This is a genomic window from Alloalcanivorax marinus (assembly GCF_016906305.1).
GTDB classification, from domain to species: domain Bacteria; phylum Pseudomonadota; class Gammaproteobacteria; order Pseudomonadales; family Alcanivoracaceae; genus Alloalcanivorax; species Alloalcanivorax marinus.
This window is the reverse complement of sequence record NZ_JADDOL010000009.1, coordinates 1-112,266: the sequence shown is the minus strand read 5'-3', so window position 1 is coordinate 112,266 and position 112,266 is coordinate 1. Positions and strand designations below refer to the sequence as shown.

The window sequence follows — 112,266 nt, the reverse complement described above, 5'->3', positions numbered from 1 at the left end:
AGCGCGCCCGGCCCAGGCGGCCGGCGGTCTGGAACATGCGTGGCTGATAGGTTTCCACGGCGGCCGTCCCCAGATCGGCCTCGGGGGATTGATACGGTTGGTTCATGGTCTTTCCTTGTTTCACTGACTCATGGAACACCGCGTCAGGAGGTCGCCGCCCTCGCCGGCACCACCCTGCGCAGCACATCCCCACGGCTAAGTTGTCCCACCAGCCGCGGGCCTTGCACCACCGGCAGAATCCGCCGGTGATGGCGCAAGAGCATTTCCGCTGCTTCCTGAATCGTGGCGGACACCGCCACGCCCTGGACTTCACGGCTCATGTAATCGGCCACGCAGCCCGCTCCGATGCCGTGATAATCGGCGTCCAGCGTGCTTTTCAGCGCGTCGGCCTCGGAAAAAATCCCCACCAGCACACCCCGGTCGTCGACCACCGGCGCCCCGCAAAGATCCCGCGCCAGCAAGGCTCGGGCGGCCTCGTGAACGGACATGACAGGGGAAAGGGAAAAGGGATCCGGCTTCATGCAATCCCTGACCGGTTCAGCCAAACCGGGTCGCACATCGTTCATGGCTTCATCCTTGGAAGCGTTTTTTTATAGGAACGCCGCAAGCCTACCCATAATCCCGGCGCTTCACCAGCCCGATGCGTTCGCCCCAGTAGCTGTCCGGCGCCGCCACCCAGGCCGCCGTGTGCAGGCGCGCCAGCACCTCGCCGTCCCGGGCCAGGGCGTTGAGCTGACGGCGGTTCAACCCGTCCGGGCCGTGCTTCAGGCACCGTTGCACCCATTCCTCCCGGGCTTCCGGGTCCAGGCAACGGCGACGGCGGGCCAGGGCCCGGTGCATACGGTTCAGGCGCGGGTCCACCACGGCGGCGTCGAAGGCGCTCAGCGCGCCGGGATTCAGCGGCCGAGGATCGGCGATGGCGTCCACCTGGGGGGACAGCCGCTGTTCTTCCGGCGTCAGCAGAAAACGGTGCCGGCGCAGGGCTTCGCCCAGGGCCATGCGGCTGAGAACCACCGAAGTGGGCGCGGCCAGAATCAGTGGCAGCGCCACCGGCAGCGACCAGAAAAAGAAGAACGGATCCAGCCACAGGGCCAGGCCCGCCCAGCCGACGGCCAGCAGCGTGCCCGGCGCGTGGCTGACCAGGGCTTCGCGCCAGCCGGTCTCATCGGTGCGGTTCTGCCCGCCCCAGTGCAGCGACACATTGAACAGGGATTCCAGCACGTAGCGGCTGTGCGTGAGCATGCGGATCGGGGCCAGCAGCATGGACACCAGCAGCTCCAGGCACACTGAGAAAAACAGGCGCCAGGCGCCCCCGTACTGGCGCCGTTTACCACTGAGCAGCACGTCGAGAATGGCCAGGAACTTGGGCAGGAACAGCAGGAAGAAGGTACTCAGAATCAGCCCCACCGCCCAGTGGGGATGCCACTCCGGCCAGGCCGGAAACATGCTGTTCTGCTGTTCGGGAAAGTAATCAATGGGCCAAAGGGTCAGGCGGGTGGCCTCGATGCTGGTGAGCACAAGAAACGCCAGCCAGATCGGCGACGACAGGTAGGACAGAATGCCGTTGAGAAACGCCATGCGGTGGGCGAAGCGCAGTTTCGGCGCGAACAGAAACAGCCAGGCATGCTGCAGATTGCCCTTGGCCCAGCGCCGGTCCCGGGTCAGCTCGTCCACCAGGGTGGGCGGCGATTCCTCGTAGCTCTCGTCCAGCTCCGGTTCCATCCACACCTCGTAGCCGGCGCGCCCCATATAGGCCGCCTCCACGAAATCGTGGCTCATGATCGGGCCCCGGAACAGACCGAAGCCGGACAGGTGCCGCAGGCCGCAGTGCTCCATGAACGGCTTGCAGCGAATGATCGCGTTGTGGCCCCAGTAGGCCGCCTCGCCCAGCTGAATACCGGCCAGCCCGGCGGTGAACAGCGGGCCGTACACCCGGTTGGCGAACTGCTGGAAACGGGCGAAGGCGGAGTGGGCGTTGATCAGCGACGGGCTGGTCTGCAGGATGCCGATCTGAGGCGCCAGCTCCATGTGCCGCACCATCCGCGTCAGGGTGTGGCCACCCATGACGCTGTCCGCGTCCAGCACCACCATGTACTCATAATCCCGGCCCCAGCGGCGCAGAAAGTCCGCCACGTTGCCGCTTTTGAAATTGAGATTGACCGGACGGTGCCGGTAAAACAGCCGGCCCTGCAGCCCCTGCTCCTCGCACAGCCGGTACCAGCCGGTGCGTTCCTCCAGCCACTGTTCCGCGTCGCGGCTGTCGGACAGCAGATAGAAGTCGAAATGGTCCAGCTCGCCGGTCTCACGCAGCGACTGGATGGTGGCGCGCAGGCCGGCCAGGGTACGGTCCACCGGCTCGTTGTAGATCGGCATCACCACGGCGGTGCGCGCCAGCGGCGTGGCGGCCACGGTGGCGGCGTCGTAGCGACGCACCAGGGACCAGGGGTCGCCGCCGCGGCGGCGCAGCCAGAACCCCAGCAAGGCGGTCCAGAAGCCCACCGAGATCCAGGCGAACAGCACCGCGAACAGAAACAGGATGCCCTTTTCCAGTAGATTGCCGCCGTGGTACGGCAACACCGACTGCATGCCGTAGAGCCCGGCCAGGGTCTGCGCGATCACCAGCACAATCAGGGTGGTGCGGCGCAGCACCGCCACCGGCTTCCAGCGGTGGCGGCGCGGACGGGGCGTGTCGTCGGTCACGGACCTGCTCACGAGCGCCGGGCGTAGTGAATGGAGCCGTGGCGCACCGGCGGCGCCAGCATCGGCGGCTCGGGATGATCCAGGCCGAAACGCTCCGGCACCGCCGCCATCAGGCGCTCCAGCAAGCCGTCCTCGCCGGCTTCCAGGGTCTCGTCCACCAGCCGCAGGGCGGCGCGGGTGGTGCCGGTGCCAACGGTGACGCCGGACAGCCGCAGATAGGCCAGCACCCGGCCCAGGGCGTCCTCGACGATGTTGTCGGTCATCGGGAATCTCCGCCGAGAATATCGTTGTTGACCGGGATCTCGTAGGACCAGGTTTCCGAGACGGTGTCCTCGCCTTTCTTCAGGAAAGCGCGCAAGGACAGCGGCTGATCGGCGGCGGGCCGGGCCAGGATGGAGACGCGCCAGCGATTCACCGGCGCCAGAAACTCCACGAAATGCTCGATCACTTCGCCATCGCCCTCGGCGATCACGTCGCTGGTCACCGGCGCGTTGCCGGGCACGTCCTTGAGCGGGCCGCCGGCGAAATCCACCACGATGCGGTAGGCGCCTTCCACGTTGCCGCCGCCGGCCCGGTTGCCGTCGCCGACGAAGGTTTTCACCGCGCTGGCCCGGTCACTGCCGCTGACCGTGGGCGCGCCCACCTTGAGCTGATAGTCGTAGGCCAGGGTCTGGCCCTGACGGACCGGCTCGTCCGGCGTCCAGAAGGCGACGATGTTGTTGTTGACCTCGTTGTTGGAGGGCAGCTGCACCAGCGATACCCGGCCCTTGCCCCACTCGCCCTTGGGCTGCACCCAGGCACTGGGCCGCTCATGATAGTGGGCGCCGAAATCCTGGAAGTCGTCGAAGCGGGTCTGGCGCTGCATCAGGCCGAAGCCCTGTACCTGGGCGGCGCTGAAATAGTCGATTTTCAGGTTCTTGGGATTGAGCAGTGGCCGCCACAGCCATTCCCCGCTGCCGCCGTCGTGCATCAGCAGGCCGTCGGAATCGTGCACCCGAGGGCGCCATTCGCCCACCGGCCGGGCGGTGTTGCCGCCGTAGAAGAACATCGAGGTGAGCGGCGCCACGCCCAACTTTTCGATATCGTTGCGGATAAACAGCCGGGATTTCACGTCCATCACCGCCGCGTCACCGAGACGAATGTCGAACTGATAGGCGCCGGTGAGGCTGCGGCCATCCAGCAACGCGTACAGCGTCAGGGTGTCGGCCTTGGCATTGGGGCGGATCAGCCAGAATTCGGTGAACGATGGAAACTGTTCCCCGGACGGCAGACCGGTGTTGACGGCGATGCCGCGGGCGGACAGCCCGAAGTGATTGTTCTTGCCGATGGCGCGGAAGTAGCTGGCGCCGGCGAACACCATGAAGGCGCGGCGGCCGTTTTCCGCGTCCGCGTCCGGATAGGTGAGGCGGAAACCGCCATAGCCCAGGTCCGCCGGCACCCGGCGGGCCAGCTCCTCGCTGGTGTAGGTGAAGTTGTTCTTGTCATAGGGCAGATCGTGGACGCCCTGGGCGTCCACCACGTTGAGCTTCACCGCGTGTTTGAAATACAGGCCCGGCGACATCAACGACACCTGAAAGTGGGAGCCGCTTTCGCGCCACAGGCTGTTCTCGGATTTGAAACGGATGCCCTGGTACTGCTCCTGGGACAGTTCCTGCAGGAACTGAGGCACCGGTGTCGGCGCCTGGTAGGATTCCCCGGCCTTTTCCCGGGCTTTATCGATCACGTCCTGGAAGCCGAACCCCTGGGCCGACACCTGGGCGGAAAACAGCCAGCACATCAAAGCCGGCAACAGCACCAGCCCACGACGACAACGCTCCATGTAGGTCCACCCCTTGAGCATGCAACATAACGGCGTCGCCTGGTTGGCAAGCGCCCGGCACAATAATCCGTCACATCCTATACGTCGGACAACCGACTGGCTCCCGGGCGGCGGCCGGAAACTATAAATTTTCGCAAAACGTGGGAAAAACCGGGGCCGGCGGACGCGGCCCCGGCGGCGCTCAGAGCAGCGCGCGGGGGGCGGTGATGACGCCGTTGTTGTCGGCGTAAACGTATTCGCCGGGGCGGAAGGTGACGCCACCGAACGTGATGTCGATATTGAGCTGACCCTCGTCGCGGCGCACGGATTTGATCGGCACGCAGCCCAGAGTGAGGACGCCGATGTCCAGTTTCGCCAGTTCGTCCACATCGCGGCAGGCACCGTGGATGATCACGCCTTCCCAGCCGTTCTTCACCGCGTTCTCCGCGATCATGTCACCGATCAGCGCGTTGCGCAGGCTGCCGCCGCCATCCACCACCAGCACCTTGCCCTTGCCGTCGGTGCCGAGATGCTCCTTGACCCGGGAATTGTCCTCGAAGCACTTCACGGTGACGATTTCACCGCCAAAGGCGGCCCGGCCGCCGTAGCTGAACCAGTGCAGCCCGGTGACCACGGATACGATGTCGGCGTTGTCGTCGCACAGGTCGCAGGTGACGAAGCTCATGGTTTCTCCTTTGTGAGTAGCGGATGGCGGGGTAATGGACGACGGCGCCCGGATCAGGACGCCGAACGCAGATACTTGTCCCGGTACTTGCCGGCATAGACCACGAAATCCCGGAAACGCACCCGATAGGTGCCGGTGTCCGGCCCCATCAGTGCCATGCCCAGCAGCGCCTCGGCCACCCGTTCACCGCTTACCGGCAGCCAGTGGGCGTCGGTCCAGCGGGTAATCGGGTCGACGATCTTGGAAAAGCGGATGCCGAACGCTTCCACCGGACGCGGCGTTTCCCGCTCACCGAGCAGCAGCGACGGCTGGAACAGGGCCAGCAGCGGCAGTTTCAGGGCTTTCAGCTCGCGCTCCAGCTGCCCCTTGATGCGCGCATAGAAGAACGGCGAATGGGCGTTGGCGTTGACCGCCGACACCAGCAGGAAACGCTGCACGCCGGCGTCCCGGGCCAGGCGCCCGATGCGCATCACCAGGTCCAGATCGATGCGCCGGAACGCCTCCTTGGAGCCGGCCTGTTTGAGCGTGGTGCCGAGGGCGCAGAACACATCGTCCACGGCGAAAAAATCCCCATGTTGCTCGATGTCCGCCGGGTCGATCACCCGCTCCACCAGCTTGGGATGATCCAGGCCCACGGCCCGGCGGGTCAGCACCCGCACTTCCTCATAGTCGTCGCATTCCAGCAGCTTTCGCAGGCAATGTCCGCCCACCAACCCGGTGGCGCCCAACAGCAAGGCCCGTCGACTCATGGCACGTTCCTCTTGTTATTGGTGGTCCTTCTGTTCGCTGTCCTATTGGCTGTCCGGTTCCTCCGCCGCGCTGTCGTCTTCCCGGGACAGCCAGCGGCGCAGCACCGTCTCCAGTTCCTGAAGATGCACGGGTTTGGCGAGAAAGTCATCCATGCCGGCGGCCAGACAGCGGGCCTGGGCCCCTTCGGCGGTGTTGGCGGTGATCGCGATCACCGGGGTGCGCGGGCGCTGTTCACGCTGCTCGCGCTCACGCAGATCCCGGGTGGCGGCGAAGCCGTCCAGATCCGGCATCATGCAGTCCATCAGCACCAGGTCGAAGTTTTCCTGGTCGAGCAGGGCCAGAGCGGTTTCCGCGTTGTTCACGGTTTTTACCTGGTAGCCCAGTTTGCTGAGCATGCCCCGGGTGACCAGCTGATTGACCTCGTTGTCCTCCACCAGCAGCAGGCGATAGAGCTTGCGCCGCCGGCGCTCCTCCGGGGTTTCCGTGGGCAGGTCCTGGACCGGCTGCGAACGCGGCACGCCCAGCAGGCGGCCCAGGGCGATGCGCAGGCCGGTGCGGTGCACCGGACGCACCAGGGTGACCAGGCCGTGCTTGTCCACCAGCCGTTGCACGGTGGGCTCGCCCCGTTCCTCGATGGTGCACATCAGCATCAGCTTCACCGGCCGCAGGCTGGGGTCCTCGAGTACGTTGCGGCACAGATTCAGGGCCAGCTCGCGGCGGCCGTGGGTGTCCACCAGCAGCAGATCGAACTCCGCCTGCTCCCGGTGGCCGGCGCGCAGGGCCTGCAGCGCGTGATCGTAGTCGCGGGCGCCCTGGCACTGGCTGCCGAGGGCCTCGAACTCTTCCTGCAGGCAGGCCAGGGAGCCGGCGCCGGCGCCCACCACCACGCCCTGGATATCGGCCATGGCGCCGCTCAGCTTGGAGCTTTCGCTCATGTCCGCCTGCATGCCCAGGCGCACCGTGAACCAGAACGTGGAGCCCTCGCCTTCCACGCTTTCCGCGCCGATGGCACCGCCCATGGCTTCGATCAGGCCCTTGCAGACCAGCAAACCGAAACCGGTGTGGCGCACCGCGAAGGCGTCCACCGCCCCGTCCAGAAACTGGTCCTCGAACAGATGCTTGAGGGTGTCCGTGTCCATGCCGGCGCCCTGGTCGCTGACCCGCACCCGCAGCACGCCGTCGTGCTCGCCTTCGGCGGTGAAGTCCACGTCCATGCGCACTTCGCCGCGCTCGCTGAATTTGATCGCGTTGCTGAGCAGATTGGTGAGCACCTGCATCAGCCGGTCCCGGTCGCCGCGCACCCGCTTGGGCAGCAGCCGGTCCACCACCGCCGCCAGTTCCAGTCCCTTGGCCTGGGCCATGGGCCCGAATGCCTCCAGGATCTGTTCCATGGCGCCGCGCAGGTCGAAGTAATCGGGGCTCAACGTGATGCGGCCGGTGAGAATGCGGGAATAATCGAGCACATCGTCGATCAGGGTGATCATCAGCTTGCCGCTCTGCCCCGCCACCTGCAGATATTCCTTCTGCTCATCGTCCAGGCGGGTGTCTTCCAGCAGCGACATCATGCCCATCACCGAATTCATCGGCGTGCGCAGCTCATGGGCCAGCCGATAGACCAGGCTGAGCTGGATATCGGTGCTCGCCGGCAGCTCCCGGCGCCGCTCCGCGCCGCCGCTGCGGCGTTCCCGCGTGACGGCATGCCAGAACAGCTCGTACTGGCCACGGTACAAGCGGAACAGGTAGAAGGTATAGGCCGCCACCAGCAACGCCAGCAGCCATTCGCGCAGCCCGCCGCCCAGGAACAGGGCGCCGATCACCGGCAGGAACATGAGCAGAATATAGAACTGCCGCACCTTCAGCCCGGCCATCCAGGAACTGCCCAGGGCGGTGGTCACCCCCACGTTGTAGAGAATCACCACGAAGAAGTTGAAGCCGGTGCCCACCCGCCATACCAGCCAGGCCGGCAGCAGGCCCCACACCAGGGCATGCAGGATCAGGCCGAAGGCGAACAGCTTGCGCCAGCGGGCCGGCCCGGCGCCGTACAGAGCGTCGAACCGAGCCACCAGCCACAGCCGGAAGGCGGTCACCACCACCACCGCGCCGCCGACCAGCAGCGTCTCCAGCTGAAACGCCTCGTACACCCGGCCCCAGGCGATCACCAGCGCGTAAACCACAAGGGCCGCCAGCACCCCCATCAGGGAGTTCTTGGCGGCCCCGAAATCCACTCTTTTGAGGACCTTGCGATCTTTACGGTAAATCACCGTTCCCTACCCTTGGAACCAGCGGGCGCTAAAGGTAACACCCCCCACCCCACCAGACCAGAGCCCCGCCCCCTCTCCCATTTCCCTCCCCCGGGAAGTTTGCCCGGCACCCGCAACGGCGCTCCCCCTGCTGGAGGTACTTTACGTTAACGTAAACTTCCCCTACTCTCCCGACCATGACCACGACCTATTCAATCGGTGAGCTGGCCCGGGAATTCGACGTCACCACGCGCACCATCCGCTTCTACGAAGACCAGGGCCTGCTCAGCCCCCGGCGCCGCGGCCAGACCCGCATCTACTCGCCGGCGGACCGCACCACCCTGAAACTGATCCTGCGCGGCAAACGGCTGGGCTTTTCCCTGGCGGAATCCCGCGACCTGATCCGCATGTACCGCCCGGCCAGCGACAACCGCCAGCAGCTCGAAGCCCTGCTGGAACGGATCGCCGACAAACGGGCGCAACTGGAACGGCAGCTGGCGGACATCCGCGTGCTGCAAACCGAACTGGACGACGCCGAGGCCCGCACCCGGCAGGCCCTGACCACGCTCTGACGAGCCCGACTTTACCGACACGCCGAGCCCGCATACTCACAACAATCCGCGCGGCTCCCCCGACAGGAGACACAGATGTTCAACGGCGGCCTGGACTTTCAACTGGACGACACCCTGGAGGCCCTGCGCGACAGCGCCCGCGCCTTCGCCCGCAACGAAATCGCGCCCCTGGCGGAACAGCTGGACCGCGACAACCAGTTCCCCAATGCCCTGTGGAAAAAGCTCGGTGATCTGGGCGTGCTCGGCATCACCGTGGGCGAGGAATACGGCGGCGCCGGCTTGGGCTACCTGGCCCATACCCTGGTGATGGAGGAAATCTCCCGGGCCTCCGCCTCCGTGGGGCTGTCCTACGGCGCCCACTCGAATCTGTGCGTGAACCAGATCTGGCTGAACGGCAACGACGATCAGCGCGCCCGCTACCTGCCCGGGCTGGTCAGCGGCGAGCACATCGGCGCCCTGGCCATGAGCGAACCCGGTGCCGGCTCCGACGTGGTCAGCATGCGCCTGCGCGCCGACAAAAAAGGCGACCGCTATGTGCTCAACGGCAACAAGATGTGGATCACCAACGGCCCGGACGCCCACACCTACGTGATCTACGCCAAGACCGACCCGGACGCCGGCCCGCGCGGCATCACCGCCTTTCTGGTGGAACGGGATTTCCCCGGTTTTTCCCGGGCGCAGAAGCTGGACAAGCTGGGCATGCGCGGCTCCAACACCTGCGAGCTGGTGTTCGAGAACTGCGAGGTACCGGAGGAAAACGTGCTCGGCCGGGTGGGCGAAGGCGTCAAGGTGCTGATGAGCGGCCTGGACTACGAGCGCACCGTGCTGTCCGGCGGCTGCACCGGCATCATGCAGGCCTGCCTGGACGTGGTGCTGCCCTACGTGCACGAGCGCAAGCAGTTCGGCAAGGCGATCGGCGAGTTCCAGCTGATGCAGGGCAAGATCGCCGACATGTACGTCACCCTCAACGCCAGCCGCAGCTACCTCTACCAGGTGGCGCGCAACTGCGACAGCGGCCGCACCACGCGCATGGACGCCGCGGGCGCCATCCTCTACTGCGCCGAGAACGCCACGCAAATGGCCCTGGACGCGATCCAGTGCCTGGGCGGCAACGGCTACATCAACGACTACCCCACCGGCCGCCTGCTGCGCGACGCCAAGCTCTATGAAATCGGCGCCGGCACCAGCGAAATCCGTCGCATGCTGATCGGCCGCGAGCTGTTCAACGAGACCGCCTGAGCCATGCCAAAAATCATCAGCCAACTCAACAAAAGCGCGCCGGAGTACGCCGCGTACCGGGACCACAACCTGGCACTGCGCGAAACGCTCCGGGAAAAACTGGACCGCATCGCCGCCGGCGGTGGCGAGGCCGCGGAACAACGCCTGCGCGAGCGCGGCAAGCTGCCGGTGCGCGAGCGCATCCAGCACCTGCTGGACCCGGGCTCGCCGTTCCTGGAACTGTCGGCGCTGGCCGCCGACGGCGTCTACCCCGGCGAGGACGTGCCCGCCGCCGGCTGCGTGGGCGGCATCGGCCGGGTGGCCGGGGTGGAATGCATGATCGTCGCCAACGACCCCACCGTGAAAGGCGGCAGCTACTACCCGCTCACCGTGAAAAAGCACCTGCGCTGCCAGGCGGTGGCGGCGGAGAACCGGCTGCCCTGTCTGTATCTGGTGGACTCCGGCGGCGCCAACCTGCCCCGCCAGGACGAGGTGTTCCCGGACCGGGAGCACTTCGGCCGCATCTTCTTCAATATGGCCAATCTGTCCGCCGCCGGCATTCCCCAAATCAGCGTGGTGCTCGGTTCCTGCACCGCCGGCGGCGCCTATGTGCCGGCCATGGCCGATGAAGTGATCATGGTGCGCGAGCATTCCACCGTGTTCCTGGCCGGCCCGCCCCTGGTGAAGGCCGCCACCGGCGAGGACGTCACCGCCGAGGAACTGGGCGGCGCCGCCCTGCACGGCGAGCAGTCCGGGGTGGCCGACCACCTGGCCGACGACGAGCCCCACGCGCTGGATCTGGCGCGGCGCTGCGTCGCCCGGCTCAACTGGCGCAAGCCCGATCAGCTTGAGGTGCGCCCGGCGCGACCGCCGGCCTATCCGGCCGATGAACTGTACGGGCTGATTCCGCCCACCACCCGTTCGCCGATGCCGGCCCGGGAACTGATCGCCCGCCTCGTCGACGACTCCGACCTGGACGAGTTCAAGGCCAACTACGGCACCACCCTGGTCACCGGCTTCGCCCGCATCCACGGCTTTCCGGTGGGCATTCTCGCCAACGACGGCGTGCTCTATTCCGAGTCGTCCCTGAAGGGCGCCCACTTCGTGGAACTGTGCAACCAGCGCAAGATTCCGCTGCTGTTTCTGCAGAACATCACCGGCTTCATGGTGGGCAAGAAATACGAAGCGGAAGGCATCGCCAAACACGGCGCCAAGCTGGTCAACGCGGTGGCCTGCGCCCGGGTGCCCAAGTTCACGGTAATCACCGGCGGCAGCTTCGGCGCCGGTAATTACGGCATGTGCGGACGCGCCTACGACCCCCGCTTCCTGTTCATGTGGCCCAACGCGCGCATCTCGGTGATGGGCGGCGAGCAGGCCGCCAGCGTGCTCACCCAGGTGAAGGCCGCGGCCCTGAAAAAGAAAGGCGAGCACTGGGACGAGGAGGAAGCGCGCCGCTTCCAGGCGGACATGACCGAGCAGTACGAAACCATGGCGCAACCCTGGTACGCCAGCGCGCGGCTGTGGGACGACGGCGTTATCGACCCGGCGGACACCCGCGACGTGCTCGGCCTGGCGATTTCCGCCAGCTTGAACGCGCCCATCGAAGACACCCGCTACGGCGTTTTCCGGATGTAAAGGCGGAGGAGCGAACCATGACCATAACCAGCACCAACCAGGGCCCGGTGACCCGCATCACCCTGAACAATCCGGACAAACGCAACGCCTTCGACGACACCCTGATCGAGGCCATGATCGAGGCGTTTGAGCGGGCCGGCGACGATGAAAACACCCGCGTGATCCTGCTGGACGCCGCGGGCCGGCATTTCTCCGCCGGCGCCGACCTGAACTGGATGCGCGCCATGGGCGAACTGGACGCGGACCGCAACCGCGCCGACGCGCGCCGTCTGGCGACGTTGATGCGCACCATCGACGGCGCCGCCAAGCCGGTGGTCGCCCGGGTCCAGGGGGCCGCCTTCGGCGGCGCCCTGGGCCTGATCTGCGCCGCCGACATGGCGGTGGCCGCCGACGACGCGCGCTTCTGCCTGAGCGAGGTGAAGCTCGGCATTCTGCCGGCGGTGATCGCGCCTTATGTGGTGCGCGCCATGGGCCCGCGCCAGGCGCGCCGCTATTTCATGACCGCCGAGGTGATCGACGCGCCCCGCGCCGGCCAGCTGGGGCTGGTCCATGAGGTGGTGCCGGCGGTGGACCTGGACACCACCGTGGCGCGCCTGATCACCGCCCTGCTGGACGGCGCCCCCGGGGCCCAGCGCCGCGCCCGGGAGCTGGTGCACCGGGCTGACGGCAGCGCCGTGGACGACGCGGTGATCGACTACACCGCCGACCTGATCGCCGAGTTGCGCACCGGCGCCGAGGGCCAGGAGGGCCTGAGCGCCTTTCTGGAAAAACGCGCACCGAACTGGAAACCGGACCGGAACTGACCATGCCCGCCATCGACACCCTTCTGATCGCCAACCGGGGCGAAATCGCCCGGCGCATTATCCGCACCGGCCGCGCCCTGGGCCTGACCACGGTGGCGGTGTACTCCGACATCGACGCCGATGCCCCCCATGTGCGCGAGGCGGACCAGGCGGTGCGCCTGGGCCCGGCCAGCGCCCGGGACAGCTACCTGAATATCGAGGCGGTGCTGGCCGCCGCCCGGCAAAGCGGCGCCGACGCGATCCACCCCGGCTATGGCTTTCTCTCGGAGAACGCCGCCTTCGCCGAAGCCTGCGCCGAGGCCGGCCTGATCTTCGTCGGCCCCTCGCCGGACTCGATCCGCCTGATGGGCGACAAGGCCGCCGCCCGCCAGCGCATGGCGGAAAGCGGCGTGCCGGTGCTGCCCGGCTTCGACCGGGAAGGCGCCGGCGACGCCACCCTCAAAGCGGAGGCCGACCGGGTCGGCTTCCCGCTGCTGATCAAGGCGGTGGCCGGCGGTGGTGGCAAGGGCATGCGCGCGGTGCAGAGCGCTGACGGGTTCGACGAGGCCCTGGCCGCCGCGCGCCGGGAAGCGCGCAACGCCTTCGACGACGACCGGGTACTGCTGGAGCGCTACCTGCCCACCGCCCGCCACGTGGAGGTGCAGGTGTTCGCCGACGGCCACGGCAACGCGGTGCACCTGTTCGAGCGCGACTGCTCGGTGCAGCGCCGTCACCAGAAAATCATCGAGGAGGCCCCGGCCCCCGGTCTCAGCGAGCAACAACGCCATGATCTGGGCCAGGCGGCGGTGCGCGCCGCCCGCGCCATCGACTACCGGGGCGCTGGCACCGTGGAGTTTCTGTTCTCGCCGGAGGGGGAGTTCTTCTTCATGGAGATGAACACCCGCCTGCAGGTGGAGCATCCGGTCACCGAGCTGATCACCGGCGAGGATCTGGTGGCCTGGCAACTGGCGGTGGCCGGGGGCCGGCCCCTGCCCAAGACCCAAGACGACCTGCGCATCCAGGGCACCGCCATGGAAGTGCGCCTGTACGCGGAAAATCCCTACCAGCAGTTTCTGCCCTCCTCCGGCCCGGTGACGCAGCTGCGCTGGCCCGACGGCGTGCGCGTGGACGCCGGCGTGGAGCAAGGCGATAGTGTTTCCGATTATTACGATCCGATGCTGGCCAAGCTGATCGCCCACGGCGACGACCGCGATCAGGCCCGGCGCCGGCTGGTGCGCGCTCTGGACCAGCTGGCGCTGGCCGGCCCCCACCACAACGCCGCCTTTCTGCGCCGGGTGCTTTGCGATCCGGCCTTCGCCGACGCCGAGCTGGACACCCGCCTGCTGGAGCGTCATCCGCACCTGCTGGAGGCGCCGGCCACGGACCCGGCCCTGCTGGCGGTGGCCGGCGCCGCCCTGGTGGCCACCGCGCCCGCCGACGGTACCGACCCCTGGACCGCGCTGAACGCCTGGCGTCCGCTGGGCCGGCGGCGTACCCTGGTGCCGCTGCGCGTGGATGAACACGCCCTCACCGTGGTGCTCGACGACGATCGGGCCAGCGTGGCGGATCGTTCCGCCCCCTGGACGCTGCATCGGCACGATGATCGCTTCGACCTGCACTGGGGTGAGCACAGGCTTTCCGGTCTTGCCCTCTTTTCCTTTGATGACCGGCGCCTGACGGTGTTCGTCCACGGACAGAACTATCAGATCGAAACGCACCCGGCTCGGGAGAGCGAGCGAGCCGGCGGCCCGGGGGATTTCTGCGCGCCCATGAGCGGGACCATCGTGACCTGCCATGTGGCCGAAGGCGACCCCGTGGACGCCGGCGCGGCCGTGATCACGCTGGAAGCCATGAAAATGGAACATACCCTGCGCGCCAGTGCCCCCGGCACCGTGCGGGCCTTCCTCGTGAAAGCCGGAGACAGCGTTTCTGAAGGCACCTTGTTGGTGGACTTTGAAACGGAGGAAGAATGACAACAGCCCCATCCCCGCTTTGGCAGCCCGACGCTCAGCGGCTTCAGCACAGCCAGCTCAGCGCCTTCCGCGAACAGGCGGAAGCTCTCACCGGCCAGACCCTGGACGACTACCGCGCCCTGCACCAATGGTCGGTGCGCGACCCCGAGGCGTTCTGGAATCTGGTCTGGGATTTCTGCGAGCTGCAAGGGCACAAGGGCGAGCGGGTCCTGGAACCCAGCCCGGTGTTTCGCCACAACCGCTGGTTTCCGGACGCGCGCATCAATATGGCCGAGAACCTGCTGGCCCGCGACGACACCCACCCGGCCCTGATCAGCGTGGACGAAGCCGGCCGGCGCGATGAAATCAGCTACAACGACCTGCGCGTGGCCGCCGGCCAGGTGGCCGCCCAGCTGCGCGCCGCCGGCATTCAGCCCGGCGACCGGGTGGCCGGCTTCATGCCCAACCGCATCGAAACCGTGATCGCCGCCCTGGGCTGCGCCTGGATCGGCGCCATCTGGTCATCCTGCTCGCCGGACTTCGGCGTCCAGGGCGTGCTCGACCGCTTCGGCCAGATCGAGCCCAAGGTGCTGTTCGCCTGCGACGGTTATCACTACAACGGCAAATGGATCGAGCTGGATCAGCGTATCCACGACCTCCATGATCACCTCAAACCGGAACTGCTGGTGGTCATCCCCGGTCGCGGCGACACCACCCGGGTGCGCCAGGCGCTCAACTGGCGCGACTGGCTGGACGCCGCCGGCCCGCTGCCGGAGTTCGAACCGCTGGCGTTCAACCACCCGCTCTATATTCTCTATTCCTCCGGCACCACCGGCGCCCCCAAGTGCATCGTGCACGGCACCGGCGGCGCCCTGATCCAGCACGCCAAGGAACACCGCCTGCACGGCGACCTGGGCGCCGACGACGTGCTGTTCTACTTCACCACCTGCGGCTGGATGATGTGGAACTGGCTGGTCAGCGGCCTGCAGACCGGCGCCACCCTGGTGCTGTACGACGGCAACCCGGCCTACCCGGACGCGGCCCGCCTGTTCGATCTGATCGACGCCGAGAAGATCACCCACTTCGGCACCAGCGCCAAGTTCGTGCAGGCGGTGGAAAAAGCCGGCGTGGTGCCCAAGGACAGCCACGATCTGTCCAGCCTGCGCACCCTGATGTCCACCGGCTCGCCGCTGCTCCACGAGAGCTACGATTTTCTCTATCAACAGGTGAAAGCGGATCTGCTGGTGAGCTCCATTTCCGGCGGCACCGACATCCTCTCCTGCTTCGCCCTCGGCAACCCGGTGGTGCCGGTGTACCGGGGCGAACTGCAATGCCTGGGCCTGGGCCTGGACGTGGCGGTGTTCAACGACGACGGCGAAGCGGTGGTCGGCGAGAAAGGCGAGCTGGTGTGCCGCGCGCCCTTCCCCGCCTGCCCGGTGGCGTTCTGGAACGATCCCGACGAGGAACGCTTCCACGACGCCTACTTTGACCGCTTCGAGAACGTCTGGGCCCACGGGGACTACGCCGAGATCGTCGCCCACCAAGGCCACGACGGCCTGATCATCCATGGCCGTTCCGACGCCGTGCTCAACCCAGGCGGCGTGCGCATCGGCACCGCCGAGATTTACCGGCAGGTGGAAACCCTGGAGGAAATCCGCGAGGCCATCGTTATCGGCCAGCAGTTCCAGGGCGACGTGCGGGTGGTGCTGTTCGTGGTGCCCGCCGACGGTGTCGAGCTGACCGATGAGCTGCAAAAGAAAATCCGCGCCACCATCCGCGCCGGCGCCAGCCCGCGCCACGTGCCGGCGGTGATTCTCACGGTGCCGGAGATTCCGCGCACGGTGAGCGGCAAGATCGTGGAACTGGCGGTCCGCGACGTGGTGCATGGCCGGGAGGTACGCAACAGCAACGCCCTGGCCAACCCGGAGGCGCTGGCGCATTTCGCCGATCGACCTGAACTGGCGGAATGATCCGGGGCGGCACACTCAGTGCCGCCCACCTCCCCCACCGCGACCCTCCGGCCCAACGCTGGAGATCGCACCTGAGCGGCCCCGCTGGAGACCGATACCTCGCCAACGGCTCCGCAGCCATTGACCGCCCGCCGCCCGGCCTCGACCGGGCCGGCGCTTTGCCTCAGCCTGTCCGGTAACGGAACCACCGGTGCCAGGATGCCCATGCTCACCCTCCTTCGTATTTTCACGCTGCTCACCCTCGCGCTGCTTGGCGCCCCGGCCACGGCGGCCATCGTCGAACTGCAGGGCCCGGCCATCGCCGGGCTCGCCGGCCGCGACCCGGCCACCGTGGATCTGGCGGTGTACCGGGACGGCGACTTCGTCAGCCTGCCCCACCAGTGGCTGCCCTGGAGCCAGGGCCGCGCGCCCTGGTTCGAGGAGGACGGCGACGCCGAACGCTCGCAGCCGGCGGACCGCATCGCCGCCGAGGATCACCTGCTGGTGGACCTGCCGGACACCGCCCGGGCCGCCCCCGCGCCACTGCCCGAAGAGGTGCTCGGAGTGCTTACCGTGGGCACCGGCGAACACGCCCGCAGCCTCTACGCCCTGGCCCGGCGGCCGCCGGCCCGCCACGCCCCCGAGCGCCTGCGACGGGAGCCGCTGGCCCTGCGCACCCCGGCGTTCCAGCTGGCGTTCGAGGACGACAACCTGTTCCGTTGGGGGGATTTCTTCTACGCCGGCCGCACCGGCCCGGACGGCCAGCCGCTGAACCTGCTGGACAGCCTCAAGCTGCGCCTCAGCGCCGGGGTGTTCAGCGCCGGCGCCCGCCTCACCCTGACCAACGAAAACCTGGACCCGGAAATCCGCCAGGTGGTGGACGGCCCCCTGGCCACCCGCGCTTATGTGACCACCCGGGTGCGGGTGGCCGGCCTGCCGGTGCTCAAGCTGCACAACTACTTTCTGGTCCGCGACCGGGCGGTGGCGGTGCACAGCCGCCTGACCCTGCCCGGTTTCGCCGCCACCGTGCTGCGCGAACCCGGCGCCCGGGCCACCGTGGACGGCAACAACCTGACCGGCGCGCGCCTGCGCACCAGCTGGACCGGCGACAGGGAGGCCCGTGTGGACGGCCGTCTGGACGACACCGAACAGGCCATGGTCGATACCCCGGTGCCCACCGACAACTGGCTGTGGTTCGGCACCGGCGACGGTTTCGATCTGCTGGCGCGGCTGTATTTCGCCGAGGGCTTCGATACCGGCGCCCGCTTTATCTACCAGGACGACCCGTCCCTGGACGACGAACCGGAACGCTTCCCCGGGCAGCGGCCCAATGTGGGCTTCGCCCTGGACCGCATTCCGTTCGGCCAGGAGTTCTATTTCGTCGCCGAACTGTACTTCTCCGACGGCGACGGCGCCGCCGACCCGGCGGCCTACGCGGCCCGCCGCCTGGCCCGCCCGGCCGCCCACTGGCAGCCGCGCTGACCGTGGGCGGCGCTCAGGGGGCGCTTTGCAGCTCGCGCCGCAGATCGCCGCTGCGTTTGATCAGGTATTGATGGATCGCCTCGACCTGCTCCAGGCTCAGGTCACCGGCGAAGGACGGCATGCCCTTGTCCGCGTAGAGGCCGGCGACGATGGCGGGAAACGCCTGGTGACCCTGCTCATCCAGATAGCGCAGATCCGGGATCACACCGCCCCCCAGCGCGCTGAAGCCGTGGCAGATGCCGCAGTTGTCGTTGTACAGGTCGCGGCCCCGGTCCAGGGTGTCCGCGTCGGCGGTCAGCGCCGGTAGGTGTCCGGCAGGGCCCGGGCCACGCGCCGGGGCGCCGGCAGGGTCCCGGTGCCGTCCAGCTTGTAGGTAAGAATGCGCGCCTCCGGGACCACCTTGGCGTTGGAGGCCAGCCCGCCGAACGCCAGCGGGAAGGCTCCGCCCCAGCCCGCCATGAAGGTCACGTACTGCTCGCCGTCCACTTCGTAGGTCACCGGGCCGGCCACCACGCCGGTGTTGGCCGGCGCCTCCCACAGCGGTTCGCCGTCGTCCGCGCCGTAGGCCGCCACCTTGCCGTTCACGTTGCCCTGGAACACCAGGCCGCCGGCGGTGGCCAGAACGCCGCCGTTCCAGATGCTGGGGAACGGCTGCCGCCACACTTCCTTTTGCGCCACCGGGTCCCAGGCCACCAACCGGCCCTTGTAGGCGGCCACGGTCTTCGCCAGGGTGGCCGGGTCCTCGGGCAGTTCCACCGGCTGGCTGCCCACCTGGAAGCGCCCCCGGCCCTTGAAGGTGGCCTCGTTGTCGGGCACCAGCAGGGCCGGCGCTTCCTGCACCGGAATGTAGGCCAGGCCGGTGTCCGGACTGAACGCCATGGGCATCCAGTTGTGCGCGCCCAGCGGGCCGGGCACCAGCACTCGGGGCCCCTGGCTCCAGTCCGCCACCTCCTGATTGATGCGCGGCCGGCCGGTGCGCGGGTCCACCCCGTCGGCCCAGTTCACCGGGGCGTAGGGTTCGGCGGAAAGCAGTTCGCCGGTGCGCCGGTCGAGCACATAGAAGAACCCGTTCTTGGGCGCCTGCATCAGCACCTGGCGGGTTTCGCCGCCGATCTCCAGGTCCGCCAGGGTGATGGTCTGGGTGGCGGTGAAGTCCCATTGATCGCCGGGCGTGGTCTGATAGTGCCACACGTACTCCCCGGTCTCCGGGCGCAGCGCCACGATGGAGCTCAGATACAGGTTGTCGCCCTTGCCCGCCGAACGGGCCTGGCGATTCCACAGGCTGCCGTTGCCGGTGCCGATATAGAGCAGGTCCAGCTCCGGGTCATAGGCCATGGAATCCCACACCGTGCCGCCGCCGCCCAGCTTCCAGTACTGGTCGCCGAACCAGGTGTCGCGGGCCCGGGCCATGGCCTCGTTCTCCGGCGGCAGGGCCGGATCGCCGGGCACCGTGAAAAAGCGCCAGGCCTGCTCGCCGCTTTCCGCGTCGTAGGCGGTGATGTAGCCGCGCACGCCGAACTCGGCGCCGCCGTTGCCGATCAGCACCTTGCCCTTCACTACCCGGGGGGCGCCGGTGATGGTGTAGCTGCGGTTGGCGTCGATCAGCGTGTCCACGCTCCACACCGGCTTGCCGCTGGCCGCGTCCAGGGCGATCAGCCGGCCGTCATAGGCGCCCACGAACACCTTGCCTTTCCACACCGCCACGCCGCGGTTCACCGGGCCGCAGCAACCGTCCCGGGCGCGGGTTTTGGCCACCCCGGGATCGTACTTCCAGAGCAGTTCGCCGTTGCGCGCGTCCAGGGCGTAGACAATGCTGAACGGGCCGGTGGTGTACATCACGCCGTCCACCACGATGGGCGTGGCCTCCACCGCCCGGTCGATGTCCAGCTTGTAGGTCCAGGCCAGACCCAGCCGGCCCACATTGTCCCGGTTGATCCGGTCGAGGCGGCTGAAACGCTGCTCCGCGTAGGTGCCGCCGTGGGTCATCCAATTGCCGGGTTCGCCGGCGGCGGCGTTGAGCCGGGTGGCATCCAGGGCCGCCCCGGTGGGCGGCGGCGAAGCCTGTTCGGAGAAGGTGCAGGCGTGCAGCAGGCAGGCGACGGCCAGCGCCCGGGCGCCGGCGTGAAGGGTTGTGGTCATGTCGGTCCTCGCTATTGTTGTTGTGCGGTCCGGCCCCTTGAGGGAGGGCTCGGGACATTCTCGATGATCCCGTCCGCCCGGGGCCCGGCAGCGAGTGCAAAGTTGTTGACCCTCAGTGCCAGCCGGTCCCGGCGGCCCATCCCTGGCAAGAAATAACAAGCGGTTGGCACTCAGAACCATGCAACCCGAGGCGGCGAGGCACACACTCAGCCCATAACCACACCTACAACCGGAGCAGCTATGCGACTTTCACGACCCCTGTGCACGGGCTTGCTGTTGGCGGCGGCGGCCGTGAGCGCCACCGCCCAAGCGCAACTGCCGGTGGAAAAGCTCGGGCAGAACACCACCCTGCCGTTCCCGCCGGACCCGCACCGCAGCTACATCGTCGATTTCGAATTCAACAACATGGTGGCCACCCGGGTGGTGGTGGTCGATCCGGACCAGCGCAAGGTGCTCGGCATGCTCAGCACCGGCGGCGCGGCGCCGGCGGTGCTGTCCCACGACCAGAAGACCGTGTACACCGCGGACATCTTCTTCGAGCGCTATGTGCGCGGTAAACGCACCGATGTGCTCACCGCCTGGGACACTTCCAGCCTGTCGCCGAAGTGGGAAGTGAAAATCCCCACCAAGCGCGCCTCCACGCTGACCGAGCGCTACGGCCTCAGCACCAGCGCCGATGATCGCTTCGTGTACATCTACAACTTCACGCCGGCCACCTCGGTGACCGTGGTGGACACGCAAAAGCAGGAGGTGGTCAACGAGCTGGCCATTCCCGGCTGCATTCTCAACTACCCGGTGGGCAAGCGTCGCTTCGCGTCCCTGTGCGGCGACGGCAAGCTGCAGATGATCACCCTGGACGACAGCGGCCAGGAAGTGGACCGCAACGCCACCCCCTTCTTCGACCCGGAGAAGGAAAAACTGGTGGAGCGGGCCGCCGGGGACGGCGACACCTACTACTTCGTGACCACCGAAGGCCGGGTGCGCGGCGTCGACCTGTCCGGCAAGAAGCCGAAAAAGCTCCCCGAGTGGTGGCTGACCACCGAGCAGGAACGCCAGGACGGCTGGGCCCCGGGCGGCTGGCAGCTGATGGCGGTGGCGCCGGCGCTGAACCGTCTGTACGTGCTGATGCATCCGGATCACGCCCCGCACAAATGGGAAGACCCGAGCCAGACCATCTGGGCGTTTGATCTCAAAACCCACAAGAAGGTGGGCACCCTGGAGACCCCCAGCCTGGTGTGGAGCCTCAACGCCACCTCCGACGACAAGCCGCTGCTGCTGGGCACCAACGTGGAAGGCGGCCTGGACATCTTCGACCTGACCAAGGGCGAATACGTGGACACCATGGACGGCGTCAGCAAGACCCCGACCCTGGTCATCACCCACTAGGAGGCGCTATGAGCCTGGACCCGATTCTGACCGCCGCCGGCGCCGTCTCCCTGGCGGTGATCCTGGCCAGCGCCGCCAGCCACAAGCTGCGCGCGCCGGCCTGGTTCCGCCGCCAGGTGGCCGAGTACCGGCTGCTGCCCGGCGCCCTGCATGGCCCGGCGGCGCGCGCCCTGCCGCTGCTGGAAGGCACCCTGGCGCTGGCGCTGCTGTGGCCCGCCACGCGCGGCCCGGCGGCCCTGGCGGCGCTGGCCCTGGTGGTGCTGTACGCCGCCGCCATCGGCATCAACCTGAGCCGGGGCCGCCGCGATCTGGACTGCGGCTGCGCCGGCCCCGGCGCCCCGCAGCCGCTGCATCCACGGCTGCTGCTGCGCAACCTGCTGCTCGCCGGGCTGGCCCTGATGGCCGCCGCCCCCGCCGCGCCCCGCGCGCTGGGCGTGTTCGACGGCTTCGTGGTACTGGCCGCCACGGCGGTGACCGTTTTGCTGTACGCGGCGATCGAGGTGTGGCTGGCCAACCAGCCGCGTCTGCTCGGTCTGTCCGGACGATAACCCAACACACAATAAGGGGACTTCCATGCAAGCCTTGATCGTTTCCAATGTACTTCTCTGGTGTCTGCTGATCGCCATGGCCCTGGTGGTGGTGGGCCTGATCCGCCAGATCGGCGTGCTGCACGCCCGTATCGCCCCGGCCGGGGCACTGATGGTGGACAAGGGCGTGGCGGTGAATCAGCCGGCGCCGAAACTGACCGCCGAGGACCGCCAGGGCCGCCCGGTGAACGTGGGCTACTCCGGCGAACGGGCGCAGATGCTGTTCTTCCTGTCGCCCACCTGCCCGATCTGTAAATCCCTGCTGCCGGCGGTGCGCGCCATCGAGCGTTCCCGGGACGACCTGGAGGTGATCTACGTCAGCGACGGCGATATGGCCGAGCAGGACAAGATCATCGCCGACTTCAAACTGGAGCGTTCCCACTACGTGGTGGACCCGCAGGTGGGCATGACCTACCAGATCGGCAAACTGCCCTACGCGGTGCTGATCGACCGCGAAGGCACGCTCAAGGCCAAGGGCCTGGTGAACTCCCGGGAGCACCTGGACAGCCTGTTCGAAACCGAATTCCTGGGCGCCGCCACCCTGCAGGATTATCTCCGTGGCCAGGCCCCGCACATTCACCATCCCGGTGACAACCTGCCCACCGAAAAAGGGAGCGCCTGACCATGAAATTCCTCGATCAATTCTTCGAGCGCTCCACGCGCCACGTGGCCAGCACCACCTCCCGGCGGCGCTTCCTGGGCCGCCTCGGCTCCTTCCTGGTGGCCGGCGCCGCCATGCCGGTGCTGCTGCCGGTGGACCGCACCGCCAAGGCACTGGCCGCCGAATCGCCGAAAGCCGGCGACCCCGGTGACCCCACCAGCTGTGACTACTGGCGCTACTGCTCCGTGGACGGCTTTCTTTGCAGTTGCTGTGGCGGCACCGTGAACAGCTGCCCGCCGGGCACCCAGGGCTCGGAGGTGACCTGGGTGGGCACCTGCCGTAATCCGGCGGACGGCATCGACTACATCATTTCCTACAACGATTGCTGCGGTAAGCACAGCTGCGCCCAGTGCGCCTGTACCCGCAACGACAGCGAGGAACCCATGTACCGGCCGTTCAACAACAACGACATCAACTGGTGCCTGGGCGCCGACGCCAACGTCTACAACTGCACCGTGGCGGTGATCCGCGGCGTGGCCAAGGCCGGTTGAGACGCATGCGACCTGGCCTGCTGTTCACCGTCCTGCTGGCGACCACCGTCGCGGCCCCGGGCGTCCACGCCCGGGCCATGCCGGACCCGTCGCAAACGCCGGCGCCGGGCAACGAGCAACCGCAGATTCCGTTGTCCCGGGCCGGTTACAGCCCGGCGGTGAACTACCAGTTGCAGTGCGCCGGCTGTCACCTGCCCGAGGGCCAGGGGGCGCCGCGCAACGACGTGCCGCGCATGACCGGGTTCGTCGGCAACTTCCTGCGCGTGGAGGGCGGCCGGGAATTTCTGGTGCGGGTGCCCGGCGTGGCCCAGGCGGCGCTCGACAACGACCAGCTCGCCGAGCTGCTCAACTGGATCCTGGCCCGTGACGGCATGGCCGGCGCCAGCACCCCGCAAGACGCGGCGCCCTACACCGGCGCCGAAGTGGCGCGCATCCGCGCCACCCGGCTGCACAACCTGCCCGACACCCGCGCCCGGCTGATCCAGCGCATGCGCGACCAGGGCATCGCCATCCACGACGGCATGCCCCACGACAACCACAACAACGGAGACAGCCGATGAGCTGATCCCGCCGCCCGCGCCGCCAGCGCGGGCTTCACCTGAATGGAGACACAACCATGATCACCGCTTACTCAAAAGCCGTGAAACGGGCGCTGCTTGCCTGTTCACTGACCGCCCTGGGGGCGCACAGCCAGGCGCTGGAACTGGTGGCCAACGACCAGACCCGGCTGGACCTGACCCTCGAGGGCGTCGGCGGCGTCTTCCACAGCCAGGAAAACTACGCCACCGCCGGCAGCAAAAGCGAAGGCTCCTCCAGCTGGCAGGAAGGCTACCTGAAATACGGCCTGGCCCTGGAGCAGCAGCTCGGCGGCGGCCAGTTGTTCGGCGCCGTCAACGCGCTCAGCAGCGGCACCTGGGACGACGGCGACGCCGCCGGCTTCAGCGACGGCAGCGAGCGCGAGACCGATGTGGAAGACGCTTATCTGGGCTGGCGCTCCGGCGACCTGTTCCCGGCGCTGGGCGAAAACGGCCTGGCGTTCTCCGCCGGCCGCCAGGCCATCAAGATCGGCGACGGCTTCCTGATCTCCGGCGACGCCCTCAACTTTGGCAACGGCATCGCCGGCGGCGACCTGAACCGGGGCGGCGCCTACTATCTGGCCGCCCGCCAGGCGTTCGACAAAACCGCCGTGCTGAGCCTGGGCGGCGACAGCGGCTGGCGCGGCGACGCCATGTGGATCGAGTCGGACAACCCGGCCCAGGCGGAAGCCGCCATGAAAGTCGGCAACCTGGAACACGTGGGCGACGCCGGCACCTTCGGCCTCACCTACATCAAGGTGGACGATGTGGAGGAAGACTTCGCGTTTCTGTATCCACAACGGGACGGCGAGGAAACCTGGAGCCTGCGCTACCAGGGCGACGCCGGCGTGGACAATCTGTTCCTGTCCGGCGAATACGCCTGGCAGGATCAGGACCAGGGCGACGAGGACGCCTGGTACCTGGAAGCCGGCTGGACCTTCGCCGACGCGCCCTGGCAGCCCAGCGTCCATTATCGCTACAGCCGTTTCTCCGAGGGCTTCGACCCGCTGTTCTACGGCAACGGCCGCAGCCTGGGCACCTGGTTCCAGGGTGAAGTGGCGGCCAACTATGCCGGCCCGTTCAACACCAATACCAAGGTGCACAACATCGCTCTCGGCGCCACGCCCCGGGAAAACCTGTCCATCGGCCTGCTCGCCTACGACTTCGCCACCCTGGACCAGGACGCTGGCGTCAATCTGGATGCCCGCGAGTTCGACCTGTACGCGGAATGGGGCGTCACCGCCAACCTGGCGATCATCCCGCTGATCGGCCTGTACCAGCCGGACGCCTCCGCCGCCGATGGCGGCACCCAGCTCGGCGGCGACGACGACAACCTCTACACCCAGCTGATCGTCGCCTTCGGTTTTTGACGCTGCCCGCACCTTGTAGCGTTGTGCCACCCCGGCTCCGGCCGGGGTTTTTTATGGGAGTTGAAAGCAAAAAAAACCCGGCCTGAGCCGGGCTTTTTAGTGGAGGGACCTTGGATCAACCGGTAACGACGGTGATCACTTTCTCCTCGGTGTAGGCCAGCACGCCGCTGAGGCCGCCCTCGCGGCCGATGCCGCTGGACTTCATGCCGCCCCAGGGCAGGTGGGCGTCGATGGGCGCCCAGCCGTTGATGCCGATGGCGCCGGCGCGCACCGCCCGGGCCACCCGGTGGGCGCGGCCCACGTCGCCGGTCCACAGGGTGGCGGCCAGGCCATAGCGGGTATCGTTGGCGATGCGGATGGCGTCCGCCTCGTCGTCGAAGCCGATCACCGTGGCCACCGGACCGAAAATCTCGTCCCGGGCGATGCTCAGATCGTTGCCGCCGACGAACACCGTGGGCCGCACATAGCAGCCTTTGTCGGTGGGCATCTCACCGCCGCTGAGCAGTTTGGCGCCTTCCTGGACGCCGCGACGGATGTAGTCCTCCACCTTGGCCTTCTGATCGGCGCTGGCCAGGGCCCCCATCTGCACCTCGCCGGCGGAGGGGTCGCCCACCTGAATGCCCTCGGCCACCGCCGCCAGGCGCTCGGCGAAGTCCGCCAGGCGGCTGTTGTGTACCAGAATGCGGCTGCCGGCGGCGCACACCTGCCCGCTGTTGAAGAAGATGCCCATGGCGCAACCCTGCACGGCGGCGTCCAGGTCGGCGTCCTCGAACACGATCTGCGGACTTTTGCCGCCCAGCTCCAGAGCCACGCGCTTGAAGCGGGCGCCGGCGGTGGTCTGGATGCGCGCGCCCACTTCCGGGCTGCCGGTGAAGGAAATCTTGTCCACGTCCGGGTGCACGCACAGGGCCTCGCCCACCACCGCGCCCTCGCCGGTGACCACGTTCACCACGCCGTCCGGGAAACCGGCCTCCTGGCAGAGTTTCACCAGATGCAGGGCGGACAGGGGCGTTTCCTCGGAGGGCTTGATCACCACCGTGCAGCCCGCCGCCAGCAGCGGACCGAGCTTCCAGCTGGTGATCATCAACGGCGTGTTCCAGGGGGTGATGGCGCCGACCACGCCCACCGGCTCGCGCACCGTGTAGGACAGGGTAGGAGTGCCCATGTAGCCGGGCGTGGGGATGGTGCGGCCCTCGATTTTGTCGGCCCAGCCGGCGCAGGTGCGCAGGGTGGCGATGGTGTTGGGCAGATCCAGCAGGCGCGGCTCCATGCCCGGGCGACCGATGCAGGAGGCGTCCAGGTCGGCCAGCAGGTCGGCGTCGCGCTCCACCAGGTCGGCCAGCCGGTTGATCAGCTGGCCGCGCTGGTCCCCGGACAGGGCGCTCCAGTCGCCGCCGTCGAGCTGGGCGCGGGCGGCGGCCACCGCCGCGTCCACGTCGTCGGTGGTGCCGCGCGCCACCTCGGCCAGCAGCGTCTCGTTGGCCGGGCTGACCACCTTCATGGTGGCGCCGTCGGAAGCCGGAACGTCGCGTCCGGCAATAAAGTGTCCTCGCTGAGCTGTCACGGAATGCCTCCAGGATGTCGGTTTTTCTGATCCTGGCATTGTCCGCCGCCGCCCGCCGCGCCCGCATGGCAGCGGGTGCAAAGATGTTGACGCTGCGTGCCGGGCGAGCCGGCGCCTTTGTTGTCCGGTGCCTTCAATCTGTTATATTCGACCTCAGTCGAATAATAACGGGCCGGCCCGGGCCGCTTCGTGACAGGCACGCACCGTGCATGTCACACGAACGACCCCATCGCCTGACGGCCCCGTCGCCTAACGGCCCACAGCCTAACGGAGAGCACCGTGCAGGCAATACGCAGTCACAACCCGGTTCCCTCGCCCGGCCATCAGGTGATCGAAGGCTTTCGCCCCTGGCAGAACTTCGTCAACTGCAATTTCCCCTGGCTGGAGATGAGCGCCAACAAGCAGCAGGACTTCCGCGCCGACGTGCAGCTGTGCAACTTCGACCACCGGGCGGTGGCGGTGATCCGCTCCGACTCCTGCCGGGTGCGCCGCACCGGCCTGGGCGCGCGCCGCGCCGAGGAAGGCCTGCTCAAGGTCATGTGGCAGCAGAACGGTCGCACCGCCGTGGAACAGGATGGCCGGGAAACCCTGCTCAATACCGGCGACGTCACCATCTGCGACACCGCCCGCCCCTACCAGCTGGCCATGCAGGACCACGCCCAGCTGGCCGTGCTGATGCTGCCCTACGAGGCGATTCCCGGCTGGGAACGGCTCAGCCAGCGGGTCTGCGCCCATACGCTCAACGACCGCACCACCGCCCGCGCCGCCCTGGCCGCGGTGATGGCGCTGATGGATCAGCCGGACGGCCCCGGCGGCAGCGCCAGCCCGGTGTTCCAGGCGGTGCAGATGATGTTGTCCGCGCTGCTGCACGGCGCCTCCGCCCCGGAACGGGCCGGCGGCGCCATCAGCCTGGACGTGGCCCACCGCCATGTGCTGGCGCACATCGACGATCCGGAGCTCAGCCCGGACGAACTGGCCGGTGCCCTGCACGTGTCCCGGCGCGCCCTGTACCGGTTGTTCGAAGAGCACCAGCTCACCCCGGGCCGCTTTATCCGCCAGGTGCGGCTGGACGCCATCCGCGAGGCCCTGGCGGCGCCGGACAACGCCCACCGCGGCATTCTGGACATCGCTCTGGACTACGGCTTCACCGACAGCGCCACCTTCAGCCGCGCCTTCAAGGCGGCCTTCGGCGTCAGCCCCAGCGAATGGCGGCAGTCGCGCTAATCCGCCTTGCTCAACGCCGCCAGCGCCGCGCGCAACGTTTCCGGAATCGGCACCGGCCGGCCACTGGCGCGGTCCACGAACACGTGCACCACGAACCCCAGCGCCTTGGCGGCGCCCTCCTCCCCAAACAACGCCAGACCATAGCGCACTGAACTGTTGCCCAGCTTGTCCACGCGCAGGCCCACGCAGAGCGCGTCCGGATAGGCGGCGGCCTCAAAATAGTCGCACCCGGAGCTGACCACATAGGCGATCACTTCGCCATCGTGGATGTCCAGTCCACCGTGATCGATCAGGTAACGGTTGATGGTGGAGTCGAAATAGCTGTAATACACCACGTTGTTGATGTGGCCGTAGATGTCGTTGTCCGCCCAGCGGCTGTCCACCGGGCACAGATAGCCGAATTCGTCGCGCAGCGGGCGCGCTTTGCTTTCACTCATGCACAGTCCTCGCGAAAATCGTGCGGGTGCGCGATGATAACCCGGGATCGCGGCCAACGCCGCTCCTCGTTCGCATAGCACAAGGACAGGCATTGCCCATGACACGACGTCGCCGTATCGCTCTCACCGTTCTGCTCTCCCTGGTCGCCCTGCTGCTGGTGCTGCACCTGGCGCTGCCCTGGCTGGTGCGCGATTACCTCAACAAGCAGATGGCCGACATGGGCGATTACCGGGGCCATATCGAGGACGTGGACCTGGCCTGGTGGCGCGGCGCCTACCGGCTGGAGGGCTTTACCATCGCGCGGGTGGACGGCGCCGTGCCGCAACCGCTGCTGGACGCCCCGGCCATCGATCTGGCGGTGAGCTGGCGGGCCCTGTGGGAAGACCACGCCCTGGTGGCGCGGGTACTGTTCGAGCGGCCCACCGTGACCTTCGTGGACGGCGGCGACGAGGGCGCCGATCAGACCGGCGCCGGCACCGACTGGCGGGCGCGGCTGCAGCAGTTGGTGCCGATCACCCTCAACGAAGTGCGCGTGGAGGACGGGCGTCTGGTGTTCCGTAATGATCATTCGGACCCACCGGTGGCCATCGAGGCCACCGATGTCAATGCCCGGGTCACCAACCTGACCAACACCCGCGACAGCCAGGGCACCCGGGTGGCCACGCTGGAGGCGCGCGCCCGGGTGCTCGGCGAGGCGCCCCTGGAAACCTCCGCCGCCTTCGACCCGTTCAGCGACCTGCGCGACTTCGACTTTCAATTGCGCGTCACCGACGTGGACCTGACCCGACTGAACGACTTCAGCCGCGCCTACGCCAATCTGGACGTGCAGTCCGGCCAGGGTGATCTGGTGGTGGAACTGAGCGCCCGGGACGGCCAGCTGGACGGCTACCTGAAACCGCTGCTCAAGAATTTGGACGTGTTCGACTGGCGCCAGGACGTGAGCGGACCGGACGGCTCGGTGCTGGGCGGCCTGTGGGAAGCCCTGGCCGGCGCCGTGCAGACCCTGTTCAAGAACCAGCGCCAGGACCAGTTCGCCACCCGGGTGCCGATCAGCGGCCAGGTGGAGCAAAGCGAAACCGGTACCTGGGCGGCGCTTTTCGGTATCCTGCGCAATGCCTTCGTGGAAGCCTTCTCGGCGCGTTTCGAGAACGGCGACAACGACGACTGACAGCCCACAGGAGACGCCCATGGGACCCCGCGCCCTGCTCGCCGGTGTTCTGCCCGCCGCCCTCGCCCTGGGCGGCTGCGTGACCGCGCCGGCCGGCGATTATCAGCCCAGCCCCAACCCGGCCCCCCGGGATCTGCGCGCCTATCAACTGCGCATCGACCCGCCGCTGCCGCCGGAGCAGGTGCGCGTGGAGGTGGTCTACCGGGCCGGCAAGCCGGAATGCCCGGTGACCCAGGCCGGCACCCTGGTGACGCCGGAGCGGCGGGGCCAGAGCCTGGTGTTCCGGGTGGCCCTGGACCTGTTCAACGACCCCCGCTGCGGCTGGCAGGCCAACCAGCTGTTCATTGCCCTGCGCGCCGGCGACAACTACCTGACCCGCTTCAGCGTGCCCCCCAGCGTGGACCAGCAGGTGCGCTGGTGCCGCCTCAACCCCCAACACGGCACCTGCCTGGCCCGGGAGAGCGACATTCTGCGCTACCGGGTGCCCGGGGAGGTGTATCGGGTCGTCATCACGCGCGGGCAGTAACCTCGCCCTCTTTCGTAGGAGCGACTGGGCGGCATTCCGCTTCCGTCGCGATCAACCCTTACCGACCATCCTCTCCGCGATCCGCGTGGCCAGCGCATACACCGTGACCTGCGGGTTGACGATGATCGAGGTGGGCAGCAGGCCGGCATCGGCGATATAGAGCCCTTTCACGTCATGGCATTCGCCGTCCACATTGACCACGCTGGTGGCCGGGTCGGCGCCCATGCGGGTGCTGCCCTGGGGGTGGTAGCTGACCATGCGCAGATGCTGGGGGGCGTTTTCCAGGCCGTCCACGGCGCGGTCGATGTCCGCCTCGGAGCGGATCACGCGGCGGTCGCTGGACGGCACATAGACTTCCTCGGCGCCGGACGCCAGGTGCAGCCGGGCGGCGGCCTTGAGGGCCCGTTTCATGGACGGGAAGTCGGCGTTGTCGAGCTGGTAGTCGATCACCTTCTGGCCGTCTTCCCAGCGGATGGTGCCCACGTTGTGATCGTGGATCAGAGTCACCAGCCCGGCCAGGTACTTGCTGTCGCGCATGAACGTCATGAACGGTTCGCCACTGCCGGGCTCGGCGGTCATGCTCAGTTCCACCGGGCCGGCGCCGCCGTCCTCCAGCACGAAGCCGCCCTTGTCCGGGTGCAGGAATTCGTCCACGTAGACCCCCAGCATGGCGCCGCGCCAGGGGTGCACCGGTTCCGGGTAGCGGGCGGACACGTACAAGGACGGGTGGCAGGCGAAGTTGCGCCCCACCTGGCCGGAACTGTTGGCCAGGCCGCTTTTCAGCAGCAGCAGCGGCGTCTGCACCGCGCCGGCGGCCAGGATTACCCGCTCCGCGTTGACCGTCAGGTCCGCCACCTTGGCGCCGTCGTGGCCGGTGACCTGGGCGCGCACGCCCCGGGCCCGGCCGTTCTCCGCCAGCACCTCGGTGACCCGGGTGTCGGCGAAAATGCGCGCGCCGTGGGCGCTGGCCCAGGGCAGATAGCTGACTAGCATGGACTGCTTGCGCTCGGTCTTGCAGCCGGACAGGCAGTGGCCGGTGAGCGCGCAGTCGCGGATATTGCGTTTGAACGGCTTCACCGACCAGCCCAGTTTGTGGGCGCCGGCGCGGATCAGCCGGCCGTGCCGGGCGATTTCGTGTTCGCCGTTTTCGTGGATCGCCAGGTTGCGCTCCACCCGCTCGAAGTACGGGATCATCGCCTCCGGGGTCAGCTCGGCAAGCCCGAAATCCCGCCGCCAGTCCTCCAGAATGAAGTCCGGGGTGCGGAAGCACACGCACCCGTTGACCACCGTGGAGCCGCCCACGCAGGCGCCCTGCAGCACCAGCAGATCGCCGCTCTTGTTGGTCTGGCCACCGTGGTCCTGATAGAGGGTTTCCAGGCTGTGGGTGAAACGTTCGGTGAAGTCCTTGGAGGGGATGTAGGGGCCGGCCTCCAGAATCACCACCTTCTTGCCGCGCCGGGCCAGCTCGTAGCCGGTCACCGCGCCGCCGGCACCGGAGCCGACGATCACCACGTCCGCGTCCAGGGTCAGCCGCGACTCGCGCACATCCTCGGCGCGGGTTACCGCCAGGCCGGACGCTCGAAGCGGCTGGCCGTTTTGCGTTGCCGTCATGTGCTTTCCTCCGTGCGCTCTTTGCCGGGCTCTTCATTCGGCCCTTCATCAGGAAGGGGCGCGTTACCCAGATAGGCCAGCCCCCACCGCTCGGACACCGGCCCGTCGAACTCGATGGGCGGCCAGGTGGCCGGGTCGCTCCAGTAGGCGCTGTACACCAGTTGCTTGATCACCGTGGCCAGGGTGCGCTGGATCGCGTTGCCCCGGCTCCAGGCGTCGAAATAGTCGCGGGCGGTGGCCGGGTCCAGGTCCACGAAACGACGACCGTGAAACACCACCGCCGCGTTGTCGAACAGGCTCAGCCCGGTGGCCAGCTGGTCGCGCAACGGCGGCGCCATATAGCCCAGGGTGGTCCGCACATTGGCCACCACCGGCACCTGGTCGGTGCCCGGCAGGTCGGTGCCCTCGGTGGGCAGCAGCGCCACCCGGGCCCGGTCGAACAGATGGTATTCCTGGCGGCTCAGCCCCTCGGCCCAGGCGGGTTTGGCCTGCTCGTCCAGCGGCGAACGGCGCAGCAAAGCGAAGCCACCGGCGGCCACCGCCGCCACCCCGGCGGTCCCCGCCAGGGTCCAGGCCAGAAAGCGGCGCCGGCTCAGGCCACGCTGCCAAACGGCGGCGACACGGCGGGCGCGGTGTTGTGGTGTCATGGGGTCTCTCGGCGCTCGGAAACAAGCCTTTGAAGCTACTCAACCGTCCCGGGGAATACAATATGTTTACCCGCACAGGACGGATTGACCGTGGGGGACATGGCCACAAGCCTTCACCTTGCAGGCGGAAGCCATCTCGGATACTGTCCTTATGTACAGTATCCGAGTGTCTTTCCTGATGTCCTCCGCCTCTCTGCAACAACTGCTCGCCCGCCGGGACACCTGGTGGGGGCGCGACCCCGACGGCGCCGCCCACGGCGGCCGGCCCACCGGCTTCGCCGCCCTGGACCGGCTGCTGAGCCTGGGCGGCTGGCCCCGGCACGGCCTGGTGGAATTGCTGTGTCCACTGCCCTGCCCGCCCCTGTTGCATCTGGTGCTGCCGTTGCTGGCCGGTGACGAGCCCGGCGCGCGGCTGATCGCCAACCCCCCGGAACGGCCCAGCGCCGACACCCTGGCCCGGGCCGGGGTGCCGCTGGCTCAGCTTCTGGTGCTGCGCGGCGAGCGGGACGGGCTGCTGCGCGCCTGCTACGAGGCCGCCGCCAGCGACGCGCTCAGCCTGTTGCTGCTGTGGGCCCCGGGCGGCGCCCTGCCCACCGGCACCCTGCGGCGGCTGCATCTGGGCGCCCAGCAGGGCCGCTGCCTGCTGATGCTGGCCCGGCCACGGCGGGCGGCGCGCCAGCCCAGCCCGGCGCCCCTGCGGCTGGCCCTGGACTGCCCGGCCCCCGGCGAGCTGACGGTGACCGTGCACAAGCAGCCCGGCGGGCGCCCCGGCGACCAGTGCCGGCTGTCGGTGCTGCCCGAGCACCTGCGCCGGGCGCCGCCGGCCACCGCCACCCTGCCGGCCCTGACCCGGCGTCCGCGTCCCGCCCTGGTGGCACCGCCACCGCGCTTGCCGGCGCCACCGCCGCCCGAACTGCGTCCATGAAAGCTGCGTCCATGAAAGTCGTGCCCATGAGAGCCGCCCCAAGGAGAGAGACCGCATGACCCCGCTGTGGCTGGCCCTGCATTTTCCCCTGCTGGCCCTGGAGGCCGGGGACGGCCCGGTGGAGCGGCCCCGGGTGCTGGTGCACCAGCACCGGGTGCAGCTGGCCAACGGGGCGGCCCGCGCCGCTGGCGTCGAGGGCGGCCTGCGGCTGGCCACCGCCCGCGCCCTGTGCGAGGACCTGGAAGTGCTGGAGGCGGACGACGGCGCCCGGGAAGCGGCCCTGCGGCGCCAGGGCCAGCACCTGCTGGCGCTTACCCCCCAGGTGTGCGCGGCGCCGCCGGCCAGCCTGCTGCTGGAGGTGGGCAGCTGCCTGAAACTCCACGGCGGTTTTCAAGGGCTGATGGCGCGGGTGGACCGCTACCGCCTGCATTGCCCGCTGACCACCCGCCTGGGCCTGGGGCCCACGCCGCTGGCCGCCTGGCACCTCAGCGACCCGCCGCCCCTGGAAACGGTACCGGAACCGGCTCGGTTCCAGGCCTGGCTGGCGGCGCTGGATCTGGACGACCTGGATCTGGACGCGCGCCTGCGCGAGCGGTTGCGGGCGCCGGGCTTCCGTACCCTGGGCGATCTTTATCCGCTACCCCGGGCGGCCCTGGGCAAACGTTTCGGCGCCGGCTTCCTGGACTGGCTGCAGCGGCTGCTGGGCGAGAAGCCGGACCCGCGCCGGCCGCTGACGCCGCCCCGGCCGTTCCGTGAACGGCTGGAGTTCGACGATCCCCTGGACCGCCTCGACCACCTTCACGGCCCCATGAGCGAACTGCTGACGCGGCTGAGCGCCGACCTGGAGCGCCATCAGGAGAGCCTGACCGCGATTCGCTGGCACCTGCACCTGAACAATGGCCACCGGGACACCCTGGTGGTGCGGCGCGCCCAGGCCGGCCACGACGCCGCCACCTGGCTGGACCTGACCCGCCGGCGCCTGGAACATCAGGTGCTGGACGCCCCGGTGCTGGGCCTGGGTCTGGACGGCGGCCGGCCGCGCCCGCGTAACCCGGGCCTGGCGGATCTGTTCCCGGACCCGGGGGCGCGGGCGCCGCTGTCCGGGCTGCTGGAGAAGCTGGCCGCCGAGCCGGCTCTGCGGCTGTACCGGCCGGAGCGCGCGCCGGGCCATTTGCCCGAGGAAACCGAACGGGGCCGGCCGCCCTTCGAGAAAGCCGCGCGCCCCGCGCCGCCGCCGGACACGGCGGCCCCGCCGGAGGACCGGCCCCTGTGGCTGCTCGACCCGCCGCGCCCCCTGGCGGTGCGCGACAGCGTGCCCCACTGGCGGGACCGGCCCCTGACCCTGTTTCCCCAGGAGGAACGTTTCAGCCAGCCCTGGCACCACCAGGCCGCCCGCCGCTACCACGTGGCCCATCACCCGGACGGATTGTGTTGTTGGGTGTTTCAGGACGAGCGGGATAAGGGGTGGTGGTTGCAGGGGTTCTTCTGATGTCGTTCGCCGAACTCCATTGCACTTCCGCCTTCACCTTCCTGACCGGGGCCAGCCATCCGGAGGAGCTGGTGGCGCGGGCCCATGGGCTGGGTTACCGGGCGCTGGCGATCACCGACGACGGCTCCCTGGCCGGGGTGGCGCGCGCCTGGCAGGCCTGGAAAGACCTCGAAACCGCTTGCAAAAACGAAGGTAAGCCACTGAATTTCAAGCTGATCGTCGGCAGCCACTTTCGCCTCGACCAGGAACGGGGCGAGCTCCGTCTGGTGCTGCTGGCCCGCGACCGGCAGGCCTACGGGGAGATCGCCACCCTGATCACCCGGGGCCGCCGGCGCGCGCCCAAGGGCCACTACCAGCTGCACTGGCGGGATCTGGCGCGCATCGAGCGCCACGCCCTGTGCCTGTGGCTGCCCGCTGGCGACGAGCGCGACGAGGCCCACGCGGCGCTGCTGCGCGAGCACTTCGGCGAGCGGCTGTGGCTGGCCTGCGAACTGCTCCAGGAAGGCAACGATGCCCTGCGCTACCGCGCGCTGCACGACCTGGCCCGGCGTCACGGGCTGGCCATGACCGCCAGCAACGACGTGCATTACCACGTGCCGGAACGGCAGCGCCTGCAGGAGGTGTTCACCGCCCTGCGGCTGAACACCACCGTGCAGCGGCTTGGCGACCGCCGCTTTCGCAATGACCAGCGCCACCTGCGCGCGCCGGCGCGGCTGGCGGAGATTTACCCGCCGGCGTTGCTGGAAGAAGCCGCCTGGATCGCCGATCAGTGCCAGTTCGGCATGGACGAGATTCGCTACCAGTACCCGGAGGAAGTGGTGCCGCCGGGCCAGGACGCGGACCAGTACCTGGCCGCCCTCGCCCATCAAGGCGCCGAGGCCCGCTATCCGGAGGGCGTGCCGGACAGCCTGCGCGCCCTGATCGACAAGGAACTGGGGCTGATCCGCCAGCTCGGCTACGCCCATTATTTTCTTACCGTGCACGACATCGTCGCCTTCGCGCGCGGCCAGGGCATTCTCTGCCAGGGGCGCGGCTCCGCCGCCAACTCCGCGGTGTGCTACTGCCTGGGGGTCACCGAGGTGGACCCGGGGCGCAGCCAGTTGCTGTTCGAGCGCTTTATCTCCCAGGAGCGGGACGAGCCGCCGGACATCGACGTGGACTTCGAGCACGAGCGCCGCGAGGAGGTGATGCAGTACCTGTACCGCAAGTACGGCCGCGACCGGGCCGCCCTGGCCGCCACCGTGATCCGCTACCGCACCCGCTCGGCGGTGCGCGACGTGGGCCGGGCCCTGGGCGTGGACCAGGACGTGGTCGAGCGCCTCAGCGGCAACCTGGCCTGGTGGGACCGGCCGGATTCCCTGGTGGAACGATTCCGGGAGCTGGGCCTGGGCGGCTCCACCCTGGGCCGCCACTACCGGGAGCTGGTCCAGGAGATGGTGGGCTTTCCCCGCCATCTGTCCCAGCACGTGGGCGGCTTCGTGATCACCCGCGACCCGGTGCACACCCTGGTGCCGGTGGAAAACGCCGCCATGCCCGACCGTACCCTGATCCAGTGGGACAAGGACGACCTGGAGTCCCTGGGGCTGATGAAAGTGGACGTGCTGGCGTTGGGCATGCTCACCGCGATCCGCAAGACCCTGGACCAGGTCGGCCGCTACCGGGGCCGCCCTCTGGCCATGCAGGACATTCCCGCCGGCGACGAGGCCACCTACGAGATGCTCTGCCAGGGCGACAGCGTGGGCGTGTTCCAGGTGGAATCCCGGGCGCAGATGAACATGCTGCCGCGCCTGCGCCCACGCGCCTTCTACGATCTGGTGGTGGAGGTGGCGATCGTGCGCCCGGGGCCGATCCAGGGCGACATGGTGCACCCCTACCTGCGGCGCCGGGACGGCCTGGAGGAAGAGGACTACCCGGACGAAAAGGTCAAAGGCGTGCTGGAACGCACCTACGGCGTGCCGATCTTCCAGGAGCAGGTGATCCAGCTGGTGATGGTGGCCGCCGGCTTTTCCGGCGGCGAGGCGGACCGGCTGCGCCGGGCCATGGCACGCTGGGGCAAGAGCGGCGAGCTGATGCAGTTCGAGCACAAGGTGATCGAGGGCATGCGCGCCAACGGCTACAGCGGCGACTACGCGCGCCGCCTGTTCGAGCAGATGAAGGGCTTCGGCGGCTACGGCTTTCCGGAATCCCACGCCGCCAGCTTCGCCCTGCTGGTGTACGTGTCCGCCTGGCTCAAGCGGCACCACACCAGCGCCTTCTTCTGCGGCCTGCTCAACAGCCTGCCGATGGGCTTCTATTCGCCCTCGCAACTGCTGCAGGACGCCCGCCGCCACGGCATCGAAACGCGCCCCCCGGACGTGCGCCACAGCCACTGGGACCACACCCTGGAGGATACCCACCGGGAGAAGCTGGGCGTGCAGCCGGCCCTGCGGCTGGGGCTGCGTCAGATCAAGGGCTTCAACGAGGACGCCGCCGGGCGGCTGGTGGCGGCCCGCGACCAGGCGCCGTTTCGCGGCGTGCGCGACCTGTGCGAGCGGGCCGCCCTGGGCAGCCGCGAGCGCGAGGCCCTGGTGGCCGGCAACGCCCTGCGTGGCCTGAGCGGCCACCGCCATCAGGCCCACTGGGACGTGCAGGGCCTGGAGGCCCGGCGGCCGCTGCTCGGCGGTCAGGGCGAGGGCGACGCCGTTCACGACGACCATGATGGCGTCTACCTGGACGCCCCCTCGGAGCACACCTCACTGATCGAGGACTACCGCCACCTGGGGCTGACCCTGGGCCGCCACCCCATGGCCCTGGTGCGCCATTTGCCCCGCTTCAAGCGCTGTTACCGGGCCCGGGACCTGAAGCGGGCCCGCCCCGGCCAGCTGGTGCGGGTGGCGGGCCTGGTCACCAACCGCCAGCGCCCGGGCTCCGCCAAGGGCACCCTGTTCATGACCCTGGAGGACGAAACCGGCAACACCAATGTGGTGGTCTGGACCTCGATCCAGGAACGCTACCGGCAGACCCTGCTGAAGAGCCCGCTGGTGATCGTCACCGGCACCGTGGAGATCAGCCCGGAGCGCATCGTGCACCTGATGGCCGGGCAGCTGGCCGACGCCCGGGACGCCCTGGACGAGCTGGTGGTGCGCTCCCGGGACTTTAAATAAAACGACCGTCCTCGCCATCAAAAGGCCGTTCCCGCCCCTGCACGGGGCCCCCGTCGGGGGGCTATAGTGACGGCCACACTCATTACGAAATGGACAGCCGATCATGAGCAACGGGAGAGAGTTCGATCTGATCGTGTACGGCGCCAGCGGCTTCACCGGCCGACTGGTGGCGGAATACCTGGATCAAACCTATGGTGGCGACCTGAACTGGGCGCTGGCCGGCCGCAACGCCGAAAAACTGGAAGCGGTGCGCGCGGAAATGGGCATCAGTGAAAACGTGCCGGTGGTCACCGCCGACGCGGACCAGCCGGAGACCCTCCAGGCCCTGGCCGAGCGCACCCGGCTGGTGCTGACCACGGTGGGCCCCTACCAGCTGTACGGCGAGCCGCTGGTGAAGGCCTGCGCGGAAGCCGGCACCGACTACGTGGACCTGTGCGGCGAGCCGGCCTGGATGCGGCAGATGATCGACCGCTACGGCGACACCGCCCAACGGACCGGCGCGCGCATCGTGTTCTCGTGCGGGTTCGATTCCATCCCCTTCGACCTGGGCGTGTTCTTCCTGCAACAGCAGGCGAAGGCGAAAGGCCTGGCGCCGATGAGCCGGGTCAAGGGCCGGGTGCGCAAGATGAAGGGCACCTTCTCCGGCGGCACCGCCGCCAGCCTGAAAGCCACCCTGGCGGCGGCCAAGGACCCGGCCATCCGCGATCTGCTGGTGGACCCGTTCGCGCTGACCCCGGGCTTCAGCGGGCCGGCCCAGCCGCCGGCGGCGAAGCCGGAATACGACGACGCCCTGGGTACCTGGGCGGCGCCGTTCATCATGGCCGCCATCAACACCCGCAACGTGCACCGCTCCAACTTTCTGCTCGGCCACGCCTACGGCGAGGACTTCACCTATGACGAGATGATCCTCACCGGCGACGGCGACAAGGGCAAGGCCACCGCCGAGGCGGTGGCCCAGGACCGCTCCCTGGCCGGCGAGGACGCCCCCAAACCCGGCGAGGGACCGAGCAAGGAAGAGCGGGAAAACGGTTTCTACGATGTGCTGTTCCTGGGCGGCAACGACCAGGGCGAGCACCTGGCGGTGAGCGTGTCCGGCGACAAGGACCCGGGCTACGGCTCCACCTCGCGAATGATCAGCGAGAGCGCCCTGTGCCTGCTGCGCGACGCCACCGACACCGGCGGCGGCATCTGGACCACGGCGCCGGCCATGGGCGACAAGCTGATCCGGCGACTCACCGAGCACGCCGGCCTGAAGTTCAAGGTGGAAGGCTGAATTTCCAGCCGCGCCATCGCGGCGGAACCGCCGCTCCTACCCCGTTTCCGTAGGAGCGGTGGTTCCACCGCGATCCACGATCAAAGCGGCCCGAGGCTGCGAATCTCCAGCCAGCGCCCCCGGCCCGCCTCGTAATGAAAGGTGCCCACCACCTGAACCCGCTGGTCAAGATGGCCCCGGGCCTCTTCCAAGGGAGTCAGTTCCACCCGGTTGAGGTCGTCATCCTCGATCCAGTAATGCTCCGGATCGTCGAAGCCCCGCACCACCCCGCTGGTGGCCACCAGGCTGCCCTGGTAACTCTCCGGTTCGGCGGCCAGGGCCCGCAGCGGCGCCCCCTGGGGCGCGTCGCGGTAATCACAGCCGGCCAGCAACAGCATGGCCGCCAGGGCCGGTGCCGCGATCCGGCGCGCATTACCGCTCATGACCACTCTCGTTACCGCTGCCCGGCTGCGGCGGCACCCGCCACTCCGGCTCCTCGAACTCGCCCAGCGGGGTGATCTCGCAGGTGCGCGCGTGCTTTTCCAGGATCGCCTTGACCCGGGCGCTGCGGCTGTCGTCCTTGGCGTCCCGGTGCGCCTTGGAATCCCAATGGGCGATGGCCAGCAGCGTATCCGGCTCGCCGATCTTGCGGTGCAGATCGGTGCCCCGGGCGCCGGGGGTCTGCTGGATCACGCGGCTGGCCTCGATCCAGGCCTCGGCGTACTCCTCCACGGTGTAACCGTCCTTCATGCGGACTTCGAAGATGTACTTCATCACGGTTCCTTGCTTAACAGGGGCGGGTTCAGGGTCGGGCGGTCTGCCACCAGCGGTCCGAGGTTTCCATCAGGCCGGCGTCGCGCAGCGCCCGGCGGGCCTGCTCCCGCGCGTCCGCGTGCAGGAAGGCGCCCACTTCCAGACCGGTGCGGTCGTCGCGCAGGGTCAGGCGCATCAGGTCGACGGAGCGGGCCGGCAGGATCACGTGCAGATGGGCGTCCGGCCGGCTCAGTTCCCAGCGCCGGCGCGGCGGACCACGCACGCCCTGCTCGATCAGCACCCGGCCCGGCTCGATGGTGATGCGCTGGTACAGATAGCTGAGCCGGAAGCACACCCGGTGCATCAGATAGCACAGCAACCCCACCTCGAAGCCGGCGAACGGCAGCGCCAGCCAGATGCCGGCGGCGCTCCAGGCGGCGGCCACCACGAACACCACCGCCGCGATCAGCGCCATGAAACGCTTCACCTGGCGCCAATCGGCGGACAGATGGGGCCGCAGGGTGATCACCGTGGTGTCCGCCCGGTGTTCGCTCAGCACCGTGATCGACTCGGCGTGGGATCGACTCGGCATGGGATGGACTCGGCATCGGGTTCGGACCCCCGATGATCGCACCCCCGGCGCCATCAAGGGAAATCCGCGGGAACCGTGCCGCCGCGCCGGGGTCGGTAGGCGGTAGCCGCCGTGCCGGGCACGGCGCGATGACGGCGGTCGGCCCGGCCGGTAGCATGGGCGGCTTGTCGAGACACCGAACCTGATCGTTTCTGGAGGCACGCGCATGATGGGGTGGTGGCATTCCCGCCGGCTTCGCTTTCTGACCGCCTGCGCGGCGGCGCTGTTGATTCTGATGGTGCTGCTGCGCGCCGTGTTCTATCTGTTCTTCTCCGAAGTGGGCGACACCGTGGACGCCCCCGCCGGCCAGGTCTGGCGGACGCTGAGCGTGGGCCTGCGCTTCGACCTGCGCCTGACCCTGCTGATGGTGCTGCCGCTGGCGGTGCTGGCCTGGCTGCCGCGCTTCAATCTGGTCCGTTCCCGGGCCGCCCGGGGTCTGGCGTTGGTCTACCTGGGCCTGGCCACGCTGTTGCTGCTGCTCACCTACATTCTGGACTTCGGCCACTATGTTTATCTGGGCGACCGGCTCAACATCACCGCCCTGCGTTTTCTCCAGGACACGCGCATGTCCACGCAGATGGTCTGGGAGAGCTACCCGGTGGTGTGGATCACCCTGGGCTGGCTGGCCCTGAGCGCGCTGATGGTCTGGCTGTTCGCGCGCCTGTCGGCGCGCTTTCTGCTGCGCGACAAGCCGCCCATCCGCACCCGCTCCCTGTGGGCCGGCGGCGTGGTGGTGGTGCTGGTGCTGGCCTTCGGGCTGCTCGGCCGGGCCACCGACATCAACTGGGAGAACCCGGTGCCGCTGCGCTGGAGCGACGCCTTCGCCTCCGGCGACAAGGCGGTGGCGGCGCTGGGGCTCAACCCGGTGCTGTTCTTCTACGACACCAGCCAGCTGGACACCGAGCCCTACGACCTGGAGGCGGTGCGCCGCTATTACCCGATGATGGCGGACTTTCTGGCGCTGCCCGCCGACCGCCGCGGCGACCTGAACTACCGCCGCCACGTGACCGTGCAACCCCACCGCCTGGACACCGACCGGCCACCCAATATCGTGGTGGTGATGCTGGAATCCCTGGGCGCCAGCCGGGTGGGCGCCTACGGCACCCCGTTCGACCCGACCCCCAACCTGGACCGCATCGCCGAGGGCGGCTGGTTCTTCGAGCATTTCTACGTGCCGGTCACCGGCACCGCGAAAAGCATCTGGGCGTTTCTCACCGGCATCCCCGACGTGGCTCCGGAAGAAACCGCCAGCCGCAATCCGCTGATCGGCCACCAGCGCATGATCGTCGACCAACTGGACGGCTACCGGAAACTGTACATGGTCGGCGGCAACGCCGGCTGGGCCAATCTGGAGGGCCTGCTCACCCGCAGCATCGACGGCCTGGAACTGTACGAGGAAGGCGACTGGCAAAGCCCCAACGTGGACGTGTGGGGCATCTCCGACCTGGCCCTGTTCAAGGAATCCCACGCCATCCTGGACGCGATTCCCGACGACCAGCCGTTCTTCGCCTTTATCCAGACCGCCGGCAACCACCGGCCCTTCACCATTCCGCCGAACAACGACGACTTCCAGGTGCGCGACGACCTCAGCGAGGAACAACTGAACGGCAACGGCTTCAAGAACGCCGCCCAGTACAACGCGGTGCGCCTGCTCGACTACAACGTGGGCCGCTTCATGGACCTGGCCCGGCAAAGCGACTACTTCGACAACACCCTGTTCGTGTTCTTCGGCGACCACAACAACCGCATCACCACCCTGCCGCACATGCCGCGCTTCCAGGAAGCACTGCGCCTGGAAAGCCACCATGTGCCGCACATGATCTACGCCCCCAAGCTGCTGGAACCGCGCCGCATCCGCGAAGCGGTGAGCCTGATCGACGTGATGCCCACGGTGGCCGGCCTGATCGGCCTGGACTACGACAACACCACCCTGGGCCGGGACATCCAGCAGCCCGCCCCGGAGGGCGACCGCACCGCCTTCGTGGTATTGCGCGAAGGGCCCCGCCCGCAAATCGGCGCGGTCACCGCCGATCATCTGGCCCGGCTCAACCACGACGGCGAAGCCGCCAGCCTGCACACGCTCTACAGCGATAACCCGGAACAGGACCGATCGCAAACCGACCCGGACACCTTCAACCATCTGTTCGATCTGGCGCGGGGTTTCTACGAAACCTCCCGCTACCTGTTCTACGACAACGCCATCCGCGACCGCCAGAGCCGGGCCACCACGGACGGCGCGGAACCCTGATGGAGCGCGTCGGCACCGTGGTGGTGGGCGCCGGCGTGGTGGGCCTGGCGGTGGCCCGGGCCCTGGCGCGGACCGGGGAAACGGTGGTGATCCTGGAAGGCGAGGCGCGCTTCGGCGAACATCTGTCGTCGCGCAACAGCGAGGTGATCCACGCCGGCCTCTACTACCCGCCCGGCTCCCTCAAAGCGGAAAGCTGCCTGCGCGGCAACGCCCTGCTTTACGAATACTGCGCCGCCCGCGGCATCGACCACCGCCGCTGCGGCAAGCTGATCGTGGCCGGCCCCGATCAGCGGGACGCCCTGGCGCAATTGCTGGACAACGCCCGCGCCGCCGGCGCCACCGGGCTGACACCGATCAGCGCCCGCCAACTGGCCCGGGAGGAGTCGTGGCTGCGCGGCACCGCCGCCCTGCACTCCACCCACAGCGGCATCGTCGACAGCCACGGCCTGATGGCCGCCCTGGCCCGCGACGCGGAAGACCACGACGCCCTGCTCTGCCCCCGCCACCGGGTCACCCACATCGACTGCCACCCCGGCCGCTTCGACCTGGACGTTGAGACCGGCGACCAACGGTTCACGCTGCGCGCCGACCGACTGCTCAACGCCGCCGGCCTGGGCGCCGTGCCGCTGGTGGAAAAGATGCGGGGCTTCCCCGACGCGCAACGCCCGGACCAGCGCTTCGCCAAGGGCAACTACTTCCGCCTCGCCGGCCCCAGCCCCACGGACCGGCTCATCTACCCGCTCCCCGAAGCCCACGGCCTGGGCGTGCACCTCACCGTGGACCTGGCCGGCCGCGCCCGCTTCGGCCCCGACGTGGAATGGGTGGACCGCCCGGACTACCGGGTCGACGACGCCCGCCGCACCGCCTTCGAAACCGCCGTGCGCCGCTACTGGCCGGCGCTCCCCGCCGGCGCCCTGCAGCCGGACTACGCCGGCGTGCGCCCCAAGCTGATGATCGACGGCCAGCCCCACCCGGACTTTTTGATCCAGGACCATCGCCTCCACGGCCTGGACGGCCTGATCAACCTGCTCGGCATCGAATCCCCCGGCCTCACCGCCGCGCTGGCGTTGGCGGAGCGCATCGCGGCCGGGTGAACACGCGCACCGTCCTTGATTAGTGATTCCGAACGAATCAAAAAACGTTCCCGTTTGGCCTCAGACAGCGTACCGGCTCATCCTCAAGAGGATCGCGATGCTTGTCGTGCGCTTCGCGTTCATGGGTGGTGAGAAGGTCGTGATCCAGTGCACCCCTTCGGGCCAGCGCATCTAAAAATCCTGCCCAGCTTTTCGGATACGTTTTCTCGGATAATGCCGTTTTTTCCATGACAGACACCTCCTGACGGGCCATGCCAATAACTGCTTGACCCGTGCCGACGGGCTCACCGGTCATTTCCGAAAAAACCCGCATGCCCTAGGTTTGTCGACTCCTTAATCCATAACAATACTCAAGGAGGACACATGACGGTAAGTACCGTTCTGGGTTTGCTGCTGGTCGCCGTGGCGATCATTGTCATCGCCGCCATCACACGGGCTGTCGAGGCTCGCCGCACCAAGGACCAACCGCCACCCCAGCGAGTCGTCGTCACCGACATCCAGATGCCATTCAGTTCCATGGTGACCTTTATGGTGAAGTGGGCTCTGGCGTCCATTCCCGCCGCCATCATTCTCGGCCTGCTGGTGGTATTCGTTCTCGCCCTGGCCGGCGCTCTTGGTCCGTACAACTCATTCTAGGTGGCCCGAGCCCGCTTCCCAGCGGGCTTTTTCGTATAAGCCTCCCAGGTTTCTCCCTTCTGACAGTGCTTGAACAAGTAGGAGTCACCTTTCACCACTTCAAATTCGGAATGCGATGAAACACATCGCGCAGGCCCACGGACCAGGCTTCGCCGAGCTGGTGAAAGCCTTCGTGGTGCTCGTCCAGGTTGAAGTGTTCGCTGGCGATAAAGCTGCCGCGCCGGTAGCGCAGGACGTCCAGGGGCAGGCCCACCGAGAGGTTGGAGCGGATGGTGGAGTCGATGCTGATGAGGGCGCATTTGATGCCGTCGTCCAGGGAGGTGTGGTAGTCGATCACCCGGTCGAGGATGGGTTTGCCGTATTTGGTTTCGCCGATCTGAAAGTACGGGGTGTCCGGGGTGCATTCGATGAAGTTGCCTTCCGGGTAGATCAGAAACAGGCGCGGGGGTTCGCCCTGGATCTGGCCGCCGACGATAAAGCTGCTGCCGAAGTCGACGCCCTGGCCCTGGCCGGCGTCGCGGGCCACCACTTCGCGGCCGGTGGCGCCGACGATGGTGGCCACGTCGTACATGGTGGCGGCGCCGAACAGGTTGGGCCGGTCGCTGTTGAGGCGCATGCGCATCAGGCTGAGCACGCTCTGGGTGGTGGCCAGGTTGCCGGCGGTCATCATCAGGATGACGCGTTCGCCTTCGATGACGAATTTGTGCAGCTTGCGGTAGGTGGCGATCTGGTCGACGCCGGCGTTGGTGCGGGAGTCCGCCGCGAACACCAGCCCGTCCTTGAGCGCCATGGCCACGCAATAGGTCATTGCCGAACTCCCGTTGCCGCCCGCCCTATTGCTCGGCGCCGGTGAGGCGCACGTGGGCCACCGCGTTGAGCGATTCCACGCCGCCGCCGTAACGCACGCCGCGTACCGGGCAGGCATCCAGATAGTCGAGACCCACCGCCAGCTTCAGGTGATGCCGGGGGCGGCGGGTCTGGTTGGTGACGTCGAAGGTGTGCCAGCGGTCGTCCCGCCAGACCTCGGCCCAGGCATGGCTGGCCACGTGTTCGCTGTCGTCGCTGTAAAGATAGCCGCTCACGTAGCGCGCGGGTATCCCCAGGGCGCGGCAGCAGGCCAGAAAGACGTGGGTGTGGTCCTGGCAGACGCCCTGCCCGCCCCGGTAGGCGGCGGCGGCGTCGCTGGCCACGTCGGTGACGCCGGCGGCGAAGGGCATGTCGTCGAGGATGCGCTGGCTGAGCCGTTCCAGGCTGTCCAGGGAGCCGGCGCCCTCATAGTCTCGGGCCAGGTCGGCGAGGGCCTCGTCGGTGGCGGTGAGCGCCGAGGTGCGCGCGAACACCAGCGGCGACAGGCGGGCGTCGTCGTCTTCCCGGTCCTCGTCGACGATCTCCACTTGGCCCCGGGCGGTGAGCTCGATGCTCTGGTGCGGGTGGTCCAGGGTCAGCACGTGCAGGATATTGTCGAAGCCGTCGGCGGCGCGGGTGGCGTGCTCCGGCAGGTCCAGGTGCCAGTCCAGGATGCGCTGGCGGCGCGAGGGCCTCGGCGTCAGGCGCAGGTACTGGGTGCTGTGGCGGACCCGTTCGGAGTAGCGGTACTCGGTGCGGTGCCGGATCGAGAGTTTCATACCACCTCCAGGTATTCCTCGCGGATGGTGTCCGCCAGTTCGTTGACGCGGCGCAGAAAGTCGGTGAGGTATTCGTGCAGCCCGGTGTCCACGATATGGTCCAGGTCGCCGTACTGCAGGCGGGCGAACTGCACCGCGGCCAGCCGTTTGGATTGCTGGCCGGCGTGGCCTTCGATGGCGGGCAGCAGTTCGCACAGCATCTGCATGCAGGAGCGCAGCGAGCGCGGCACCTCCGGACGCAGGATCAGCAGCTCGGAGACCCGCTCGGCGTTGATCGGCTCGCTGTAGATTTCCCGGTAGGCCTCGTAGGCGCCCACCGAGCGCAGCAGGGCGTGCCAGCGGTAGAAGTCCACCGCGCCGTCGCCGGCGGCGCGACCGATCTGATGTTTGACGTCGAGGATGCGGGCGGTGTTGTCGGCCCGCTCGATAAAGGTGCCCAGCCGCAGGAACCGGAAGGCGTCGTTGCGCATGCTGGTGCCGTAGGTGGCGCCCCGGAACAGGTGCGAGCGGTTTTTCACCCAGTCGAAGAATTCGCTGGCGCCGTAGCCCTCCAGTCCCAGCTCGCGGATCTCGCGCAGTTCCAGCCAGGTGCTGTTGACGCTTTCCCACATTTCCGCGGTGATTTTGCCGCGCACCGCGTGGGCGCTTTCGCGGGCGGCGCGCAGGCAGTGAAAGATGCTCCCCGGGTTGCCGTCGTCCAGGGTGAAAAAATGCATCACTTCATCCACGCGGATGTCGTCGTGGCTGGCCTGATAGCTGGCCAGGCTGCCGGTGATCACCAGCGGCGCGGTGATCTCCTCGCGGGCGTCCACGGCGAACGGAATCAGCGACAGGTTCCAGGCCACGTCGAGCATGCGCGCGGTGTTCTCGGCGCGTTCGAAATAGCGCGACAGCCAATACAGGTCGGCGGCGGTGCGGCTCAGCATGATCCGTCCTCCAGCACCCAGGTGTCCTTGGTACCGCCACCCTGGGAGGAGTTCACCACCAGGGAGCCGGCGCTCATCGCCACCCGGGTCAGGCCGCCGGGCACCAGCCGGGTGTCCTTGCCGCTCAGCACGAAGGGCCGCAGGTCGATGTGCCGGGGCGCGATGCCCTCGTCCACGAAGATCGGGCAAGTGGAGAGCGACAGGGTGGGCTGGGCGATGTAGTTGGCCGGCCGCGCCCGCAGGCGTTCGCGGAACGCTTCGATCTCGGCGTGGCTGGCCGCCGGGCCCACCAGCATGCCGTAGCCACCGGCGCCGTGGACCTCCTTGACCACCAGTTCCGGCAGGTGGGCCAGCACATGGTCCAGCGCCTTGGGGTCGCGGCATTGCCAGGTGGGTACGTTGGCCAGGATCGGCTCTTCGTCCAGGTAGAAGCGGATCATGTCCGGGACATAGGGGTAGATGGACTTGTCGTCGCCCACCCCGGTGCCCACCGCGTTGGCCAGAATCACATTGCCTTCCCGGTACACCGACAGCAGGCCCGGCACGCCGAGCATGGAGTCCGGGCGGAACGCCAGGGGGTCCAGGTAATCGTCGTCGATGCGCCGGTAGATCACGTCCACCCGCTGCGGGCCGGCGGTGGTGCGCATGAACACGAAGCCGTCCTTGACGAACAGATCGGCGCCTTCCACCAGCTCGATGCCCATCTGCTGGGCCAGGAAGGCGTGCTCGAAATAGGCGCTGTTGAACCGGCCCGGGGTCAGCAGCACCACCGTGGGATTGGGCACGGCGCCGCTTTCCTGGAGCGTCTCCAGCAGCAGCGACGGGTAGTGCTCCACCGGCGCCACCGACTGGTGAGCGAACAGCTCCGGAAACAGGCGCATCATCATGCGCCGGTTTTCGATCATGTAGCTCACCCCGGACGGGGTGCGCAGGTTGTCCTCCAGCACGTACCAGGTGCCCGCGCCGTCGCGGATCACGTCCACGCCGCTGATGTGCGAGTAGACCCGGTTGGGCAGGTCCAGGTCCTGCATGCAGGGCTGGTATTGGGCGTTGCCGAAGATCTGCTCGGCGGGCACCAGCCCGGCGCGGACGATGGTCTGGTCGTGGTAGATGTCGTGCAGGAACAGGTTCAGGGCACGCACCCGCTGGATGGCGCCCTGCTCCAGGCGCCGCCAGTCGGCGGCGGGGATCACCCGGGGCAGCGCGTCGAAGGGAATCAGCCGCTCGGTGCCACTCTCCTCGCCGTAGACGTTGAAGGTGATGCCGACCCGGTGAAACTGAAGCTCGGCCTCCTTGCGCTTGCGCAGCAGGCCGTCGTGGGCCTGGCCGAGCAGCCAGCGGTGATAACCTTTGTAGGCGTCCCGGACCTTGCCGCCCGGCAGAATCATCTCGTCGTAACCGGACACGTCCGGCAGGGATAGTGGCCCCATGGCGCTCTCACTGGCACGGCCCGGCTCCTTGCCGGTCCCTGTCTCAGTATGAGCAAAGCGCGTGCCAGAAATTGTAAAGCTTTGCGAAGGGAACGTGCGCCGCTTTGGTGCACCGGAAACGAAAAAGCCCGGCGCGAGGCCGGGCTTTTCGGAACCGAGGTCGAATCGGGCTCAGAGCTTGCTGTCCAGCTCCGGCACCGCTTCGAACAGATCCGCCACCAGGCCGTAGTCGGCCACCTGGAAGATCGGGGCTTCCTCGTCCTTGTTGATCGCGACGATCACCTTGGAGTCCTTCATGCCCGCCAGATGCTGGATGGCACCGGAGATGCCCACGGCCATGTACAGGTTCGGCGCCACGATCTTGCCGGTCTGACCGACCTGCATGTCGTTGGGCACGAAGCCGGCGTCCACGGCGGCGCGGGAGGCCCCCACGGCGGCGCCCAGCTTGTCGGCCACTTTGTAGAGGATCTCGAAGTTGTCGCCGTTGCCCATGCCGCGGCCACCGGAGATCACGATCTCGGCGCTGGCCAGCTCGGGACGGTCGGACTTGGCCAGTTCCTCGCCCACGAAGGAGGAGATGCCGGCGTCCTTGACCACGTCGCAGCTTTCCACGGAGGCGGAACCGCCCTCCTCGGCCACCGCGTCGAAGGAAGTCGGACGCACGGTGATCACTTTCTTGTCGTCACCGCACTTCACGGTGGCGATGGCGTTGCCGGCGTAGATCGGGCGCTTGAAGGTGTCGCCATCGACCACTTCGGAGATCTCGGAGATCTGGGCCACGTCCATCAGCGCGGCGGCGCGCGGCGCGAAGTTCTTGCCAGTGGTGGTGGCGGCGGCCAGGATGTGGCTGTAATCGGCGCCCACTTCGGCCACCAGCTCGGCGATGTTCTCGGCCAGCTGGTGCTCGTAGGCGTCGTTGTCGGCGCACAGCACCTTGCTCACGCCCTCGGCCTTGGCGGCCTGCTCGGCCACGGCGTTGCAGCCCTTGCCGGCGACCAGAACGGTGATGTCACCGCCAATTTCCTTGGCGGCGGCGATGACGCTGAGCGTCGCCTTGTTCAGCGCGGCATTGTCGTGTTCGGCGTAGACTAAAACACTCATCAGATCACCTTCGCTTCGTTCTTCAGTTTGTCGACCAGCTCATCCACGGAGCCCACCATGACACCGGCCTTGCGCTCGGCCGGGGTTTCCACCTTCTCGATGGTGACGCGCGGGGTCATGTCGACACCCAGGTCCGCCGGGGATTTCACGTCCATCGGCTTCTTCTTGGCCTTCATGATGTTGGGCAGGGAGGCGTAGCGCGGCTCGTTGAGGCGCAGGTCGGTGGTCACCACCGCCGGCAGCTTCAGTTCAACGGTCTGCAGGCCGCCGTCGATCTCGCGGGTAACCTTGACCTTGCCTTCTTCCACGTTCACTTCGGAAGCGAAGGTGCCCTGGGGCATGCCGGTCAGCGCGGCCAGCATCTGGCCGGTCTGGTTGTTGTCGTCGTCGATCGCCTGCTTGCCGAGGATAACCAGTTCCGGCTTCTCTTCGTCAACGATGGCCTTGAGGGCCTTGGCGATGCCCAGCGGCTGCACGTCTTCGTCGGTTTCCACCAGGATGGAGCGGTCGGCGCCCAGCGCCATGGCGGTACGCAGTTGTTCCTGGGCGGCCTTCGGACCGATGCTCACGGCCACGATTTCGGACACCACGCCTTTTTCCTTCAGGCGCACGGCTTCTTCCACGGCGATTTCGCAGAAGGGGTTCATGGCCATTTTGACATTGGCGAGATCGACACCGGAGTGGTCCGCTTTGACACGAACCTTAACGTTGTAGTCGATGACTCGCTTGATGGGTACAAGAACCTTCATAGGATCCTCGGAATCTTCCACTTGGTGACTTGAATCGTTCCCTGCCGCGGCTGCCACAAACCAGGGTTTGGAAGCCCACCGAGCCTTGTGGCAACCCGGTCCCCGGGAGGGACGAAAACGACGAAAAAGGCGAGACGACGCCGAACACGGGGCCCCGCGCGAGGTCCGGTATCTTGAACGCCAACCCCGGCAAGGTCAATAGGCCGAAAATGTGTAAGCGGATGATTTCTCTGCCAATTGTGTTCATTATTCATGACCCGCCGGTCGCCCATTTTGTTGAAAATCAATCACCTGGCGACGGATAATCCAAACACTCGTTTGAGCATTTGTGAAAGAGAGTTTCACATCTGCCCAATTGGTGGTGCCGTCCGTCGGATGCTTATATACTCGCGCCACCCCAAGAACCTCCGCCCGCACCGGCCAGGCCACACGGCCTCAGGCTCACGGCGTCACGGCGAGGTCCCGGCCGGCCCCTACAAGGCACTATAAGGGCCGTAACGCAACCGAAAGCTAGGAGACAGGCTGTGGAACGCGAATCAATGGAAGTCGACGTAGTGATCGTCGGCGCCGGCCCCTCCGGTCTGGCAACCGCCTGCCGGCTCGGCCAAATCGCCCAGGAAAGCGGCCAGGAACTCAGCGTGGTGGTCGTCGAGAAGGGCTCCGAAGTGGGCGCCCATATTCTCTCCGGCGCGGTGTTCGAGCCGCGCGCGCTGAATGAACTGTTCCCCGACTGGAAAGAAAAAGGCGCGCCGCTGAACGCTCCGGTCACCGCCGACGAAATCTACTATTTCACCGGTGCCGACAAGGCCAGCAAGGTGCCCGGCCCGTTCGCGCCGAAAACCATGCACAACGAAGGCAACTATGTGATTTCGTTGGGCAACCTGTGCCGCTGGCTGGCGGAACAGGCGGAAGGCATGGGCATCGAGATCTTCCCGGGCTTCGCCGCCAGCGAGATTCTCTATAATGAAGACGGCTCCGTGAAAGGCATCGCCACCGGTCAGATGGGCGTCGCCGCCGACGGCGAGCACAAGCCCAGCTACGACCCGGGCATGGAGCTGCACGCCAAATACACCGTGTTCTCCGAAGGCTGCCGTGGCCATCTGGGCAAGCAGCTGATGGAGAAATACAACCTGCGCGAAGGCGTGGACCCGCAGCATTACGGCATCGGCATCAAGGAACTGTGGGAAATCGATCCGTCCAAGCACAAGAAGGGCCTGGTCATGCACAGCGCCGGCTGGCCGCTGAGCGAATCCGGCTCCCCGGGCGGTGCCTTCCTGTACCACCTGGAAGACAATCAGGTGACCCTGGGTCTGATCACCGATCTGGCCTATTCCAACCCGCACGTCTCGCCGTTCGACGAGATGCAGCGCTGGAAGACCCATCCGGAAGTGAAGAAGTATCTGGAAGGCGGCAAGCGCGTCAGCTACGGCGCCCGTGCCATTTCCAAGGGCGGCCTGCAGTCGCTGCCGAAGATGACCTTCCCCGGCGGTATTCTGGTGGGCTGTGACGCCGGCACCCTGAACTTCGCCAAGATCAAGGGCAACCACACCGCCATGAAGTCCGGCATGATGGCCGCCGAGACCATCGCCAAGGCGATCGCCGACGGCCGCGCCGCCGACGAGCTGAGCGAGTACAAGGCCACCTTCGAGAACAGCTGGGTTTACGAAGAACTGCACCAGCAGCGCAACTTCGGCCCCGCCCAGCACAAGTTCGGCAACCTGCTGGGTTCCGCCTTCGCGTTCGTGGACCTGAACATCTTCAACGGCAAGCTGCCGTTCACCATGCGCGATACCACTCCGGATCACGACACCCTGAAGCCGGCGGATCAGTGCAAGAAGATCAACTACCCGAAACCGGACGGCAAGCTGACCTTCAACAAGCTGGATTCGGTGTTCCTGTCCAACACCAACCATGAAGAGGATCAGCCCTGCCACCTGACCCTCAAGGATCCGAGCATCCCCATCGAGTACAATCTGCCCAAGTACGACGAACCGGCGCAGCGCTATTGCCCGGCGGGCGTGTACGAGGTGGTGACCGACGAAACCAGCGGCGAAAAGCGGTTCCAGATCAACGCGCAGAACTGCGTGCACTGCAAGACCTGCGACATCAAGGACCCGACCCAGAACATCGTCTGGGTGGCCCCGGAAGGCACCGGCGGCCCGAACTACCCGAACATGTAAGCGGGTCCCCTCGCCGGAAACCAAAAAGCGCCCCTCGGGGCGCTTTTTTTATGCGCTTCACCGGTCGGTCGGATGTAGGAGCGACTTCAGTCGCGATCAGCGCCGGTGCCGTCTTCATCGCGACTGAAGTCGCTCCTACCGCCGCCAGGTACCACCGGCGCGGCGTCCTGGTGACGTTCGAGGCGGCGCAGGCGCCGACGTTTCAACCAGCCGCCCACGCGGGTTTCCAGGGCGTGGATCAGGCCCAGGGGCGGCATCGCCGGCATATACAACTCCGGTTCCCGCGGACGGCGCGGGCGCGGTGCGTGTTCGGTATCGGGCAGACTCATGGCGGACTCCTTCGCGGGCTGCGTGTGCTTGAAGAACGCCCAGCATCGCCGCCGGTCTTTGTTCAATCCAACGAAAAGATCTACACTCACCTTTCAGATTTATTGAAAGGTACCGCCATGACGGCCTCCGCCCCTTCTCCCCCACCGCTGCTGGATACCGACGTGCTGCGCAGCTTCGTGGCCATCGCCGAGAGCGGCAGCTTCACCCGCGCCGCCCGGCAGGTGTTCCGTACCCCCTCGGCGCTGAGCATGCAGATCAAGCGGCTGGAGGAAACCCTCGGCCACCCGCTGTTCGTGCGCGAGGCGCGCCAGGTCAGGCTGACGCCGGAGGGCGAAATGCTGCTCGGCTACGGCCGGCGGCTGCTGAAGCTGAACCAGGAAGCGGTGGCCCGGTTTCTGTCGCCGGCGCTGGACGGCGTGGTGCGGCTGGGCACGCCGGACGACATCGGCACCCGCATCCTGCCCCAGGTGCTGAGCCGCTTCGCCAGCGGCCACCCGGCGGTGCAGGTGGAGGTGGTGGCCGGTCGCAGCGGCGATCTGGTGGGCCGCATGATCGATGAAAAGCTGGATCTGGTGCTGGTCACCGAAGGCAACGACGATCTGGCGCCCGGCCTGGGGGAAGTGGTGCACAGCGAGCCTCTGGTGTGGGCCGGCCGGGAAGGCGGCGTGGCGGCGCAACGGTCACCGTTGCCGCTGTCGCTGGCCAGCCACGGCTGCGCCTGGCGGGGCATGGCCCTGGCGGCGCTGGACCAGGCCGGCATCGACTACCGTGTGGCCTACAGCAGCGAACATTGCGCCGGCCAGGAAGCGGCCATGCTCGCCGACCTGGCCATCTCCCCCTTCCCGCGCAGCCTGGTGCGCCCGCCCCTGCGGCGGCTGGGCGCCGAGCACGGTCTGCCGCCGCTGGGCGAGTACCGCATCGCGCTGCTGCGCGGCGAGTCGTTGTCCCCCGCCGCCGAGGCGCTGGCCGCCCGGGTGGTGGAGGCGTTCCAGGAGTGGCGCTGAACCGCGCCCGGTCACTCCAGGTCGTGACGCCGGGCGGCGGGCTTCTCTTCCGGCTCGCCGAGCCGCGCCCCGAACCGGCGTATCCCTTCCAGCAACGGCCCCAGCCCGCGCCACAGATCATCGTCGTGCAGCAGCCGGTAGGTCCCGGTGACCCCGGGCCCGCCGGGGGCGCGGTCGCCGGCGTTCTCCTCCATGGCGTCCAGGGCCTCGGTGAGGGCCCGGGTCACCGTGGCGAAGCGCTCCGGCGGAATCCGGCCCAGGCCCATGGCCAGCAGCGACAGGTTCTGGATGGCGTTGCGGCTGTCCTCGTTGTTGATGCCCCGCATCAGGATTCCGGACACCTCGGGAAAGGCGCCGAGCAGATCGTTCAGCAGCCGCAGCACCCCGCGTTCATGAAGGTTGCGCAGCAGTTTGTCCAGTTCCTCGCGGGCCTCGTCCGGCATGGCCGGCGCCGGCACCTCGTAGTGGATTGCCTTGGCCATCAGAATTTCTCCGGGTTGCGCGCCGCTGCCGGCGGTTGCACATAGTCCTGGCGCTGCCATTTGCGTTCGGTGAGCACGCCGCTTTGCGGTGTCGCCGTCCAGAAACGGAAATTGTCCGCCGGCAGCGGCGCCGGCCCCTCCACCTGGACCACTTCCAGGCGCGCCGAGATTTCCTTGAACGCCGGCGTATGGCTGTCCTTGTCCGCGTGGTTGGAGGCCAGCATGTTGATGGCGTGCTCGTTGTCGGTGGCGTTCTCCGGCACGTAGACCTCATTGCCGGCCACCCGGTCGGTGACCAGCACATGCACGCTGATCTCGCCGTGGCGGCTGATCAGTTTGACCAGGCTGCCGGTTTTGATGCCGCGCGCCTCCGCCAGCTGCGGCGACACCTCCACGAAGTTGCCGGGCACCTGACTGCGCAGCCCCCGGGAACGGTGCGTCAGGTTGCCTTCGTGGAAGGTTTCCAGCAGCCGGCCGTTGTTGACGTGCAGGTCGTATTCCTCGTTGACCGGCTCCGACGGCGCGTGGAAGTCCAGCGGATACAGCCTGGCCTTGCCGTCCTCGAACGGGTAGCCGTCCAGATAAAGATGGGGCGTGTCGGCGCCGTCCGCGCGCACCGGCCATTGCAGACTGTCGAAGCCTTCCAGCCGGTCGTAGCTGACGCCGGCGAACATGGGCGCCAGCGACGCGGCCTCGTCCATGATCTCGGAGGGATTCTGGTAGTCCCAGTCGGCGCCCAGGGCCTGGGCCAGCTCGGTCAGGATCCGCCAGTCCGCCTTGCACCCGGTCAACGGCGGCATCACCTCGTAGAGCCGCTGGAAGCGCCGCTCCGTGTTCACGTAGGTGCCCTCCTTCTCCACGCTCGGCGCGCCGGGCAGCACCACGTCCGCCTGTTCGCAGGTGCGGGTGAAGAAAATTTCCTGGACCACCATGAAATCCAGCTGGTCGAAGCCCTCCTGCACGTGGCGGGCGTTGGCGTCCACCAGGGCCATCTCCTCGGCGAGCACGTACATGGCGCGGATTTTCCGGTCGTGCATGGCCTGCACCATGGTGTGGTTGTTGTAGCCTTTCTCCTTGGGCAGGGTGACGCCCCAACCCGCCTCGTAGCGCGCCCGAACCTGGTCGTCGGCCACGAACTCGTAACCGGGAAAACGCCCGGGCATGGCCCCGAAGTCGCTGGTCCCCTGCACGTTGTTGTGGCCGCGCATGGGGTAACAACCGGTGTTGGGCCGGCCGGAGTTGCCGGTCACCAGCATCAGGTTGGCCAGCGCCGTGGATACGTCCGAGCCGTTCACGTGCTGAGTCACGCCCATGGCCCAGATCGCGCACACGGAACCCGCGTCGGCGATCTGGCGGGCCAGGTCGGCGAGGCGGTCGGCGGCGATGCCGGTCTCCGCCTCGGCGTATTCCAGGGTGAAAGGCGCCAGGCTGTCCAGGTACTCATCCAGCCCATTGACCTTCTCGTCCAGGAAGGCCCGGTCTTCCAGGCCCTGGTCGAGGATGTATTTGATCATGGCGCTGATCCAGACCAGATCGGTGCCGGGGCGGGGGTGGATGTGCTCGTCGGCCCGCTCCACCATTTCATGGCGGCGCAGGTCGGCGACGATGTGCCGCTGGCCACGATGTTTCTGCGCCTGCTTCAGGCGGGTGGCGATCACCGGATGGCTTTCCGCGGTGTTGGAGCCGACGATCACCAGCAGCTCGGCGCCTTCCAGGTCCTCGATGGAACCCTCGTCGCCGCCGTAACCGACCGTGCGCCACAGGCCCTGGGTGGCCGGCGACTGGCAGTAGCGCGAGCAGTTGTCCACGTTGTTGGTGCCGATCACCGCCCGGGCCAGCTTTTGCACCAGATAGGATTCCTCGTTGGTGCACTTGCTGGAGGCCACGAACGACAGCGCGTCCGGGCCGTGCGCTTCCTTGATCTCCAGGAAGCGGCGCGCGATCAGGGCATAGGCTTCTTCCCAGCTGGCCGGCCGGAACTCGCCGTTATCGCGGATCAGCGGCGTGGTCAGCCGGTCCTCGGCGTTGACGAAGTCCCAGCCGAACTTGCCCTTCACACAGGTGGAGATGCCGTTCACCGGCGCCTCTTCCACCGGCTGCACCTTGAGAATGGTGCGGTCCCGAGTCCACATCTCGAAAGCGCAGCCCACGCCGCAATAGGTGCAGACGGTCTTGGTGCGTTTGATCTCGGATTCCCGCCAGGCGGCGTCCACCTCGGACAGCGCGAAAATCGGCTGGAAGCCCACCGTGGGTTCCACGCGCTTGACCAGATCGATGGCCGGGCGCTTCACCGATTCCGGCAACGCGGTGAGGGGCCCGGCCTGCCCCACCATGGTCTTTTCCATCAGCGCGTTGCAGGGGCAGACGGTGACGCAGTGACCGCAGGACACACAGCTGGATTCGTTGGCGACCTCGCCGCCGTCCCACAGCACCCTGGGATCGTCCCGCTCCCAGTCGATGCTCAGGGTGCCGGTGACCTGGATGTTCTGGCAGGCCTCCACGCAACGGCCGCAAAGAATGCACTGGTCCGGATCGTACTGATAGAACGGATGGCTGTCGTCCAGCTCGTAGGGTTTCTCCTTGTAGGGATAGCGCTGGTACGGAATCTCCATGCGCTCCACCACGTTGTGCACTTCGCAGTCGCCGTTGTTGTTCTCGCACACCGAGCAATACAGCTCGTGGCGGGCGACGATGCGGTCGGCGCCCTCATGGCGGGCATCGCGGGCGGCCTCGGAATCGATGCGCACGCTCATGCCGTCCTTCAGGGTCAGGGCGCAGCCCCGCTGCAGCTCACCGTCCACCTCCACCCAGCAGGTGTCGCAGGTCTCGATGGGCCCCAGACTGGGCAAATAGCAAACGTGCGGCAGGTCGATGCGGTGTTGCTCGAGAAAATCGATCAGCGGCTTGCCCGCCGGGCCGATCAGCAGATTGCCGTCCACGTTGACGGAGCACAGCACCTGCTCGGTGTCGGTCTGTTGCGGGCGGCCGGGTGTGCCCCGGTTGGGGTCAGTGGTGGATTCAGTCACGGTGAGCGCCTCCCTGTGCGTGATGACCAGATTCCAGCCTAGGCGCTCGATCACGGCCCGTGCAAAAAGCGCCGGAACCGCGCCGATAAGCCAGTAACCGCTTGCTTTGCAGGGGATTTCGGGGCGCGCGAAGCGCCCCGCGGGGAGGACGGAAAAAAGGTTTTACCCGCTTTTACACGAACCGCCGCCGGTTTTCACCGCGCGCTCATTCCGCGTCCAGTGCCTTGCGACCGCGCCACACCAGGTTGTAGAGGTCCTTGCGGCGGTCGCGCAGGTTGGTCACCGAGCCTTCGCTGTGCAGCAGCTTGAGCTTTTCCAGATCCACGTCGGCGAACAGCAGCATCTCGGTGTTGGGCACCGATTCGCTGATGGTGCCGTCGTGGGGAAAATAGAAGTCGCTGGGCGAGAACACCGCGGACTGGGCGTACTGGATGTCCACGTTGTCCACCCGGGGCAGGTTGCCGACGCTGCCGGAAATGGCCACGTAGCACTCGTTCTCGATGGCCCGGGCCTGGGCGCAGTGGCGCACCCGCAGGTAACCGTTCTTGGTGTCGGTCCAGAACGGCACGAACAGGATCTCCATGCCCTGCTCCGCCAGCAACCGGCCCAGCTCCGGGAATTCCACGTCGTAGCAGATCAGGATGCCGATGCGGCCCGCGTCGGTGTCGAAGATGCGCAGATCATTACCGCCCTGGATCGCCCAGTCCTTGCGCTCGTGGGGGGTGATGTGGATTTTCTTCTGCTCTTCCACGGAGCCGTCGCGGCGCATCAGGTAGGCCACGTTGTAGATACGGCCGTCCTCTTCCAGCGGCATGGAGCCGCCGATGATGTTGATGTTGTAGCTCACCGCCATGTCGGCCATGGCGTCGCGGATTTCCTCGGTGAAGCTGGCCAGGTAGCGCACCGCCTCCACCGAGTTCAGGTCCGGTTTGAGGCCCATCAGCGGGGCGCTGAAAAACTCCGGCAGCACCGCGAAGTCGGCGCGGTAATCGGACAGGGAATCAACGAAGAACTCCACCTGGCTGAGCAGGTCCTCCACCGAGCGGGCGGCGCGCATGCGGCGCTGCACCACGCCCAGACGCACCACCGAACGGCGCGGCCAGTCGCCGTCGTCGTCCGGCTGGTAGAGGATATTGTCCCACTCCAGCAGGGTGGCGTAGCCCCGCGAGCTCTCGTCCTCGGGCAGGTATTTCTTGAGCAGCCGTTTGACGTCGAAGCCGTTGGACAGCTGGAAGGTCAGGATCGGATCGTAGATCGCCCGGCTTTCCACTTCGGCGATGTATTCGGTCACCGACATGGTGTCGGCGTAGTCCTTGTAGCCGGGCAGACGCCCGCCGGCCAGGATGGCGCGTAGATTTTCCTCGCGGCACAGTTCCTTGCGCGCCTCGTAGAGCCGGCGGCCCAGCCGATAGCCGCGATATTCCGGGTCCACGAACACGTCCAGGCCATACAGGGCGTCGCCCTTGCGGCTGTGGGAACGCACCTTGTCGTCGGTGATCAGGTCTTCATAGCGGTGCGGGTTGGAGAACCGGTCGTAGCTCACCTTGATGGTCAGCGCCGTGGCCACCAGGTTGCCGTTGTCCTCGATCACCATCTGCCCTTCCGGGAACAGCCGGATCAGGGTGGCCACGGTCTCCTCCGGCCAGGCGCCGCCGATGTCGTGGTAGACCATGTCCATAAGACGGGCCAGGGCCGGGTAATCGTCCCCGGTCAGTTGGCGCAGACGCAGTCGTGTACTTTCTTCGGCCATGCCTATGCTCCATCAGAATAATAGTGTGCCGCCGGGGTCAGGCGTTCAGGGGCGGAAAGGGGATCAGCCAGCAACAATCGCGATTATGCAGCGCGTCCAGGCCGGACGGATACAGGGCCACGCCATCCGGACGCACGAACAGGGCGGCGCCGGAGCTCAGGCCGATAAAGCCGGAGGTCTGTTCGCTGACGAAGCCGTCCGGATCCACGAACACCGGGCGCAGGGCGTCCGGGATCGGTTCGTAGCCCACCAGCCCGTTGGCCAGCGGGTCCTCCACCGCGCGCCGGTCCCGGTACAGGCCCACCGCGTCGGCGCCCACCACCAGTACCATGCCCTGATGAAAATGCAGCAGATTGACGGCGCCCCGGGCGGGTAACGACAGCACTTCCTGTCGTGAGATAATCGTATCCATAACACTCCGCGAACGTTGAACGGTAACGGGAGACGGTCACCCATGCAGGAAAAGATTGTAATACTTACCGGCGCCGGAATCTCGGCGGAATCCGGCATCCGCACCTTCCGCGACAGCGGCGGACTGTGGGAAAACCACCGCCTGGAGGACGTGGCCACGCCGGAAGCGTTTCAGCGCGACCCCCACGGCGTGCAGCGTTTCTACAACCAGCGCCGCGCCCAGCTGCGCGACCCGGCGATTCGTCCCAACGCCGCCCATCGCGCCCTGGCCGAGCTGGAGCGGGCCCTGCCCGGTCAGGTGCTGGTGGTCACCCAGAACGTGGACGATCTGCACGAGCGCGCCGGCAGCCGCAACGTGATTCATATGCACGGCGAGCTGCTCAAGGCACGCTGCCGCTCCACCGGCGCGCTGGTGCCGGTGGAGGAGACCCTGAGTCCGGAGCTGACCTGCGGCGTGTGCGGCGTGGCCGGCTGCCTGCGCCCCCACGTGGTGTGGTTCGGGGAAATCCCGCTGGAGATGGAGCGGATCTTCGACGCCCTGGCCGGCTGCGAGCGCTTCATCAGCATCGGCACCAGCGGCAACGTCTATCCGGCGGCCGGTTTCGTGGCCGAAGCGCGCGGCCACGGTGCCCACACCGTGGAACTCAACCTGGAGCCCTCGGAGCAGGCCACCGCTTTCGCGGAGCATCGCCACGGCCCGGCGTCGCAACGCGTGCCGGAGTACGTGGCGGAGCTGCTGGCCGGCGCCTGAGCCGGCCCGCGGACAAGCCCTACAGCACGAACGACTTGATCAGCGTGTCCAGGCGCTCCGCATGGCCGCGCATCGTCACCGCCGCCGCCGAGGTCTGCTGCACCATGGCGGCGTTCTGCTGGGTCATGGAATCCATTTCCGCCACCGCCGTATTGACCTGACCGATGCCACGGCTCTGCTCCCGGGCGCCGGTGCTGATGTCGGCGATCAGCTCGCTCACCGGCGTCACGCTGTCGACGATCTCCTTCATGGTGGCGCCGGCCCGGCGCACCAGTTCCGAGCCCTGACGGGTGCGGGTCACCGAGGTGTCGATCAGGCCGCGAATCTCCGCGGCGGCCTCGCCGCTGCGCCCGGCCAGGTTGCGCACCTCCTGGGCCACCACCGCGAAGCCCCGGCCGTGTTCGCCGGCCCGGGCCGCTTCCACGGACGCGTTCAGCGCCAGAATATTGGTCTGGAAGGCGATGCCGTCGATCAGGCCGATGATCTCGGCGATGCGCCCGGCGGCTTCGTCGATGGAGGCCATGGTGGTCTGCACCTCCTGCATGGCCCGGCCACCCTCCCCGGCCACCCGCGCCGCGTCGCCCACCATGGTGCTGGCGCGTTCGGCGGAGTCGGCGGTGTGGCTGACGGTGGCGGTGATTTCCTCCATGGAGGCGGAGGTTTCCTGCAGGCTGGCGGCGGACTGCTCGGTGCGGGTGGCCAGTTCCTCGCTGCCGGAGGCGATCTCGTCGGCGGCCCGGTTCACCGAGCCGGTGGTGTCACGCACTTCGCGCAGGGCGTCCTGCATGCGCGACACAAAGGCGTTGAACTGGCGCGCCAGCTCGCCCACTTCGTCGTCGCCGGAGACGGTCAGGCGGCGGGTCAGGTCGCCCTTGCCCCGGGCAATGTCCTCCATGGCCCGGGCGGTATCGCGGATCGGCCGGACCACCCGGCGCACCAGCCACACGGCGAGCACGCCCACCCCCAGCAGCAAGGCGACCCCGGCGAGCACGCCCACCGTCACCGAGCGGCGCAGCTCCGCCCGCGCGGCGGCCTCGATCACCGCCATGTCCTCGTCGATGTCGGTGATATAGACGCCGGTGCCGATCACCCAATTCCATTCCGGCACCGACACCAGATAGCCGTATTTGGTCTCCACCTTGCCGGTGCCGGGGTGCAGCCACTTGTACTGGTAGGGGCCCTCTCCCTGGTCCCGGGCCACCTGAACCATGTCGCGGACGATGTACTGGCCGTTCGCGTCCTGAAGGTCCCAGGAATTGCTGCTGGGGTTGTTGGCGTTGGCGACTTTATTGCCTCGGAAGTCGTAGGCGAACAGGTAGCTGTCGCCGTCGAATTTCATGCCCAGGATCATGCGCTTGGCGAGGCGTTGGGCTTCCTCCTCGTCCGCCATGTTCAGTAGCGGCCGGATCGCCGAGCGGGCCACTTCCGCGGCGCTGCGGATGCCCCGCTCCCGCATCGCGATCATCGCCTGGCGCTGCTGCGCCAGGCTGTGATCGGTGGCCCGCGCCCGCTCCAGGGCGGACCAGGTGGTCAGAGCCAGCACCGCCACCATCAGCGGCACCAGGGAAAGCAAAAGAATCTTGGCCTGCAGACGCAGGCCCTGGAAAGCGAAAGGTTTCATGTCAATCCTGATGGGAAGCAAAACGGAGCCTCGCCGTTATCGGCCTCCCGGGCTGAAACCTTAGCGGTATTCGGCTAGACTGCGGGTCTTCCGGCCACGACCACCAATAAGCAGCCAGACCATGAGCCATCAACAACTCGACGACCTCAATATCGAATCCCAGGACGTGCTGATCACGCCCCGGGCCCTGAAGGAAAAGCTGCCGCTCAGCGACCAGGCGGCGGACACCGTGTATCGGGGCCGCCAGCAGATCCGCGATATTCTGGATCGCAAGGACCCGCGCCTGTTCGTGGTGATCGGGCCCTGTTCGATCCATGACCCGAAGGCGGCCATGGAGTACGCCGAGCGCCTCAAGACGCTGGCCGCCAAGGTGGACGACGCCCTGTTCCTGGTGCTGCGCGTGTACTTCGAGAAGCCGCGCACCACGGTGGGCTGGAAGGGGCTGATCAACGACCCCTACATGAACGACTCGTTCAAGGTGGAAGACGGCCTGAACATCGCCCGCAAGCTGCTGCTGGACGTGGCGGATCTGGGGCTGGCGGCGGCCACCGAGGCCCTCGATCCGACCACCCCGCAGTACATTCAGGATCTGATTTCCTGGTCCGCCATCGGCGCCCGCACCACCGAATCCCAGACCCACCGGGAAATGTCCTCCGGCCTGTCCGGCCCGGTGGGCTTCAAGAACGGCACCGACGGCAGCCTGGACGTGGCGGTCAACGCCATGCTCAGCGTCCGCCATCCCCACCGTTTTCTGGGTATCGACCCGGACGGCCGGGTGGCGCTGACCACCACCAAGGGCAACCAGTATGCCCACGTGGTGCTGCGCGGTGGCGGCGGCAAGCCGAACTACGACTCGGTGTCCGTGGCCCTGGCGGAAAGCGCCCTGGAGAAGGCCGGCGTGTCCACCAACATCATGGTCGACTGCTCCCACGCCAACTCCAACAAGGACCCGGGCCTGCAGCCCCTGGTGATGGAAAACATCGGCAATCAGATTCTGGAGGGCAACACCTCCATCGTCGGGCTGATGGTGGAATCCCATCTCAAGGAAGGCAATCAGAAGATCCCCGCCAATCTGGACGAGCTGGAATACGGCGTGTCGGTCACCGACGGCTGCATCGGCTGGGACACCACCGAACAGGCCATCGTCAACCTGGCCGACAAGGTGCGCGACACCCTGCCCCGCCGCGTCCGCGACTGACGTCGCGCCGCTTCGGCACAAAAAAGCCCCGGCCAAGGCCGGGGCTTTTTGTTACCACACCTTTTTAAACCACCGGCGTCAGGGCGCCAGGCCGCCGAGCAGACCGGTGAGCAGATCCGGCAGGTTCTGCCCCGCTTCCAGCAGGCACTCCAGGGGCAACGTCGGGCTCAGACCGCCGGCGCCGGCTTCCGGGCAAATCTGCCCGGTCACCGGATCGGCGTCGCCTTCACCGCCACCGAGACCGCCGCCCAGCAGGTCCTGCAGCTGGCCGAAGTTGCCTCCCACCTCCATCAGGCAGGTCAGCGGCAGGGTGGGGCTCAGGCCCGCTTCCGCCGCGTTCGGGCAGATCTGCGCCAGGCCATCGCCCAGACCGGGGATTTCCGGCACGCCGCCGTCACCGCCCGGGGCACCGGGCAGGTTGCCCAGGGCCTCGGTGATGCAGGCCGCCGGGTCCAGGCTGTCGGCGCCGGACGCCGCCGGGCAGAGCGCGTCGGTGAGCGGGTTGCTGCCGCCCAGGCCGCCGAGCAGATCGGTCAGGCCGCCCAGATTACCGCCCGCCTCGGTGAGGCAGTCGATGGGCGTGGTCGGACCCACTTCGCCTTCGGCGGTGGCCGGGCACAGCTGGTCCAGCAGTTGATCGGCACCGGGCAGGCCGCCGCCGTCACCACCGCCGGGCAGCGGCAGCGCGCCGGGCAGGCCTTCCAGGGCTTCCATGAAGCAGGCCGCCGGATCCGGGCTGCCGCCCTCCGAGGCCGCCGGGCACAGCTGGTCGAGCAGCGGGTTATCGCCGCCCACCATGCCGAGCAGGTCTTCCAGGCCACCAAAGCCGCTGCCCAGTTCGCTCAGGCAAGCGATGGGGGTGGTCGGGCCCAGTTCACCGGCCGCCGCGTCCGGACAGATCTGGTCCAGCAGCATGCCGGTGCCCGGAATCTGCGGCGTGCCACCGCCGCCACCGGCGGGCAGTTTCTGCAGCGCCTCGGTGAGGCAGGCGGCCGGGTCCAGGCTGCCGGCGCCGGAGGCCGCCGGACAGAGCGCGTCGGTAAGCGGGTTGCCGCCGCCCAGCTCGCCGAACAGGTCGGTGAGCGCCCCCAGGTTGCCGCCCGCTTCGGTCAGACAGTCGATGGGCGTGGTCGGGCCGATTTCGCCGCCCAGCGCGTCCGGGCAGATCGCGCCCAGGGCGTCGGTGAGTTCCGGCGGCACGCCGGGGCCTTCACCGCCGCCTCCACCGGGCAGGCCCGGCAGATCGCCGAGACCGGGCAGGCCGGGCAGGCCGTTGCCAGCGAGCCCTTCCTTGAGACAGGCCACCGGGTCCACCAGACCGGTGCTGTGCTCAAGGGGACAGACCGCTTCGGTGATCGGGTTGGGGATGCGGATCTGATCGACGATGGTCACATACACGCGGCTGACTTCGTTGAGGCAGTCAAGCACCGTGGTCGGGCCGAAGCCGCCGGCGGCGGTGGTCGGGCAGAAGCCGTCCGCGCCGGGAATGGACGGCGCGCCACCGCCCCCGCCACCGGGGAACTGGGGCAGGCCGCCACCGGCGCCGCCGGCGATTTCCGCCAGGCAGGTGGCCGGATCAAAGGCACCCGCCGCGGCCGCTTCCGGACACAGCTGCTCGGTGATCGGGTTGCTGCCCCCGATCAGGTCCTGCAGCTGGCCGAGATTGCCGGCGGATTCCTGCAGACAGGCCAGCGGGAAGGTCAGGGACCCGCCGCTGAGCAGGTCCTGGGGATTCTGCAGGTTGTCCAGGAAGGCGGTGGGATCGAACAGGCCGCCCAGGTCGAAGGACTCCGAGGCCACCGGGCAGAATTGCGCCACCACGCTGGTCGGGTCCGGCACGCCGCCGTCCGCGGCTTCCGCCTCCTGCACACAGGCGCCGGGGTCGACGCTGGCGCCGGGCGCCTGGCCACCACTGGTTTCCGGGCAGAATTCATTGGTGAATTCGTTGCTCTCGTCCACCACCGCCGCCATCTCCTGGGGCAGTTCGCGGGTGGACGGTGTCGGTGTGCCGCCGGCGTCGCCGCCACCGCCACCACCGCCCCCGCCCCCACAGGCGGTGAGCAGCAACGCCAGTACGCCGCCGCCGATCAGTTTCTTGATATCGGTATCCAAGGTTTACCCCTCCGTCTGTTCTCGTCGTTATCGCCCCCGATGAGGGATGGCGCATTGAGCGACTATGGAAGGGGGGTGCAAAGGGATGTAGAGCGGCGCGGTTGCACCTGTGTAATGAAGCGTAGCCGGCGGTAGCGAAGGGTGTCCGACACGGTCTACCGGAAACCTTTTTTTACCAAGGCCCCCGGCGCTGGTACGAGCGTGCGCGAAGCGCGTCTCAGCGGGGCGCCGGCGTCATCGTGTCCAGCACCCGCAGAAAGGCGGTGGGCTCCGGGCGCACCCGGTGTGGGCCGGCCACGTTGACGTAGCGGATTTCCCCCTCGGCGTCGGTGATCAGCACCGTGGGCCGCACGGTATCGCGGGGGTGGCCGAACAGCTCCAGCCCCATCGGCGTGCCGCCCGGCTCGATCAGCCCCAGGGTACGCGCCGAGACAAGTTGCGGGTCCACCCACCATTCCAGCGACGCGCCCAGCCGGGCGGCCAGGCGGGCGGTACGCGCCAGCGGCTGCGCACTGATCAGCACCAGGCGCGCGCCGCGCCGTTCCAGCTGGGGACGGCGGCGCATCAACTCGCGAAGCTGCGCCATGGACAGCGAGCACCAGGGGCCGCGCACGAACAACAACACCGCCGGCCTGCCGCGCAGGGCGACACTGCTGACCGGGCGGCCCCGCAGGTCCCTGAACGCCAACGGCGGCAGCACCTGACCCGGCCGGGGGCCCGGCCGCCGGTCGCCGCGTTGCGGTTGGAATATGAACAGGCAGACGCAGAGCCCCACCAGGCCCTGGGCGGCATAGAGCCAGGCGAGGGGCCGCGGATCACCCAGGGCCAGGGTGCCCGCCAGGGTCAGGGCGGCGCCCGCCCAGGCGCACAGGATCAGCGGCGGCAGCCCGGTCGTGGCGCGCGCAGGGCCCACCCGTAACAACCCGGCGATCAGCGCCAGAATCGGTGCATTGACCAGCACCACGCCCAGCCACAACCAGTGACCGCCGCGCCACCACAGCGACAGGGCATGGGCGCAGAGCAACAGAACGGTCAGCGGATACAGGGCAATGAACCACGCTTGCAGGCGTGCCATGACTTCCCCCCGAGAAACAATCCGGTTTACTGTTTTGTTATGGTCAAAGCCTAAGTGGTAACGACGCCGCGAACAAGCCAGAATAGGCGCCCTCCACCACCCGCGAACCGCTTTCGATACCGCCCGCCGGGCGGCCGGTAAGGACGGCCATGAACGCTCGCTCCGCCAGTCTTCGTGACCGCTGGCGCCACATTATCTTCGGCACGGACACGCCCGCCGGGCGCTGGTTCGACCAACTGCTGATTCTGGCCATCATCGCCAGCGTGTTGGCGGTGACCCTGGACAGCGTGCAGTCCATTCATCAGCGCCACGGCACCCTTCTGTACGCGGCGGAGTGGTTCTTCACTCTGCTGTTCACCCTGGAATACATCGTTCGGCTATGGGTCAGCGACCGGCCGCTTCGCTACGCGCGCAGCTTCTATGGCGTGGTGGATCTGGTGTCGGTGATTCCGACCTACCTGAGCCTGCTGCTGCCCGGCGCCAATTATCTGCTGACCATTCGCGCCCTGCGGGTGCTGCGGGTATTCCGGGTGCTCAAGCTGGCCCAGCTGATGGACGAGGCCAATCAGCTGGGCAGCACCCTGGTGCGCACCCGGCGCAAGATTGGCGTGTTCATGTTCGCGGTGGTGGTGGTGATCATCATCTTCGGCAGTCTGATGTACGTGGTGGAGGGCCCGGCCAACGGCTTCACCAGCATTCCGCGCAGCATCTACTGGGCCATCGTCACCATCACCACGGTGGGCTACGGCGACATTTCGCCGCAGACGCCGTTCGGTCAGGCGGTGGCGTCCCTGGCGATGATCACCGGTTACGCCATCATCGCGGTGCCCACTGGCATCGTCACCGCGGAAATGTCCCGGGCCCATATGGCTAAACGCTACGAGCGGGAATGCCCCAACTGCCATCGCCACGACCACGACCCGGACGCCCGCTTCTGCAAGCAGTGCGGCACCGGCCTGCCCCGCCCCGGGGAGCCGGCCTAAAGCCGGCCCAGTTCGAAGGTCTGGCCGTCGGAGTCGATCACCAGGCGGGCACCGTCGCCCTGCTCTTCCCGGCGCGCCTGCTCCACCAGGCGGTAAAACACGGTGCGCGCGATCAGCGCTTCCAGGTTGTCGCGCACGTGCACGTAGGGGCGCGGTTCGCCGCTGTCCGGATCGGTCTCCACCCGCAGCGGGTGGCGGGCGCCGGCCACCACGTGGGCGTCCACGTTGGTGGTGAACACCAGCTTGTCCGGGCCGTCGCCGCTCACCGTCTCCACCTCGGTGGCCACGAACGGCACGTCGTCCACCTGGATGCGCAGTTTTTCCACCGGCGTGACCAGGAAATAGTCGTCGCCCTCGCGCAGCAGAATGGTGGAGAACAGCTTCACCATGCGGTGCCGCTCGATGGGCGAGCCCTGGTAATACCAGGTGCCGTCGCTGGCGATGCGCATGTCGATGTCGTCGCGGCGCTCCGGGTTCCATTTGTGAACCGGCGGCAGGCCCTGTTCGTCCTGCTCCGCCTTTTCCAGCAGCGCCAGCAGTTCCTCGGCTTTGCTCATGATGTCCCTATTTACCGCGCTGACCCTTGTTGCCCATGCGGATGCCGATTTCCACCAGGAAGTCCAGGAAGTCGGGCTTGTCGTCGATCAGCCGCTGGTAGAACGGCGACTGCATCAGCGCCACGGCGCCGTGGGCCAGGGCCCAGGCCGCGCAGATGTGGTACATGGGCGGCACGTCCTCCAGGGAGCCTTCCTGGATGCGCGCTTCGACGATGTGGGTCAGCTGATTGAAGTTGGCTTCGCGAATGCGATGCAGCTTGTCGACCAGGTCCGGCACCGCGTGATCCTTGATCACCTTGTTTTCCAGCCGGTCGAACAGCTGGTAGCGGGCCGGGTCACCGATCCGGAAACGGAAGTATTCCCGGGCCAGCGCTTCCTTGTCGTGGCTGCCGTGGATGCTGTTGAAGACCTCCGCCAGATCCTCCTCGTAGCGCAGCATCAGCAGCAGGTAAATTTCGTTCTTGGTTTCGAAGTGCTTGTAGATGGTGCCTTTGCCGATGCCCACCCGGTCGGCGATCATTTCCACCGTGACCCGGTCTTCCCCCTGCTCCAGAAACAGCGCCAGGGCGGCGTCGAGAATCTCCTGCTCCCGCTGGCGGAATTCCCGTGCCTTGCGCGTCGCTTTTTCCAGATCTCCCATCGACTTCTCCTTATTCCCGCCACCCGGGGACGGTACCGTTACCCTATCACAACCCGAAGCCCTGCACGCCCCCGCCATGACCGTTACAATCGGGCCACGTCCCGCCGCGCCGCGGGCGGCGCCGACCGCGTCGGTGCCGGGCCGGATCATACTCAAGGAGCCCCTGATGGTCGATCTCAAAGCGGAATTTCCCCTCCAGGACGAGGTGCTGTATCTCAACCACGCGGCGGTGGCGCCGTGGCCGCGCCGCACCCGCGACGCGGTGGTCGCCTTCGCCGATCAGAACATTCGGGTGGGCGCCCGGGACTACCCGGCCTGGCTGGAGGTGGAAGCGCGCCTGCGCCAGCGACTGGCGCGGCTGATCCAGGTGGCACCCGGCGAGGTCGCATTGCTGAAAAACACCTCCGAGGGGCTGTCGGTGATCGCCCAGGGGCTCGACTGGCAACCGGGAGACCGGGTGCTGATCAGCGACCAGGAATTTCCGTCCAACCGCATTCCCTGGCAGGCCCTGGCCGACCGGGGCGTGGAGGTGGTGGAAGTGGACGTGAGCGGCGAAGGGGCCGAGCAGCGCGTCATCGACGCCATCGGTGAAGGCACCCGGCTGGTGTCCCTGTCGTCGGTGCAGTACGGCAGCGGCATCCGCCTGGACCTGGCGCCGATCGGGCGGGCCTGCCGCGAGCGCGGTGTGCTGTTTTGCGTGGACGCGATCCAGAGCCTGGGCGCGGTGGCCTTCGACGCCGGCGCCTGTTGCGCCGATTTCGTGGTCGCCGATGGCCACAAATGGATGCTCGGCCCGGAGGGGCTGGCGCTGTTCTATTGCCGCCCGGCGGTGCGCGACCAGCTCACCCTGCGTCAGTTCGGCTGGCACATGATCGCCGCCGCCGGCGATTACACGCGCAAGGACTGGCAGGTGGCCGCCGACGCCACCCGCTTCGAGTGCGGCAGCCCCAATATGCTGGCCACCCACGCCCTGGACGCCTCCCTGTCATTGTTCGAGGAACTGGGCATGGACCGGGTGGAGGCGGCCCTGGCCGACCGCGTGGCCCATCTGCACCAGGGCCTGGCGGCGCGGGGCGCCGAGCTGTTGAGCCCGGCGGATCCGGCCCGCCGCGCCGGCATCGTCACCTTCCGGCTGCCCGGCGAGGCGCCGACGGACACCCGTGCCCGGCTGCACGCCGGCGGCGTGGTGTGCGCCGAGCGCGGCGGCGGGGTGCGCCTGTCGCCCCACTTCTACACTGACTATTCGGTCATGGATCGCGCTCTGGCTCTGCTGTAGGATCGCCGCATGCACTCACCACGATTCTACCAATGGCTCTGCGAACGGCTGCAGCGTCAGCCCGAGCATGGCGAATGGCCGCTGGGCGACCTGGAAAGCCAGCGCGCCCAATTGCGCCCCTGCGACGTGCTGCTGGTGGACGGCGAAAGCGCCCTGGACCGGCGCCTCAAGGTGCTCACCGGCAGCCGTTTTTCCCGCGCCCTGCTTTATATAGGCCGGCCCCATGAAGTGGCCGACCCGGCCCTGCGCGCGCTGCTGGCCGATTACCTGCCCTGCGGTCCGGACACCCAGCTGGTGCTGGACGCCAGCCTGGAACGGGGGCTGTGGGTGCGCGACCTGAGCAATCTGCACGGTCTGCATCTGCGCGTCTGCCGGGCCCAGAATCTGTCCCCGGAGGAGTGCCAGGACGCCCTGCGTTTCGCCATCAGCCGGCTTGGCAGTGGCACCCAGCATGGCTGGAGCACCCTGCTGCTGCTGTGGCTGGTGCCCTGGCGCACCCTGGCGGCGCGCCTGCGCCGGCGGTTGCTCAACCGCTGGGCCAACGATCTGCTGCGCGCCATCACCGGCACCACCGCCGGCGAGGCGTTCGCCTTCATCCAATTTCCGGTGCACCCGCTGGTCAAACAGCCGGAGGACGCCGCCGCCCGGCTGCTGCGCCTGCAGCCCCGGCTGTTTCACGCCGCCGACTTCGATCACTCTCCCTACTTCGACGTGATCAAGGCCCCCTACCTGTTGCAGGCGGTGCCGTCCGGTTTCGGCGCGGTACCCTGGAAAGGCAATGCCGGCGCGCTCGTCCCCGAGCAGCGCCGGCAGCATCTTTCCGTGGTGGACTGACCGCTCGCTAGCGACGACGGCGCAGCGCGCCCAGCCCGGCCAGCACCAGCGCCAGCCACAGGCCCGCGGCACCGCCGCCACCACCACCTCCACCGCCGCTTTCCTCACTGCGGGCGCTCTCCGCGCCGGCCCGGGCCGGGGTCACGAAGGCGTTGGCATCCCCGGCGGGGAAATCCCCCGCCGCGTTGCCCGCGCTCATGAACACCCGGCCGTCGCCGGCGCCCTGCAGCGCCAGGGTGCGCGAGGTGGTGGCGCCACGGGCCAGGTCGCCCAGATCACAGCGCACCGTCGCCCCGGCCACGCAGCCCTCGGGCAGCGATTGCCAGTCCCAGCCGGCCGGCAGTTGGAAGTCCACCCAGGCGCGGGGGGCGTCCCGGTGGGTGGCCTGGTTGGTGACCGTGGCGGTGACCCGCACCGCGCCCCCGGCGCGCACCGTGGTGGCCTCCAGTTTCAGGTCCGGTTGGTCGGAAAACACCACGCTCAGGCGTTCCTCATTGGCGGTGTAGTAATCGTGCTCGTCGCTGATCGGCACGATGCGCGCCAGGCCGGCCACGGCACCGGCGCCGGTATGGGTCAGGTGCAGGCGGTGGGCGGCGCCGCTGGCGCCGGTGTCCAGGTTGTTCCAGCCCTGGCACAGGCTGTAGCCGGTCTGCTCGCGGCAATTCAGATCGTCCGCCCAGACGTTCAAACCGCCCTGGTGGTCGATGCGCAGGCCCACGCCCCGGGCCGCGTTGACCAGGCTGCGGTTGCTGATGCGCGTTTCCAGGGTGAGGGTCTGGCCGGGGCCGGCGTACAGGGCTCCGCCGGCGGTTTCGCTCTCCAGATCCACCATGGCGCCACCGGAGGTGCGCTCGATCCAGTTCAGGTAGGCGCTGACCCGGGTGTACACCGCCGGCACCCCGGAGGCGCACTGCCTGGAGCCGTAGCTGGTGACGCCGGCCAGCCAGGTCCGGTCACCGTCCCGATAGACCAGCGGGCCGCCGCTGTCGCCCCGGCAGGTGTCCTGGTCCACGCCGGCCACCGGATTCATCTCGCCGGCGCACAGCTGGCCGCTGCCCAGGTTGTTCCAGTGGCGGGCGCACTGGGACGGGCTGACATAGTCCAGATCCACCTGCTGCAGCAGGGTGGACATGGAGGTGTTCTCGGTCTGCCCCCAGCCCAGGGCGCGCAGCGCCTCGTCCGGGTTGCCCCGGCGCAGCCGCTCCATCTCCGCGTTCTTGGCCAGATCCAGGGCCGCCTGGGCGGAGGGCGCTTCCAGTTCCAGTAGCGCCAGATCGTTCTGGTAGATGTCACTCCGGTAGCCGTCGTGCACGTGCACGGCCCGTACCGCGATGGTTTCCGCCGGGGTGGCGTAGCGGTTCAGATGACCCAGCGCCACGAATAAAGTACCAGCCTCGAAATCCACGCCGTTGGTGCGCACGCAGTGCGCGGCGGTCAGCACCCAGCGCGGCGCCACCAGGGCACCGCCGCAGCGGGTGCCGGCGTAATTGGCGTTGCCGGACAGGCTGCGCTTGACCTCCACCATCCAGGACGGCGCGCTTCCGACGTCCTCCCCACCAATGATCCGGGGCGTGGCCTCGGCGGCGGCCGCGACGCCGGCGTACAGATTGACCAACAGGCCGATTACGATGAATGAATGACGCATGACGATCCCACCTACTCCGATATTCGTACGGAGCGGATACTAGATCGGCAGGGACGTGAAAGACCATACTCACGCCTTAATATTACTAATCCATCATTCTTATTTGTGACCTAATCGGTACGCCATTCGGGCCTTCCGCACAGCAAAAATTGGCAAAATATGCAAATAGCGGCAGCAAAGGCCGCGAGTGGCGCGGAGCCGGCGGGCGCGGTCATGCGACCGCGAAGGGCAAGATTCGGAGGCAGGACATGGCGGTGGGACCACCGCCCTGCAATGACGGCCGGACGGGCCCGCGCGGGAGCGGTCGTCCGGCCAGGGTGGAGGGAGAGAGGATCAGTCGGGTACGACCCCGCAGGCCACGCGGGCGCCGCCACCACCCAGGGGCTTGGGCTGGTCGGAGTAGTTATCGCCGCCGGCGTGGATCATCACCGCCCGGCCTTCCAGATCGTCCATTTCCAGACGCGGCGCCAGCACCGGCAAGGTGGCCTTGCCGTCGGCGTCCACGTACAGCGCCGGCAGGTCGCCCAGGTGGCCGTCGCCCCAGGGGGTGCCATGATGGCCGGTTTTCTCCGGATCGTAGTGACCGCCGGCCGCCGCCGCGGCGGTCATCTTGCCGTCCTTCTCGGCGGGTTCGCAGGACGCGTTCTGGTGAACGTGGAAGCCGTGGATACCCTGATCCAGCCCTTCCAGTTGCGGCGTGAACACCAGGCCGTGGTCGCTTTCCGATACGGTGACCTGCCCCACCCGTTCGCCGACCCCGTCCGCGTTCACCGCGTGCATCGGGATACTCATTGAAGCCTGGGTGGCGCCGGCCACGGCGGCGGTGATCAGGCCCAGGGCGAAACGTTGATGAATGCGCATTGTGTTGCTCCTTGTCAGTGACATCGGTCCATCCTCTTCCCGAGGCGTGGTGCCCCCGTTGTAACGCGCCCGTCATTCAGAGACCAGCGATGTACCCGGCCAAACAGCGTTTTTTTAGTTTTTTACGTTCCACTCCGGAAATCGTCCTTCGCGGCAAAAGCGCGCCCGACCGTAGGGGAAAACCCGTACGGAAAGCGGCTTTTTATTCCTCGGCGCGATGAAAAAGCGCTTTAAAAAAACGTAAGGAAATCAAAAAACGGATCGCGGCCGGCCCGGCGTGTCCTGATCGTCCGTGAGCGGCTTGTGAAAGCCGCTGGCGCGGCCCTAGGCTGTCCACACCCAAGGATCGGTAATGGCAAGCAACCCGCAGCAGGAGGCAGCATGGCCAGGAAGTCAGCCCAGTCCGAATTAAAAGCCGCCAAACTCGGCGATCAGAAAATACAGCGCGGCCACGGCGGCGAAACCCATCAGGTCCAGACCGGCGACACCCCGCCCCTCACCACCCGCCAGGGCGTGCCGGTGGCCGACAACCAGAACTCGCTGCGCATTGGCGAACGGGGCCCCGGCGCCCTGGAAGATTTCCATTTTCGCGAGAAGCTGTTCCATTTCGATCACGAACGCATTCCCGAGCGGGTGGTGCATGCCCGCGGCTTCGGCGCCCATGGCTTTTTCGAATGCTACGAATCGCTGAGCGACATCACCCGCGCCGATCCCTTTCAAAAGAAGGGCCAGCGCACCCCGGCGTTTGTCCGTTTCTCCACCGTGGCCGGCAACAAGGGCTCCGGCGACCTGGCCCGTGACGTACGCGGCTTCGCCGTCAAACTCTATACCCAGGAAGGCAACTGGGATCTGGTGGGCAACAACATCCCGGTGTTCTTTATCCAGGATGCCATCAAGTTTCCCGACCTGATCCATGCCGCCAAGCAGGAACCGGACCGGGGCTTTCCCCAGGCGCAGACCGCCCATGACAATTTCTGGGATTTCATGTCGCTGACCCCGGAAAGCATGAACATGGCCATGTGGATCATGTCCGATCGGACCATCCCCCGCGCCTTCCGTTTCATGGAGGGGTTCGGCGTGCACACCTTCCGGCTGGTCAACGCGGACGGCGAGTCCCGCTTCGTGAAGTTCCACTGGAAACCGAAGCTGGGGCTGCAGTCGGTGGTCTGGAACGAAGCGCTGAAAATCAACGGCGCGGACCCGGACTTCCACCGCCGCGACCTGTGGGGCGCCATCGAAGCCGGCGACTACCCGGAATGGGAGCTGGGCCTGCAGATCTTCGACGAAGCGTTCGCGGACCGTTTCGAATTCGACGTGCTGGACCCCACCAAGATCATTCCGGAAGAGCAGGTGCCGATCACGCCGGTGGGCCGGTTGGTGCTGGACCGGAACGTGGACAATTTCTTCCAGGAAACCGAGCAGGTGGCGTTCTGCACCCAGAACGTGGTGCCGGGCATCGACTTCACCAACGACCCGCTGCTGCAGGGGCGCAACTTTTCCTACCTGGATACCCAGCTCAAGCGGCTGGGCGGGCCCAACTTCACCGACATTCCGGTGAACGCGCCGCAGTGCCCGTTCCACACCCTGATGCAGGACGGCCACATGTCCATGCACAACCCCAAGGGCCGCGCCAACTACGAGCCTAATTCCTGGGACCGGGAGGCGGCCGGCCCACGGGAGGATCCGGACCGGGGCTACCACAGCTTTCCCGCCGAGGAGGCCGGCGCCAAGCGGCGGCTGCGCCCGGAAAGCTTCGCCGATCATTACAGCCAGGCGCGCCAGTTCTATCTCAGCCAGACCGAGGTGGAGCAGGGCCACATCATCGATGCCTTCGTGTTTGAACTGAGCAAGGTGGAAACGCCGCCGATCCGCGCCCGCATCGTTTCCCACCTGCGCAACATCGACGGCGGCCTGGCACAGGGCGTGGCCAACGGGCTGCGCATCGACCCGCTGCCGGAGCCGGCGGAAGCCGCCCAGCCCACCCGCGAGGATCTGCCCCGCTCCACGCCGCTGAGCATCGTGCTCAATCAGCCGGGCCGTTTCACCGGCCGCAAGCTGGGCGTGCTGGTCAGCGACGGCGCCGACAGCAAGATCCTCACCGCCCTGGAAAAGGCCGCTCTGGCGGAAGGGGCCCGGGTGGCCTACGTGGCGCCCGCCATCGGCGGGGTCCGCACCAGCGACGGCGACTGGCTGGAAGCGGACGAGAAAATCGACGGCGGTCCCTCGGTGCTGTTCGACGCGGTGGCCCTGGTGGTCAGCGAGGACGGTGCCCGCGAGCTGGCCGGCCTGCCGCCGGCCCGGGATTTCGTCAGCGACGCCCTGGCCCACAAGAAGTACATCGGCTTCACCAGCGCGGCGGTGCCGCTGCTGGATCTGTCCGGCCCGGACGGCGCCGGCACCCAGGGGGTGCTGCCGCTGGACGACGCCGCCGACGCCGGCCGCTTCCTGGAGGCCTGCGGGGCGCTGCGCTGCTGGGACCGGGCCTGACCGATGCCGCAGATATTCAGGCCCGGGGCCAATGCCCTGACCTGGATGGTGCTGGCGCTGGCGGCGCTGCTGCTGGTGGCCCTGGTGGTGGTGGCGGCGGGCTATTACCGCTCGCCCTACTACAGCCAGATCGGCGACCGGCCGGCGCAGCCGGTGCCGTTCAGCCATAAGCACCATGTGGGTGAGCTGGGCCTGGATTGTCGTTATTGCCACACCGGCGTGACGCAAAGCGATTTCGCCGGCGTGCCGGAAAGCGAGATCTGCATGACCTGCCACTCCCAGCTGTGGACCGATGCGGAGATGCTGGCGCCGGTGCGCGACAGCCTGCGCGACGGCGAGCCCCTGCACTGGCAGCGGGTTCACGACCTGCCCGACTACGTGCGCTTCAGCCACAGTGGCCACGTCAACCACGGGGTGCCCTGCGAGGCCTGCCACGGTCGTGTGGACCGGGAGCCGCTGACCACCAAGCGGGAAACCCTGTTCATGCAATTCTGCCTGGACTGCCACCGCAACCCGGGGCCGCGACTGCGGCCGCCCCGGGCGGTGTTCGAAATGGGCTGGGCGCCGGAGGCCGGCACCGACCGGGACGCCCTGGGCGATCGCCTGATGGCCCGCTACCACACGCCTTCCACGGACCGGCTCACGGACTGCAGCCTATGTCATCAATGATCGCCCGGGAGAACGACGCGGAAGTCGCCGCCCTGCGCCGGGCCCTGGGGCAACGGCGCGGTCGCGATTACTGGCGCAGCCTGGAGGAGTTCGCCGACACCCCGGCGTTTCAGCGCCTGATCGAGGAAGACTTCCCGCGTCTGGCGCCGCTCTGGGAGGGCCGCGTCACCCGGCGCGGCCTGCTCGGGCTGATGGCCGCCTCCCTGGCCCTGGGCGGCCTCACCGCCTGCGGCCCGCAGCCTCCGGAACAGATCGCGCCCTACACCCGGCGCCCGGAGGACCTGCTGCCCGGCCGGCCACGCTGGTACGCCTCCACCCTGCCCCTGGACGGCTACGCCCGCGGGGTGCTGGTGAAAACCTTCGAGGGCCGGCCGGTGAAGATCGAGGGCAATCCGGAACACCCGGCCAGCCTGGGCGCCACCGACAGCATCGCCCAGGCGGAGCTGCTCGGCCTCTATGACCCGGACCGCTCCCGCACGATCCGCTACCGGGGCAGCGCCAGCAGCCAGGGCGCCTTTCTCGAACAGCTGGACCGCCGGCGCTCGCGCTGGGCGCGGGAGGGCGGCCTGTGCCTGCTCACCGGCCCGCTCACCTCGCCCAGCCAGCGGGCGCTGATCGAGCGGCTGCGCCGCCGCTACCCGGGGCTGCGCTGGTACCGCCACGCGCCGCTGGACGGCGCCGGCGACCCGGATCCGCGGCCGGCGGTGCGCTACCGGCTGGACCGGGCCCGGGTGATTCTCGACCTGGACGCGGACTGTCTGGACCAGGGCCCGGCCAAGCTGGTGCACGCCCGCCATGTCATGGGCCGGCGCCACCCGGACCCGCAACGCCAGGACCACGGCCTGCCCAACCGCCTTTACTGCGTGGAAAGTACCCCCTCGGTCACCGGCGCCAGCAGTGACCATCGGCTGCCGCTGGCGGCGCCGGACGTGCCGCTATTCGCCGCCGCCCTGGGCCGGCGCCTGGGCGTGCCGGGGCTGGCCGCCGCCGATGACCCCGCCGGGGTGGACCCGGCCTGGCTGGACGCACTGGCCGACGACCTGCGCCAGGCCGGCGACGGCGCCGCGGTGATTCCCGGCCGTGCCCAGTCCGCCGACCTGCACCGCCTGGCCCTGGCCCTCAACCAGCAACTGGGCGCGGTGGGCCACACCGTGCTGCCGGCGCCGCCACTGACGCCGGCGGACGGCGATCTGCCGGCGTTGGCGCAAGCCATCGACCAGGGCCGGGTGGACGGTCTGCTGATGCTCGACACCAACCCGGTGTACAGCGCCCCGGGGGCGCTGGAGTTCGCCGACCGGCTGGCGCGGGTGCCGTTCAGCGTGCACCTGGGGCAGTACCACGACGAAACCGGGCGCGCCGCTCTCTGGCACCTGCCCGCCGCCCACCCCCTGGAACGCTGGGACGACGCCCGCGCCTTCGACGGCACCGCCAGCGTGCTGCAGCCCACCATCGTGCCGCTGTTCGGCGGCTTCAGCGCCCAGCAGGTGCTGGCCGCCTTCGACGGCGACTACCGCGCCGACGCCCGCGAGCTGGTGCGCGCCCACTGGCGCCGCCAGTGGCCGGACGACGACTTCGAAGGCCGCTGGCGGGCGGCCCTGCAGCGTGGCTGGATCGAGGAAGCGCCCGCCGCGCCGGCGGCCCTGCCGATGCCGACGGACCTCACCGTGCCGGTGGCCGCCGATGACGGCCTGGTGCTGCAGTGGCGGGCGGACCCGGCGCTGCACGACGGCCACTACGCCAACAACGGCTGGCTGCAGGAGCTGCCGCGTCCGCTCACCAAACTGACCTGGGACGGCGCCGCGCTGATCGCCCCGGCGCTGGCCGCGGAGAAGGGCCTGCGGCGGGGCCAGCACGTGATCCTGGAGCGCAACGGCCGGCGTCTGGAAGTGCCGGTGTGGATCCAGCCCGGCCAGCCGCCCCGGGCGGTGACCCTGTATCTGGGCCAGGGGCGCACGGCGGTGGGCCGGGTGGGCGACGGCGTCGGCGTCAACGCCTATCGCCTGATGCCGGCCTCCGGCGCCCTGCAGGCCGGTGGCCTGACCCTGCTGCGCACCGACCGGTTCAGCGAGCTGGCCGATACCCAGCAGCATCACCGGGTGGAAGGCCGCGACGTGCTCAAGGAAACCGACCTGGACGGGTTCCTGGAGGACCCGGCGTTCGCCCGGCCGGCGCACCCGGAGCCGCCCCCGTCCCTGTACCCGGAGTGGGACTATCCGGGCCACGCCTGGGGCATGAGCATCAATCTGAACAGCTGCACCGGTTGCAACGCCTGCGTCACCGCCTGCCAGGCGGAGAACAACATTCCCATCGTCGGCGCCGAGGAGGTGCGGCGCGGTCACGAGATGCACTGGATTCGCGTGGACCGCTATTTTCAGGGCCCCGCCGAGGCGCCGGAAACGCGCTTCCAGCCGGTGCCCTGCATGCACTGTGAAAAAGCGCCCTGCGAATACGTGTGCCCGGTGGAAGCCACCCAGCACAACAGCGAGGGCCTCAACGACATGGTCTACAACCGCTGCGTGGGCACCCGCTACTGTTCACAGAACTGCCCCTACAAGGTACGGCGCTTCAACTGGTACCACTACACCGACACCGCCGCCAAACTGGCCACCCCGGCGGCGGCCCACAACCCGGACGTGACGGTGCGCAGCCGGGGCGTGATGGAAAAATGCACCTACTGCGTGCAGCGCATCAATCAGGCGGAAGCGGACGCCCGCAACGCGGGCCGGCCGCTGCGCGACGGCGAACTGAAAACCGCCTGCCAGCAGGTCTGCCCCACCGGCGCCATCGAATTCGGCGACCTCAACGATCCGCGCAGCGCCGTATCCCGGGCCAAGGCCAGCGTGCTCGATTACGCCATGCTCGGCGAACTCAACACCCGGCCGCGCACCACCTACCAGGCGGAAGTGCGCAATCCCAACCCGGCGATCCGCGAACACCGCGACCCCGCATCGGACGACCCGGAGGCCCCGGCATGAGCGCCCGCGACGACGGGCTGGTGCCGGACCTGGGCCGGGGCGCCCTCACCGACCGGGTGCGCGCCACGGTGCTGGGCCGGCGCACGCCCCGGTCCTGGTTTCTGGCCCTGGGGCTGGCGACGCTGGTGTCGCTGCTGTTTCTGCTCGGCGTGGTGTACGTGCTCAGCGTCGGCGTGGGCGCCTTCGGCCTGAACATTCCGGTGGCCTGGGGCTTCCCGATCATCAATACCATCTGGTGGATCGGCATCGCCCACGCCGGCACCCTGATCTCGGCGGTGCTGTGGCTGACCCGCCAGGACTGGCGCGCCTCCATCAGCCGCTCGGCGGAGGCCATGGCCATGTTCGCCATCGTGCTGGCCGGCAGCTATCCGCTGCTGCATCTGGGGCGTCCCTGGCTGGCCTACTATCTGCTGCCCTACCCCAACCTGATGGACCTGTGGCCCCAGTGGCGCAGCCCGCTGGTGTGGGATTTCTTCGCCATCGCCAGCTACCTGCTGTTCACCGCCAGTTTTCTGTATCTGAGCCTGCTGCCGGACCTGGCCAGCCTGCGTGACGGCGCGCGGCGGCGCTTCCAGCAGCTGTTCTACGGCGTGCTGGCCCTGGGCTGGCGCAACTCGGCCCGGCACTGGGCCCGCTACGAACAGGCCCACCGGGTGCTGGCGGTGATCGCCGCGCCCATCGTGGTATCGGTGACCGGCACCATCTCCCTGGACCTGGCGGTGAGCATCGTCCCCGGCTTCCACTTCACCATTTTTCCGCCCTACTTCGTGGCCGGCGCGCTCTATTCCGGCTTCGCCACCGTGGCCATCATCGCCATTATTCTGCGCGGCCTGTTCGGGTTCCGGGATCTGATTACCCGCGCCCATCTCAACCGGCTGGGCATCATGATGCTGTGCTTCGTGCTGGTGGTGGACTACGCCTACCTGCAGGAAATCTTCACCGCCTTCTACACCGGCGAGGCCTTTTATCGCGGCGTCTATTTCGACCGCTGGACCGGCCCCTACGCGCCCTACTACTGGGGCATGATTCTGTGCAACGTGGTGCTGGCCCAGGGGCTGTGGTTCCGCCGTCTGCGCGAAAGCGTGCCCGGGCTGCTGTGTCTGGCGGTGATCGCCGATATCGGCATGTGGCTGGAGCGCTTTCAGATCGTCATCACCAGCACCCACAAGGACTACATGCCCAGCGCCTGGGACACGGTGCGGCCCACCGCCTGGGACTGGCTCACCTACGCCGGCTCCATCGGCGTGTTCTTCGTGCTGCTGTTGCTGTTCATCCGCCTGATGCCCTCGGTGTCCATGCACGATATGCGCGCCCTGCTGCACCGGCGCCGGGAGGGCGGCCATGGCTGAACGTCTGCACGGTTTGCTGGCCCGCTTTCCCGACGCCGACCGGCTGATCGCCGCCAGCCGCGACCTGCGCGAGTGCGGCCTGAGCCGGCTGGATGCCTATACGCCTCACCCGGTGGCCGGGCTGCCGGAGGCATTGGGCGTGCGCGACCGGCGGGTGCCGCTGACGGCGTTGATCTGCGCCGTGCTGGCCGGCGCCGGCACCCTGGCGCTACAGATTTACGCGTCCCTCGACTATCCCTTCAATGTGGGCGGCAAACCGGTGGTCAGCTGGCCGGCCTACATGATCGTCACCTTCGCCATGAGCATGGTGGGCGCCACCCTGGGGGCGCTGTTTTCCATGCTGTTGCTGAACGGCTTTCCCCGGCCCTACCACCCGCTGTTCAACGTGGCGGAGTTTGACGCCGCGTCCCGGGACGGCTTTTTCCTCTGCGTGGAAGCGGCGGACCCGCGCTTCGACGCGGAACGACTCAACCAGCGGTTGAAGCAGCACGGCGCCGAACGCGTCTGGGAGGTACCGGCATGAGGCGCGCCGGCCTGGGACGACACGCACTGATGGCCCCGCTGCTGGCCCTGATCCTGGTCGCCTGCGAGCAGCCGGACATGGCCAACCAGCCACGGGTGGATACCTATGAACCGACCCCCGCGTTCAGCGACGGCCGCGCCGCCCGCCCGATTCCGGACGGCACCGTGGCCCGGGACGGCGGCGAGCCGGCGACGATACCGGCGCACAACCCGCTGCCGATCAACCGGGCCACCCTGGACCACGGCCGCCATCAGTTCGAGGTGTTCTGCGCGCCCTGCCATGGCCGCAACGGCAAGGGCCGTGGCGTGATCGTGCAGCGCGGCTTTCCGGCGCCGCCCAGCTACCACAGCGCGCGCCTGCGCGACGCCGACGATGCCCATTTCTACCGGGTGATCCGCGACGGCTACGGGGCCATGTACCCCTATGCCAGCCGGGTGGCGCCGCGCGACCGCTGGGCCATCATCGCCTACATCCGCAGCCTGCAGTTCAGCCAGCACGCGCGTCCGGAGGACGTGCCCGCCGACCGCTGGCCGCTGCCCGCGCCCCGCAAGGTGACGCCATGAGCACGCCCGGACGGTGGCCGACGCTGGCGGTGGCCGGCCTGGGTCTGTGCGCGCTGGCGCCGCTGTTCGGAGTGGACGCCTTTCTGCGCGCCTGGCTGGTGGCGGCGCTGGCCGGCCTGGCGCTGCCGCTGGGCGCGCTGCCGGTGCTGATGACCCACAACCTGACCGGCGGCCGCTGGGGCGAGCCGGCGCGGCCGGTGCTCAAGGCCACCGCCGCCACCCTGCCCTGGACGTTGCTGCTGTTCGTGCCGCTGCTGCTGCTCGCCCCCCGGCTGCTGGTCTGGAGCGGCGACCTGAGCGGACTGCCGGAAACGGTGGCGCACAAGCGCTTCTATCTGAATCTGCCGTTTTTTTACGGCCGGTTCGCGCTGTACGCGTTGGCGTGGCTGTTGCTGGCGGTGCGTCTGGGCGTGTGGCGCGGCGAGCGTCGCCCCACCGGTGCCAGTGCCGGCGGTCTGGTGCTGTGGGCACTGACCGTCACCTTCTTCGCGGTGGACTGGATCATGAGCCTGGAGCCGGCCTGGTACTCCGACATTCTCGGACTGATCGTGATCGGTACTCTGCTGTCCATGGCGCTGACGGTGCCGCTGCTGACACCCGGCCTGTACTCGGACCGGGACCCGGCTCTGGAAAGCGCCCGCCGGGATCTGGTGCATCTGTGGCTGACCGCCATTCTGTTCTGGGTGTTCGTGGCGTTCAGTCAGTATCTGATCATCTGGAGCGGCGACCTGCCCCACGAGATCCGCTGGTATCTGCACCGCGGCCACGGCGGCTGGCAGTGGCTGGCGGCGGCGATGATGGTGCTTTGCGGCGCGCTGCCGTTCGTGGCGCTGCTGCCACCGCACTGGAAGCGGCGCGGGCGCCCCCTGGCGATACTGGCCGCCCTGGTGCTGCTGGGCCATGTGCTGGAGCTGGTGTGGCTGGTGCTGCCCGCCTACTACCCGGAGCAATGGACGCCGGGCTGGCGCACGCCGCTGGCCCTGGCCACGGTGGCCGCATTGCTGGTCTGGCGCATCGGCGCGCGGCTGCCGGCGGACCCGCGGGAGGCAAGACGATGATCCGTGACCCCGGCTACGAAACCCGCGACGTGGCACCCCGGGTGCCGCTGATCGCCGGCCTGGCGGTGGCCGTTTTTCTGCTGCTGGTGCTGGCGCTGATCGCCGCCGGCTTCGCCCTGCGCGGCGGGGGCGGCGGCGCGCCCAGCGTGGGCGGCTTCGCCGAGCTGCCGCTGACCGATGATCGCACGCCCTATCTGCAGGGCGCGCCGGGCCGGGACCTGGCGCGCCTGCGCGCGATCAGCGAAGCGGGGCTGCACGACTACGGCTGGGTGGACCGGGACGCCGGCATCGTGCATCTGCCCATCGAACGGGCCATGGACCTGTACGCGCGCCGTCACGGCGACCGGGAGGCGGACCATGAGTAACCGGTTGTTGCCGTTGCTGCTGGCGGCGCTGTTGCCGCTCTGCCTGCCGGCGGCGGGCGCCCGGGCGGAGACCCGCGAGGCCCGCACCCTGAACAGCGTGGGCGTGGACCAGCGGGTGGGCGAGCGCGTGCCCCTGGACCTGCGGCTGCGCGACCGGCAGGGCCGCACGGTGACCCTGGGCCAACTGCTGGACGGGCGCCCCACCCTGCTGGAGCTGGCCTGGTACGACTGCCCGAACCTGTGCGATCTGTCCCTGCGCCGGCTGGGCAGCCAGCTCTCCGACGTGAAATACCGGCCGGACCGGGACTACCGGGTGATCACCGTGAGCCTGGACCCGGATGAGGGGCCCGCCGACGCCGCCCATGCCGCCGCCATGCTGGATGAGAGCTACCAGGGACCGGCCACCGGCTCGCCCTGGCACGTGCTCACCGGCGACCGGGACGGGATCCGGCGACTGGCCGCAGCCATCGGCTTTCGCTACCAGTACGACGCCGACACCGACCAGTACGCCCATCCGGCCGGCCTGGCGGTGTTGGACGGCGGCGGCCGCATCGCCTCCTATCTGCTGGGCCTGACCTTCTCCGGCCACGATCTGCAGTTGGCCCTGACCCGCGCCGGGGACGGCGAACTGGGCTCGTTCGTCGATCAGATCGCGCTGCGTTGCTTCCATTTCGATCCGCAAAAAGGCGCCTACACCCTGGACGTGCTGCGCGTGCTGAACCTGGCCTGCCTGGTCACCGCGCTGGCGCTGGCGCTGGGGGTGGGCACGCTGATGTGGCGCCGGCGCCGGCACGGACCGGGCCGCGACGACCAGGAGGGCTCCTGAACCATGGCCGCCGATCAAGATCGCTGGCAATTGCTGCTGTTTCCGGATGCCGCCTCCAGCGTGGCCGGCTCCGTGGACACCCTGTTCTGGACCATGGTGGTGGTGTGCGGCCTGATCGTGGTGCTGGTGTTCACCCTGCTGCTGGTGTTTTCGGTGCGCTACCGGGCCGGCGCCCGGGTGGACCGCACCCCGTCGCCGAAGCTGTTCAACAACCGCTGGCTGGAGATCGGCTGGACGCTGCCGGTGCTGGCCGGCTTCCTGGTGTTTTTCGGTTGGGGGGCGGCGCTGTACGTGGACATTTTCGATCCGCCGGCGCGCGCCGGCGAGGACGTGCGCCAGGTCAACGTGATCGGCAAGCAGTGGATGTGGAAATTCCAGCACCCGGAGGGCATCCGTGAGATCAACGACCTGCATCTGCCGGTGGGCCAGACCGTGGAGCTGCGGCTCACTTCCCAGGATGTGATTCACAGCTTCTTCGTGCCGGCCTTCCGTATCAAACAGGACGTGCTGCCCCAGCGCTACACGCGGCTGCGCTTCACGCCGGTGAAGACCGGCCGCTTCGATCTGTTCTGCGCGGAGTATTGCGGCCTGTCCCATTCCGGCATGGTCGGCAAGGTGGTGGTGATGGCGCCGGAGCGGTTCCAGGCCTGGCTGGAGCGCCGCGACCGGGGCGAAAGCCCGGCCCGCGAAGGCGAACGGCTGTTCCGGCAGTACGGGTGCAGCGGCTGCCACGGCGCCGCCTCCCGGGTCGATGCGCCGGATCTGGCCGGTCTGTACGGCAAGCCGGTGCCCCTGGAAAGCGGCGAAACCGTCACCGCCGATGCCCAGTATCTGAGGGACTCGGTGATGTTCCCCAGCCGCCAGGTGGCCGCCGGCTACCCGGACATCATGCCCTCCTTCAAGGACCAGATCAGCGAGGAAGACCTGCTCAAACTGCTTGCCTATCTGCAGTCCCTGGATGAATCGTCCCGGGCCGACGCGCCCCGCCAACAGGAGACCGACGCGCCATGATCCGCGACGCCCGCACCGGCCCCGCGCCACGCCACCATTACCTGAACGCGGGCCACGGCCTGGCCAGCTGGTTCCTGACCAAGGACCACAAGCGTATCGCCTGGCTGTATTTCGTCAGCATCACCGGCTTTTTCTTTCTCGGCGGGCTGGCCGCCACCCTGATCCGGCTGGAACTGATCACGCCCAACGGCGACCTGCTCAGCAGCGATGCCTACAACCGGCTGTTCTCCCTGCACGGCATCGTGATGGTGTGGTTTTTCCTGATTCCGTCGATCCCCACCACCTTCGGCAACTTCCTGCTGCCGTTGATGGTGGGGGCCCGCGACCTGGCCTTTCCGCGCCTGAATCTGCTCAGCTGGTACGTGTATATCATCGGCGGCCTGTTCACCCTGATCGCGGCGGTGGCCGGCGGCATCGACACCGGCTGGACCTTCTACACGCCCTACAGCACCCTGTTCGCCAACGGCGCGGTGCTGGCCGCCGCCACCGGCGTGTTCATCGTCGGCTTCTCCTCGATCCTCACCGGCATCAATTTCATCGTCACCGTGCACACCATGCGCGCGCCCGGGCTCACCTGGTTTCGCCTGCCGCTGTTCGTATGGGCGCAGTACGCCACCAGCCTGGTGATGGTGCTGGCCACGCCGGTGTTGTCGGTGACCCTGGTGCTGCTGGCGGTGGAACGGGTGTTCGGGGTGGGCATCTTCGATCCGTCCCTGGGCGGCGACCCGGTGCTGTTCGAGCATCTGTTCTGGTTCTACTCGCACCCGGCGGTGTACATCATGATCCTGCCGGCCATGGGGGTGGTCAGTGAGGTGGTTTCCTGCTTCGCCCACAAGCGCATTTTCGGCTATCGGGTGATGGCCTTTTCGATCCTCGCCATCGCCCTGTTCGGCTTTCTGGTGTGGGGCCATCACATGTTCGTGTCCGGCCAGTCGATCTATGCCGGGGTGGCGTTCTCGCTGCTCAGCTTTCTGGTCTCGGTGCCCTCGGCGATCAAGATCTTCAACTGGCTGGCCACGCTGTACAAAGGCCGGGTACGGTTCGACGCGCCGATGCTGTTCGCCATGAGTTTTCTCGGCCTGTTTCTGATCGGCGGCCTCACCGGCGTATTCGTGGCCACCCTGGCCCTGGACGTGCAGATGCACGACACCTACTTCGTGGTGGCGCATTTCCACTACATCATGGTGGGCGGCGCGGTGTCCGCCTACATGGCCGCGCTGCATTTCTGGTGGCCCAAGATCACCGGCCGGCTGTACCCGGAAATGTGGGCCCGGGTATCGGCGATCACCGTCTTCGCCGGCTTCAATCTGACCTTTTTCCCGCAGTACATCCTGGGCTGGGCCGGCATGCCCCGCCGCTACCACGCCTACGTGGAAGATTTTCAACTTCTTAACGTGTTTTCTTCCGCCGGAGCGAGCATGCTGGCGGTGGGGTACCTGTTGCCGTTGATTTACCTGCTGTGGTCATTGCGCTATGGCGCCCACGCCAGCGCCAATCCCTGGAACGCGCGGGGCCTGGAATGGACGGTACCGTCACCGCCACCGGAGGAGAATTTCGAGCGCCCGCCACGGGTCGAGCACGAGGCCTACGCCTATGACACGGACGCCTGAACACACCGTGATCGTCGCGCACCAGTTCGAGAATCTGGAGCAGCAGTTCGATGCGGACCTGCTGGGCATGTGGCTGTTCCTGGTCACCGAGGCACTGCTGTTTTCCGGCGCCTTCCTGGCGCTGGCGGTCTATTACCACCAGTACTACGACACCTTTTCCGCCGCCGCCCGCGAGCTGCACTGGCTGCTGGCGGGGGCCAATTCCGTGATTCTGCTGACCAGCGGTCTGGCGGTGGCCCTGGCCGAACAGGCCGCCGATCAGGGCCGGCGCCGGGCGGCGCTGCTCGGCCTGCTGGCCACCATCGCGCTGGGGCTGGTGTTTCTCGCCATCAAGGGCTACGAGTACCACAGCGAATACCAGGCCGGGCTGATGCCGTTTCTGCAGCAGCCGTTCGCCTACGACGGCCCCAACCCGCACAACGCCGCGCTGTTCTACAATTTCTATTTCGTGCTCACCGGCCTGCACGCGGCCCACATGATCATCGGACTGGCGGTGTTGATGGTGATGGCGGTACTGACCTGGCGCTGGCGGGACGGCGCCCGGGTCGCCCGGCAGGTTCGCATCGCCGGGCTTTACTGGGCCTTCGTCGACATTGTCTGGGTGCTGGTCTATTGCTCGCTGTATCTGGTGGGGCGCTGATATGAACACGCCACGCCCTGACCGGACCCCGGCCTCCGCCACCGGCCGCTTCGTGGCCCTCTACGTGGTGCTGCTGGTGCTGCTGGCGGCCAACCTGGCGGGTACCCTGCTGCCGCTGGGCCCCTGGGCCATTCCCGCCCGGCTGGCGGTGGCGGCCACCATGGTGGCGGTGATCGCCACCACCTTCATGCGCCTGCGCCAGGGCACCGTGCTGGTACGGCTGGTGGCGGTGATGAGCCTGCTGTGGATTCTGTTTCTGTTCGTGCTCACCTTCGCCGACTTTCTGACCCGCTGAACGGCCTTTCCGACTGCGCTGTAAGGGCTTCTATTTGTGATGAAGGGGCCCCACCGGCCGGCGCGGGCGGAAGCTGTCCGGGTCGGCGGCGTGCCACCACTCGCCGTAGACGGTGTCTTCCGGCGCGTCCAGCAGCACATTCGGTTCCAGAAAGTCGTACATCTTGTCCAGGGTCATCAGCTCGGTGGTGCCGCGCCGGTGCATCAGATGCCGGGGCAACAGTTCGCCGGGATGCTCCAGCCCCGCCGCCGCGATGATCTCGGCCAGATGTTCCAGGGTGTGGCGCTGGAAGTTGGCCACCCGGGGCGCCTTGTCGGCCACCACCAGACCGCGCTGGCGGCTGGGGTTCTGGGTGGCCACGCCGGTGGGACAGCGGTCGTTATGACAGCTCTTGGTCTGCACGCAGCCCAGGCTGAGCATGAAGGCGCGGGCCGCGTTGCACCAGTCCGCGCCCAGCGCCAGGTTGGCGGCCAGGGTATAGGCGCTGTACACCTTGCCGCTGGCCGCCAGCCGCACCCGCGAGCGCAGGCCGGTGCCGACCAGGGCGTTGCGCACCATCAGCAGGCCCTCGCGCAGCGGCAGCCCCAGATGGTCGGAAAACTCCTCCGGCGCCGCGCCGGTGCCGCCCTCGGTGCCGTCCACCACGATGTAGTCCAGCTCGATGCCGGAATCGAGCATCGCCTTGCACAGCGCCAGCACTTCCCAGGGATGGCCCACGCACAGCTTCACGCCCACCGGCTTGCCGCCGGAATCCTCGCGCAGGGCGGCGGCGAATTCGAGCAGCTCGCGGGGCGTGGAAAAGGCGCTGTGCCAGGCCGGCGAGCGGCAATCCTCGTTCATGGGAATCTTGCGGGTGTCGGCGATCTCGCGGGTGATCTTGGCCGCCGGCAGCACGCCACCGTGGCCCGGCTTGGCGCCCTGGCTGAGCTTGATTTCGATCATCTTCACCTGATCCAGGGTGGCCTGCTCGCGGAACAGCCCCCGGTCGAAGTGCCCGTCCCGGTCCCGGCAACCGAAGTAGCCGCTGCCGATCTCCCACACCAGGTCGCCGCCGTGCCGACGGTGGTAGGGACTGATGCCGCCCTCGCCGGTGTCGTGATAGAAGCCGCCCCGCCGCGCGCCCAGATTGAGCGCCTCGATGGCCGGCGCGCTCAGTGAACCGAAGCTCATCGCCGACACGTTCAGCAACGCCGCCTCATAGGGCTGGCTGCAGGCCTCGCCGCCGACCCGCACGCGGAAATCCGCGTCCGGTTTCCGCCGCGGTGCCATGGAATGGGCCAGCACCTGGAACTCGGCGTCGTAGGCGTCCAGGTCGCTGCCAAACGGCTTCACGTCCACCTGGTCCTTGGCCCGTTCGTAGATCAGCGACCGCATATCCCGGTTGTAGGGCCGCCCTTCCCGGTCGTTCTCCACGATGTACTGGCGCAGGAACGGCCGCAGAAATTCGAAGAACCAGCGGAAATGGGCCAGTAGCGGGTAGTTACGCAGCAGCGTATGGCGGGACTGGATCAGGTCCCAGAGACCACGCAGGCCGAGCACGCCGAACACCGCCAGGGCCGCCCAGGCCCAGGGCGATCGCGACCAGCGCCACGCCGCCACCGCCGCCACGGCGGTGCACACCCAGACCAGAACCAGAGCTCCGAAACGCGCCGGTGCGGTTGTACTCATGAACGCCTCGCTCCCCTTCGGAAAGATCCATCAATTCTATTGACAGTTTTCCCCGAGCCTAACGCAAAACCGGCTCCGCGGCGCACCACAAAAGTAAAGGGTAGTAAACACCACGCCCTCGTGCCAGCGCCCCCGCCGCTGGACTACACTCTGCGTTCATTGTGTACGGCGACGAGGCAGACCCGAACGTCCATGGCCAATTACATCAAGCTGCGCGCCCGTCTGATGCGCGACGACGACATCGCCTTCGGCCCCGGCAAGGCGCAACTGCTGGACGCCATTGAACGCACCGGCTCGATTTCCGCGGCGGCCCGCGAACTGGGCATGAGCTACCGGCGGGCCTGGCTGCTGGTGGACACCATGAACCGCTGCTTCCGGGAACCACTGGTGCATTCCGCCCCCGGCGGCAAGCACGGCGGCGGCGCCGAGGTCACCGAAGCCGGCCGGCGCATTCGCCAGCGTTACCGGGAGATGGAACAGGCGCTGCGTGATCTGGCCGACGACTTCGAAAAAAGCCTGGAGAACGAACTGAGCTGAGGCCCGGCGGCCACACCGTGCCAGCCGTTCAGGATCAAGCGTCCGGCCCCCGGTCCTCGCCTTCTTCCTCGTCGTCACCGTCATCCACCCTCGCCGGGAGCGCCCGGCGCGCCTTGGCGCCCAGCTCGTGCAGCTTGTGGGCCTGGCCGAGCAGGTTGCCGCGCCCCTCGGTGAGCCGTTTGTAGGCGGTTTCCCAGGAATCGTGGGCGCGGTCGATCTTGTCGCCCACGTCCGCCAGGGACTCGCTGAGACGGGTGATCTGGTCGCAGATCAGGCCGGCCCGGTTGGCGATGTCCAGGGCGTTGCGGTTCTGGTACTCGTAGCGCCAGATGTTCTGGATGGTCCGCAGGGTGACCAGCAGAGTGGTCGGGCTGACCAGCACGATATTGCGCTCATAGGCTTCGGTGTAGAGCCCCGGGTCCGCTTCCATGGCGGTCATGAAGGCCCCTTCCACCGGGATGAACAGCAGCACGAAGTCGAGGCTGCGCACCCCTTCCAGATTGCCGTAATCCTTGATGTTGAGGCCCTTGATGTGGGCGCGCAGGGATTGCAGGTGCTGGTCGCGGCTTTCCCGCCGGGTGTCGTCGTCCTCGGCGCTGACCAGGCGCTCGTAGGCCACCAACGACACCTTGGCGTCGATCACCACGTCCTTGTCCTCCGGCAGATGGACGATGGCGTCCGGCAGGCGGCGGCCGCCGTCCTCGCTTTTCAGGGCCACCTGGGTATCGTACTCGCGGCCCTTGGTCAGGCCGGAGCTTTCCAGCACCCGTTCCAGGATCATCTCGCCCCAATTGCCCTGGGTTTTCACCTGGCCCTTGAGCGCCTGGGTCAGGTTGCGGGCATCCAGATGCATCTGCTGGTTCAGGCTTTTCAGATGCTGGAGCTGCTCGGTCATGGCCGCCTGGGCGCGGGTGTCGTCGCTGTGGATCTGATCCACCCGGCGGCGGAATTCGGCCAGCTGCTCGCGGAACGGATTGAGCAGCGTGTCCAGCCCCTGCCGGTTCTTCTCCTCGAACTGCTTGCTGCGGTGCTCGAAAATCCTCGCCGACAGGTTCTCGAACTCCTGTTTAAGCTGCTCGCGGCTTTGCTCCAGAAACGCCAGCTTGTCCTGCTGGCCGGCCAGCCGTTCCTCCAGGCGCGCCTTGTCGGCGCGGGCCTGGGCGTACTGGCCCTGCATGTCCTGCAGCTGCCGCTCCAGGGCGCCGGCCCGCTCCTGCTCGCGGGCCAGTTCGCGGCCGCGCGCCTCACCGTCGTGCAGCGCCTGGTCCCGCTCCCGGGCCAGCCGGTTGAGCGGCGCCCGGGTCACCAACAAGGCCACCAGGGCGGTGACCACCACCGCCAGGGCCACCGCCAGCGCCAGTTGCATCGGGTCGCTGAGTCCGTTCATGCCGCCGCCTTACTGAACAGGGTATAGAAGTTATCGCGGGTGACCCGCGCCACCTCCGCCACCGGCAGCGCTTTCAAGTCAGCCACGCATTCCGCCACCCGCGCCACATGGCGGGGCTCATTGGGTTTGCCCCGGAACGGCACCGGCGCCAGCCAGGGCGAGTCGGTTTCGATCAGCAGGCGCTCCAGGGGCAGCGCGCGCACGGTGTCGCGCAGGGCCTCCGCGTTGCGGAAGGTGACGATGCCGGAAATGGAAATGTAGAACCCCATCGCCATGGCCTGTTCGGCCATGTCGGTGTCCTCGGTGAAGCAATGCAGCACGCCGCGCACCTCGCCGCCACCGTGCTCGCGCAGCAGCGCCAGGGTGTCCTCCTTGGCGCCGCGGGTATGAATCACCAGCGGCAGGCCGGTGCGGCGGGCGGCCTGGATGTGCGCCACGAAGCGGCGTTGCTGCCATTCGCGCTGCTCCTTGGCGTAGAAGTAATCCAGACCGGTCTCGCCGATGGCCACCACCCGGGGGTGGTCCGCCAGGCGCACCAGTTCGTCCGCGTCCGGCTCGCGGGATTCCTTGTAGAGCGGATGCACGCCCACGGTGGCGTGCACGTCCGGATGGCTTTCGGCCAGGTCGCGTACCCGTGGAAAGGTTTCCAGATCGACGCCGATGCACAGCATATGGGAAATACCGTCGGCGCGGGTGGCCGCCATCATCGCCTGGAAATCGCCGTCGTAGGCGTCCAGGTTGAGCCGGTCCAGATGGCAGTGGGAATCCACCAGGTCGAGGGAAACGTCGGGCATCGCGGAGGGCTCCTTGTCGGCCGGTTGAAGCGGGTTCCACGGCGGGAACGGGCGATGCCAAGGGTAGCGACGCCGGGCCGCCTTGGCCAGTCCCGCACATCGGCCCGGACCGGCCAGAAAAGAAGGCCGCGCGCCCCTGTTCAACGGCGCGGAAACGGCGCGCATAAAAAAAGCCGCCCGGTTTGGCACCGGGCGGCCCTTTCACCGCGCGGCGTTGCTCCGCGCGGTACGTTCACGACACCGTATCAGGAGCGGCGGCCGCCACCGTGGCTGCGCTGACCGCCCTTGCGGCCGGCTTCCGCCGCCCGTTGCGGGTCGTTCTTGAAGTTGCCGGAACTGTGCTCACCGCCTTTTTCGCCGGCCTCGGCGGCCAGTTCCCGGTCGTTCTTGAAATTGCCGGGGCTGTTTTCACCGCCTTTTTGACCGGCTTCAGCGGCACGCTCCGGGTCATTCTTGAAGTTGCCGGGGCTCATCTCACCGCCCTTTTCACCGGCTTCGGCGGCACGCTCCGGGTCGTTCTTGAAATTGCCCGGGCTCACTTCACCGCCTTTCTCACCGGCGTCGGCGGCCCGTTCCGGATCATTCTTGAAATTGCCGGGGCTTTCCTCGCCGCCTTTCTGGCCGGCGCGGGAAGCGCGTTCGCGGTCCTCGGCAAAGTTTCCTGAACCTCCACGATGTTCAGCCATGATGTCTCTCCTTGAAGTTTTCGATCCTTGAAGTTTCCAATCCTTTGGAAGTTTCCAGTCCTTTGGTTCACCGGGCGCTGTGAACGACCGGTGAACTCAAGCTAGTCCCGCTGGCGCCGCAGTCAAAGCCCCCTACCCGGAGGTTTTACAACCGACGGTCCGCGCCTTCCCCGGACCGGTGTTTTTCTGGTACGTCCCCTCCAGTCAAAAGTATGACTTTCCAGCCTCAACAAGCGGGATTTTCGTGATGCTTTTGGCGTTTTGTTCGCTTGATCGCAGTTCTAGAAGATCAAATTTTTTCAGCTTTCGGGCCCAGGCGTCGTGGCCGCTCAGGCCTTGTATTGAGGGGCGCGCGGTACGTTCAGATCACTTGGTAAAAATGTCGTTTAAGATTCGCAACGGACGTTGCTTGTTCGGAAACACGCTGTCTATCATGCCTTTGCGCGTGCCGGTCTTCACGGACGAATCACACTCAGCGTGTGAGGGCGGCCAGGGATGGCCATCGGCATCCGGCGACTCAGGGACGTGTGTTCGCCGGAAGTGACGGAGACAGGGAAGTTTCCGTCACCTGCGTTTTCCTTCCATCGCAGCAACCCATCGCCATTGCAAACGCCAGGGAGGCGCCATGGCCACCATCACCAACCTGCTGGACGCCAAGGGCACACCGCTCGAACAACAGCGCTTCAGCTGGAACGACATCAACAGCACGCCGATCAGCAAACTCGACGACGACGCCTTTACCCGGGTGCGCGTCATTCTCATGAATGGCATTGAGACCGACGCCCTGCGGCTGAAGCACATGGGCGCCCGTTTCCACAAGGAGTTGCGCCTGCCGCTGGCACGGGTACGACGGGTCGAGCATCATCAGCAAACCACCATCAACTGGTTGCTGTCCGCCGACCACTCCCCGCTGGAAACCACCATTGCCTATGAGCAGGTGGCCATCGAGGTCACCGCCGCGGTGGCCCAGAACGAGCCGGATCCCTACCAGGCGCAGACCTACCGGTTCGGTCTGCTGGAAGACTTCGACCATCTTTACCGCTATGCCGCCATGCTGGACCGGCTCGAAGGTAAGGATGCCAACAACATCCTGCAGAGCTATACCGACATCATCCCCGGTCGTCCGACCAGCCAGCACCATCGGGATCCGCACGACGATCTGCGCGAGCACTACGACGGCGGCCAGGCGGATCTGATCACCAAGATCCATGCCGCCATGATCACCGCCGCCGAATACCAGACCCACGACTACTACATGAACATCGGCCCGCTGTTCGCCGATCCGGTGGCGCGGGCCCTGTACGCGGAAATCGCGTCGGTGGAGGAACAGCACGTCACCCAGTACGGCTCCCTGATGGACCCGGGCGAGACGTTCCTGGAGAAGTGGCTGATCCATGAGGCCATGGAAGCCTACAACTACCTGGGCTGCCTGGAGCAGGAGGACAATCCGCGCGTCAAACGCATCTGGGAGCGTTTTCTGGACTACGAGCTGGGCCACCTGCAGCTGGTCCGCGAGCTGTTCAAAAAGTACGAGCGCCGCGATCCGGAAGAGGTGCTGGGAGGCACCCTGCCCGCTCTGGTGGAGTTCAAAAGCCAGCGCGACTTCGTGCGCCGCGTGGTGTCCGAGGAAGTGGACCTGCGCGCCCATGGCATCGACTACGTACCCCGCGACCAGGAAAGCGACCAATCACTGCTTTATCGTGACACCATGAATGTGAACGGCGTTCCCGCCGACACCGTATCCGCCGGCTACCAATGGTCACCGGGTACGGAACAGGCACGCCGCAAGAGCAACGGATAAGGAGATCCGTCATGACCGATTCCGCCCCTCTCGGTATCAACCGTACCGGCGTTCAGATGTCGCCGGAAAAAAGTCAGGACATGCGCCGGATCGCGGAGCAGACCCCCGCCGACGTGGCCGGCGGTCCGCGCGAATTGTCGGAAGCCCGCGCCGCCGAAGCCCTGAAAGCCGGCCGCGCCGGCTCGGTGGCGCCGCCGGGCTCCGCCAAGGGTGTGCTCAAGGCCGGCGCCAAGAAAATGACCGGTCAGAATCCGGAGCTGCTGCTCGACAAGCTGGGCCAGCGGCTGGCGTTCGAACGCACCGGCGTACGCCTCTATGAGGCGCTGATCGCCAAGGCCACCGCCCTGGGCCTGGAGCAGCCGGTACGTCAGGCACTGGCCCGCTTCCGCGACGAAGAGGCCGAGCATATGGATCTGGTGGTTCAGGCGGTGGAGTCCCTGGGCGCCGACCCGACCACCATGACGCCCAGCGCCAACGTGGCCGGCGTGGTCGGGCTGGGGCCGCTGCAGGTGATCACCGACGCGCGGACCAACTTCATGCAGAGCCTGGACGCCCTGCTGTCCGTCGAGCTCACCGACAACGCGGCCTGGGAGTTGCTGATCGAACTGGCGGAAACCGCCGGCCAGGAAAGCATGGCGACCCACTTCCGGCACGCCCTGAAGCAGGAGGAATACCACCTGGAGACGGTGAAAGGCTGGATGCGTGACACCAGCCTGGAACAACTGCGCTGATCCGGAGCCGGCCTGACGGCGGCCGCTGGACGGATTACATGGTGTGGGTGGGTCGGTCGGACTGCAACGCGCCGGCCAGATGGTTCTCGATGGTGCGGCGGGCGGTGTCGTCCTGGTCGGAGAACTGCACGCCGATGCCGGCGGTGCGGTTGCCCTGGGCGCCCTGGGGGGTGATCCAGACCACCTTGCCGGCCACCGGAATCTTGTCCGGCTCGTCCATCACGTTGAGCAGCAGGAAGATTTCCTCGCCCAGCTGATAGTCCTTGTCGGTGGGTATGAACAGGCCGCCGTTGGTGATGAACGGCATGTAGGCGGAATACAGTGCGGCCTTGTCCTTGATGCTCAGGGACAGGATGCCGCTGCGGCCTCCGGGCATTTTCATGTGTGTTTCCCCCCCTATGGGCGCCCCGGCGCCCTTTTTTTGCACGCCGATTCGGCGTTCAAGCAGATTAGAAGCCGCTGGCGGAGGCGTCAACGCCCACCAGGATCAGCAGCCACTGCTCCATCAGCAATTCCTTGTTGGGGTTGGCGCCGGCCAGCAACTGGCGCCGCCCCTCCATCACCCGCCGGGCGGCGGCCAGCAACCGGGCCGGCGGCACCTGGGCGGCCAGCTGCCGCAGCAACGGTTCCACCTTGGGGTCGGTGACGGTGGCCGGGTCGGCCTCGCCGCCCTCCTCGCCCAGCGCCGCCAACACCGCCGCCCGGGCCAGCCAGCCGTACAGCACGCCGGCCATCACCCGGGGGTCCTGGCCGGCCAGCACCTGCCCGGCCTGGGCCGGCGAGGCGCGCCCGCGGGCCACGGCCAGCAGCTGGCCGGCCAGTTGTTCCCGGGCGGCGAACCAGTCCGCCTCCTGCAGCGCCAGGGCCCGCAGCGGCGCCCCCTGGGCGGCCGCCAGCAGCGCCGCCGCCTCGTGCTCACCGGTCTGCGGCGTCAGCCAGGCCAGCGCCGCCTCCCCCGGTGGCAACGGCAGGTGGCGCTGCTGGCAACGGCTGCGAATGGTGGGCAGCAACAGGCTCGGCTGGTCGCTGACCAGAATCAGCACCAGCCCTTCGCCGGGCTCCTCCAGGGTTTTCAGCAGGGCGTTCTGGGCACTGCGGTTGAGCCCTTCCGCCGGGGCGATCAGGGCCACCCGGGCACCGCCGTACTGGGCGGTGCGGCCGGCGAATTCCAGCAGCCGGCGCACCTGGTCGATCTTGATGGTGTTGGAGCCCGGCTCCGGGGCCAGGGTCTGGAAATCCGGGTGGGTGCCGGCCACGCTCAGGTGGCAGCCGTCGCATTCCCCACAGGCCAGGCCGGCGGCGGGTCGCTCACACAGCAGCGCCTGGGCCAGCGCCTGGGCCAGCCGGTACTTGCCAATGCCGGCGGCGCCGGCCAGCAGCAAGGCATGGGGCAGCCGGCCCCGGGCGTGCTGGTCCAGCAGCCGCTGCATCTCGTCCCGGTGCCAGGGACAGGGCACCTGAATCGGCGCCCGTTTCGCCGATGCGCTTACCGCCACCGCAGCATCTCCTGAAGATGGGTATCCAGTTCGGCGCGAACCGCGTCCAGTTCGGCGCCGGCGTCGATCAGCCGGAACCGCTCTGGCTCCGCCGCCGCCCGCTCAAGGTAGCATTGCCGCACCCGCTCGAAAAAGGCCACCGTCTCCCGCTCGATGCGGTCCGGGCTGGAGCGCTTGCCGGCGCGGGCCATGCCCTGGGCCACCGGCACGTCGAACAGCAGCGTGCGGTCCGGCGTCAGGCCGCGCAGCACCAGCGATTCCAGGGCCGCGATGGCGGCCGGGTCAAAGCCCCGTCCGGCGCCCTGGTAGGCCCAGGTGGCGTCCATGAAGCGGTCGCAAAGCACCCAGTCGCCACGGGCGAGGGCGGGACGGATCAGCGCCTCCAGATGCTGGGCACGGGCGGCGAACACCAGCAGCAGTTCGGTGCTGTCAGCCATGGTTTCGGCGCCCGGGTCCAGCAGTACCGCGCGGATGCGCTCGGCCAGGTCGGTGCCGCCCGGCTCCCGGGTCACGGTCACCGGCACGCCGGCCTCGCGCAGGCGCTCCGCCAGCCAGGCCAGGTTGGAGCTCTTGCCGGCGCCCTCGCCCCCTTCCAGGGTGATGAAGCGGCCGGTCATCGGGACGGCTCCGGGCGCGAGCGGTAGTCGGCGCGGCGCTGCAGCTGGAATTCCCGCACCGCCCGCTGGTGCTCGGCCAGGGTTTTGGAAAACTTGTGGCTGCCGTCGCCCCGGGCCACGAAGAACAGGTCCTCGGTGGGCGCCGGGCGCACCGCCGCCAGGATCGAGTCGCGGCCGGGCATGGCGATGGGCGTGGGCGGCAGGCCGCTGATCACATAGGTGTTGTACGGGGTGGCCCGGCGCAGGTCGGAACGGCGGATATTGCCGTCGTAGGCCTCGCCCATGCCGTAGATCACGGTGGGGTCGGTCTGCAGGCGCATGCCCCGCCGCAGGCGGTTGATGAACACCCCGGCGATGCGGCCGCGTTCGTCGGGCACCGCGGTTTCCTTCTCGATGATCGAGGCCATGATCAGCGCCTCGTAGGGGCTGTTGTAGGGCAGATCGTCATCGCGGGACAGCCAGGCGTCGTCGAGCAGCCGGCGCTGGCGCTCCAGGGCCCGTCGCAACAGGGCCAGATCCGTGGTGCCACGGGTGTAGAAATAGGTTTCCGGCGCGAACCAGCCCTCCGGGTGGGTATCCGGCAGGCCCAGGCGGGCCATGATCTGCTCGCCGCTCAGTTCACCCAGGGTGTGCTCGATGCCGTCCTTGCTGGCCAGCAGCGCCCGCCACTCGCGGAAGTTCCAGCCCTCCACCAGGGTGACGCTGCGCTGCAGCACCTCGCCCCGGTCGATCATCTCCAGCAGGGTCAGCAGGGAGTCACCGGGGGCCAGCTCGTATTCACCCACGTGCAGGCGGCCGTCCAGGTCGGTGAAGGCGCTGTACAGGCGCGCGCCCCAGCGGCGCAGGCGCGCCTCGCCGGGGTCACCCAGCAGCCCCCGGCCACGCAGGTCGGCCAGCATGCCGTTGAAGGACGCCCCCCGCTCCACGTTGACCACCACCGGTTCGTTCATCGGCAGCGGGCGGTGCAGCCAGCTGCTCACCCAGAAACCGGCCAGCGGCACGCCGATCAGGACGAGCAGTACCAGCAGACCGAACACTCGAATTTTTCGGCGCATTATTGAAAGAGGTGATCCAGATCCCGTTGAAATCGTCGTACCGGCTCGGGCACCGGCCAGACCCATTGCGCCAGTTTACGCACCGGCAGCACGCCCACAACCGCATTGCTGAGAAAAACCCCGTCGGCGGCGCGCAGATGTGACAACGGCCGCATACGCACATCGATGCACCAGCCGTCGGCGGCGGCCCGTTCCAGCAGCCAGGCGCGGGCCACCCCGGCCACGCCGGCGCGCTCCAGGGACGGCGTCCACAGGGTACGGCCGAACACCGCGAACAGGTTCATGGCGGTGGCCTCCACCGGGCGCCGCCATTCGTCCAGCATCAGCCCCTCGTCCCAGCCCGCCGCCGCCACTTCCCGGCGCCCCAGCACCTGGGGCAGCCGGTTGAGATGCTTGCAACCGGCCAGCGGGTCCAGGCCCAGGGGCGTATCGCACACCCCCAGTTGCACGCCCTGCTCGCGCTGGGCGGCGGTCCACGGCGGCAGGCCGCCGCGTCGCGCGAACAGGGTGGGCGTGGGGTCATCGGGAGGCAGGTAACCGCGGCCGCCGGGGCCCCGGGTCAGGGTCAGCTTGAGCACCCCGGCGCCGGTGTCTCCGGCCAGGGCGTCGGCCCGGCACCGTTCCAGGGCCGCGCCGTCCACGGGAATACCGAGGCGGGCGGCGCCGTCCAGCAGCCGCGCCCGGTGGCGCGGCCACAGCGGCGTGTCGCCGGCGGCGGAGACCCGCAGGGTCTCGAACAGGCCGTCGCCATAGGCGAGGCCCCGGTCGTCGCTGGCGACCGCGCCGTTCACACCTTGCGGAACAGCAGTGAACCGTTGGTGCCGCCGAACCCGAAGGAGTTGGACAGCGCCATGTCGATGGTCCGCGCCTGGGCCTGGTTGGCCACCAGATCCAGGTCGCAGCCTTCGTCCGGGTTGTCCAGGTTGATGGTCGGCGGGGCCACCGAGTCGCGCATGGCCAGCAGGGTGAAGATCGCCTCCACCGCGCCGGCGGCGCCGAGCAGGTGGCCGACCATGGATTTGGTGGAACTCATGGCCAGCTTGTGGGCGTGGTCGCCGAAGATTTTCTTGACCGCGTGGATCTCGATCAGGTCCCCCACCTTGGTGGAGGTGGCGTGGGCGTTCACGTAGCCGACCTCGGCGGGGTCCACGCCGGCGTCCCGGAAGGCGTTGCCCATGGACAGGGCGGCGCCGGCGCCGTCCTCGGAGGGCGCGGTCATGTGGTAGGCGTCGTCGCTCACCCCGAAACCGATCAGCTCACCGTAGATCCGGGCGCCCCGGGCCTTGGCGCGCTCGTACTCTTCCAGCACCAGGGCGCCGGCGCCGTCGGACAGCACGAAACCGTCCCGGTCCCGGTCCCAGGGCCGGCTGGCGGCCTGCGGATCGTCGTTGCGGGTGGACAGCGCCCGGGCGGCGGCGAAACCGCCCATGCCCAGCGGCGTGGAGCCCTTCTCCGCGCCACCGGCGATCATCACGTCGGCGGCGCCGAGCTGGATCTGCTGGGCCGCGAAACCGATGTTGTGGGTGCCGGTGGTGCAGGCGGTGACGGTGGCGAAGTTGGGGCCCTTGAGGCCGAACAGAATCGCCAGGTTACCGGCGATCATGTTGATGATGGTGCTCGGCACGAAGAACGGCGACAGCTTGCGGGGGCCGGACTCCAGCAGCTTCTGGTGGTTTTCCTCGATGTTGGTGAGGCCACCGATGCCGGAGCCGATGGCGGCGCCGATGCGCTCGCCGTTTTCCTTGTCCATCTCCAGGCCGGAATCACGGATCGCCTGAATGGCGGCGACCATGCCGTACTGCACGAACAGGTCCATCTTGCGCGCTTCCTTGGGGGACAGGTACTCCTCCAAGGCGAACTCCGGCACCAGGCCGGCGAATTTGGTGGCGAAGGCTTCGGTGTCGAAATGCTCGATCGGACGGATGCCGCTGCGGCCCGCCAGAATGCCTTCCCAGGTGCTGTTCACGTCGGCGCCCAACGGCGTCAGCATGCCCAGACCGGTGATTACTACTCGACGTCGTGTCACCTGATTTCCTCCCGACTCGGAAGCGCGCCACGCGGCGGCGCGATTCCCACTGTAGCCGCGTCACCGCGCCGGGGGCACGGTAGGACGCTAACCGAAAAAAAACCGCAAGCCCGATGAGCCTGCGGTTTTCTGGCTGTCTGTTCGTCGGCCGCGATCGGTATCAGCTATGCGCCTTGATGTAATCCACGGCAGCTTGAACGGTGCTGATCTTCTCAGCTTCTTCGTCGGGAATTTCCGTCTCGAATTCTTCTTCGAGGGCCATTACCAGCTCAACAGTGTCCAGTGAATCGGCGCCCAGGTCTTCGACGAAGGAAGCTTCGGATTTCACGTCTTCCGGCTTGACGCCGAGTTGTTCGACGATGATTTTCTGGACCCGTTCTTCGATGCTGCTCATGATGTTATAACTCTCCTGTTGATGGTGTGCGAGCACCTATGAGCGGCTATTCTAGGTGAACGCCAAACGCGCTTGCAAGCCGCTCTCGATACCCGTCTTCACGGATAAGTTTCCAAATGTTTAGCTTCGGATGCGGGCACGATAGCGTTTTTTTGCCGCCGTGTCCCGCCGTTCGCCTGTTTTTCTCAGCCGGTGAACATGCCGCCGTTGACATGGATCGTGGTACCGGTCACATAACCGCCGCCGTCACTGGCCAGCCAGGCCACCGCGCTGGCCACTTCCGCCGGTGAACCCAGGCGTCCCAGGGGGATGCCGCCGAGCAGCGCTTCGCGCTGCGCTTCCGGCAGGGCATCGGTCATATCGGTCTGAATAAAGCCCGGCGCCACCGCGTTGACGGTAATATTGCGCGAGCCCAGCTCCCGGGCCAGCGCCCGGGTGAACCCTTCCACCCCGCCCTTGGCGGCGGCGTAGTTGGCCTGGCCGGCGTTGCCCATGGTGCCGACCACCGAGCTGATGTTGATGACCCGGCCCCAGCGTGCCTTGGTCATGCCTTTCAGGCAGGCCTTGGACACCCGGTACAGGGAATTCAGGTTGGTGTTGATCACCTCGCTCCACTCGTCCGCCTTCATGCGCAGCATGATGTTGTCGCGGGTGATGCCGGCGTTGTTGACCAGCACCAGCGGCGCGCCGTGGGCTTCGCTGATGTGCTTGACGGTGTCCGCCACGGAGCCGTCGTCGGCCACGTTCATGACCACGCCGGTGCCGCGCTCGCCCAGATAGTCGGCGATGGTGGCGGCGCCCTTCTCGCTGGTGGCGGTGCCCACCACGAACAGGCCGGCGTCGGCCAGCTGCTCGGCGATGGCGCGGCCGATGCCGCGGGTGGCGCCGGTGACCAGGGCGACCTTGCGTTCTTCACTCATGGCTGTGTCCTTGTCCTCAATCAGGCCTGATCGCCGCTCAGGGCCGCGTCGAAGGCGGCGCCGTTTTCCAGCGGCTTGGCGGTCAGGGAACGGTCGATGCGCTTGACCAGGCCGCTGAGCACCTTGCCCGGGCCGCATTCATAGAGGGTGGTGACGCCGTCGGCGGCCAGCGCCTGCACGGTTTCCACCCAGCGCACCGGAGAATAGAGCTGACGGATCAGGGCATCGCGGATGCGCGCCGGGTCGGTTTCCCGGGCCACGTCCACATTATTGATCACCGGCAGTTCCGGGGCGTGGAAATTGGTGTTGGCCAGATGCTCGGCGAGCTGGTCCGCCGCCGGCTTCATCAGCGCGCAGTGGGACGGCACGCTCACCGGCAGGGGCATGGCGCGCTTGGCGCCGGCGGCCTTGCAGGCGGCCACGGCGCGCTCCACGGCGCTGGCCTGGCCGGCGATCACCACCTGGCCGGGGGCATTGAAGTTGACCGCTTCCACCACCTCGCCGTCGGCGGCGTCGGCGCAGGCCTGGCGCACCTGATCGTCGTCCAGGCCCAGGATCGCCGCCATGCTGCCGGCGCCGTCCGGCACCGCCTGTTGCATCAGCTGGCCCCGGGTGCGCACCAGGCGCACCGCGTCACCGAGATTGAGCACGCCGGCGCAGGTCAGCGCGGTGTACTCACCCAGGCTGTGGCCGGCCAGCAGCGCCGGGCGCGGGCCGCCGGCCTGCTCCCACAGCTTCCACAGGGCGACGCCGGCGGCGAGCAGCAGGGGCTGGGTGTTCTCGGTGCGGTTGAGGGCCGCTTCCGGACCTTCCTGGGACAGGGCCCAGAGGTCCAGGTCCAGCGCCCCGGAGGCTTCCTGAAAGGCCTGGCGCACCGGGGTGCGGTCGGCGAAATCGGCCAGCATATTGAGGCTCTGGGAGCCCTGGCCGGGAAAGACGAATGCGGTTTTCGACATGGGGATCCTCTATCGGTGTTCGCCCGTTTGTTCGTGGCCGGCAGTATGCCCGTCCGGGCCGGGCTTGTCCGTTCCCGGCCTGCAACAAAGTATGAACCGGGGTTCTATTCCAGCGGCGCCAGAGCGTCGCGGATCAGCGCCGGCACATTGCGCTCGGCTTCCAGCACCGCCACTTCCAGGGCGCTGGCGAAGCCTTCCACGCTGGTGCCGCCGTGGCTTTTCACCACCACGCCATTGAGGCCCACCAGGCTGGCGCCGTTGTAGCGGTCCGGGTCCATGCGCTTCTTCAGGCCGCCGAGCAGCGGCAGCGCGAACAGGCCGCTGAGCTTGCGCAGCCACGAACGGCCGGCTTCCTCGCGGATCATACCGCCGATCATCTTGGCCACGCCTTCCATGGTTTTCAGCGACACATTGCCGACGAAGCCGTCGCACACCACCACGTCCACGTCGCCCAGGAAGATGCCGTTGCCTTCCACGAAACCCACGTAGTTCAGATCCCCGGCCTGGCTCATCAGGGCGGCGGCTTCCTTGATCTGCTCGTTGCCCTTGATGTCTTCCTCGCCGATGTTCAGCAGCGCCACCTTGGGGCTTTTCTGACCGTCCACGGCGCGCACCACGGCCTGCCCCATCATCGCGAATTGCAGCAGATGCTCGGGCTCGGAGTCCACGTTGGCGCCCAGGTCGAGCATGTGGCAGTGGCCGGAGGCGGTGGGAATGGCGGTGCAGATGGCCGGGCGGTCCACCCCGGGCAGGGTCTTGAGCACGAAGCGGCTCACCGCCATCAGGGCGCCGGTGTTGCCGGCACTGACCGCGGCCTGGGCGCGCCCTTCCTTGACCAGATTGATGGCCACCCGCATGGAGGAGTCTTTTTTCTGGCGCAGGGCCACGGCCACCGGATCGTCCATGGCCACCACTTCGGAGGCCGCCTGCACGCTCAGGCGCGGGTGGGCGTCCAGCTTTTCTTTTTTCAGTTCCGGGGCAAGGGCGCCCGGTTCGCCCACCATGATGACGTGCAGATTGTCATGGCGGGCCAGTATCCGCGCCACGGCGGGCACGGTTACCGGCAGACCGTGATCGCCACCCATGGCGTCCACGGCCAGGGTCACAACCGCTGGCATGGCAAGTATCCTGACTTGACGAAGCGACGGCCATGATAAAGGTGGTCATGGCCCCGAGGGAACCGGGCAACAACAAAACGGGAGCCCTCAGGGCTCCCGTTCCGGTTCGGTCCTGTGACGTCGCCCACGGGCGACGACGGACTTACTCTTCTTCGTCGTCCAGTTCGTCGGTGCGGATCACCTGACGACCACGGTACATGCCGTCCGGAGAGATATGGTGACGACGATGCACTTCACCGCTATTGCTGTCCTCGGTGAGGGTCGGTGCGGACAGGGCGTCGTGGGCACGACGCATGCCGCGCTTGGAACGGGACTTGCGATTCTGTTGAACAGCCATTGCTTGCTCCTCGGCCTGTTACTTGCGGCGGCCCTTGAGGCGGGCCAGCACGGCAAACGGATTATCCGGATTGGTTTGCGTATCGTCCGGGTCACCTTCCGGTTCCGGTTCGGAGCCGGTGGAGGCCGGACGCGGGCACTCGTCGTGCAGGGCCACCAGGGGCAGGGCCAGCAGCAGCTCCTCTTCGAGCAACTCCGCCAGACTCAAACGCTCCTCGGTGACCAGCAAGGGATCCAGGTCCGCCGGCAGCGCCTTGGCCTGATCCTCGCTCCACACCAGCACCAGATCCACGTCGGCGACGACGGGGTGGTGCACCGGTTCCAGACAACGCTGGCAAACCAGTATCAGGGTGGCTTCCACACGACCTTGAACGCGCCCACGGCCGTCTTCATCGCGGCCAAAGGCCAGGGAGACCCGGACCGGCTGATCCTGGCTGTCGCGATATTCCCGCAGACGGGGCAGATCCCCGACCCGGGCTTCGCCTTCGATGACGCGTTCCTGATCCGCGAACTTGCGCGGTTCCAGATACGGTGGCAGTTGCCCTGAAAACATAAGCGCGCAATTCTAGGCGCGGCCCCGCCCTCTGTCAAAGCGAAATTGCGGCGGCCGGCGGATTGTTAACTGATTGAGAAACCGGGTTTTTTCGTGCAGGCGCGCGGCACCGTCGGTACACTTCGCGGCGATTGACCCGCGGAGTAGTCCATGAAAGCACCGTCCCGACCCCTGATCCTGGCTTCCTCGTCCCCGTTCCGCCGCGAAGTCCTCGGCAAGCTGGGGCTGGCGTTCGACCATCATAGCCCGGACATCGACGAAAGCGCCCGGGCCGGTGAACGCCCCACCGGCCTGGTGCTGCGGCTGGCCCGCGCCAAGGCGGACGCGCTGGCCGCGTCCCATCCGGACGCCCTGATCATCGGCTCCGATCAGGTGGCGGTGATCGACGGCGAGGTGCTCGGCAAGCCCGGTGACCACGCCAACGCCCGGGCCCAGCTGCGGCGCGCCAGCGGCCGGCGGGTGACCTTCCTGACCGGCCTGTGCCTGCTGGACGCCGCCTCCGGCCGTCACCAGACCGGCTGCGAGCGCTTCCAGGTGCACTTCCGCACCCTCCGCGACGACCAGATCGAGCGCTATATCGAGCAGGAGCAGCCGTTCAACTGCGCCGGCAGCTTCAAATCGGAGGGCCTCGGCATCGTGCTGTTCAAGGCGCTGGAAGGCCGCGACCCCAACGCCCTGATCGGCTTGCCGTTGATCATGCTCACGGATTTTCTGGCCGCCGAAGGGATCGTCCTGCCGGCCTGAGACGAGTTCAAAGTTACAAGTTAAAAGTTAAAACGCGGGAGAGCACCGTCAGTCGGCGCGGCCCTGCCCGCGTTTTATACGGTGAGGCAAACAACGCGCTTTGCCGGCCAGCGGCCGCGGAAAGGGCGTATGAGTTGCCCGCCCTTTCAACTTTTCACTTTTCACTTTCAACTCGCGGGGGACCGGCACGGCCCGCCCGTCATCGCCGCCCTAGCGAATATTGGGCGCGCCGGCGTCCAGGCCCAGGGACTTGCCCAGGCCGTCGCCCACGGAGACGCCGAAGCGCTTGAGCACCTTGTCCAGGGCCGAGCCGCTGACGGTGTAGTTGACCATCTCGTCCACGCCGGCCACGTCCCGGGCCACCTGCCCCGGGCTCTTGAGACCGTCCACCAGCCCCAGGGACAGGGCCCGCTCGCCGGTCCAGAACAGGCCGGAGAACAGCTCCGGGTGACCCTCCACTTTCAGACGGTCGCCGCGCCCTTCCTTCACCGCGCCGATAAACTGCTGGTGGATCTCATCCAGCATGGTCTGCACGTGTTCCCGGTCCTTCTCGCGCACCGGCGCGAACGGGTCGAGAATGTCCTTGTTCTCGCCGGCGGTGTAGACGCGACGCTCCACGCCCAGCTTCTCGGCGGCTTCCTGCACGCCGAAACCGGCCATGATCACGCCGATGGAGCCGACGATGCTGGCCGGGTCGGCGTAGATTTCGTCCGCCGCCGAGGCGATGTAATAGGCCCCGGAGGCGCCCATGTCGGTGATCGCCGCGTACAGCTTCTTGTCCGGGTACTCCGCGCGCAGCCGGCGGATCTCGTTGTAGACGAAATTGGCCTGCACCGGCGAGCCGCCGGGGCTGTTGATGCGCAGCAGCACCGCCTTGCTGTTGTCCGCCTCGAAGGCGTCGCGCAGGCCGGTGGTGATCAGGTCGGCGCTGGCCGCCGAATCACTCATGATGGCCCCGGTCACGTCCACCACCGCCACGTGCGGCTCGGCCACCGCCAGGGAGTCCCCGGGCCGGTTGGCGGCGAACAGATAGAGCATGGCGAACAGGTAGACAAAGCCCAGGCTCTTGAAGAAGATCCCCCAGCGCCGGCTTTTGCGCTGTTCCGCCTGGGCCTGGCCCAGCAGCTTCTCGATCAGCTTCCACTCTTTGTGGTCCGGTTCCTTATTATAGGGTTCCATCGTCACACTCGTTCCTCGTGGTCAATGTGGGCGCCGATGCCGACCAGCGGCAGCAGCTCCGGCAAGGCGTCGATCACCGCCAGCGGCTGGAACGGGCTGAGCCGCTCCACCGGGTGGGCGCCATAGCTGACGCCGATGCGGTCAACGCCGGCGGCCAGGGCCATTTCCAGGTCGAAGGCGGTGTCGCCCACCACCACGGCCCGCTCCGGACGGACCGCCAATTCCGCCAATAATTCCTCAACCATGGCCGGCGCCGGCTTGGACACGCTCTCGTCCGCGCAGCGGGACGCGTGAAACCAGTGGCCCAGGTCGCTGCCGGTCCACACCCGGTCCAGCCCCTTGCGGCTCTTGCCGGTGGCCACCGCCAGCCGCAGCCCGCCGTCGCGCAGCGCCGCCAGGGTCTCCAGGGCGCCCGGGTACAGCGGGCTGGGCTCCCGCTCGGCGGCCACGAAATGGCGGGCGTAGCAGTCGCACATGCGCCCCACCCCATGGTCGTCGATGTCCGGGTACAGGACACGGATCGCCTCCGGCAGCCCCAGGCCGATGATGCCGCGCACCGCCTCGTCGTCCAGCACCGGCAACGCCAGGTCGGCGCCGGCCCGGTGCATGCACTCGACGATGCGCGCGGTGGAATCCATCACCGTGCCGTCCCAGTCGAAGATCACCAGATCGTAGCGCCCGCTCATCGTTTGTCCGCCTTCAGGGCACCAAGAATGGCCTCGAAATCCTCGTCCAGGGGCGCTTCCACCCGCACCCGCTCCCCGCTTTCCGGGTGCCGGAACGCCAGGGACCGGGCGTGCAGGCACAGCCGGCGCCGGCCCAGCTCGGCCAGCTTGCGGTCGCCGCGCTCGCTGCCGTACTTGTCGTCGCCCAGCAGCGGGAAGCCGCCGAACTGGGCGTGCACGCGGATCTGGTGGGTACGGCCGGTGCCCAGGGTGGCTTCCACCAGGGCAGTGTCGCCGAAGCGCTCCAGCAGGGTGAAATCGGTGATCGAGGGCTTGCCCTCCCGGGACACCCGCACCACCCGCTCGTTGCCCTGCATCAGCTTCAGCAGCGGCGCCTCCATGCGGCGCTCGCCGCCCTTGAAGCCCTGGCAAAGCAGCCAGTAGCGCTTTTCCACCCCGCCCTGCTGCATCAGCCGCTGCAATTTGCGCAGAAAGCCCCGGTGACGGGCCACCATGATGCAGCCGCTGGTGTCCCGGTCCAGCCGGTGCACCAGCTCCAGCTGGGTTTCCTTGGGATAGAGCACGCGCAGCGCCTCGATCAGGCCCAGGCTGACGCCGCTGCCGCCGTGCACCGCCAGGCCGGCGGGCTTGTTGAAGATCATCAGCCGCTCGTCCTCGTACAGCAGCGCCCGGGACAGGCGCTCGGCGAGGCCGTCGCTGACCACCGGCGGCGCCGCCGATTCGCTGGTGCGCACCGGCGGGATGCGCACCACGTCGCCGGTGGCCAGCCGGGTGGTCTGCTTGGCGCGCTTCTTGTTCACGCGCACCTCGCCGGCACGGATGATCCGGTAGATGCGCGAACGGGGCACGCCCTTGAGGTGGACGAACAGGAAATTATCCAGGCGTTGGCCGTCGCGGCCTTCATCGATGGTAATGAAAGTGACGCGATCGGCGGCGGGGGTCTCTGACATGCGGCGATTCTAGGCCCTGTGGGCGCGCTCCGCCAGCCTTGCGTGCGGACTCGAACCCTTCACGCATCAGCAATGTATCTGATTGATCCCATTGCGGTTTCGCTGCTATGATCCGATGTCGGCCAGGGCTGGCCAACGGCGACGCGCAGCGACCATTCGCCGTCGGTAGACCCGAACACCCTGCCAGCCCGCCCGACAAAAGAACCGAACGGACCCTCCGGGTCCGGACGCTGCACGACCCCCGGGGCGGCAACACAACTCCCCCCGGCGGTCGACCGACAACCAACACCGGCGGTGGCAGCATCAGGTCGAAGACAAAACGGCCCGCCCCCGTGGCCGCGCACGACGCGCCCGGGGACGGACCGCATCGGTATACAGACACAGGTTCCGGCGCCCGACGCGCCGGACCAACCGCGAAGCCGATACGACTATCGCCTCGCGAGCGACGCCAACGGCGCAACTTCAACCAGCCCGGAGCACAGGGAAAGGTCGACAACAGGCAATCAGCACCGTCGTGATCGCGCTAGCGCGCCTCTCCTACGGGACGTTCATGCCTGCCAGGCATTTCTTCCGACGCCCGGGCCAGAAGGTCTGATACCGGTATGGATACCGGCCCGCTGCTCGCCGCCACGAACCTTGTGGTAGCACAATGAAACGTATGTTGATCAATGCCACGCACCCCGAAGAGATTCGGGTTGCGCTGGTGGATGGCCAGAGACTCTACGACCTGGACATCGAACACCGCACCCGCGTGCAGAAAAAAGCCAACATCTATAAAGGCAAGATCACCCGCATCGAACCCTCCCTGGAAGCCGCCTTCGTGGACTTCGGCGCCGAGCGCCACGGCTTTCTGCCTCTCAAGGAAATCTCCCGTCAGTATTTCCAGAAGGACCCCAAGGACATCCAGGGTCGCATCAACATCAAAGAGGTGATCAAGGAAGGCCAGGAAGTGATCATCCAGGTGGACAAGGAAGAGCGTGGCAACAAAGGCGCCGCCCTGACCACCTTCATCAGCCTGGCCGGCCGCTATCTGGTGCTGATGCCCAACAACCCCCGCGCCGGCGGCATTTCCCGCCGCATCGAGGGCGAGGAACGCCAGCAGCTCAAGGAAGCCCTGGGCAGCCTGCAGATCCCCGACGAAATGGGCGTGATCGTGCGCACCGCCGGCCTGGGCCGCTCCGCCGAGGAGCTGCAGTGGGACCTCAACTACCTGCTCAAGCTGTGGGGCTCCATCGCCGAGGCGTCCGAGACCCGCAAGGCCCCCTTCCTGATCTATCAGGAATCCAACGTCATCATCCGCGCCATCCGCGACTACCTGCGCAAGGACATCGGGGAAGTCCTGATCGACTCCCAGAAGGTCTACAACGAGGCCCAGGCCTTCGTGCAACAGGTGATGACCGACTTCCAGCACAAGATCAAGCTGTACAGCGACGACACGCCGCTGTTCTCCCGCTATCAGATCGAGTCGCAGATCGAGACCGCCTTCGAACGTGAAGTGAAGCTGCCCTCCGGCGGCTCCATCGTTATCGATCCCACCGAGGCGCTGGTGTCCATCGACATCAACTCCTCCCGCGCCACCAAGGGCGCGGACATCGAGGAAACCGCCCTGCAGACCAACCTGGAGGCGGCGGACGAGATCGCCCGCCAGCTGCGTCTGCGCGACATCGGCGGCCTGATCGTGGTGGACTTCATCGACATGGGCCCGGCGCGCAACCAGCGCGAGGTGGAAAACCGCATGCGCGACGCCCTGGAGGCGGACCGCGCGCGCATTCAGCTGGGCCGTATCTCCCGCTTTGGCCTGCTGGAGCTGTCCCGTCAGCGGCTGCGCCCCAGCCTGGGCGAGACCTCCAGCATCGTGTGCCCGCGCTGTGACGGCCTGGGCCACATCCGCGACGTGAAGTCCCTCGCTCTGAGCATCCTGCGCCTGATCGAAGAAGAGGTGATGAAGGAGCGCACCGGCGAGATCCAGGCCCAGGTGCCGGTGCCGGTGGGCACCTTCCTGCTCAACGAGAAGCGCCAGGTACTGCGCGAGATCGAGGCCAACCACAAGGTGCGCGTGCTGGTGATCCCCAACCCGCACCTGGAAACGCCGCACTTCGAGGTGGAACGGATCCGTGACGACCAGACCACGGACCTGGTCAGCCACGAACTGGAGCTGGTGGAAGGCCACCAGGACCCGGCCGCCCAGTCCGCCCAGGACACCGAGATCAAGACCCAGGAACCGGCGGTGAAACTGATCGCCCCGGACACCGCGCCGCCGCCGCCCAAGCCGCAAGCCGAGAAACCGGAAGCGGCCAAACCGGAACAGGCCGCCAAATCCGCCAAGGCGGCTCCGGCGCCGACGGTGCAGCCCACCAACTTCCTGGCCCGCTTCTTCACCTGGCTGGCGGTGCTGTTCAACGGCACCCCGGAAGAGCAGGCGGCCCGCGCCAAGCGCCGGGACCAGCAGAACGCCAAGCGTCAGAGCGGCCGCGACGACAAACGCGGCGGCCAGCGCGACGACCGTCGCCGTGGCGGCCAGAACCGCGCCAAGGGCGGCAACAACCGGGGCGACCAGAAAGACAACCGCCAGGACAACCGCAACGGCCAGCGTGACGATAAGCGCGGCGGCCCGCGGGACGACCAGCGCAAGAACGCCCGTGACGACGGCAATGGCGACAACGGCGGCCGTGGCCGTGGCCGCAACCGTCGCGGCGGCCGTGGCGGCCGCGGTGGCAACAACGGTAACGGCGACAACGCCCGGGACAATTCTCAACGGGATAATGCGCAACGGGACAATGCGCAACGGGATAACGGCCAGCGCGACGGCAAGCCCTCCGAGCCGAAGACCGACAAGGCGGACGCCAAAGGCGACAACCGCGCCGACAACCGCAACGACAACAAGGGCGGCAAAGCCAAGAGCCAGGACAAGCCCCAGGACAAGGGTCCGCGCAAGGACGACGGCCCCAAGGCCCAGCGCCGCACCGACTCCCGGGACGACCGTCCCCTGCGGGAACGTCAGCGCCCCGGCAAGCCGGAACAGGCCGAGGGCGGCGACCGCCCGCAGCCGGACAACCGTGGTCAGGCCGACGCCCGGCCCCAGGACCAGGACGCCGGCCAGGTTGAGCGCGCCGCGTCCCAGGACGCCCCCGGGCAACCGCCGCGCATGACCTCCGAGGACAACACCCCGGGCCGTGACCAGGAACGGGGCGACAGCCGTCCGCCGCGGGCCAAGCTGGTCCCCGCCGAGGAAGGCGCGCAAAGCGAAGCGCAACCGGCCGCCGCCGACGACGAGTCGCGCCGCAAGCCGACCGCCGGCGAACAGCGCGCCCGGGACACCCAGGCGGTGGAAACCGGCCAGCCGGAAGTGAAACCGGAGCAGGCCGGCACCCCCGCCGACAGCGCGCCGCCCGCCGCCGCACCGGAAGTGCCGGTGAAAGCGGAACAGGACGCCCGCCGGGAGGCCGCCCGCAGCAACCCGGCGGCCCCCGCCGCGGACGCCGCGCCGAAGCAGGCCGAGCCGAAGGCGAAACATGAGCCGGAAGCCCCCGCGCCCAAGTCCGAGGCGGCCGAACCGAAGCCGGAGGGCAATGCGCCCGAGCCGAAGGCTGTTGAACCTGAGCCGAAGGCGGCTGAACCCGAGCCGAAGGCCACTGAGCCCAAGCCGGAGGCCGCTCAAGCCGAACCGAAGGCGGCGGACACCGCGCCCCAGGCCCCGGCCTCCGAACCGGCGCCGTCGCAGCCGAAAGCCGTGGAGCCCGAGCAGAAACCCGCCGAGCCCGCGCCGCAAGCCGCCCAGGCTCAGCCGAAGGCCCCGGAAGCGGCGCCCAAGGCCGCCGACGAGCAGAGCGCGCCCAAGGTGGACGCCGACGCCGATCAGGCCCCGCTGGACGTGACCCCGGCGAACCGCGACCCGGCGCCGGCGCCCTCCCCGGCCGCCGAACCGGCGGCGGACGGCGAGCCGCAGCGGGCCGGCAACGACCCGCGCCAGCGCAATCCGAAGGCGGCACCGCCGCGTCCGGCTCCGGCCCAACCGGCGGCCCCCGCCCCGGCTCCGGAATCGGCCTCCGAGGCGCCCGCCCGGCCGTCGTTCGCCAAACCGGCCCCGGCGCAAATCCCCGCCGGCCGCGCCGGCAACGACCCGCGCCAGCGCCGCCGCGAACAACAGGCGGCGCAAACGCCGGACCAGGGTGAAGACGTCAACCACGACGCCTGATCCCACCGGCCCATAAAAAAAAACCGCCCTTCGGGGCGGTTTTTTTATGCTTCATCGCGCTTGCCGGAAAATCACCGTGGCGTCGAGGCTCACTGCTGAGCGACTCAGGGCGCGACGCCCTTCCGGGACCCTTGAGAACAGGACGTTCGAAAGGGAGCCTACAGGGATGATGAGATGG

At 67.8% G+C, this 112,266-nt stretch carries 103 protein-coding genes (1 of these 103 only partly in view); 48 read left to right on the top strand and 55 right to left on the bottom strand.

From position 1 onward, the window contains the following. The 8 genes from IM760_RS09860 to IM760_RS09825 form a co-directional block, all read right to left on the bottom strand. On the bottom strand, positions 1 to 106 hold the 5' end (the start) of the coding sequence (locus tag IM760_RS09860) for a DUF805 domain-containing protein (protein ID WP_204428753.1). Its footprint begins 443 nt before the window's first position; 106 of the gene's 549 nt are visible here — the first part of the coding sequence; it begins with the start codon at positions 104 to 106; its stop codon lies beyond the left edge, outside the window. A 37-nt stretch (positions 107 to 143) separates the two neighbouring features. Next, a complete protein-coding gene (locus tag IM760_RS09855) occupies positions 144 to 566 on the bottom strand; it encodes a CBS domain-containing protein (protein ID WP_239549734.1) in 423 nt (140 codons plus the stop codon). Between the two features lie 43 nt (positions 567 to 609). After that, complete coding sequence (gene mdoH / locus IM760_RS09850; RefSeq protein ID WP_204428752.1) at positions 610 to 2,700, bottom strand: glucans biosynthesis glucosyltransferase MdoH; 2,091 nt, start codon at positions 2,698 to 2,700, stop codon at positions 610 to 612. An 8-nt stretch (positions 2,701 to 2,708) separates the two neighbouring features. Continuing rightward, positions 2,709 to 2,963 (bottom strand): hypothetical protein, encoded by a 255-nt coding sequence (locus tag IM760_RS09845; RefSeq protein ID WP_204428751.1) that lies wholly within the window; start codon positions 2,961 to 2,963, stop codon positions 2,709 to 2,711. Next, positions 2,960 to 4,519, bottom strand: coding sequence for a glucan biosynthesis protein G (locus tag IM760_RS09840; RefSeq protein WP_239549733.1), 1,560 nt, complete (start codon positions 4,517 to 4,519; stop codon positions 2,960 to 2,962). The genes IM760_RS09845 and IM760_RS09840 overlap by 4 nt, the downstream gene beginning before the upstream one ends. A 181-nt stretch (positions 4,520 to 4,700) precedes the next feature. Then, positions 4,701 to 5,183 (bottom strand): ribonuclease E activity regulator RraA, encoded by a 483-nt coding sequence (gene rraA / locus IM760_RS09835; RefSeq protein WP_204428749.1) that lies wholly within the window; start codon positions 5,181 to 5,183, stop codon positions 4,701 to 4,703. A gap of 53 nt (positions 5,184 to 5,236) precedes the next feature. Continuing rightward, a complete protein-coding gene (locus IM760_RS09830) occupies positions 5,237 to 5,932 on the bottom strand; it encodes an NAD(P)H-binding protein (RefSeq protein WP_204428747.1) in 696 nt (231 codons plus the stop codon). 42 nt (positions 5,933 to 5,974) lie between these two features. Further along, the gene (locus IM760_RS09825; RefSeq protein WP_338021390.1) at positions 5,975 to 8,194 is read right to left on the bottom strand and encodes a response regulator; all 2,220 of its coding nucleotides are present in this window, start codon (positions 8,192 to 8,194) and stop codon (positions 5,975 to 5,977) included. Positions 8,195 to 8,370: 176 nt separating this feature from the next. On the opposite strand from IM760_RS09825, the gene IM760_RS09820 reads away from it, so the two are divergent. The 7 genes from IM760_RS09820 (at position 8,371) to IM760_RS09790 (ending at position 17,763) form a co-directional block, all read left to right on the top strand. Continuing rightward, on the top strand, positions 8,371 to 8,745 hold the full coding sequence (locus IM760_RS09820) for a MerR family transcriptional regulator (RefSeq protein WP_204428745.1): 375 nt from the start codon (positions 8,371 to 8,373) through the stop codon (positions 8,743 to 8,745). A 75-nt stretch (positions 8,746 to 8,820) separates the two neighbouring features. Beyond that, positions 8,821 to 9,984, top strand: a complete 1,164-nt coding sequence (locus IM760_RS09815) for an isovaleryl-CoA dehydrogenase (RefSeq protein ID WP_204428743.1) — start codon at positions 8,821 to 8,823, stop codon at positions 9,982 to 9,984. A 3-nt stretch (positions 9,985 to 9,987) separates the two neighbouring features. Next, entirely contained in the window at positions 9,988 to 11,598 is a 1,611-nt protein-coding gene (locus IM760_RS09810; RefSeq protein ID WP_204428741.1) for a carboxyl transferase domain-containing protein, read from the top strand. A gap of 17 nt (positions 11,599 to 11,615) precedes the next feature. Next, positions 11,616 to 12,401, top strand: a complete 786-nt coding sequence (locus IM760_RS09805) for an enoyl-CoA hydratase-related protein (RefSeq protein ID WP_204428739.1) — start codon at positions 11,616 to 11,618, stop codon at positions 12,399 to 12,401. 2 nt (positions 12,402 to 12,403) lie between these two features. Continuing rightward, on the top strand, positions 12,404 to 14,353 hold the full coding sequence (locus IM760_RS09800; protein WP_204428737.1) for an acetyl/propionyl/methylcrotonyl-CoA carboxylase subunit alpha: 1,950 nt from the start codon (positions 12,404 to 12,406) through the stop codon (positions 14,351 to 14,353). Continuing rightward, positions 14,350 to 16,302, top strand: a complete 1,953-nt coding sequence (locus tag IM760_RS09795; protein WP_204428735.1) for an acetoacetate--CoA ligase — start codon at positions 14,350 to 14,352, stop codon at positions 16,300 to 16,302. Before IM760_RS09800 ends, IM760_RS09795 begins: the two co-directional genes overlap by 4 nt. Before the next feature lie 204 nt (positions 16,303 to 16,506). Beyond that, positions 16,507 to 17,763, top strand: coding sequence for a hypothetical protein (locus tag IM760_RS09790; RefSeq protein WP_204428733.1), 1,257 nt, complete (start codon positions 16,507 to 16,509; stop codon positions 17,761 to 17,763). Positions 17,764 to 17,776: 13 nt separating this feature from the next. On the opposite strand, the gene IM760_RS09785 is transcribed toward IM760_RS09790, so the two are convergent. Further along, a complete protein-coding gene (locus tag IM760_RS09785; protein ID WP_275579277.1) occupies positions 17,777 to 18,040 on the bottom strand; it encodes a c-type cytochrome in 264 nt (87 codons plus the stop codon). Between the two features lie 17 nt (positions 18,041 to 18,057). After that, positions 18,058 to 19,902 carry a PQQ-dependent dehydrogenase, methanol/ethanol family gene (locus tag IM760_RS09780; protein ID WP_204428731.1) on the bottom strand — a complete coding sequence of 615 codons (1,845 nt, stop codon included), beginning with the start codon at positions 19,900 to 19,902 and terminating at the stop codon, positions 18,058 to 18,060. Positions 19,903 to 20,142: 240 nt separating this feature from the next. On the opposite strand from IM760_RS09780, the gene IM760_RS09775 reads away from it, so the two are divergent. The 6 genes from IM760_RS09775 to IM760_RS09750 are packed head-to-tail and all read left to right on the top strand — an operon-like array spanning position 20,143 to position 24,972. Continuing rightward, the gene (locus tag IM760_RS09775) at positions 20,143 to 21,288 is read left to right on the top strand and encodes an amine dehydrogenase large subunit (RefSeq protein ID WP_204428729.1); all 1,146 of its coding nucleotides are present in this window, start codon (positions 20,143 to 20,145) and stop codon (positions 21,286 to 21,288) included. Positions 21,289 to 21,296: 8 nt separating this feature from the next. Beyond that, positions 21,297 to 21,836 carry a MauE/DoxX family redox-associated membrane protein gene (locus tag IM760_RS09770; RefSeq protein WP_204428727.1) on the top strand — a complete coding sequence of 180 codons (540 nt, stop codon included), beginning with the start codon at positions 21,297 to 21,299 and terminating at the stop codon, positions 21,834 to 21,836. A gap of 25 nt (positions 21,837 to 21,861) precedes the next feature. Continuing rightward, on the top strand, positions 21,862 to 22,497 hold the full coding sequence (gene mauD / locus IM760_RS09765; protein ID WP_204428726.1) for a methylamine dehydrogenase accessory protein MauD: 636 nt from the start codon (positions 21,862 to 21,864) through the stop codon (positions 22,495 to 22,497). 2 nt (positions 22,498 to 22,499) lie between these two features. Continuing rightward, positions 22,500 to 23,027, top strand: coding sequence for a methylamine dehydrogenase light chain (locus tag IM760_RS09760; RefSeq protein WP_204428724.1), 528 nt, complete (start codon positions 22,500 to 22,502; stop codon positions 23,025 to 23,027). A 5-nt stretch (positions 23,028 to 23,032) separates the two neighbouring features. Beyond that, positions 23,033 to 23,587: a cytochrome C gene (locus tag IM760_RS09755; protein WP_204428722.1), complete on the top strand. Its 555-nt coding sequence runs from the start codon at positions 23,033 to 23,035 to the stop codon at positions 23,585 to 23,587. Positions 23,588 to 23,643: 56 nt separating this feature from the next. Further along, a complete protein-coding gene (locus IM760_RS09750; protein ID WP_239549732.1) occupies positions 23,644 to 24,972 on the top strand; it encodes an alginate export family protein in 1,329 nt (442 codons plus the stop codon). 115 nt (positions 24,973 to 25,087) lie between these two features. On the opposite strand, the gene IM760_RS09745 is transcribed toward IM760_RS09750, so the two are convergent. After that, positions 25,088 to 26,536, bottom strand: a complete 1,449-nt coding sequence (locus IM760_RS09745) for an aldehyde dehydrogenase family protein (protein ID WP_204428720.1) — start codon at positions 26,534 to 26,536, stop codon at positions 25,088 to 25,090. A gap of 279 nt (positions 26,537 to 26,815) precedes the next feature. Here IM760_RS09745 and IM760_RS09740 point away from each other — a divergent pair, with 279 nt between their 5' ends. Further along, the gene (locus IM760_RS09740) at positions 26,816 to 27,760 is read left to right on the top strand and encodes a helix-turn-helix domain-containing protein (protein WP_204428718.1); all 945 of its coding nucleotides are present in this window, start codon (positions 26,816 to 26,818) and stop codon (positions 27,758 to 27,760) included. Here IM760_RS09740 and IM760_RS09735 read toward each other — a convergent pair. Further along, complete coding sequence (locus IM760_RS09735; protein WP_204428716.1) at positions 27,757 to 28,197, bottom strand: acyl-CoA thioesterase; 441 nt, start codon at positions 28,195 to 28,197, stop codon at positions 27,757 to 27,759. The two genes, IM760_RS09740 and IM760_RS09735, sit on opposite strands and share 4 nt — an antisense overlap. Before the next feature lie 98 nt (positions 28,198 to 28,295). On the opposite strand from IM760_RS09735, the gene IM760_RS09730 reads away from it, so the two are divergent. Continuing rightward, positions 28,296 to 29,366 carry a DUF748 domain-containing protein gene (locus tag IM760_RS09730; RefSeq protein ID WP_204428714.1) on the top strand — a complete coding sequence of 357 codons (1,071 nt, stop codon included), beginning with the start codon at positions 28,296 to 28,298 and terminating at the stop codon, positions 29,364 to 29,366. 19 nt (positions 29,367 to 29,385) lie between these two features. Continuing rightward, a complete protein-coding gene (locus IM760_RS09725; RefSeq protein ID WP_204428713.1) occupies positions 29,386 to 29,892 on the top strand; it encodes a hypothetical protein in 507 nt (168 codons plus the stop codon). 51 nt (positions 29,893 to 29,943) lie between these two features. Here the strand turns inward: IM760_RS09725 and IM760_RS09720 are convergent, their stop codons facing one another. Both IM760_RS09720 and IM760_RS09715 read right to left on the bottom strand, forming a co-directional pair. After that, entirely contained in the window at positions 29,944 to 31,503 is a 1,560-nt protein-coding gene (locus tag IM760_RS09720) for an FAD-dependent oxidoreductase (RefSeq protein ID WP_204428712.1), read from the bottom strand. Next, on the bottom strand, positions 31,500 to 32,150 hold the full coding sequence (locus IM760_RS09715) for a gluconate 2-dehydrogenase subunit 3 family protein (RefSeq protein ID WP_204428711.1): 651 nt from the start codon (positions 32,148 to 32,150) through the stop codon (positions 31,500 to 31,502). Before IM760_RS09715 ends, IM760_RS09720 begins: the two co-directional genes overlap by 4 nt. Before the next feature lie 178 nt (positions 32,151 to 32,328). Between IM760_RS09715 and IM760_RS09710 the strand changes: the two genes are divergently transcribed. From IM760_RS09710 to IM760_RS09695, 4 genes are all read left to right on the top strand, one after another. Next, a complete protein-coding gene (locus IM760_RS09710; RefSeq protein WP_204428710.1) occupies positions 32,329 to 33,075 on the top strand; it encodes a hypothetical protein in 747 nt (248 codons plus the stop codon). Between the two features lie 55 nt (positions 33,076 to 33,130). Further along, the gene (locus IM760_RS19020) at positions 33,131 to 34,564 is read left to right on the top strand and encodes a Y-family DNA polymerase (RefSeq protein ID WP_204428709.1); all 1,434 of its coding nucleotides are present in this window, start codon (positions 33,131 to 33,133) and stop codon (positions 34,562 to 34,564) included. Then, complete coding sequence (locus IM760_RS09700) at positions 34,564 to 37,707, top strand: error-prone DNA polymerase (protein WP_239549731.1); 3,144 nt, start codon at positions 34,564 to 34,566, stop codon at positions 37,705 to 37,707. The genes IM760_RS19020 and IM760_RS09700 overlap by 1 nt, the downstream gene beginning before the upstream one ends. Before the next feature lie 103 nt (positions 37,708 to 37,810). Beyond that, on the top strand, positions 37,811 to 38,980 hold the full coding sequence (locus IM760_RS09695; RefSeq protein ID WP_204428707.1) for a saccharopine dehydrogenase family protein: 1,170 nt from the start codon (positions 37,811 to 37,813) through the stop codon (positions 38,978 to 38,980). A gap of 80 nt (positions 38,981 to 39,060) precedes the next feature. Here the strand turns inward: IM760_RS09695 and IM760_RS09690 are convergent, their stop codons facing one another. From IM760_RS09690 to IM760_RS09680, 3 genes are read right to left on the bottom strand one after another with little or no spacing between them, the layout of a single operon-like run. Beyond that, the gene (locus IM760_RS09690; RefSeq protein WP_204428706.1) at positions 39,061 to 39,402 is read right to left on the bottom strand and encodes a hypothetical protein; all 342 of its coding nucleotides are present in this window, start codon (positions 39,400 to 39,402) and stop codon (positions 39,061 to 39,063) included. Then, positions 39,392 to 39,733: an antibiotic biosynthesis monooxygenase family protein gene (locus IM760_RS09685; RefSeq protein WP_204428705.1), complete on the bottom strand. Its 342-nt coding sequence runs from the start codon at positions 39,731 to 39,733 to the stop codon at positions 39,392 to 39,394. Before IM760_RS09685 ends, IM760_RS09690 begins: the two co-directional genes overlap by 11 nt. A 28-nt stretch (positions 39,734 to 39,761) precedes the next feature. Further along, entirely contained in the window at positions 39,762 to 40,304 is a 543-nt protein-coding gene (locus IM760_RS09680; RefSeq protein WP_204428703.1) for a DUF2244 domain-containing protein, read from the bottom strand. Between the two features lie 205 nt (positions 40,305 to 40,509). Between IM760_RS09680 and IM760_RS09675 the strand changes: the two genes are divergently transcribed. Both IM760_RS09675 and IM760_RS09670 read left to right on the top strand, forming a co-directional pair. Further along, positions 40,510 to 42,591 carry an LTA synthase family protein gene (locus tag IM760_RS09675; RefSeq protein WP_239549730.1) on the top strand — a complete coding sequence of 694 codons (2,082 nt, stop codon included), beginning with the start codon at positions 40,510 to 40,512 and terminating at the stop codon, positions 42,589 to 42,591. After that, positions 42,591 to 43,685, top strand: a complete 1,095-nt coding sequence (locus tag IM760_RS09670; protein WP_204428701.1) for an NAD(P)/FAD-dependent oxidoreductase — start codon at positions 42,591 to 42,593, stop codon at positions 43,683 to 43,685. The genes IM760_RS09675 and IM760_RS09670 overlap by 1 nt, the downstream gene beginning before the upstream one ends. Positions 43,686 to 43,722: 37 nt before the next feature. Here the strand turns inward: IM760_RS09670 and IM760_RS09665 are convergent, their stop codons facing one another. Further along, positions 43,723 to 43,914, bottom strand: coding sequence for a hypothetical protein (locus IM760_RS09665; protein WP_204428700.1), 192 nt, complete (start codon positions 43,912 to 43,914; stop codon positions 43,723 to 43,725). 134 nt (positions 43,915 to 44,048) lie between these two features. Between IM760_RS09665 and IM760_RS09660 the strand changes: the two genes are divergently transcribed. Then, complete coding sequence (locus IM760_RS09660; protein ID WP_204428857.1) at positions 44,049 to 44,321, top strand: hypothetical protein; 273 nt, start codon at positions 44,049 to 44,051, stop codon at positions 44,319 to 44,321. Between the two features lie 91 nt (positions 44,322 to 44,412). On the opposite strand, the gene IM760_RS09655 is transcribed toward IM760_RS09660, so the two are convergent. The 6 genes from IM760_RS09655 to IM760_RS09630 all read right to left on the bottom strand — a co-directional run bounded on the left by IM760_RS09655 (position 44,413) and on the right by IM760_RS09630 (position 50,152). Then, positions 44,413 to 45,129: a proteasome-type protease gene (locus IM760_RS09655; protein WP_204428699.1), complete on the bottom strand. Its 717-nt coding sequence runs from the start codon at positions 45,127 to 45,129 to the stop codon at positions 44,413 to 44,415. Between the two features lie 25 nt (positions 45,130 to 45,154). Continuing rightward, positions 45,155 to 45,946 carry a transglutaminase family protein gene (locus tag IM760_RS09650; protein ID WP_204428698.1) on the bottom strand — a complete coding sequence of 264 codons (792 nt, stop codon included), beginning with the start codon at positions 45,944 to 45,946 and terminating at the stop codon, positions 45,155 to 45,157. Then, positions 45,943 to 46,872 carry an alpha-E domain-containing protein gene (locus IM760_RS09645; RefSeq protein ID WP_204428697.1) on the bottom strand — a complete coding sequence of 310 codons (930 nt, stop codon included), beginning with the start codon at positions 46,870 to 46,872 and terminating at the stop codon, positions 45,943 to 45,945. Before IM760_RS09645 ends, IM760_RS09650 begins: the two co-directional genes overlap by 4 nt. Continuing rightward, complete coding sequence (locus IM760_RS09640; protein WP_204428696.1) at positions 46,866 to 48,302, bottom strand: circularly permuted type 2 ATP-grasp protein; 1,437 nt, start codon at positions 48,300 to 48,302, stop codon at positions 46,866 to 46,868. The genes IM760_RS09645 and IM760_RS09640 overlap by 7 nt, the downstream gene beginning before the upstream one ends. Positions 48,303 to 48,473: 171 nt before the next feature. After that, positions 48,474 to 49,403, bottom strand: a complete 930-nt coding sequence (locus tag IM760_RS09635; RefSeq protein ID WP_204428694.1) for an electron transfer flavoprotein subunit alpha/FixB family protein — start codon at positions 49,401 to 49,403, stop codon at positions 48,474 to 48,476. After that, positions 49,403 to 50,152, bottom strand: coding sequence for an electron transfer flavoprotein subunit beta/FixA family protein (locus tag IM760_RS09630; protein WP_204428692.1), 750 nt, complete (start codon positions 50,150 to 50,152; stop codon positions 49,403 to 49,405). Before IM760_RS09630 ends, IM760_RS09635 begins: the two co-directional genes overlap by 1 nt. 524 nt (positions 50,153 to 50,676) lie before the next feature. Here IM760_RS09630 and IM760_RS09625 point away from each other — a divergent pair. Continuing rightward, on the top strand, positions 50,677 to 52,332 hold the full coding sequence (locus IM760_RS09625) for a 4Fe-4S dicluster domain-containing protein (RefSeq protein ID WP_204428690.1): 1,656 nt from the start codon (positions 50,677 to 50,679) through the stop codon (positions 52,330 to 52,332). 86 nt (positions 52,333 to 52,418) lie between these two features. Here IM760_RS09625 and IM760_RS09620 read toward each other — a convergent pair whose 3' ends face one another. After that, a complete protein-coding gene (locus IM760_RS09620; protein ID WP_204428688.1) occupies positions 52,419 to 52,661 on the bottom strand; it encodes a hypothetical protein in 243 nt (80 codons plus the stop codon). A 117-nt stretch (positions 52,662 to 52,778) separates the two neighbouring features. On the opposite strand from IM760_RS09620, the gene IM760_RS09615 reads away from it, so the two are divergent. Next, the gene (locus IM760_RS09615) at positions 52,779 to 53,666 is read left to right on the top strand and encodes a LysR family transcriptional regulator (RefSeq protein ID WP_204428686.1); all 888 of its coding nucleotides are present in this window, start codon (positions 52,779 to 52,781) and stop codon (positions 53,664 to 53,666) included. An 11-nt stretch (positions 53,667 to 53,677) separates the two neighbouring features. Here the strand turns inward: IM760_RS09615 and IM760_RS09610 are convergent, their stop codons facing one another. From IM760_RS09610 to IM760_RS09595, 4 genes are all read right to left on the bottom strand, one after another. After that, on the bottom strand, positions 53,678 to 54,148 hold the full coding sequence (locus IM760_RS09610) for a helical membrane plugin domain-containing protein (protein WP_204428684.1): 471 nt from the start codon (positions 54,146 to 54,148) through the stop codon (positions 53,678 to 53,680). After that, complete coding sequence (gene fdhF / locus IM760_RS09605; RefSeq protein WP_338021389.1) at positions 54,148 to 57,174, bottom strand: formate dehydrogenase subunit alpha; 3,027 nt, start codon at positions 57,172 to 57,174, stop codon at positions 54,148 to 54,150. Before fdhF ends, IM760_RS09610 begins: the two co-directional genes overlap by 1 nt. 205 nt (positions 57,175 to 57,379) lie before the next feature. After that, complete coding sequence (locus IM760_RS09600) at positions 57,380 to 58,924, bottom strand: bifunctional GNAT family N-acetyltransferase/carbon-nitrogen hydrolase family protein (RefSeq protein ID WP_204428682.1); 1,545 nt, start codon at positions 58,922 to 58,924, stop codon at positions 57,380 to 57,382. A 37-nt stretch (positions 58,925 to 58,961) separates the two neighbouring features. Continuing rightward, entirely contained in the window at positions 58,962 to 59,336 is a 375-nt protein-coding gene (locus tag IM760_RS09595; protein ID WP_204428680.1) for a hypothetical protein, read from the bottom strand. Positions 59,337 to 59,378: 42 nt separating this feature from the next. On the opposite strand from IM760_RS09595, the gene cobB reads away from it, so the two are divergent. Then, entirely contained in the window at positions 59,379 to 60,086 is a 708-nt protein-coding gene (cobB, locus tag IM760_RS09590; protein ID WP_204428679.1) for a Sir2 family NAD+-dependent deacetylase, read from the top strand. 19 nt (positions 60,087 to 60,105) lie between these two features. On the opposite strand, the gene IM760_RS19015 is transcribed toward cobB, so the two are convergent. Beyond that, positions 60,106 to 61,707, bottom strand: coding sequence for a methyl-accepting chemotaxis protein (locus tag IM760_RS19015; protein WP_204428678.1), 1,602 nt, complete (start codon positions 61,705 to 61,707; stop codon positions 60,106 to 60,108). Between the two features lie 121 nt (positions 61,708 to 61,828). Here IM760_RS19015 and IM760_RS09580 point away from each other — a divergent pair, with 121 nt between their 5' ends. Further along, on the top strand, positions 61,829 to 62,905 hold the full coding sequence (locus tag IM760_RS09580) for a 3-deoxy-7-phosphoheptulonate synthase (protein WP_204428677.1): 1,077 nt from the start codon (positions 61,829 to 61,831) through the stop codon (positions 62,903 to 62,905). A gap of 78 nt (positions 62,906 to 62,983) precedes the next feature. Here the strand turns inward: IM760_RS09580 and IM760_RS09575 are convergent, their stop codons facing one another. Both IM760_RS09575 and IM760_RS09570 read right to left on the bottom strand, forming a co-directional pair. Next, complete coding sequence (locus tag IM760_RS09575) at positions 62,984 to 65,017, bottom strand: hypothetical protein (protein ID WP_204428675.1); 2,034 nt, start codon at positions 65,015 to 65,017, stop codon at positions 62,984 to 62,986. A gap of 217 nt (positions 65,018 to 65,234) precedes the next feature. Further along, on the bottom strand, positions 65,235 to 66,092 hold the full coding sequence (locus tag IM760_RS09570; protein ID WP_204428673.1) for a peroxiredoxin family protein: 858 nt from the start codon (positions 66,090 to 66,092) through the stop codon (positions 65,235 to 65,237). A 149-nt stretch (positions 66,093 to 66,241) separates the two neighbouring features. Here IM760_RS09570 and IM760_RS09565 point away from each other — a divergent pair, with 149 nt between their 5' ends. Next, the gene (locus IM760_RS09565; protein WP_204428671.1) at positions 66,242 to 67,075 is read left to right on the top strand and encodes an ion transporter; all 834 of its coding nucleotides are present in this window, start codon (positions 66,242 to 66,244) and stop codon (positions 67,073 to 67,075) included. Here the strand turns inward: IM760_RS09565 and IM760_RS09560 are convergent. After that, positions 67,072 to 67,632 (bottom strand): DUF1285 domain-containing protein, encoded by a 561-nt coding sequence (locus IM760_RS09560; RefSeq protein ID WP_204428669.1) that lies wholly within the window; start codon positions 67,630 to 67,632, stop codon positions 67,072 to 67,074. The two genes, IM760_RS09565 and IM760_RS09560, sit on opposite strands and share 4 nt — an antisense overlap. A gap of 7 nt (positions 67,633 to 67,639) precedes the next feature. After that, the gene (locus IM760_RS09555; RefSeq protein ID WP_138772048.1) at positions 67,640 to 68,272 is read right to left on the bottom strand and encodes a TetR/AcrR family transcriptional regulator; all 633 of its coding nucleotides are present in this window, start codon (positions 68,270 to 68,272) and stop codon (positions 67,640 to 67,642) included. Positions 68,273 to 68,438: 166 nt separating this feature from the next. Between IM760_RS09555 and IM760_RS09550 the strand changes: the two genes are divergently transcribed. Together IM760_RS09550 and IM760_RS09545 are read left to right on the top strand one after the other, a co-directional pair. Then, positions 68,439 to 69,548: an aminotransferase class V-fold PLP-dependent enzyme gene (locus IM760_RS09550; RefSeq protein WP_204428667.1), complete on the top strand. Its 1,110-nt coding sequence runs from the start codon at positions 68,439 to 68,441 to the stop codon at positions 69,546 to 69,548. Positions 69,549 to 69,557: 9 nt separating this feature from the next. Beyond that, positions 69,558 to 70,382, top strand: a complete 825-nt coding sequence (locus IM760_RS09545) for a hypothetical protein (RefSeq protein ID WP_204428665.1) — start codon at positions 69,558 to 69,560, stop codon at positions 70,380 to 70,382. A gap of 7 nt (positions 70,383 to 70,389) precedes the next feature. On the opposite strand, the gene IM760_RS09540 is transcribed toward IM760_RS09545, so the two are convergent. Continuing rightward, a complete protein-coding gene (locus IM760_RS09540; protein WP_204428663.1) occupies positions 70,390 to 72,027 on the bottom strand; it encodes a serine protease in 1,638 nt (545 codons plus the stop codon). Positions 72,028 to 72,360: 333 nt separating this feature from the next. Then, entirely contained in the window at positions 72,361 to 72,888 is a 528-nt protein-coding gene (sodC, locus tag IM760_RS09535) for a superoxide dismutase family protein (protein ID WP_204428661.1), read from the bottom strand. A gap of 381 nt (positions 72,889 to 73,269) precedes the next feature. Between sodC and IM760_RS09530 the strand changes: the two genes are divergently transcribed. From IM760_RS09530 to IM760_RS09470, 13 genes are read left to right on the top strand one after another with little or no spacing between them, the layout of a single operon-like run. Next, the gene (locus tag IM760_RS09530; protein ID WP_204428659.1) at positions 73,270 to 75,375 is read left to right on the top strand and encodes a catalase; all 2,106 of its coding nucleotides are present in this window, start codon (positions 73,270 to 73,272) and stop codon (positions 75,373 to 75,375) included. Positions 75,376 to 75,378: 3 nt separating this feature from the next. Further along, positions 75,379 to 76,044 carry a cytochrome c3 family protein gene (locus IM760_RS09525; protein WP_204428657.1) on the top strand — a complete coding sequence of 222 codons (666 nt, stop codon included), beginning with the start codon at positions 75,379 to 75,381 and terminating at the stop codon, positions 76,042 to 76,044. Next, positions 76,032 to 79,019, top strand: a complete 2,988-nt coding sequence (locus tag IM760_RS09520) for a TAT-variant-translocated molybdopterin oxidoreductase (protein ID WP_204428656.1) — start codon at positions 76,032 to 76,034, stop codon at positions 79,017 to 79,019. Before IM760_RS09525 ends, IM760_RS09520 begins: the two co-directional genes overlap by 13 nt. Beyond that, positions 79,016 to 80,368 carry an NrfD/PsrC family molybdoenzyme membrane anchor subunit gene (gene nrfD, locus IM760_RS09515; RefSeq protein WP_204428650.1) on the top strand — a complete coding sequence of 451 codons (1,353 nt, stop codon included), beginning with the start codon at positions 79,016 to 79,018 and terminating at the stop codon, positions 80,366 to 80,368. Before IM760_RS09520 ends, nrfD begins: the two co-directional genes overlap by 4 nt. Continuing rightward, entirely contained in the window at positions 80,361 to 80,891 is a 531-nt protein-coding gene (locus IM760_RS09510; RefSeq protein ID WP_204428646.1) for a DUF3341 domain-containing protein, read from the top strand. Before nrfD ends, IM760_RS09510 begins: the two co-directional genes overlap by 8 nt. Further along, positions 80,888 to 81,454, top strand: a complete 567-nt coding sequence (locus IM760_RS09505) for a c-type cytochrome (RefSeq protein ID WP_204428644.1) — start codon at positions 80,888 to 80,890, stop codon at positions 81,452 to 81,454. The genes IM760_RS09510 and IM760_RS09505 overlap by 4 nt, the downstream gene beginning before the upstream one ends. Next, positions 81,451 to 82,512: a hypothetical protein gene (locus IM760_RS09500; protein WP_204428642.1), complete on the top strand. Its 1,062-nt coding sequence runs from the start codon at positions 81,451 to 81,453 to the stop codon at positions 82,510 to 82,512. The genes IM760_RS09505 and IM760_RS09500 overlap by 4 nt, the downstream gene beginning before the upstream one ends. Beyond that, positions 82,509 to 82,877 carry a hypothetical protein gene (locus IM760_RS09495; protein ID WP_204428640.1) on the top strand — a complete coding sequence of 123 codons (369 nt, stop codon included), beginning with the start codon at positions 82,509 to 82,511 and terminating at the stop codon, positions 82,875 to 82,877. The genes IM760_RS09500 and IM760_RS09495 overlap by 4 nt, the downstream gene beginning before the upstream one ends. Continuing rightward, positions 82,870 to 83,703: an SCO family protein gene (locus IM760_RS09490; protein WP_204428638.1), complete on the top strand. Its 834-nt coding sequence runs from the start codon at positions 82,870 to 82,872 to the stop codon at positions 83,701 to 83,703. Before IM760_RS09495 ends, IM760_RS09490 begins: the two co-directional genes overlap by 8 nt. A gap of 3 nt (positions 83,704 to 83,706) precedes the next feature. Then, positions 83,707 to 84,714, top strand: coding sequence for a cytochrome c oxidase subunit II (coxB, locus tag IM760_RS09485; protein WP_204428636.1), 1,008 nt, complete (start codon positions 83,707 to 83,709; stop codon positions 84,712 to 84,714). Next, positions 84,711 to 86,324 (top strand): cytochrome c oxidase subunit I, encoded by a 1,614-nt coding sequence (gene ctaD / locus IM760_RS09480; protein WP_204428634.1) that lies wholly within the window; start codon positions 84,711 to 84,713, stop codon positions 86,322 to 86,324. The genes coxB and ctaD overlap by 4 nt, the downstream gene beginning before the upstream one ends. Next, positions 86,308 to 86,964, top strand: a complete 657-nt coding sequence (locus IM760_RS09475; RefSeq protein WP_204428633.1) for a cytochrome c oxidase subunit 3 — start codon at positions 86,308 to 86,310, stop codon at positions 86,962 to 86,964. Before ctaD ends, IM760_RS09475 begins: the two co-directional genes overlap by 17 nt. Before the next feature lies 1 nt (position 86,965). Beyond that, positions 86,966 to 87,259: a cytochrome C oxidase subunit IV family protein gene (locus tag IM760_RS09470; protein ID WP_204428631.1), complete on the top strand. Its 294-nt coding sequence runs from the start codon at positions 86,966 to 86,968 to the stop codon at positions 87,257 to 87,259. A gap of 30 nt (positions 87,260 to 87,289) precedes the next feature. Here IM760_RS09470 and IM760_RS09465 read toward each other — a convergent pair whose 3' ends face one another. Then, positions 87,290 to 88,927, bottom strand: a complete 1,638-nt coding sequence (locus IM760_RS09465; protein ID WP_204428629.1) for an FMN-binding glutamate synthase family protein — start codon at positions 88,925 to 88,927, stop codon at positions 87,290 to 87,292. Positions 88,928 to 89,119: 192 nt separating this feature from the next. Here IM760_RS09465 and IM760_RS09460 point away from each other — a divergent pair, with 192 nt between their 5' ends. Then, positions 89,120 to 89,464 (top strand): winged helix-turn-helix domain-containing protein, encoded by a 345-nt coding sequence (locus tag IM760_RS09460; RefSeq protein ID WP_204428628.1) that lies wholly within the window; start codon positions 89,120 to 89,122, stop codon positions 89,462 to 89,464. Positions 89,465 to 89,498: 34 nt separating this feature from the next. Here the strand turns inward: IM760_RS09460 and IM760_RS09455 are convergent, their stop codons facing one another. The 3 genes from IM760_RS09455 to IM760_RS19150 all read right to left on the bottom strand — a co-directional run bounded on the left by IM760_RS09455 (position 89,499) and on the right by IM760_RS19150 (position 92,331). After that, on the bottom strand, positions 89,499 to 90,851 hold the full coding sequence (locus tag IM760_RS09455) for a DNA recombination protein RmuC (protein WP_239549728.1): 1,353 nt from the start codon (positions 90,849 to 90,851) through the stop codon (positions 89,499 to 89,501). Continuing rightward, complete coding sequence (locus IM760_RS09450) at positions 90,848 to 91,645, bottom strand: TatD family hydrolase (RefSeq protein WP_204428627.1); 798 nt, start codon at positions 91,643 to 91,645, stop codon at positions 90,848 to 90,850. The genes IM760_RS09455 and IM760_RS09450 overlap by 4 nt, the downstream gene beginning before the upstream one ends. A gap of 245 nt (positions 91,646 to 91,890) precedes the next feature. Next, a complete protein-coding gene (locus IM760_RS19150) occupies positions 91,891 to 92,331 on the bottom strand; it encodes a con-10 family general stress protein (protein ID WP_204428626.1) in 441 nt (146 codons plus the stop codon). Between the two features lie 625 nt (positions 92,332 to 92,956). On the opposite strand from IM760_RS19150, the gene IM760_RS09440 reads away from it, so the two are divergent. Both IM760_RS09440 and IM760_RS09435 read left to right on the top strand, forming a co-directional pair. Then, positions 92,957 to 94,132: a hypothetical protein gene (locus IM760_RS09440; protein WP_204428625.1), complete on the top strand. Its 1,176-nt coding sequence runs from the start codon at positions 92,957 to 92,959 to the stop codon at positions 94,130 to 94,132. A gap of 11 nt (positions 94,133 to 94,143) precedes the next feature. Continuing rightward, on the top strand, positions 94,144 to 94,863 hold the full coding sequence (locus tag IM760_RS09435) for a ferritin-like domain-containing protein (protein ID WP_204428624.1): 720 nt from the start codon (positions 94,144 to 94,146) through the stop codon (positions 94,861 to 94,863). 34 nt (positions 94,864 to 94,897) lie between these two features. Here the strand turns inward: IM760_RS09435 and IM760_RS09430 are convergent, their stop codons facing one another. From IM760_RS09430 to IM760_RS09375, 12 genes are all read right to left on the bottom strand, one after another. Next, the gene (locus IM760_RS09430; RefSeq protein ID WP_204428623.1) at positions 94,898 to 95,245 is read right to left on the bottom strand and encodes a PilZ domain-containing protein; all 348 of its coding nucleotides are present in this window, start codon (positions 95,243 to 95,245) and stop codon (positions 94,898 to 94,900) included. A 67-nt stretch (positions 95,246 to 95,312) separates the two neighbouring features. Next, positions 95,313 to 96,359, bottom strand: a complete 1,047-nt coding sequence (locus IM760_RS09425; protein WP_228234171.1) for a DNA polymerase III subunit delta' — start codon at positions 96,357 to 96,359, stop codon at positions 95,313 to 95,315. Further along, positions 96,350 to 96,976, bottom strand: coding sequence for a dTMP kinase (gene tmk / locus IM760_RS09420; RefSeq protein WP_204428621.1), 627 nt, complete (start codon positions 96,974 to 96,976; stop codon positions 96,350 to 96,352). Before tmk ends, IM760_RS09425 begins: the two co-directional genes overlap by 10 nt. Further along, on the bottom strand, positions 96,973 to 98,031 hold the full coding sequence (gene mltG / locus IM760_RS09415) for an endolytic transglycosylase MltG (protein ID WP_204428620.1): 1,059 nt from the start codon (positions 98,029 to 98,031) through the stop codon (positions 96,973 to 96,975). Before mltG ends, tmk begins: the two co-directional genes overlap by 4 nt. Beyond that, positions 98,031 to 98,822: an aminodeoxychorismate lyase gene (gene pabC / locus IM760_RS09410; protein ID WP_204428618.1), complete on the bottom strand. Its 792-nt coding sequence runs from the start codon at positions 98,820 to 98,822 to the stop codon at positions 98,031 to 98,033. Before pabC ends, mltG begins: the two co-directional genes overlap by 1 nt. Beyond that, a complete protein-coding gene (gene fabF, locus IM760_RS09405; RefSeq protein ID WP_204428616.1) occupies positions 98,819 to 100,057 on the bottom strand; it encodes a beta-ketoacyl-ACP synthase II in 1,239 nt (412 codons plus the stop codon). The genes pabC and fabF overlap by 4 nt, the downstream gene beginning before the upstream one ends. A gap of 160 nt (positions 100,058 to 100,217) precedes the next feature. Then, positions 100,218 to 100,451, bottom strand: coding sequence for an acyl carrier protein (gene acpP, locus IM760_RS09400; RefSeq protein WP_008928079.1), 234 nt, complete (start codon positions 100,449 to 100,451; stop codon positions 100,218 to 100,220). A gap of 185 nt (positions 100,452 to 100,636) precedes the next feature. Continuing rightward, entirely contained in the window at positions 100,637 to 101,371 is a 735-nt protein-coding gene (fabG, locus tag IM760_RS09395; RefSeq protein WP_204428614.1) for a 3-oxoacyl-ACP reductase FabG, read from the bottom strand. 20 nt (positions 101,372 to 101,391) lie between these two features. After that, positions 101,392 to 102,327, bottom strand: a complete 936-nt coding sequence (gene fabD, locus IM760_RS09390) for an ACP S-malonyltransferase (RefSeq protein WP_204428612.1) — start codon at positions 102,325 to 102,327, stop codon at positions 101,392 to 101,394. Between the two features lie 104 nt (positions 102,328 to 102,431). Continuing rightward, on the bottom strand, positions 102,432 to 103,445 hold the full coding sequence (gene plsX / locus IM760_RS09385) for a phosphate acyltransferase PlsX (RefSeq protein WP_204428611.1): 1,014 nt from the start codon (positions 103,443 to 103,445) through the stop codon (positions 102,432 to 102,434). A 142-nt stretch (positions 103,446 to 103,587) separates the two neighbouring features. Continuing rightward, positions 103,588 to 103,782, bottom strand: a complete 195-nt coding sequence (gene rpmF / locus IM760_RS09380; protein ID WP_204428609.1) for a 50S ribosomal protein L32 — start codon at positions 103,780 to 103,782, stop codon at positions 103,588 to 103,590. 18 nt (positions 103,783 to 103,800) lie between these two features. Beyond that, positions 103,801 to 104,334 carry a YceD family protein gene (locus IM760_RS09375; protein ID WP_204428607.1) on the bottom strand — a complete coding sequence of 178 codons (534 nt, stop codon included), beginning with the start codon at positions 104,332 to 104,334 and terminating at the stop codon, positions 103,801 to 103,803. Between the two features lie 150 nt (positions 104,335 to 104,484). Between IM760_RS09375 and IM760_RS09370 the strand changes: the two genes are divergently transcribed. Next, positions 104,485 to 105,078, top strand: a complete 594-nt coding sequence (locus IM760_RS09370) for a Maf family protein (RefSeq protein ID WP_204428605.1) — start codon at positions 104,485 to 104,487, stop codon at positions 105,076 to 105,078. 210 nt (positions 105,079 to 105,288) lie between these two features. Here the strand turns inward: IM760_RS09370 and sppA are convergent, their stop codons facing one another. From sppA to IM760_RS09355, 3 genes are read right to left on the bottom strand one after another with little or no spacing between them, the layout of a single operon-like run. Further along, complete coding sequence (gene sppA, locus IM760_RS09365; RefSeq protein ID WP_204428603.1) at positions 105,289 to 106,257, bottom strand: signal peptide peptidase SppA; 969 nt, start codon at positions 106,255 to 106,257, stop codon at positions 105,289 to 105,291. 2 nt (positions 106,258 to 106,259) lie between these two features. Continuing rightward, positions 106,260 to 106,943, bottom strand: coding sequence for an HAD-IA family hydrolase (locus tag IM760_RS09360; RefSeq protein ID WP_204428601.1), 684 nt, complete (start codon positions 106,941 to 106,943; stop codon positions 106,260 to 106,262). Further along, positions 106,940 to 107,893 carry an RluA family pseudouridine synthase gene (locus tag IM760_RS09355; RefSeq protein WP_204428599.1) on the bottom strand — a complete coding sequence of 318 codons (954 nt, stop codon included), beginning with the start codon at positions 107,891 to 107,893 and terminating at the stop codon, positions 106,940 to 106,942. Before IM760_RS09355 ends, IM760_RS09360 begins: the two co-directional genes overlap by 4 nt. 649 nt (positions 107,894 to 108,542) lie before the next feature. Here IM760_RS09355 and rne point away from each other — a divergent pair. Then, positions 108,543 to 112,088, top strand: a complete 3,546-nt coding sequence (gene rne / locus IM760_RS09350) for a ribonuclease E (RefSeq protein WP_204428597.1) — start codon at positions 108,543 to 108,545, stop codon at positions 112,086 to 112,088. The last annotated feature ends 178 nt before the right edge of the window (positions 112,089 to 112,266 follow it).

What these genes read in the sequence shown, in the direction of transcription:
- IM760_RS09465 (WP_204428629.1), bottom strand. Translation starts at nt 88,927, where the DNA reads ATGAGTACAACCGCACCGGCGCGTTTCGGAGCTCTGGTTCTGGTCTGG.
- IM760_RS09720 (WP_204428712.1), bottom strand. Translation starts at nt 31,503, where the DNA reads ATGACGGCAACGCAAAACGGCCAGCCGCTTCGAGCGTCCGGCCTGGCG.
- IM760_RS09845 (WP_204428751.1), bottom strand. Translation starts at nt 2,963, where the DNA reads ATGACCGACAACATCGTCGAGGACGCCCTGGGCCGGGTGCTGGCCTAT.
- IM760_RS09570 (WP_204428673.1), bottom strand. Translation starts at nt 66,092, where the DNA reads ATGGCACGCCTGCAAGCGTGGTTCATTGCCCTGTATCCGCTGACCGTT.
- sodC (WP_204428661.1), bottom strand. Translation starts at nt 72,888, where the DNA reads ATGCGCATTCATCAACGTTTCGCCCTGGGCCTGATCACCGCCGCCGTG.
- IM760_RS19015 (WP_204428678.1), bottom strand. Translation starts at nt 61,707, where the DNA reads ATGAAACCTTTCGCTTTCCAGGGCCTGCGTCTGCAGGCCAAGATTCTT.
- IM760_RS09555 (WP_138772048.1), bottom strand. Translation starts at nt 68,272, where the DNA reads ATGGGAGATCTGGAAAAAGCGACGCGCAAGGCACGGGAATTCCGCCAG.
- IM760_RS09635 (WP_204428694.1), bottom strand. Translation starts at nt 49,403, where the DNA reads ATGAGTGTTTTAGTCTACGCCGAACACGACAATGCCGCGCTGAACAAG.
- IM760_RS09530 (WP_204428659.1), top strand. Translation starts at nt 73,270, where the DNA reads ATGGCCAGGAAGTCAGCCCAGTCCGAATTAAAAGCCGCCAAACTCGGC.
- IM760_RS09455 (WP_239549728.1), bottom strand. Translation starts at nt 90,851, where the DNA reads ATGAACGGACTCAGCGACCCGATGCAACTGGCGCTGGCGGTGGCCCTG.
- coxB (WP_204428636.1), top strand. Translation starts at nt 83,707, where the DNA reads ATGGCCGCCGATCAAGATCGCTGGCAATTGCTGCTGTTTCCGGATGCC.
- IM760_RS09645 (WP_204428697.1), bottom strand. Translation starts at nt 46,872, where the DNA reads ATGCTGAGCCGCACCGCCGCCGACCTGTATTGGCTGTCGCGCTATTTC.
- IM760_RS09800 (WP_204428737.1), top strand. Translation starts at nt 12,404, where the DNA reads ATGCCCGCCATCGACACCCTTCTGATCGCCAACCGGGGCGAAATCGCC.
- IM760_RS09505 (WP_204428644.1), top strand. Translation starts at nt 80,888, where the DNA reads ATGAGGCGCGCCGGCCTGGGACGACACGCACTGATGGCCCCGCTGCTG.
- IM760_RS09630 (WP_204428692.1), bottom strand. Translation starts at nt 50,152, where the DNA reads ATGAAGGTTCTTGTACCCATCAAGCGAGTCATCGACTACAACGTTAAG.
- fabG (WP_204428614.1), bottom strand. Translation starts at nt 101,371, where the DNA reads ATGAGTGAAGAACGCAAGGTCGCCCTGGTCACCGGCGCCACCCGCGGC.
- IM760_RS09475 (WP_204428633.1), top strand. Translation starts at nt 86,308, where the DNA reads ATGACACGGACGCCTGAACACACCGTGATCGTCGCGCACCAGTTCGAG.
- IM760_RS09655 (WP_204428699.1), bottom strand. Translation starts at nt 45,129, where the DNA reads ATGACCTATTGCGTGGCCATGGCGCTCAAGGACGGGCTGGTGTTCGCG.
- IM760_RS09470 (WP_204428631.1), top strand. Translation starts at nt 86,966, where the DNA reads ATGAACACGCCACGCCCTGACCGGACCCCGGCCTCCGCCACCGGCCGC.
- IM760_RS09620 (WP_204428688.1), bottom strand. Translation starts at nt 52,661, where the DNA reads ATGAGTCTGCCCGATACCGAACACGCACCGCGCCCGCGCCGTCCGCGG.
- fabD (WP_204428612.1), bottom strand. Translation starts at nt 102,327, where the DNA reads ATGTCGAAAACCGCATTCGTCTTTCCCGGCCAGGGCTCCCAGAGCCTC.
- IM760_RS09650 (WP_204428698.1), bottom strand. Translation starts at nt 45,946, where the DNA reads ATGAAACTCTCGATCCGGCACCGCACCGAGTACCGCTACTCCGAACGG.
- IM760_RS09520 (WP_204428656.1), top strand. Translation starts at nt 76,032, where the DNA reads ATGTCATCAATGATCGCCCGGGAGAACGACGCGGAAGTCGCCGCCCTG.
- IM760_RS09665 (WP_204428700.1), bottom strand. Translation starts at nt 43,914, where the DNA reads ATGGAAAAAACGGCATTATCCGAGAAAACGTATCCGAAAAGCTGGGCA.
- IM760_RS09780 (WP_204428731.1), bottom strand. Translation starts at nt 19,902, where the DNA reads ATGACCACAACCCTTCACGCCGGCGCCCGGGCGCTGGCCGTCGCCTGC.
- IM760_RS09770 (WP_204428727.1), top strand. Translation starts at nt 21,297, where the DNA reads ATGAGCCTGGACCCGATTCTGACCGCCGCCGGCGCCGTCTCCCTGGCG.
- IM760_RS19020 (WP_204428709.1), top strand. Translation starts at nt 33,131, where the DNA reads ATGACCCCGCTGTGGCTGGCCCTGCATTTTCCCCTGCTGGCCCTGGAG.
- IM760_RS09795 (WP_204428735.1), top strand. Translation starts at nt 14,350, where the DNA reads ATGACAACAGCCCCATCCCCGCTTTGGCAGCCCGACGCTCAGCGGCTT.
- rne (WP_204428597.1), top strand. Translation starts at nt 108,543, where the DNA reads ATGAAACGTATGTTGATCAATGCCACGCACCCCGAAGAGATTCGGGTT.
- IM760_RS09640 (WP_204428696.1), bottom strand. Translation starts at nt 48,302, where the DNA reads ATGGGGCCACTATCCCTGCCGGACGTGTCCGGTTACGACGAGATGATT.
- plsX (WP_204428611.1), bottom strand. Translation starts at nt 103,445, where the DNA reads ATGCCAGCGGTTGTGACCCTGGCCGTGGACGCCATGGGTGGCGATCAC.
- IM760_RS09760 (WP_204428724.1), top strand. Translation starts at nt 22,500, where the DNA reads ATGAAATTCCTCGATCAATTCTTCGAGCGCTCCACGCGCCACGTGGCC.
- IM760_RS09550 (WP_204428667.1), top strand. Translation starts at nt 68,439, where the DNA reads ATGGTCGATCTCAAAGCGGAATTTCCCCTCCAGGACGAGGTGCTGTAT.
- IM760_RS09690 (WP_204428706.1), bottom strand. Translation starts at nt 39,402, where the DNA reads ATGAGCGGTAATGCGCGCCGGATCGCGGCACCGGCCCTGGCGGCCATG.
- IM760_RS09450 (WP_204428627.1), bottom strand. Translation starts at nt 91,645, where the DNA reads ATGCCCGACGTTTCCCTCGACCTGGTGGATTCCCACTGCCATCTGGAC.
- mltG (WP_204428620.1), bottom strand. Translation starts at nt 98,031, where the DNA reads ATGCGCCGAAAAATTCGAGTGTTCGGTCTGCTGGTACTGCTCGTCCTG.
- IM760_RS09490 (WP_204428638.1), top strand. Translation starts at nt 82,870, where the DNA reads ATGAGTAACCGGTTGTTGCCGTTGCTGCTGGCGGCGCTGTTGCCGCTC.
- IM760_RS09460 (WP_204428628.1), top strand. Translation starts at nt 89,120, where the DNA reads ATGGCCAATTACATCAAGCTGCGCGCCCGTCTGATGCGCGACGACGAC.
- rpmF (WP_204428609.1), bottom strand. Translation starts at nt 103,782, where the DNA reads ATGGCTGTTCAACAGAATCGCAAGTCCCGTTCCAAGCGCGGCATGCGT.
- IM760_RS09700 (WP_239549731.1), top strand. Translation starts at nt 34,564, where the DNA reads ATGTCGTTCGCCGAACTCCATTGCACTTCCGCCTTCACCTTCCTGACC.
- IM760_RS09855 (WP_239549734.1), bottom strand. Translation starts at nt 566, where the DNA reads ATGAACGATGTGCGACCCGGTTTGGCTGAACCGGTCAGGGATTGCATG.
- nrfD (WP_204428650.1), top strand. Translation starts at nt 79,016, where the DNA reads ATGAGCGCCCGCGACGACGGGCTGGTGCCGGACCTGGGCCGGGGCGCC.
- IM760_RS09560 (WP_204428669.1), bottom strand. Translation starts at nt 67,632, where the DNA reads ATGAGCAAAGCCGAGGAACTGCTGGCGCTGCTGGAAAAGGCGGAGCAG.
- IM760_RS09580 (WP_204428677.1), top strand. Translation starts at nt 61,829, where the DNA reads ATGAGCCATCAACAACTCGACGACCTCAATATCGAATCCCAGGACGTG.
- IM760_RS09610 (WP_204428684.1), bottom strand. Translation starts at nt 54,148, where the DNA reads ATGGCCAAGGCAATCCACTACGAGGTGCCGGCGCCGGCCATGCCGGAC.
- IM760_RS09600 (WP_204428682.1), bottom strand. Translation starts at nt 58,924, where the DNA reads ATGGCCGAAGAAAGTACACGACTGCGTCTGCGCCAACTGACCGGGGAC.
- IM760_RS19150 (WP_204428626.1), bottom strand. Translation starts at nt 92,331, where the DNA reads ATGGCTGAACATCGTGGAGGTTCAGGAAACTTTGCCGAGGACCGCGAA.
- IM760_RS09370 (WP_204428605.1), top strand. Translation starts at nt 104,485, where the DNA reads ATGAAAGCACCGTCCCGACCCCTGATCCTGGCTTCCTCGTCCCCGTTC.
- IM760_RS09595 (WP_204428680.1), bottom strand. Translation starts at nt 59,336, where the DNA reads ATGGATACGATTATCTCACGACAGGAAGTGCTGTCGTTACCCGCCCGG.
- rraA (WP_204428749.1), bottom strand. Translation starts at nt 5,183, where the DNA reads ATGAGCTTCGTCACCTGCGACCTGTGCGACGACAACGCCGACATCGTA.
- tmk (WP_204428621.1), bottom strand. Translation starts at nt 96,976, where the DNA reads ATGACCGGCCGCTTCATCACCCTGGAAGGGGGCGAGGGCGCCGGCAAG.
- IM760_RS09680 (WP_204428703.1), bottom strand. Translation starts at nt 40,304, where the DNA reads ATGCCGAGTCGATCCCACGCCGAGTCGATCACGGTGCTGAGCGAACAC.
- IM760_RS09615 (WP_204428686.1), top strand. Translation starts at nt 52,779, where the DNA reads ATGACGGCCTCCGCCCCTTCTCCCCCACCGCTGCTGGATACCGACGTG.
- IM760_RS09805 (WP_204428739.1), top strand. Translation starts at nt 11,616, where the DNA reads ATGACCATAACCAGCACCAACCAGGGCCCGGTGACCCGCATCACCCTG.
- mauD (WP_204428726.1), top strand. Translation starts at nt 21,862, where the DNA reads ATGCAAGCCTTGATCGTTTCCAATGTACTTCTCTGGTGTCTGCTGATC.
- IM760_RS09820 (WP_204428745.1), top strand. Translation starts at nt 8,371, where the DNA reads ATGACCACGACCTATTCAATCGGTGAGCTGGCCCGGGAATTCGACGTC.
- IM760_RS09810 (WP_204428741.1), top strand. Translation starts at nt 9,988, where the DNA reads ATGCCAAAAATCATCAGCCAACTCAACAAAAGCGCGCCGGAGTACGCC.
- IM760_RS09790 (WP_204428733.1), top strand. Translation starts at nt 16,507, where the DNA reads ATGCTCACCCTCCTTCGTATTTTCACGCTGCTCACCCTCGCGCTGCTT.
- IM760_RS09830 (WP_204428747.1), bottom strand. Translation starts at nt 5,932, where the DNA reads ATGAGTCGACGGGCCTTGCTGTTGGGCGCCACCGGGTTGGTGGGCGGA.
- IM760_RS09840 (WP_239549733.1), bottom strand. Translation starts at nt 4,519, where the DNA reads ATGGAGCGTTGTCGTCGTGGGCTGGTGCTGTTGCCGGCTTTGATGTGC.
- cobB (WP_204428679.1), top strand. Translation starts at nt 59,379, where the DNA reads ATGCAGGAAAAGATTGTAATACTTACCGGCGCCGGAATCTCGGCGGAA.
- IM760_RS09355 (WP_204428599.1), bottom strand. Translation starts at nt 107,893, where the DNA reads ATGTCAGAGACCCCCGCCGCCGATCGCGTCACTTTCATTACCATCGAT.
- IM760_RS09670 (WP_204428701.1), top strand. Translation starts at nt 42,591, where the DNA reads ATGGAGCGCGTCGGCACCGTGGTGGTGGGCGCCGGCGTGGTGGGCCTG.
- IM760_RS09565 (WP_204428671.1), top strand. Translation starts at nt 66,242, where the DNA reads ATGAACGCTCGCTCCGCCAGTCTTCGTGACCGCTGGCGCCACATTATC.
- IM760_RS09500 (WP_204428642.1), top strand. Translation starts at nt 81,451, where the DNA reads ATGAGCACGCCCGGACGGTGGCCGACGCTGGCGGTGGCCGGCCTGGGT.
- IM760_RS09685 (WP_204428705.1), bottom strand. Translation starts at nt 39,733, where the DNA reads ATGAAGTACATCTTCGAAGTCCGCATGAAGGACGGTTACACCGTGGAG.
- IM760_RS09710 (WP_204428710.1), top strand. Translation starts at nt 32,329, where the DNA reads ATGTCCTCCGCCTCTCTGCAACAACTGCTCGCCCGCCGGGACACCTGG.
- IM760_RS09495 (WP_204428640.1), top strand. Translation starts at nt 82,509, where the DNA reads ATGATCCGTGACCCCGGCTACGAAACCCGCGACGTGGCACCCCGGGTG.
- IM760_RS09675 (WP_239549730.1), top strand. Translation starts at nt 40,510, where the DNA reads ATGATGGGGTGGTGGCATTCCCGCCGGCTTCGCTTTCTGACCGCCTGC.
- sppA (WP_204428603.1), bottom strand. Translation starts at nt 106,257, where the DNA reads ATGGAACCCTATAATAAGGAACCGGACCACAAAGAGTGGAAGCTGATC.
- IM760_RS09510 (WP_204428646.1), top strand. Translation starts at nt 80,361, where the DNA reads ATGGCTGAACGTCTGCACGGTTTGCTGGCCCGCTTTCCCGACGCCGAC.
- IM760_RS09775 (WP_204428729.1), top strand. Translation starts at nt 20,143, where the DNA reads ATGCGACTTTCACGACCCCTGTGCACGGGCTTGCTGTTGGCGGCGGCG.
- IM760_RS09375 (WP_204428607.1), bottom strand. Translation starts at nt 104,334, where the DNA reads ATGTTTTCAGGGCAACTGCCACCGTATCTGGAACCGCGCAAGTTCGCG.
- IM760_RS09440 (WP_204428625.1), top strand. Translation starts at nt 92,957, where the DNA reads ATGGCCACCATCACCAACCTGCTGGACGCCAAGGGCACACCGCTCGAA.
- IM760_RS09660 (WP_204428857.1), top strand. Translation starts at nt 44,049, where the DNA reads ATGACGGTAAGTACCGTTCTGGGTTTGCTGCTGGTCGCCGTGGCGATC.
- IM760_RS09750 (WP_239549732.1), top strand. Translation starts at nt 23,644, where the DNA reads ATGATCACCGCTTACTCAAAAGCCGTGAAACGGGCGCTGCTTGCCTGT.
- IM760_RS09360 (WP_204428601.1), bottom strand. Translation starts at nt 106,943, where the DNA reads ATGAGCGGGCGCTACGATCTGGTGATCTTCGACTGGGACGGCACGGTG.
- IM760_RS09730 (WP_204428714.1), top strand. Translation starts at nt 28,296, where the DNA reads ATGACACGACGTCGCCGTATCGCTCTCACCGTTCTGCTCTCCCTGGTC.
- IM760_RS09430 (WP_204428623.1), bottom strand. Translation starts at nt 95,245, where the DNA reads ATGAAAATGCCCGGAGGCCGCAGCGGCATCCTGTCCCTGAGCATCAAG.
- IM760_RS09715 (WP_204428711.1), bottom strand. Translation starts at nt 32,150, where the DNA reads ATGACACCACAACACCGCGCCCGCCGTGTCGCCGCCGTTTGGCAGCGT.
- IM760_RS09815 (WP_204428743.1), top strand. Translation starts at nt 8,821, where the DNA reads ATGTTCAACGGCGGCCTGGACTTTCAACTGGACGACACCCTGGAGGCC.
- IM760_RS09435 (WP_204428624.1), top strand. Translation starts at nt 94,144, where the DNA reads ATGACCGATTCCGCCCCTCTCGGTATCAACCGTACCGGCGTTCAGATG.
- IM760_RS09755 (WP_204428722.1), top strand. Translation starts at nt 23,033, where the DNA reads ATGCGACCTGGCCTGCTGTTCACCGTCCTGCTGGCGACCACCGTCGCG.
- IM760_RS09695 (WP_204428707.1), top strand. Translation starts at nt 37,811, where the DNA reads ATGAGCAACGGGAGAGAGTTCGATCTGATCGTGTACGGCGCCAGCGGC.
- IM760_RS09735 (WP_204428716.1), bottom strand. Translation starts at nt 28,197, where the DNA reads ATGAGTGAAAGCAAAGCGCGCCCGCTGCGCGACGAATTCGGCTATCTG.
- IM760_RS09725 (WP_204428713.1), top strand. Translation starts at nt 29,386, where the DNA reads ATGGGACCCCGCGCCCTGCTCGCCGGTGTTCTGCCCGCCGCCCTCGCC.
- ctaD (WP_204428634.1), top strand. Translation starts at nt 84,711, where the DNA reads ATGATCCGCGACGCCCGCACCGGCCCCGCGCCACGCCACCATTACCTG.
- IM760_RS09540 (WP_204428663.1), bottom strand. Translation starts at nt 72,027, where the DNA reads ATGCGTCATTCATTCATCGTAATCGGCCTGTTGGTCAATCTGTACGCC.
- IM760_RS09525 (WP_204428657.1), top strand. Translation starts at nt 75,379, where the DNA reads ATGCCGCAGATATTCAGGCCCGGGGCCAATGCCCTGACCTGGATGGTG.
- acpP (WP_008928079.1), bottom strand. Translation starts at nt 100,451, where the DNA reads ATGAGCAGCATCGAAGAACGGGTCCAGAAAATCATCGTCGAACAACTC.
- IM760_RS09545 (WP_204428665.1), top strand. Translation starts at nt 69,558, where the DNA reads ATGCACTCACCACGATTCTACCAATGGCTCTGCGAACGGCTGCAGCGT.